Origin of the sequence: Stygiolobus caldivivus (genome assembly GCF_019704315.1) — an archaeon.
Taxonomy (GTDB): domain Archaea; phylum Thermoproteota; class Thermoprotei_A; order Sulfolobales; family Sulfolobaceae; genus Stygiolobus; species Stygiolobus caldivivus.
Genome location: NZ_AP024597.1, coordinates 173,014 through 288,356, shown reverse-complemented (window position 1 = coordinate 288,356; position 115,343 = coordinate 173,014). Strand labels below are relative to the sequence as shown.

The following is a 115,343-nucleotide window of genomic DNA, read 5'->3' as shown; positions in this document are numbered from 1 at the left end:
TTTTCTGTTGAGCGATTATTATCCAGTCCCACGGGCCAGCCCCTACATTCCTCCTGAGTTGATCTACGTCACCTTGATGCCCGTGGAGGATATAATATTTTACTGAAGATACTTCCGCGATATACATCGTAGTCCCTATTATTTCCTCCCTATATCTGGGCTCCGCCATTATGCACTTGAGCGCATGGGGATCCATATCACCTTGTATATAGACAATTTGTGCCCAAGGTGCGATACTGCGTATAACGTACAAGACATCTATTACTCTCGGACATTCGTAGTCCCAGTAGCACTGTGTCGTATCACCGTCTAGGACTATGGTCTCTGGTTCCTCTTTTTTAATTATTGACGATAGTGTACTTTCCACATGAGGTTCAGGAAACCTTATGTTTCCCATGACTAAGATTTTCACAACTCTCCCGCTGTAATTATTATGTTTTTTAACTATTTTTTATTTTCTCAGAAAGAGTTAGCATTAGAATTTTATAACTCACAAACACTATTCTTTTTGAACCAAATTGGACACAAGGACTACAGTATTACTGTCAATATTACTCGTGATATTACCAGTTATACCAGCTTATGTGTTAAACTACCCCGCGTTTGTAGTGACGTCAGTTATCGGCTTAATAATAGTCTTATACATAATGTTCACAAATAGAACTTGGGAGACCCTTAAAGCAAAAGTAGTCGGGACGTATTTCTCTGGAGTGTTTGCTGTCGGAGTAACATTAGGGATATTCTTCGCTTTGTATTCAAAGCCCAGACTCTTCGCGGAGACCGGTTTGATATTCATATTACCGTTCATCGTCCAGTTCATATTACTCTTAAAAGACATATTACCGTCTTTAGTCACTAAAGAACTACTGTACTTTAGTAACGGGTACGTGCCGTTTTTACTGGTACTAATTATAGGTGCAATAATAGGTAGATTATTTAGTTCATTCTACACATTGCTCGTTTTATACTCAGGTACCTTGGTGGTAGCAGTTTTAGTATTTCTATACTTCAGGAGAAGTGGGTAAGATGGAAGTAGCCATAGTAGGGGCGGGTCCTGCGGGACTTTCATTAGCTTGGTTTTTAAAAGGGACTAAATACAATGCTACAGTATATGAGGCATTAGACGATGTAGGGAAGAAACCTTGCGCATGGGGGTTAATGAGCGGAGTAGAGTCTCTGTTACCTATATCAAAGGAAAGCATAATAAGTGAGATTAAGGGGTTCAAGATATACCTTAATGATAAATTAATCCATGACATAAGGGAGAGAAAGACTCTGGGTTATATAATTAATAAACCTCTATTCTTGCGAAATATAGCTGAAAAAGTTGATGTAAAGTTTAACAGTAAGGTAGTGAGGAAAAGAGAGAACGGAAGAGAAGAGTTCTATCTATCGTCAGGGGAGAAAGTTAACGCTGACAAAGTAGTTATCTCTAATGGTCATTACGAGCTCCCAAGAGAACACACAGTCCCAGCGATTCAATACTTAACCGATTATAAGATTGACCCTGAAGTAGTCGAGTTCTATTTTTACAGCGACTTGCTGGGTTACGCGTGGGTCTTCCCGGATGATAAAGGGGCTAAGATAGGGATAGGCGGGTATGCCGATGTTAATTTTCTGAAGGAGAAATTAGCTAAGATGGTTAAAGGAAAGGTGTTTATGTTCCACGGAGCGAGGGTATCAGATAACGGGGTAGAGGAACCTAGGTTATACGATAGGATGTATGTAGGAGAGGCATTAGGTACCGTATACCCCCTTACTGGGGAAGGTATAAGACCTTCGATCCTCAGCTCCAAGATCTACGCAGACTCATTGCTTGAAGGTAAGGACTTTGTAAAAGAGTTCAAGTCATCGAGGCTTTATTTCTCGATCCAGGCTCAAGCTAAAATTATTGATGGTGTAAAAAAGAACGTCATTAGTATAGGTCTACTCTCGAAACTCATAACTAAGAGCGACCCAGACCTAGTTTATAGGATAGCGATTGGTGATTTCACTATGACAGACCTAATTAAGCTCTTCGGGAGGTCACTTTTATGACTTATATATTGGACGATATAGACAAAAAGATAATAAAAATCTTGCAAGAAGATGCTAGGACTCCCTTTTCAAAAGTAGCTAAAATGCTTAACCTAAGTGAATCAACAATCCATATGAGGATAAAACGTCTAAAGGAAAACGGTGTAATAAAAGGGTTTTATGTTGATATTGACCCCGAGGCAATAGGCTATAATGTAGTGGCATTTGTGTTAATTAAAGCAGACCCAAAAAAATATGAGTCAGTGTTAAACAGAATAAGCCAATTTAACGAAGTACTAGAGATATACGATGTGACGGGTGAGTATTACGCTATGTTAAAGGTTAGGGTAAAAAGTAGAGAAGAACTAGCTAAAGTATTGGACCAAATAGGGAATATGGAAGGAGTGACCTCGACTTACACTATGTTTGTCTTGAGGACTATAAAAGAGTTGAGGAGTGTAGTGTTAGACTGATCAGTGCGAGAGCTCGTCTTCATCGTTCAGCCGGTTTTTTAGTCCTCATTTCTTAAGCTTTTGGATCAAGTGCTGAATAATATATTTTGCAGGGTTAATGTTTGTAGCTTGGTAGAAGCCTTTCCAAAGAGGTGCTGCATTTACTTCTAATACTTTATACCCACCGTCTAAGTCCTCAACTACATCAAGACCAGCGTAGTCGAGACCAAGCACTGACGTAGATTTAATAGCTATCTCTTCCAAGTACTTGTCTGGCAGTGTGACTTGTGTCAACGCCCCTTGTGCCACGTTAGTTTTCCATGAGGCTTTGTTAATCCTGTAAATACTCCCAATGACCTTATCCCCTACTACAAATACTCTAATATCCCTTTCAGGTTTCCTAACGTATTTTTGGATATACACTGGCTGGTTCACTGATAGGATAGACTTTGCGACCCTAAAAGCGATATCTGGGTCGGTTACTCTTACTGCTCCTAGCCCCAGACTCCCCATTAGTGGCTTTATTACGACTTCTTTCCACGTCTCTGCTAACCTCATTGCTTCAAATGGGCTCTCAACTACTGCCGTCTCTGGGACGGGTATACCGGAATTCTTAAGCCTAACTAGGCTACTAAACTTATCTCTAGCAACGAACATAGCATCTGGTCTATTAATCAGTGTTATCCCACTGTTCTCCATGGTTTTCAAAGTGTCAAACCTTTTAACCAGCTGTTCAGTGGACGAGATAAACCCCAAGTTCCTTATTACTCCTCCGTCTATAGTAAGTGTCTTTCCTCCGTAAGTAAATTCTATACCGTTTCTGGCGATAACTGGGTTTATTTGTGATATCCGTAAATATATAGCTGTATGACCGCTGCCTTTTATCTCCAGTAGAAGTTGCTTAGAAGCTTCAGTGACTTTCTGTGACTCATGGATTACGGCAATTTTAATAAATTATCACCAATCTTTCACTCAGTCCCCGTGTTTTTATAGTTTATTTATTCCCGCTTCATTGAGTAACCCCGCTGTTAAGAAATCGGGTATGGTAATTACAGCTTGTCTAAACTCATCTCTGATATCAATTTTTCTTAGCAATGATATGTAATTGGATATAGCATTCTCGTACTCGATCTTAATATATTCCTTATATTCTCCCCCTTTTAGGTCGTATAACTGTTTTGCACTCCCCACTAACTCTTTCAATTCACCTCTTTCATACTTGTAAACATCTATGTAATCATCTATTAATTGGTAAGCTATACCCAAGTCTTTCCCTATTTCCAACATTACGTCCACTATATCTTCTCTTTTAGCTGCAAATGCAGACAACATAGAAGAAAGTTTAAACAAACTTGCGGTCTTATATTCTATAGTTTTCATATAATCTAACGGGGTACCGAAAATATCCTTTAGAGCCCCTATAGCTGTATCCCTCCATAGATCTATGCTGAGTTTCAAAGCTTTTTCACCGTAGCTCGATATTATATTAAGTGCCGATGGGATAAGGAAGTTGGTTATGAATATTACTTTTCTGTTACTGTACACAGCCCATGCTGCCTTTACTCCTCTCCTAGTCAAATCGTAATCCACTATATCATCTAGGGCTAAGGAAGAAGAGTGAAGAATTTCAGATGCTAAAGCTGCCTTATATGAATTAGATTGTTCACCACCTAAAGCTTCGGTAAAAAACATTGTGAGTGTTGCCCTGAACCTTTTGCCGTCCTTAAGTATGTATTTACTCACTTCCAATAACTCCCAGTCCTTAATATCCGATAAGTAATCTTCAATTAGTTTATCAACTATTTCCTTAGTTTGTCGCCAATAAGTAAGAAAGTCCACTTCATAACACTCCCGCAGGTTGTTTAAATAAATATGTTAAAAGTGATAAATAAATTGGTGCGAGTAAAGGGTCAACATCAAACGTATATTCCTTCACGCTTTTCCCATTAGACCTAAGTTCGAATTCCATACGTCTGACCGTTAAGACATCACCACCGGTAGTTATAAATATATATGCACCTCCGGTACCTAGAAAATCTTCATGACCCTTCACTTCAGTATTAAGGTACTTCTCCATTAACCATCTGGCAGGTAAAAGGATAGGTGAGAGGACTATTATGCCGTCGAACGTCATTTCGCCCAATTTTTCCTTTAGCCACTCGGCTAGAGTATTGATAGAATTGAGTTCATTTAGTAGCTCTTCACTCCTTTTCCCTTTCGTAGTACCCGCTATACCTTTCACTATCGACAGTGAAGTTTCTATTTCACACAGTTCTCCGTTCCTCGTTATTAGCTCTACGTTTCCTTTCCCTTTTTTCAGGTCTACATTACACGTTATCAGGTATCCCCTACCACCTAAAGACCACATAGAGTCCAAGAACGGTATAACATCGTTCTTATCGTTAAGGAAGGCGATAATATTATCTGAGTCCGTATAAGGTCTCTCAGAGAATAAGAAATTATAAAGGTCTATTAGTCTCACTGTTTTTTCGCTCAATTGAGATAATGTCCTATAGAGCGTAAAAGCTTCTAGTTCGCTCCTCCTAGTATAGACTACTGTGTAACTCGAGTCTACCGAAGATAAGAAAGGTAAAGGGAATAAATTCAGACTAAAGCCGTTTTTAGGGAATGACAACAGCTACACTCTCCTTCGTTCGGTCTATCCGGTAACCTCTTGATTACCTCATACAGTAGTTTTCTAGCCTTTTCAGTGTTATCAGCCATTACTTTAGTTACTTCTTCTGCAGTTACCGGGATGTCGGCAAACACATCATAGTCGGTTACCATGGCGATCGTAGCATAACACATTTGTGCTTCACACGCTAGGTTTACTTCTGGGACTAAGGTCATCCCGATGACGTCAGCCTTGTAAACCTCCTTCCAGACTTTACTCTCTGCTCTAGTAGAAAACCTAGGCCCCTCTATGCAGATATATGTACCAGAGGGGTGAGTAGTTATCCCTAAGTCCTTAGCTGACTCTATTACCACTTTCCTTAAATGATTACAGAACGGGTCAGCCATAGATACATGTGCTACTACGGGCCCGTCGAAAAACGTATACTCCCTGCCCTTTGTCATATCAATAAATTGATCCGGGACTACGAAGTCGCCCGGCTTGTAGTCTAACCTCAGACTCCCTACTGCAGAGACTGATATTACCCATTTAACTCCCAGTTCCTTAAGGGCCCAAATATTTGCCCTATAGTTAATCTTATGGGGAGGGATTTTGTGCCCTCTCCCGTGTCTTGGTAAAAACGCTACTTTCTTACCTTCCAGCTCTCCGAGAAGGATATTATCACTTGGCTGTCCATAAGGGGTATAGACCTTAATTTCCTTTGTGTTAATGAGGATTTTAGGGTCGTATATACCTGAGCCCCCTATGATGCCCACTGATGCCTTTTCTTTTGTTTCAATCATCAAAGAGTTTTTTCCGCTCAGATATAAAAAGTATAAACCATAAACTTGATAAAGGTTTAGATATAGATGACATGGGAGTTTAAAGTTGCCAAAGATCCCCGTAAAGGTAGTAACGTGGGAGGAAGTAGTTGAATGGTCTACGAGGCTGGCTGAGATAATAAAAGAAGACAACTATCAGCCCGACGTTATTATAGCGATAGCTAGAGGCGGTCTGGTCCCGGCAAGGATAGTAGCTGATGTGCTAGGCGTAATGGACGTCATATCGATAAAGGTCGAACACTGGGTAGAAACGGCTTCCCACACTCCTCAAGCAAAAGTAAAGTACGTTTATAAGTTAGACCTAAGCGGGAAGAAGACGTTAATAATAGATGATATAACGGACACCGGGGACAGTGTAGAGTTGGCTAAAAAGTATGTCGTTGACTATTTCTCTCCTTCTGTTATAAAGACGGCAACGATGCAATACATAAAACCAGTGGCAAAAGTCAAGCCTGACTATGTAGCTTCTATAGTGGAGGACTGGACTTGGTTCATGTACCCATGGAACTACTGGGAGGACGAGATAAATTTAGTTAAAAAATTACTAAATGAAGGAATCAAAATAGACGAATTAGAGGGTAAATTTGAGGAGAGCTATGGGGTAAAGCCTCCAATTCCTCTTACTAAAATCGTGAGCGAAATGAAAAGGAGAGGGTTATTAGTCTAGTGAACTGTTACTATCCTTATATTAGTAAGAAGTGTAATGAGGAGGAGACAAGAGTTTAAAAATGGTTTATGTAATTACAAGCTAACTGTGGAAACGACTACTAATACACTTTATACCTTAGTTTCCCTATTGCTCCTCCGAAAGTCTTTTTAACCCATTCTCCGTCCGGTAGTTCGTCCCCTATAACATATACTTTTGCCCCGTAGTTTTCCGCTTCTTGAGCTAACTTTTCCAGTTCCGAGCCTGGCTCATCATACACTACTAGGGAGTCTACCGCACCCATCTGTAACGCCTTCCTGATATCTTGGATACCGTATATCACTAACCCGTCGTCTTTGGCTAAGTGATACTTTATCTCCTCTAATAAATTCTCTACCTGGACATATTTTTGGTTCTTTAAAAGGTCTTGGGCTTTCATTATTAGCTCTTTGAGGCCCGCGTCTCCTTGGTCTGGGACGTCGAAGAGGGGTTGGAGGACTAGTTTCTTCAGCCTATAATCCATGTAATCGCCATCATAAAAGTCTTTCTTAGCATACCCAGGCCCGCCTATTAGGATCCCTTTCATCTTCTTATTCTCCACGAAGGGTAGGAAGAAGGCATTTACTTTCTCACCTACTTCTTTCAAAAAGTTAGCATACATTTCCTCTATAATCCTGTCAATTCTTCGCTGGGACTGTCCCCCCATCATATGTTTACCGGGTACGAAGCCTTCAAACTCCTCTAGGACTTGGACTCTAGCCCCCTTTAGGATGCCTATTGTCGCATAATCCCTTTCTACTATAACCAGTCCGTATACGTCTGACTCCTCTATCATGTCTTCCAAGAACTCTGTATGAAATGACTTGTCCGTCCTATAGAAGAATATTGGCACTTTTTCTGGCGGAGAGAACATGAAACATTTAAACTCATTAGTATCAAAGTTTTCCCCGCAAAATAGTACCAAGCCATTATCAGGTATTTTATTAACTTGTGTTAGCCTATCAATAGCCGCTTGTATAGCTGAAGTCACGGCGTCCCTCGTCCTCTTTAGTTTAATGTTTTGTGCTATTGACCCCTCTTGTCTTAACAAGTTTAAGACATCGGGGACAGGCCTACCCGGAGGTATATATAACGATAAGAGTACGGTCGCGGGTGCGCTCCATTTTTTAAGTTCTCTAACTAAGACCTTTAACTCCTGCCTGTTGATGAGGTACTTGTCAAAGACTCATCCCTGATCATGATATAACTGAGTGATGACCCTTATAAAATTAAAGGGCTGAAACTAGTATGGTGGGTTCTCTACTGAATAGTGTGTTAGTCGATAAAGGGATTACTACCCTCAGACAAGGGGCCATCTAATATTTCCGACAATAAATATTTATAATAAGAAATATTACTAATAATCATGAATTATTCTAGGAAGTTATTTCTGAAGTGGTATTCAGTGGGGACGGGTATATTCATGACGTATTCAGGGCTAGTAGCGCTGTATCACGTCTTAGCCGGCCACGAGCCTAAAGCGGTATTCGACGTATTCGGGATTGACACACAGTTCAAATACGCTATACCCCCGATGTTAATAATCATAGGGTTATTCCTAGCGATCTTTCCGTTATCAGACAAAGTTCAAACTCTGTGGGAAAAGAAATTCATGATACCAGTAAGAGTTATACTAGCTTTATACGGACTAAACTTTATGATATTCGGGATTGAAGGAGACCTCGCTCACCATATCACTGATATATTTGTAGGAGCTAATATAGTAGGTTTACCTTTCGCGGGAGGACTAGCCCTCCATATAATTTTCCAGCACATAATAGGTGGAGGTATACTAACTCCCATATTCAACATAAGGCCCACCATACTAGCTAAAGTAAAGAAAGGTAAAACGAAGACGGCGGGTTAAGCTCACAACTTTTTTATCGGTCATAGTCCTATTTTACTGGTAAGTTTCAGGTATTGTTTCTCTTATCCTTTACAAAATCAAGCTCCGTTAAATGTAATATGTAGTCTTCATTAAATAATAACGAATATTACCACTAATGTACTAGCGTTAAGAAGAATTCTCCTAATATTATAGAGAAAACACCTGATAAAAATATACCGTCAAAAGTGCCCATTCCTCCAATACTCACTATTTGCGGGCTTGCGTCTATTATTTTCTTCATGTTTAATAGGTCTGCCCCTATTAGTGTCCCTAATACGCTACTGATGTAAGCTGAGATAGGTATAAATATAGCTAGATGTGAAAACAACAGCAAGCTAATCAGGGACGATGTAACCGGGGCTATAAGCGGGTTCATTACTACTCCTACACCGGGTAGTACTCTCGAAAAACGGTTAGACACTAGGGTTACTAACGCTGTATTTACTAACACGAGGATCGGTATAAGTGGCGAAAGTTTTACGGTAAAGAACAAAAGGATAGAGGAAATCGCCACCGGGATTATCGCACCTCCTATATTTATTGCGACTAACGTCTTCCTTGCCTGATAAGACAGTCTAGGGACATAGACCGGAATACCGAATACGTATATGACGTCTACCTCAGGTAGTAGTGCTTCCCTATTTATTTCTTTAAGGACTAAGTTCACCGGGCTAAAAACAAAACTCAGGAACGAAAAGCTGAAGGCTAAGGCAAGGCTGTATACGTCATTTATCCCTATACTCTTGAATAGAAAGGCAAAGTACCCTAAAGTTATTATTAGCATTAAGAAAGCAAAAAACGTATAGACTAAAGCCATGACGCCTCTGACGGGGTACAAGACGAGTACCCTAGGGGGCTTATCATCGCTCATTAGAAATTATACTCCCTCAACGCATAAATACTTCACTATAACGTAATCCTGATACGTATTTATGTTAAATATCTTAGACCCCGAATATTCTATGTCCTGAAAGTTACTAGTATTATACCCCCTCCATAAGCTTATACCGACGTAATCACCGAAATTAACCAGTGAGCAGATATCCGCCTTACATTCCTTTAACAACAGTTCTACTGATTCTAGCGGGATTATAGGGGTATCTGAAGGGAAGACCAAGACCGGTATACCCACTTTTTTTACTGCCTCGTAGATGTCGTTCTCATACCCTTTCCCGGACGTTATGACTTTTGGAAAATCGGAATAAATTAACGGTGAAAAAACTGTAACAGCCAAGTAGATATCTTCAGCGAAGTTTTTAGCAGTCCTCATTACGTGGTAGTAAGAAGGATAACCGCATACTTCTACCAAGGGCTTTAGGGGTGTGAACCTAGTTCCCTTACCCCCTGCCATAATGACCGCTTTCAACCCTCACCAACTCTTCCTCAAAATCCTCAGTATATACCTTATCTTTGATTACTAATTTAGGTCCCTCGCCCTTTAACTTACCTATTACTTTTCCACCTAAACTCTTAAGCTTCTCTATGTTCTCTTCTCCTCTGGCTACGGCTATAAATGACCCGGAAGAAATAAGCTGGTATGGGTTAACTCCCATTGCTCTACTTATCTCTAACGTCTCTTCAGCTACGGGTATTTCGTAATCGACCTTTAATGTTAGACCTGAAGCTTTAGCCACCTCTAAGAGAGCCTGGTATATCCCCCCTTCAGTGGCGTCGTGCATCGCTATTACGTAGTCCTTTACCTTTATTGCCTTTTCTTGTACCGGGATCAGGTATTTAAACCCTTTAGCACTGTTAATGGTCTTTCGGCTAACACCCCTCCTTAGTAGTTCTCCCTCGAATTCGTTAGCCAAGATCCAACTGCCCTCTATCCCCGCAGTACCGAATACTAAGACGTAATCACCGCTCTGTGAATCAGAGACCTTCAGTACCCGGTCTGAAAATGAAAACGCTGTGGTAACCACGATATCCCTATTTAAGCCTTGCGTTACTTCTGTATGCCCTCCTATGACGTCGCACTTAAGTAGTCTACAAGCTTCAGATATACCGTTTAAAACGGGTCTTAACGAGTCCTCGCTCTTCAGCAATAATACGGTAGTGACCCATTTACACGGTATCCCTTTCATATTTACGTCGTTACACGCAACGGTAACCGAGAGGAACCCAGCGTCCTGCCCTGCTTCGGTAATTGGGTCGGAGTGGATAACTAAGTATTTCCCTTGGCTCTCTATATACGCATCGTCTTCCCCTACCCCGGGACAAACGACACAACTTTCGTGGGGTATCTCGTTTAAAAATGTCTCAATTGAAATTTTTCCGAAACGCATAATAATAAACATGCGTTGAAGATATTTATGGACATTATAGTCATAGAGGACTTATGGAAGGTGTATAAAAACGGAGTTGAAGCATTACGTGGTATATCACTTACAGTAAAGGAAGGGGAAGTGTTCTCATTTTTAGGGCCTAACGGTGCTGGAAAAACTACGACAATAAAGATCTTATCGTGTATACTTAAGCCCACTAGAGGTAAAGTAACAGTTGCTGGGTATAACGTACCGACCGACTGTAAGAAAATCAGGGAGATAGTCAGTGTAGTACCGCAGGAGTTTCAGGGGTTTTCGGACTTAACTGTAAAAGAAAACATAGGGTATTTCGCTAAACTCTACGGTGTTAAAGACGTAGAAGACGTAATAGAGGGCCTTGAGTTAAAGGAACACCTCGATAAGAAATTCAGGGAACTGTCCGGTGGGCTTAAAAGGAGGGTAGCAATAGCTTGTGGGATTATAGGTAACCCAAAGGTAGTCTATTTAGATGAACCAACTGTAGGGCTTGACCCTAAATCCAGAAGGAATATATGGGAGATAGTGAGGTCCCTAAGAGGTAAAGGGATTACAGTATTTTTAGCTACTCATTACTTAGATGAGGCGGAAAAACTTTCAGATCGTGTAGCCGTAATATACAGAGGGAAAATAGTTAAACTCGCTACGCCGTCTGAGATAGTCAGTGAGTTTAGGAAAGAGACATTGGAAGAAGCATATTTAGAACTAATGAGACAACTAGAGGGTGAGGGAGAATGAGGAACGTAATACCGACCGCTGTAGCCATAATTAAAGACAACTTGAGGAGCAGGGTTACCTTGGGTTTCGTTATCGTCTTCCCCCTTATCCTTGCCTTTATATTCTCGTTGCTAGGGCAAGCTTTCCAACCGCATGTATCTGTCTACGTGGCTGGGGAAGGTAGCGAAGGACTAGCGAGTTACCTGAACCAGAGTAGGCTTTTCACAGCATATGTAGGCGGTAACGTCAATTACGTAAAGCTTAACGACGTGATATTCGTCAATACCACTTCTAAAGTCATTTATTACAACCAGCTAATGGCGAATTATGTGCCGGTGCTAAAGACATACATATCTTCATATTACTTACATGAGCAAGTTCCCTTTACGGCACAGCAGACTATAACTAAGTCAACACCAGTGGCTTATGAGATATCAGGTGTAGTAGGGGTAATAGCTTTGTCTAACGGCATGTTCGGCGTAACTGGAGTCGGGAGCGGTTACTACAGGGACAAGCTAGTGGAAAGATTAGCCTCTTCCCCGATAAGGGACTACGAGTGGGTGTTAGCTTTAATGATATATGAAGTAGTAATTACAATAATTTCAACTCTAGCTATTCTGATAGTAGGGGCCTTAATGGGGTTCTTACCTGATTTTGGCCTCACCTTCTTAGCTGGCTTAATATTAGGCACCTTAATGTTTTCAGGGCTAGGTGCGGTAATACTAGGGCTTACACCGAAAGAAAAAATAGTCTTAGCAAACATAGTTGCAAACTTTCTAGTCTTACCCCTAATGTTTATTAGCAACGCTTTCTTTTCGCCCAGCATTTTCCCGTCTTTCCTCAGGTTGGTCGCCGAGTACCAGCCAGTGTCTATCCTTAACGATATCGTGAGGGACACGTTAGTCCTAGGGGAAATCCCCAACCCCGTTTATGTAGGGACCATATTCGTTTTGACTTTAGTGTTCTTAGGTGTGGGCTCTAGGCTACTAAGGCTCAGAGAGGTCTAACCAGTAAAACATAGAAAATAAGCTCTATTAACTTATAGAAAAGTCCACATTTCACGTAACCCATGGTGCCTTAGTCTTAGTCAAGAATGCCAATATACCGTTAGTGGCATCCCTAGTCAGTACTTGCTCTGAAAGGGTTTTGAAAGCGTGTTCTAGTTCTTCCTCATATTTCCAGAATATTATTTTTCTCATGTTCATTACAGATGACGGTGCCATCATTTTAATCTTACTGATAACTTTTTCTGCCTCGGTTTCTAAATTTTCAGTCACGTAGTGCACTAACCCAATTTGCTTAGCTTCTTCCGCGCTCAGTTCCTCTCCTAAGAGGGCCATCCTTATCACGTTATTTAGTCCTATTACTTCCTTACCTACTGTAACGAGTACTGGAGGGAAAACCCCTAATTTAGCCCCGGGGGCTGCGAACCTGGCGTAGGGTGACGCTATGACCACGTCTGTCACCAATAGGATTTCAAGAGAGGCCCCGTAAGCTACTCCTTCAACTAACGAAATTACTGGTTTGGTGAGATGTAAAAACGTCCTATACATCTCGAACATAGTAGAAAAGAAGCTGCTCGCATATTCCCGGTTCTCATTGGCTGCCTTCAGCTCCTTAATATCTGCCCCTGCACCGAAGTTCTTGTTTGCCCCTGTTAAGATTATAAACCTAGTGTTCTTATCTGAGTCTATTTTCCTCAATGTATCTATCATTTCGTACATAAATTCTTTATTTATAACGTTATATTTTCCACCTGTGTTGAAAGTTATTTTGGCATAATCTTTTAATTTCTCGACTAGTAGAGTATTCATCCTAGATATTACAGTTAATGAGGAAAATAAATACTTCACTGATCTATTTTGTGTAAAAAATTACTTTATTTAATTGTTTATTTTTCACCATATTTAAGTATTAATTCAAAAAGATTTGAAATGTGTATATATGTTTTATAAAACTACGTTTAAATGAGATTAAGTAAAAAATGTGAGGTAGGTTAAAATGAGTGCAGGAGATTTCTTAAGGGGACTTATTAGGGGTATCGTAGTAGGTGGATATCTAGGATTTAACTTCGTTATGGGTAAAATATCCGATCTAGTAAAGGCAATATTCCAGTTAGATAAAGACTGGGTTACAAGGATCACCATGGGGATGATTGTGCTGAGCATAATATGGGGTATTTTAGGAATAATAGACGCTTTTATGGTGAGAGTTCAGGAATTCGCGTGGGGTGTAGCACAGTTCTTACCCCTCACACCGCAAGAGTGGTACGCCTCAGTCACCCTTCACGGTATAAGAGACTTATTCGGGTTTGCTCAACAACTAATCCTGGCAGTATTCATATACTTTACCTTCAGGATGCTCTCCGTACAGCCAAGGGCTAAGTGGGTGTTTAACCTCGGCTTCGTGCTGTTTAACATATCCTTTATGTTCTTCGAAGGCCCTATAATAATAACACACCAACAAGGTTTCGACAACTACTTTAGTGCAACCGGTTGGTATTACTTAGCACCTATAGGGATCCCCGGGTATTCCCTTTATGTAGTATCGCCTTTCTGGTACATAGCGTGGTTACTACTTGACGCTGGGGTGTACTTAATGACGGGCTGGTACGTATACCACTTCTACCTCGCTTCGAAGAACAGGAATGAAAAATTGCCTATATTCCTCGTATTCGGCTTAGTAGTTGCGATCTTAATCTTAGAGAGCTATTCAGGCGAAGTAGTGACATCATTATGGGACTTTCTCGCTTTCTATAAACTTGTAGGGTATAATGTGATAGCAGACCAGATATCCTTCGTTACATTATGGCACGGAATAGTGTATGTAGCCTGGTTCCCGGCTGTAGCTTCCTTATATCTGTTAATACCTACCTTAGCTGGTAGGCCATTGTACAGTGACAAGATGGCTAGGATATCGGCAATTCTCTACTTAATATTCTCTACAGGTCCTCTGGGTATTCATCACTTGTACATGGTCAATTTACCTCCAGAAGTGAAAATATTAGTAGAAGTATTAACAGAAGGGATAGTTATACCGTCAATGATGACATTCTTTAACTTATTTGCTACGGTAAAAGGTGCGAACATAAAGTGGAATTTACTGGCTGCGTGGACTGTGCTGTCTTTCGCCGGGTCAATATACGGTGGAGTAATGGGTATATCCAACTCTATAATTGCATTTGACTCACTTGCACATGAAGGCTATTATATAGTAGCTCACTTCCATGCTATGATACTGTTCTCTATAGTCCCGGCTGGTTTTGCAGCACTATATTTAATGCTCCCAATGATGACTCAGAAAGCTTGGTACTCTGCGAAAATGGCATGGGTGCACTTCTGGGGTTACCTAGTAGGTACTATAATGGTAATTTTAGGGTTCTCAGAGTTAGGTGTTACAGGCCTAATAAGAAAGGAAGAGGTCTACCCACTGTCGCCGGCGTTCATTGACGGACAAGTCCTAGCTACGATAGGTGCAGCAGTCGCTGATATAGCTACTATAGTATGGTTAGTAAATGTAGTATTAACACTTGTTAAAGGTAGGGTAAGTTATAGTGAAGACGTGAGTTTAGGTGAGGTCACAACTTCCATAGCTATGGCTTTTAGCGGTGACTATGACGTAGTGTCTAACGGGATGATAAAGAGTGTACAGTTAGTTAAGAACGAGCTAGAAAAGGTATTACCCACGCACAGAATAACCACGCAAAAATCTTGAATTAGGAAGGTATGATTTGAAGCTTTTTTTCTCCAAAAAACCATATTTACTTTTCTTTTTGCCTAGTCCTTAACTAGTAACCACTTTTCCTATCTCCTTTAGTATTTCTTCATTCTGTGGGAACCTTTTTTCTTTATATCTAGAAAATATCAAGTTATTATTAATATATACGTCGAAGATACCGTTTTTTCCTTGCTCTAATTCGACTGAAACGTTTTCAAAGTAGCTCAATATATCTTTAGTTAAGTCCAGTGCCCTATCTAAATACCCACAAGGTCTACAATATACTATTTTAACTAGTACTTTCCCTTCCATGAAAAGGGTTTTCATTTTAACTTAAAATAGTTTGATAACGAATAATCAAGGTCTTTATTTAATTACGAATTTATTAGCCCCACCAAAGGATAGTATGTGAAATGAAAATAGCTGTAACCTATGATAAAGATTATAATTTAAAACCACTGGACGAGGCAGAAATAATAGGTATTATAGACGAGGAGAAAAAAGAAGTAGAACAGTACGAAAACCCCGGAGTGGGTAGCAAAGAGATGACAATGGATGCGATATTGAGCTTGGAACCAGACGCAATAGTTGTAGGTAAACAGTTCTTATGTCCGGGCTCATATATGATGTCGTACGGCAGGATAAAATACATCCCTACAGAATATAAGACGCTGAACGACGTACTAGACCATTTGGAGGAATTAAAGAAGAACATAAAAGAGGAACTGGAAGAAGAAATGTATGCTGAACCTTTCCACCACCATCACCACGGCCATTTCTAAGAGGGTGAAATAATACAAGAGATCCTAAATTTTTTTAAAAATAGGTTAAAAAAGAAAGATTTAGAAAGGGTAGAAAAGTGCATAGTAAGGAAGAATTTTACGCCTGAGTCCTATGAGGTCGAATTTAAGAAGCACGTTATTAATGGCCAACTTGATAATTCTGAGTGTAAAACGGTTAAACGCGAGAACGACTATACGATACTATTTTGTAATAACTCGTATGTAATAGATTACGGAAAAATTAAGTTGAAAGTAGAGCTACTAGATAATTCCCAATTAGACATAATAGAGTACAACTTAGACGTCTTGGAATACATCACCTTAGTCCAAGTCCTATCCTTATCTAACGACGGTGCAGTTCAGCTGAGGGACTTTTACATTTACGTAGAAGACCCACCTTTTCGATGATATGTTTAATCCCTTATGTGCTTTTTCACACACGTCTGTGTGGTCTCTATTAGTATTTATTGAAAAACCGCGACGGCTGGGAATTACCCTGAACGTTCACCTTGCACTCCTTCTATTTCATGCTAGATTAAGAACCCTAAACCTCAAATCAGAAAGCATGTGATTTACCAACCTAATTGGTAAAAACGAGTCGACGTAAGGGTTTTACGTAAAATATCAAGTTTTCACCATGTTGATATTAACGCGATTATTAAATTAGGGAGACCCAAAAAGTATAAATATAGGGTTACCCTAAAACTTACCCGCAATGAGCCAACAAGAAGTCCCTCGTCTGAAAAAAGGACAAGTAGATACACTAGGTGCTCTAGTTGAAGAAATAGCTGCTATGGCTCCGGCTTGCGACGTGGTAGCCTTCATAACGTCGGCCATAGCATATGCCTTCGCCCTAACACCGCTAGCGTTCTTACTAGCTACTTTAGCAATGTACCTCGAGGTCAATACACTATACCACCTAGCTAAAAAACATTCCAGTGCTGGAGGGTATTACGGGTACGTGGCAAACGCCTTCGGTCCGATCCCTGCCACAGTAGTCGGGTTACTTTACGTCCTATATCAGGTCACGAGTACGGCAGCAATCCCTACTTATATAGGTGGTGCCGTAATACCAGCGTTCCTAGATTATTACTACCACATAGTGTTGCCCGCTTGGATATGGGTGCCGTTAATATTAGTCTTTGTAATAGTCCCTATCGTCTTGGCCATCTTGGGTATCAGGCCCCAAATAAGTGTGCTAAAATTCGCCTCACTATTTGAAGTGGCGTTTTTAGCGGTAATCGGCGCTATAGTGATAGCTAAAGCTCCAGACAATACATTGGCGGTGTTCAACCCGCTTGCATGGCCACAATACGCAAGTGAATATGCTCCCTTAGGAGGCCCTGGTGGAGCCCTAGGACTTGCCATGGTATTCTCTATAACAAGCTTTATAGGCTATGGAGGTTCGGCACCGTTAGGTGAGGAAGTCAAACACCCAAGACAAATACTGAGGGCTTTGAGTTTAGGCGTGTTCATTGTAGGTGCAGTACTCACAGAGATGGCCTATGCTATTGTAGTAGGGTGGGGCGTAAATAACTTAGGTGCTTTGGCAAATAACCCTAACCCAGACGTGCAGACAATACCTGGTATAATCGTAATGGGCTTATACCTAGGGATAATAGGCTCTATGGGACTTTTCCTAGTAGCGATGAATTCTGCCTTTTCAGACGCTGTATCAATGCAGAGTAACGCAGGTAGAGTTTACTTTTCAATGGCCAGGGATAATGTGATCCCTAAATGGTTCGCCAAAATACACCCTAAGTACCACACTCCATATAGGGCACTGACATTTATAGGTGTCGCTTCCTCAATAGCCGCTATTGCTACTGCTTTTACCATGTTTGCTGTTAACGGGCTTAACCCTATCCAAGCCTTAACTACGACCACTGCTAATTCGAACGTATTACAGGCCCTCGCTGATACATTTGAATTCCTTACAACGATGGCCCTGTTCGGGATGGTACTAACACACTTCCTCTTAAATACGTCGCTCATAACACTATTCTATAGGCTAAAGGAGAGGCATAAAGATGAGCTACACGCTATATTACACATAGCTCAGCACTATGCAGCACCAATAGTGGCTACAGGGATACTCGGTTACGCACTATACGCATCAATATGGCCACCGGTATTCCCTGAGACGCCAGCTGCTATAGTATCTATAGCGTACTTGGCGTTCGCAATAGGTTACGGGCTGTACCTTAAGTTCTATAAGCCACATGTCCTGACACAAGCCGGAAAGAAAGTGAATTTATGGGTAGAGGAAGGAGAGACCAGCGCTAGGGAACAAAGGTAAAAATTTTAAATTCTGTGGCTACATTCTCCTTTTTTATATTCCTCTTCTCTCCCCTTTTCTTAAACAAATTTTAGCCCGCTTTTACTATCGCTCTTGATCACCCTGTCGATTGTAAAGAAACTGATGACCATAACAGGTAGGGCTGCGATTAATGCAGATGAGGCTAAAGCTGCCCAATTTATTGTTTCATCACCTATAGCCTGTAATGCGAAGATGGTTATTGTCTCCGCACCTTTGGGCGGGAACCCCATGTTATACGGTGTGTCGCTCAGTAACAGCGGATAGAACAGCAGGTGCCAATTAAATATGAAAGAGAGTAAGAAGGCAGAGAGTGTCGTAGTTTTGGAGAGCGGTGCAATTACTCTGGTAATTTTCCTCTTAATTCCGAATACTTCAGCAGCTTCGTCATATGCTCTGGGAAAAGAGGTAAAGAAATTAAACATTATCCACACTGCAAACGTTGCCGTGAAAACCGGTGTAGATAGTATAAGTGCCCACCATGTGTTTAACAGACCTATTTTAGAAAAGAACAAGTAGAGAGGTATTATATAAGACGTTGAAGGTAAAGAATATAGAAAAATTGAGACTAAAAGGAGCCATAATACACCCTTTCTCTCAATCTCATAGGAGGACGGTAAGGCTAAGACTATCGTTATGAGAGACGCGAGTAAGGCTACTACAACACTACTTGTTAAATATGGTACAGCTGAAGAGAAACACGTAGAAATGTATTTCAGGTCTATTGAGGTGGGTAAAAGTACCGGCGGGGACTTAAAATCATATACATTAGGCCTTAATGCTACAAGGAACATCCAATAGACCGGAAAATCTAGGAGGAATATTATAAAAGCAGAGGCGACATATAGGACGGCCTTAAAGATACTGTTAGGTATCCTAAAATTCGGTGAGGGGAATGGTGTCCTCCTGCTCTTTATAAGCATCAGAATAAGCACTGCGGGTATCACAGAGATCCCGCTTAAAATTGCGGCTACCATTTCGCCCCCTGAGAAATTGACAAACAGGAAGATCTCGTCATATACTAAAAGGGGTAAAGTCGTCGAGGCGAAACCGGGACCTCCTTGGGTGAGAACATAAGGAGTATCAAAATTACCTAGTGCTATAATAAACTGTAGTAGGAAGGACAGCAGGAAGGCTTTACTAGTCATAGGTAAAGCTATTCTAGAGTAAAACTGTGATAGGGTTAATCCGTCTACTTCCGACGCCTCTCTTACTTCTTGGGGTATGGATTTCAGTGCTGAAAGCATGATAAGAAAAGACATGGGGGTCATAGACCATATGTTCACTCCAGTTACCGCCCATATGGCGGTAGATGATAAGTAAAGCGGGTCAAACGGGACGTGAAATAGGTAAGAAAACCACCCGTAGTTACCGTATAAGCTTATGCTCCATATAAGAGCTGAAGAGGTAAAGGGAATAGTATAGGGTAGCATTATAAGGATAGAAGCTAGTCTCTTTCCTCTTTTCATAGTATCTACAAATATAGCGAGTATTGTACCTACTAACGTAGTTACTACTGCGGATACCAGAGAAAATACCAGAGTGTTGTAAATTATAGTACTTACCGGGACTAGCTTAAATACGGCTTCAGCTTCTTTTAGGTTTATTCCCACCAACGCAAATGTTACTGCAAAGGGTATAATACCGAAAGCTGTAATGTATATCAAATAAGGGAAATAATATCTCATAAAAACCTCTTATAACGTCTCAATTTAATCTTTACCTCTGAACCTACTTTGGGTCTATAACTAACAAAGACTGGGATCACATCGCCGTTTAAGTTTACATATGCCAAATATCTGTCTCCCCAGAATTCCACGTCAGTGACTTTCCCTACTAACTCCCCGTCCCCTATCTCTATGTCCTCTGCCCTTATACCTATCTTTCCCTCTAACCCTAAAACTCTGCCTGATATAATCTTCATAGGTGGGTTTCCGAAAAACGTTGCTACAAACTCATCTACCGGGTCATTATACACTTCTTCTGGGGTACCAACTTGAATTATTCTCCCATTATTCATTATTGCGACCCTATCGGCAATAGCCATAGCTTCTACATGGTCATGTGTTACGTAAATAGTAGTTATCCCGTTTTCTCGCTGAATATCCTTTATGAGTTTTCTCGCTGATACCCTTAAAGGAGCGTCTAAGTTGGAAAGCGGCTCGTCCATAAGGAACACTTTAGGTCTCTTTAAGATAGCTCTAGCCAGAGCTACCCTCTGCTGTTGCCCTCCAGAAAGTTCTGAAGGATACTTACCTAAGTATTCGTATATCCCGAGTTTTTTACTGATCTCCTCAGCCTCACTTATTGCATCCTTCTTACCTAAGGAACCTTCTAGAGGCATTATTAAGTTCTCTAAAACTGTCTTATGCGGATACAGAGCATAGTTCTGAAAGACCATACCTATATTCCTCTTTGAAGGCGGGAGTTCACTTACCTCTTCCCCGTCAATTTTTATTTTACCCCCATTTGGTCTTTCTAGACCGGAAATTAACCTCAATAAAGTAGTTTTACCTGAGCCTGAAGGTCCTAAAATTACAAAAAATTCTCCCTTTTCTACCTTTAGGGTTATACCGTCCACTGCGGGTGTCTTACTCCCCCTATATATTTTCTTTACGTCCTGTAGTTCTACGGACACTACCTAACCACCGTAGTAAGACTCCACAGCACTTACCCATTCGCTTGCAGCTGCCTGAAGCACTGAACTCGGGTTATTAGCTTGTCCGATCAAATATGAATATACTTCATTATTAAAATCAGGGATTAGTGAAGAGTAAGTCGGAGGGATATTTGGCGGGTTAGCCCATGCCTCTAGGGCAGCGTTATATGTAGCGTTTAACCACTCCCTTTGGAATGATGGTATAGAACTATTAGAAATTAGTTGTGTAAATGCCTCTTTAGACACGGGGAACTTGTCGAATTTAAGGAATGCAAGTTCCTGTACCTTGGGTGATAACAAGAACTGTAGGAACTCTAACGCAAGTTGTTTATGAAGAGAATACTTACTTATCCCCAAGAAGTCTGTCCCCGTCTCTGCATATCCTCCCGGTAAAGGTGCTAGTAAGGTCTGGTTTACTTGTGATGAGGGTAATTCAGATATCTGAGTGGTAAATAAAAACGCACCCGAGGCGTTCGAGTAGAGTTCACCTATGTTTCCGTAACAGACTTGTAGTGATGAGGGGTTGGGTTCATAGCTAACCAGTGCTTTATACGTTTCTAGGGCTTCAACTCCAGCCGTTGAATTAAAGGAAGGTAAAGGATAGGAAAGTCCAGAAGGAATGTAATTTTCAAACATTATGTTGAAGCCCGGTATCCCGTATCCGCCTTGTGATAGTGAAGAGTCTCTAATGTAGTACCATCCGAAGACTGCTGGGTATGCGTCGATTATCCCGTGAGATACGTGGTCATCTATCAGGAAACCGTACTCGGTTATGTGGTGTGAAGTCAGGAATTGATCCACGTCTATCACGTCTGTCCAATTATCCCACATAGCTGGGTTAAAGGGAACATGATATTGTTGGTAAAACTCGTTAGCTAAAGTCTGGTTATCAAATATATTGCTTTTATATGCCAATAAGTATACTGCAGTTTCGTAAGCTACTCCGATCATTTCGTTCTGGTGTGATGTTACGTTATATATTATTCCTCCGAAATCCTCTTGTGGCATTATTATATCGCTCATATTAAAGTCGGATTGGTTAAGGGTAATTAAGTAGGGAGCTACTTTTTGTGCAGACGTTGAAGTATAACCTATAATATCATATTGTGAAGAACCAGCTTCAAGGACAGTTAGTTCCTTAGTGATGTACTCACTGAAAGGGTAGGCATAGACTTTTACTGTGACTCCGGGGTGTTCTTGTGAGAAGAGCTCTCCTGCATATTGTATGAAATTAGCTGATTGACCTCTAAAAGTAACTACCGTTAAAGTAACATTAGATGTAGATGTAGGGGAAGGTGTTGTAGGTGCTGTTGAGGGATGGCTAGTCGATAAATAAACTCCTAATACTACTATTATTATTAGTACGACCACAACTACTCCTATTACTTTTCCGCTTAGACCTTTCATACGTTCTAATACAAGCCCGTTATAATAAATTTTACCTATATATGATATAAATTATGAATACTGTAAGGAGATTAAGAAAATAATTCAATTGAAAGTAATACACCGTAGCAACAATAATATAAAAAGTAATAGGGCTAATAATACTCCTTCTCCAGTGCTGGAATCTATTCATCACCCTTCGTTGCCTTTCTCTTTTCGAGCCTATTCCCACTCTTGTCACAAAGATTATATACCTTGGCTAGTTAATTCATAGAGTGAGATTCATGAGAACTCGGTATGCGGTCATACTGGGTATATTAAGCGGGTTAGTTAGTTTCTTCCTGTTTACGTTCTTAGACTTCTACGCGTTTATGAGCGGTCCTTCGTGGTGGTTCAATCCAGTGGACGAGTACATATTACCAATAATTGTAGGACTAGTGATTGCAAACTTGGTATCTAACAAGTTTAATATGATGTTGAGAATATACCTTAATTTAATATCCGGTGTGGTGTCTTATGTAGGTTCTTACGCTATAGTATCTATATTAATATTTATACATCAACTTTTAATTTAGATTTTTAGAAAATAACGGTGCTGATTTGTGAAGATCGGTGTAGGGCCTGAAAAGTGATGATAATAAACAGTTACATATAAAATAAATGATAAATATAAGGCTTCATTAGATCGCCTTAATGATGACTTTGCCGAGTTCGGAATCTGTGAAGAGTATAAAGTTTACTGAATACATTTGCGAGTGAGATGATAGTGTCGTAATTAGGCTATTTATATTTGTATAAAGAGTACTGGTTATGGGTAGGAACGGTAATAAGGCAAGATTTAACATGTCCCTCTTATGGTAGTCATCAGGCTGTCAAGTGTGGTTAGGTAGGCAGAAGTTTTATGTAGGGGTTATTGTAGTAAGTACCCTGCAAACGCAATCTATCACCGCTCCAAGAAGGCTCTACACGCTTCGCCTCTAACAGACCTGGGTTTGCAACCGTGGGAGTTGAGGGAGGAGGCTTTAAGAATTCACGCTATTCGTATGATTGTAATTCTGGAGTGCTTAACGTGCCTTCGGGTACTATTTTAATTCGGGTAAAGCGTTATGGTGGGCAGGAGTAGGAGGAGGCCGTGGACTTGTGGGAAAAAGGCTCGGTCAATGGTAAAAGTCGTTACTGTTGGTGAGGTGCGGAAGTGCTTGTACAGAAATGCTAGGGCTTTCCTACAAGTGGGTCTTCACTTGTCACGTGTGAACGAGCCTCGGGTTTTACCTAATTTACTCTGTGGGTGGTAGGGATGAGAATACTTTTCGTGAGGTTCACTCGCCAGACGACGGTAGGTTAGTGATGATTGCAACGTTTACCTCCGGTTAAAAAACCACACGAGTCTTACCGGTTAACCCCCAACGGGTCACTTAGGGATAGGCTAGTAAAGAGGGGGATGAAGGCTGTTAACAGGAGTTTAAATATGGTGGAGTATTCCATAGTGCTGGTCTTGTGGGAGAGAAGGCTAGTCCCAGAATTTTTAGCTTAATGACGACACTATCACTATACTCACTTTTTCATAGTTTAACGGAATTCCCTCTAAAAAATTTAAGTATCTAAACGTTTGGCATTATTCCCTTAAAACTACCTTAAAAATAATAATTTCTATTATATTATACAAATTTTATTCATTCTATAAAAACATATATTCAATCTCTTTAATATCTCTCTTCCTAGTAAATTCATTTCTATATAAGGAGATGACTCGATAAATGCATTTATATTTAAACTATTGATGATGATGTTTGCCTTGGCAATATAGACCTCAATGTTACCCATGATACTCCTATATTTTCTAGTAACAGGAAGTTCTAAGGAGTTAAGCTTACTGTATGTTTCGTAGTTTAATAGTAACCAACCCGAAAACCCAGTATCAGCTAACACGTCTACTTCAGCAGAGTTTTCGTTTTTTGCGTCAGTTAATTTTACGTGAAGTATTGGTTTTTCATTTATATCAAAACACTCCAGTGAGTTCACCCTCTCCAGTTAGCCACTTTTTACTTAATGCATAACACTTCTTATATTTCCTAGCCTCTTTAATCATTTCTTCTTCACTCTCAAAACCGCCTATGAAATCACCGTCACAAAATAAAGCGTACTTTCCATCATTTACCGCGTCCCAAAACTGCTTACTCTTTATTACCATGAGCCTATCCACATCTTTATTAACTAGCCAGAGTTTTATTGCCTCATTTATTGCCTCACTTACTGAAATACCCTCAATTGACGCCTTAGCCTTTAACATTCTGTAAAGCCTTTCATCAACGTCTTTTATAAGTACTTTCATCAGGTTAAACTAGTTAAACCAGTTAAAATACTTAATTAGCACTGGGATCTTCACAAGGTGACATCTTAGCAAAACAGACGTTAGTTAAAATAGATAGTAAGGTTTAAGACTAAATAAGGTACGATTAACCTTACTAAGTTATGTAGATATAGACCTAATAAAAAAGGAGGATATGTTCTTTATTATGGTCATGTTTATTATATAGTATCACTTAAGAATGGCTTATTGAAGGACTCCCTACTGATGATGGGCTCTGCTTACGAGGTTTGGGAGTGATAAATACGGGTGGGAGGTCGTGGTGTTCCCCTCGACTAGCCCCCAATGAGCTAAGGGTGACAGTGTATGATCCCTTAGGAAGTGTGCCGTAGCGGAATTAAAAGTAATCAAAAATAAGTATAAGTTACGTCACGGGTAAACACTAACTATATATGAAACTTAATTCTGAAATATCCTGACAGTTACAAACTATCTTTTGCAAATTACAGTACCGTCTACACTGGTTATTTCATTACACTCAATCCTAGTAACTCCTAAGATCTTCTCTAATTCTTTCCTCAGATTTTGTTCTATGTAAAGCACTCTAAATGCAGTAACAAAAGACCATAATTCTCTAGCCTCGGTAATGACTAAATTAGGCCTCAGTTTTAAAGCTTCATTTAACTTGTCCTCGAAGTCCTTCTTTGACGCTATGACCCTATACTCTTTGTAGACAACATCTCCGCTGATCCCACAAATATCTATACCGTCTACGTACACAGTTAAAAACCCGTTAGATGAGAGTATGAACGAAGTGTCATCCCTCTCTAGGTGCAGGGGGTATTTTATGAGGTAGTGGTTCCACCTTTCGCGCTTTCTCCCTCTAGTCTTCATTGAAATAATAGATGAGATACTGAATGACGAGAGGACGTCCTGCGACTGTATTGTAATAAAGTCGGGGTCCCTGAATATCATAGAGCCTTTACACTCAGTAGTCACTATTTCTCCATTACATATGTAAGAGTACTCAGGGAGCGGGGGGACTATAATTTCCTCTACTCTTTTTGTTTTTAACTTCACATTAATATATAATAAATTACCTAATTAAAGTAGTTTACTATTTTTACTATTATATTATTGATAGGATAGAAAAACTTTTACTTTAATCATATAAACCTTTTAAACAAGTCCCGAGACTTTATACTGAATAAATATGGTCACAAATAACAAAATGTTTTATATAATTGCCCTAATCGTTCTCTTGATAGATATAATAATATACTCCATATACCCGGTGTTTAACAGTGCAGCACAGACAGTAGGCGGTCTAACTATATTCTACTTTTACCAAATAGTGTTGCTTGTGGTATCATCAGTCATGTTTGTAGCTGTAAGCCTAGCATTTAAGAAGAGGTGAGGACAATGGCACAAGGCCTAAATATAGATTATGTTACATTAGCTACGTTCCTAGCCTTATTTGCAGTCTTTGCCTTCTTAGGATTTTACGGCGCGAAATGGAGGAAGGGAGACTTATCGAAGCTCGACGAATGGGGCCTAGGCGGGAGGAGATTGGGGTGGCTGGTAGTATGGTTTTTGTTAGGCGCTGACTTGTTTACAGCTTATACTTTTATAGCAGTCCCTTCAGCCTTCTTAGCTAAGGGAGCGATATACTGGTTCGCAGTCCCCTACGTAGCCTGGGGCTTCGGCGTAGCCCTCCTAACTATGCCGAGGCTTTGGACTGTAGCTAAGAATAAGGGTTACGTGACAGCTTCAGACTTTGTAAAAGGGAGGTTTAATAACAGAGCGTTGGCTATTGCCGTAGCACTAACCGGGGTAGTAGCTGAGCTGCCTTATATAGCGTTACAAATAGTGGGTATGGAGGCTGTCCTTGCTGTATTACTGATAGGACTGGGGGTGTCACCGCATGCTACTGTAATGGGCCTATCCGTTACCGACATATCCTTAATTTTGGCGTTTATTGTCCTCGCTGCATTTACTATAACCAGCGGGTTAAGGGGGGCCGCATTATCAGGGATTTTTAAGGACGTATTGGTGTGGATTACGGTAATCGCTGTAGCTCTATATATTCCTTTAATTCACGGTGGTTACGGTGCAGCTTTAAGTGCTGCCCAGACTTACTTTTCACATCCTCCGGCTGATTTCAACAAAGTCGTGGCTCTGAAGTCACCCCTAGGGTATACTGTATTGCCATCTCAGTTATATGCTGCATACTTCTCTCTCGCCTTGGGTAGTGCTTTCGCCCTTTACCTTTACCCGCACGCAATTAACGGTTCCCTCTCTTCCGAAGATAAAGAGAAACTAAAGCTGAGTACGTCCCTGATGCCCATTTACGGGATAGGCCTAGCACTTATTACTTTATTCGGTATCCTAGTTTATTTAGTCCCGGCAGCATTAAACCTGGTGATAACGACAAGGAACGGGTCCCTTGTAGTCCCGGCTTTAGTTGCTGCTTCCATGCCTGACTGGTTTGTAGGCCTTGCATTCTTAGCGATATTCATAGGCGGTCTGGTACCCGCAGCTATTATGGCTATAGGTGTTGCAAACCTATTGACTAGGAACGTAATCGGTGAGTTTACTAAACTGTCACCAACTAGTGAAGCTAAACTCGCTAAGATCCTCTCCACTGTATTTAAGTTCGTGGCCCTAGCGTTTGTATTTGTGGTACCTCCTACTTACGCAATCCAGTTACAGTTATTAGGTGGGATATTAATTTCGCAGACCCTCCCTGCTGTATTCATTGGGCTATTTACGGACAAGCTTGAGGGCAATTCCACTTTAGCAGGTTGGGCTGTAGGGATGGGAAGCGGGATATACCTTACTCTATTGGCTAACCACTTCAGTGCACTAACAACATCATTTTTCTCGACACCATTAGGTCTAATATATATAGCCCTTATAGCCTTAGGGTTGAACTTAGCGGTGACTGTAGTAGGTACCCTCATAGCAAGGGCATTAGGCTGGAGACCCACTTCAGCTATAACAGCTCAGGACTTAGAGGTAGAGGCCCCTAGCCCTGCTACTAAACAAAAATAATAGAAGAAATAGGAATTTTTTATTTTTTCTCCTTTTTAGAAGTTTTTTCTAAAGTAAACGAGTTAAGAGACAAGGAAGCTCCTTAGTGGGGATTTAGGTCTAAACGCGTGGACCGTTCTCAAATATCTATCAAATTTAAAAAAACGAAGCAAAAATTATTTTTCTCACTAACTCACTAAAAGACTTACAAATATAAAAGGCAGAGGCGATCCAGATCTCTTTTGCAATTTCTGTTTGTCTTTTTATAGTTAGATAATAACTATAAACCTCACTTAATGATGTTGATACATAGTGCGTGTAAAAGTGTAAGACAAAGAATTAATAACTTAGTTTACCCAGAATGATTTCATGTATACTGTATTATTTGTCCATGAATTATACTAGATAGAGAAAACTACGATTCGCAACGGAGACGTCAAAGAGCCCCTTTCTTCGTAAAGGTAAAATTAGCAAAAGTTAATAAATAATCTAAACTAATTGTTGGTAGTTCCCTTGATACACTACGGCTAGAAATGGCCTATTGCTGTAAAAAAACTTATAAATCGTTTTCACACTATACTAATAATGTCAGAGGCATAAGAAGACCCGCCGTAGCTCAGCCCGGTTCTAGAGCGCCCGGCTGTAGGTGAGGGACTAGCTGATACCGGGTGGTCCGGGGTTCAAGTCCCCGCGGCGGGACTAAATTTTAGATCAAAATGTTATTCCCATTTTCACCGTGGGAAACATAAATCATTCTAGGCTTCATCTCCTTTATCCTTTGAATACTCTTGAGTAAAAGTTCTATGTCTTCATATATTATCGGGACTTTTAATCCCTCTTTAGTACCTTGTAAAATATCGCCCACAATTACCGAATTATTTTGGGGTATATGGATTGAAATCGAATCTGAAGTATGTCCGGGTGTATATAATATCTCCAGATCCTCAAAATCTCCTTCAGATAGAGTACATTCAGTGTTTATTCCTCTAAAACTTTTATTAGTAATGGAGGCAAAAGGCTCTACTACCGCTTTATACAAGAGGGAGTGGACTACTGGTTTCCTAATTTCCTCCCCCCTTAAGTACTTTACTCCCTCTTTATGTATGCAGAATTCAGCGTTGGGGAGAGCGTTTTTTAGTTCATAAGCGCTCCCTATATGGTCTATGTGAGAATGAGTGAAAATAACATATTTTACTTTATTTTTATCAACTTTTGATAAGATCTTTTGTGAAGAGTTAGGTAGACCACTATCTATTATTATCTGGTCTCCATTATCTAGTGTTATGACGAAAGATTTAACAAACCTCAGTTTGATTTCTTTAATATCCATCACAATGTATTACATTAAGAATTATTTAAACTTAATAATAATAGAATTATAAAAATTTTCAATAAGAGTAATTAAGAAGGAATTTTGGTTCAATACCTTGTACAGAATATATTTGCGATTTTGTTTAGACTTATCTACACTCCAAAAGCACCATATAATTTGCCCCTAACAAGCTTGCATTTGTAACCGCGGGAGGGAACAATACCCCTGGAAACGCCTTAAGGCTCTTTGATATCGAGAAGGCTTTCTTTAAAACCCCTTAAACCATAAACGTGAACACGTGCTCACCACATAGCTCAGGCCTAAAAACTTAGGAGCCGTTCCGTGTAGTCTTAGACCGTGATAAGTAAAGTTAAGTACGCGATTTTATGAGCTCAGTGGATATATAAGTGTACTAACCCGTATATTTAACTCATAACTATTCCCTTCAATTTTTACAGCCTAAACTTAAATACAATATATTTGGCCTTTGTTATCATCCATTTAGTTGTATTGTTAACGTTTAAAAAGTAGTTTGCATAAAATAATTACACCTTGAACTACGATGATCTCAGGCTGATAAAACCAGTTCTAGATTATGATGTGAGTAAAGACAACGATTTAATTGCCCTAATAATTAGGGATACTAAACCAGAAGTTTACCTATACTCTGAAGGAAAAATAGATACTCCAGGGTTCCCGGAAGAGGTAGTGTGGGCTGATGATAATAGGCTCTTAATAACTGTAGACGTGGATGGCAGTGAGAAAAGGAGCATACTTGAGTGGGAAGAAGGATTAAATAAACTGAGACCGCTTTTAAGCGATAAGTATGATAACTTCTCTCCTACAGAAACAAAAAACGGGTTACTATTTATCTCAAATAGGGACGGGAAGACACTCCACCTCTACCTTTATGACGGGAAGAAGGTATCTAATATCAGCAAGGGTAATAACCCAATCAGCGGTTATTGTACTAACGGTGACCTAATCGTATATTCTCAAGGGATTTATGACGATAACGTCTACGTCACTGATTTTTCAGGACAGACTATAAAGGAAATATCCTTTCAAGAGAGCGAGCAGATCATCCCTTCAGACCAGTGCTTCCTTGATAAGGACAAGTTTATCTTCCTCTCAAACCATCAGAACACTCTGGGGATTTACTCATATGATATTAAAAGCGGAGAGATGTCCTCAATAGTCTCCATACTAGACTATGACATACAAGAAGCTGTAGCTTACAATAATAACGTCTTATATACCCTAATAAGGGATGGGAAGAGCGAATTATTGCAAGTCCCTAATGCCAGGCTTTTAAAAGGAGGCTATATCCACGATATCAAGGTAGTAGGGAATTCGATCTATTTCCTTATGTCCAAGTACTCTAGGGCGACGGACTTGTACGTTATGGAGAACAAGCTGATCCAGAGGATAACAGATTCTATGAACGGTATAAAAGACGACTTCGTTAACCCAGTCTCACTTACCTATGACTCTGAGGGTATTAAGATCCACGCCCTTCTATACAGTAAGGGCAGTGAAGATAAAGGGGTAATTTACGTACACGGTGGACCGGATTTCCAATGCGTGGACTATTTTAACCCGACAGTTCAATTCTTGGTAAAAAACGGGTTTAAAGTGATATGCCCCGACTATAGGGGGAGTACAGGCTACGGGAGGAAGTTCAACCACCTGAACGATAGGGACTTAGGGGGTGGTGACCTTAGGGACGTGGTCAACGCTGTAAAAGTGCTTAATGTAAAAAAAGTAGCTATAACCGGAGGGAGTTATGGCGGGTACCTTACCATGATGGCGGTAACTACTTATCCCGATAAGTGGTGTTCCGCTGTAGCAGTAGTGCCCTTTGTGAACTGGTTCACAGAGAAACAGTTCGAGAGGGAAGTGCTCAGACAGTACGACGAAATAAAGATAGGTGATGATGAAAAGCTGTTAAAGGAGAGGTCACCGATATTTTACGTGGATCGGATAAAAGCCCCCTTGTTAGTTTTAGCGGGTCAAAATGATCCTAGGTGTCCTGCAGAAGAGACATTGCAGGTTGTCGAAGAATTAAAAAAGCTAAAGAAAGAAGTCTCATACAGAATATATGAAGGTGAGGGACACGGGTTCTTAAAAGTGGAAAATTACATCGACTCTATAAAACAAACAGTGGAATTTATAGTAAACCATTGTAAATAAAGAAAGTACGGTCGTTTGGCAAGGTACCAAAGATAAGGGATACTCAGTGAGGCAATGAGTTTCTGTCTTCATCACTAGGTGAGAAAATGTTTTCGTTTATTCCTACGCTTTTATTTTAACTATTTCATACATGGTGGAGCGGGGGCTTACCCTAGACCACCCAGCTTTAGGTGGGTCATGGGGCTCCTTCGAACCAAACGGCACGTAGCTCATGCCTCCTCAATTGGGCATAGCTCACATCGGCATGAGGGGTCATTTTCATCAATAAATGCAAAATAAACGAATAAAAAAGATTTCTATGAAATATTAAAAAGGATTAAGTCAATACGAACAGTACTGTTGACCTCGTTAACTGAGCTAGTACAGTCATCTAGTCTTAGTTTTTTCCAATTGTAAACCAATTTTTACATTTAAATTTTATATTAATTAGGAAAATTAAAGCAATTATTTAAAAATGTGATAAGTTTATATAAATTACTAGTCAAAACTATAATGACAAAAATATGATAGGCAAGAAACTGTTCTCTATTTTCCTGGTTTTAAGTCTAATATTAGGATTCGGCTTAGTGATCTCCATACTCAGCGGTCAACTACAGTTTTCTATGTCATCTCCGGTAGCAATAACTAGGGAATACATCAGCTATAATGGGACGTATTTCCCTTACACGCTAAAAGTAGTCTATTACCCCGGTAACTCCACAGACGCGAATATGGGGTTTCCCTCTACATGGGGTGTTACAAACTCCCAACAAGACCACAATGCCGTAGTACCTACCACATGCACAGCACTGGTCACGGGAGTATCGTGGGAACTACCCGCTGCACAGATAGCCGGAGGTGTTTCAATACCTCTATCAACTCCGCCTTCGCAATTACCTGCGGCTAACGTAATGGGTGAAAGAACTGCCTTAGTCATGCTTACGCAGATGGTCGGACAGCCCTTAGGAGTGTCCTTAGCAGATAATGAACTCTTCGTAGAGATGGACAGCGTTCCGGGTAGCATATTTGCAGTAAACCCAGTTACGGGTAACATTATATGGTATGCTACTGGCTTAGCGAGCTACGCTATGAATAACCCAATAGTGTGGAACGGAATCGTATATGTAACTGTAGGTGATGTGGGGTTCAACTTCGCTAATTTCGTCCACTACGAAAGGGGGCAATATGACCTGATACACAGAGGTATGGGATACGGGGCGATCTACGCCTTTAACGCGTCAAACGGTGTGTTATTATGGATGAGGTTTACCATGGGTGAGGCAATGCCGGCACCCGCTGTGTATAACGGTATTTTAGCCTACACGACAGGTGGAGGATGTTTCGTCGGGGTTAACGCTACTACCGGACAAGTGTTATGGATGGACGACTTTAAGGGGCTGTTTGCGAGTATGAGTAGTGTAAACTACTACGTAATGCCTAACGGGACTCCTATGTTCGTAGGGGGATTTACGTCTTTAGGTGCTCCTTACGGGCTTATAATAGCGGTGAACGGGATTAATGGTGCCGAATTATGGAACGCTACGCTACCTGCCCCTAACAAGCCTTTTAACACCGGTATGGGAGACGTACCGGTTGCAGTGTCTCAGACTTACGGGATAGTAGTGCAGAGCACTGTGGCTAATGCAGAGCCCAACGGTACGGTTGACACTATGTTATTAGCTATAAACGCTACTAACGGGAAAGTCATTTGGGCTACTAACTTGGGTAGGGGGTATACTCCCCCAGCATTTAAGGGCGGAATCCCATTAATTATCAATAACACAGTCTATGTAGGGATACCGTCTCTGGGTAGTGAAGCTGCGGTTAACTTATTTACGGGGCAAATAGAGTGGGAGACCAGATTACCTGATTTAGGGATACCTCCTAAGTACCCAGGCGGACCTAGAGGGAGTCCAACTTATTATCGCGGGCTGTTATGGGTAGCGGCGGGAGGAGATATCTACGTGTTGAACCCGCATAACGGTCGCATATTAGCGGCTTATAATGTAGGAGGGAGGTTTGGTATAGTAAACCCCGTTATAGCTGGGAACACGATGTTCCTCGCAAACAGTTACGGTTGGGTCATAGCACTGCCTTTAAGTGAAGTATTTGCGTCATATCAAAGCTATTAATTTTTTTTTAAAAAAAGAGAAAGGAAAATAATTCCTTATTTCTTTTTTCTCTACACTCTTCCCTCTTCCTATACTGCTATGGAGTTGACGCCATCAAAAACGCGGGTTATGTTTAAATTAGATAAAACGAAAGCTTTTTTATGAAACTTAGATACAGAATAGTGCTAATCGTTATACTTCTCGCTTTGTCGTATTTGTTTTACTTGTTAGCATACCATTATGTCAGGGTAGGCGGAGTGTTGTCAGCTGTGTCCTTCTGGACAGCTGTAGGGCTAATGATCCCAAAGAGGTTCTACAATATGGTTTGGAAAGAAGTCAAAAAGGGTAAGGCCTATTGGGTATCTGCTGCCCTCTATATGACCTTTCACGTTTTACTTTACGGTGCGTTTTACGAGATAATATTCGGGGGAGTCGAATATTTGCCCTACGTTGCAGTTGACTTTGGAGCCGCGGTACCTCCACCGTGGCCCTATTTTATCCAGTATGAGACTGAGGCTATAGGGTTCACTTTTTACCTTTATGGTTTCGTTTCAGACGCCATCCCTTACACTATATTTCTCGGGTTTATACTGTCCCTTTTACTAGGCGCCAATGTCCAGAGGGTAATAGAACTGTGGAAAACTGTAAAATCGATGAAGAAGAGCACTACGTTAGTGGTCCTACCTACTATCGGCATCGTCTCTGGTACTTCGTGTTGTCTCTCTCTGCCTACACTGATCATTGTTACTGTAGCGGCTGGGGTAGGTGCAGTGTTTTCTGTCTTACCTATTTTAGCTTCATCGGAATACTATATCCTAGTATATTACGTCCTCCCTTTGGGGTCGGTGGCCTTATTAACTGCAAACCTTAGGGACCTGAACAGGGTCTTGAGGTGTAAGGTGACAAAATGAAAATTCAGATATAACTCCTTAGGGGCTAATCGAATCAAAAATTTATTTACCATGATGCGTTGTTATTGATGTGCGGGGGTGCCCGAGCAAGGTCAAAGGGGTCGGGCTCAGGACCCCATTAGTGAGATCCCCGATGGCGTAGGCCTGCGTGGGTTCAAGTCCCACCCCCCGCATCTTAAATTGCTTAAAAAGCGGTGAATTTTATAAAATCTGTTTAATTATATAATAATTCGGGCATATACATACGACGTTATATTTATAGTATTTATAGATAGTGACGTTTTACTCATATTTCGGTTCTTTCGTGAGTCCTTTGCGAATTGAAATTATCTCTGTTAAGTTAGTGTAATTCAAATACAAACAGACAGTATTATCATTAAGCTATTTATATTTCTAAAAATTTTAGTACGTAGTAATACGTTAATTTAATATTTATACTGCTTTAAACAAAGGTCATCTGATAAATTATATACAGATGACAGCACTATCACCGCACTTAGAAGCCTATTCTATTCTTCTTTATTACTTATTTATTACTTAGTAATAGTTCAATTTTATACAAAAAACAATTTAAATCTACATACTATATAGGTGCATGTTTTATCATACCTTCTCTTAAACACTTGTATGAAACTCTCAGTAGACCTAGGAAAATACGATAAAAATCTCCATTAATTAGTAAAAAGTAAAAATAGTATTATGATAAATAAGGTTATACTTTTACACACTAAAATTCAGTTTTGTAGAGGTTTATCTCTTTTGGCCCGTGGTCACTCTAACGGCTCCACCGTTAACGGATATAGTAGCCTTAATATTTCTTTCTTTAGGAATGTTCTTGCACCCCTTAATTACCCCTCCGTTAACGTCCGTGCAAAAGATTATCCCGACCTCACGAGGCATATCTATATGTATCTTCCCAGCTCCCCCGTCTACCCCCACATAAAGGGTTCCTTCCTTAACGTACTCTAGTTTAGACTGTACCGCCCCTCCGTCCACCTCGATCCTCGAGTTGACTACGTTATTAACCTCGGCGTGTATAGCCCCTCCATCAACAGTGAGTGATAAGTCAGACACAGAGTTGTTTATTATGATTGCCCCACCGTCCACTCTGCCCTTAAAGGAACTTAAAGGAGGGTAAGATATTATTGCACTGCACCCGTCAAGGTCTATCTTCAACTCATTATTTATAGTCTGTATTTTAAACCCATTTTCATCTATACATCTAATCTCGGCGTGAGGGTCGCCCTGATCGATTTCGACCTTCCCTCCATCTACAGAGACCTCCAAGTTAGGTAAGAACGACAAAGGGCCATCATATACTTTCTTGAGGTTTACTCCTGAGACATTTATGGAAAAGTTCATGGGCAAATCAGTAATAATATCGATGTCTTTAAGCCAGTCAAATAACTTGGAAAAGAAAGGCAGAGATGCCTTTTTAGTCTCGTTATCGTTACTCCCTTGTGTACGGGGAGGTAAGCTGTCCCTAACCTCTTCGCTGTGGATCTGTTGGATCACGTTGTATGCTTTCATCCCTAACTGTGTCAGCTTATAGTATCCCTGCTCGTCCTTCATGATAAGCCCGTTTAGCTTCTTAATGTGGAAAGCCAATGCAGCACTTTCGAGTTCCAATTCCCTTTGCAGTTCCGAAAAAGTCCTAGGCCTTTCAGCCACCAGCTGGATTATTCTTCTCCTGATTTCATGGGATATTGCATCGAATATGTCTCCGTTTTGCGACTCCATAATAATTATTGTGTCAGATGATTTATAAGTCCATTAGTAAATTTCAATTTATTTTATTAGTAAATAAAATTTTACTCCCTTATTGGGCGACGGGGAAATGTACCCCGCGTAATATTTACTCTACAGCCTTTTTCATAAAAGATACAGATAGGTTGAAGGGATAACCTAAATTTATTCGTGCTCTAAATGAGTAGGTTATGCCATACAGTTACACACGGCTTATGTGAAAATTGAACCGCCCTGACGCTTACTGTGAAAATGAAGCGAGACTACAGTAATATACCCCTTGAAGCTTTAAAGGGCAATATAAATCCTCCGTTATACTAACTCGCCTAAGGGACTATATTGCCCTTTAGACTGTTCTCGATAACACTATGAAGCACGTATTCCCACTCAGGGTTCACGTACCGGTAATAGGTCGTGTCCCAACTGTAATTGTTCTAAACAAAACTTTTTAATTCCGAAAAGACTCGATAAAGCATGGTTGAGAGATCTTTTTTATTCCTCCTTGCTTCTAGAGTGGCGAGAAGTATAGCATTGGTATATGTAAGCCTTTCGATCCCCCTTTACCTCTCATTACTCGGGCTCTCAGCGGTGAACGTGGGGCTGGTAGTCTTCGGTGTAGTGTCCTTCTACTCCCTATTGTCACTAGGGCTGGGGCTTTTGGGAGACAGATACGGTTATAAAAAGTCCCTTATCATAGGCGATTTTTTGCCCCTTGTAGGTATAACAGCTCTCTCTATTACCTCAAACATACAGTACGTCATCCCCCTACTCATAATCACCGGTATAGGCGGTGGTGCAGCAGGCGGGCTCAGGGGTATGTGGTCACCTGGTATCTCAGCCCTAGTTGCCTCTAACTGGAAGCAGGAGAAGGAAAGGGTGAAAAAGCTCGGTTACCTGAGTTCAGGTGCAAGTAGTGCGAGCATAATAGGTAGTCTACTGCTTTCAATTCAACCCCTCTTACACCAACAGCCAGTAGACGAGTATAGGGCCCTGTTCAGGGTCGCGGCTGTGTTAATGGCGATATCAGTCATAAGCATATTTTTTGTAGAAGAGGCGAAAAGGCCCAAGAAGACCACCAAAGTAATGGGCAAGAAGAGCTTTACCTATCTCATAAGGGTAATTGCCTCTAATACTATTACCGGGGCTGGGATCGGACTGGCAGTACCCCTATTACCTCTCTGGTTTAAATTAGCTTACCACGCTACCGAGTCGGAAATAGGGATAGTATTTACTCTTTCCTACCTGCTCACGTCGGTCGGTTCATTCTTGGCATCGAGGATCAGGGGTAATACCTTATTTATAGCTTCATTGACGAGGTTACTAAACGGAGTCTTCTTAATAGCCATGGCACTATCACCTTTCTTTGTCCTCTCAGCAGCTTTTTATGCAATCAGAGGGTTTAATGCGGGTATAGGTGCACCTAATAGGACTGCGATAAACGTAAGGGGGATATCTGCTGAAGACTACGGTGCAGCAACCAGCATACAAGGTGTGTCTACCAGGTTAGCCCAACTCAGTAGTGGGGCCAGCGGGTACTTAATGGAGTTGTGGTTGCCGATGCCCGAGATCTTAGGTGGAGTACTGCAAATTGCAGGTGGATATATTTACTACGCCTTGTTAAGCAAGGTCAAAAGCGAGTAATGAGGACACAAGTGTGGCGGATAACTCTTTAGACCTCCACAACCCGCAACGTGAAAGTGAGGCCTAGGTAGCAGCTCACGTAAAACCTTTTCATCAACATGTTTTTACTAAATAATGCGTGTGAGATATATTACCAAATTATAATTAAATGCTTACTTGTAGAATATTCGGCATAAAACCACGTGTAAGCATTCACATAAGTGTTTAGGGTAATATTCATTACACGTCTTTTCAATTTTCTAAGTAATTATTGTTTGGTAAACGTAAAAATTACAAGCTTAACTCAGCAGTATCTTCTTAGATTCTTCTAATACCTCTATCTTTCAACGTATGAAGTAGTGTCGTTAACTGTGGGTTTCTTCATGAAACCCCCAGAAGCGAAGGACATAACCACTATTACAACCGTCGATCACTCGTTTTCCCGGCATAATTGTAAAGGTGTTAGAGGCTTTAACTAGAAGATAAGTGTACTGCCTACCACCTTTCGTCCTATAACTCCTTTACTAATCTACGGCGTTGCTCGAACAGACAGTAGGATAACCTGATTTGAAACAGTTAAGCGGGGGGGGGGGGGCAAAGAATTAGTGTTAAGCTATACTTTTTAGAGTTCATGACATCCGACAACGCTTATACTCTGATGATTATTTGTAAATAGTACGAAAAGGGATCAGCCACTAAACCTGAATACGAATTTAACCAGTCGTTTCAAAGAGTAAAAAGATACTCTTAAATTGTTCGAAGTCAAACAATTTGTTATGAAATCTAATGAATTAAGGGCTTTGGCTATAACCTCCTTAGCCCACTTTATGAATGACGGTACTTTCCTGGTCTTCCCCCTCTTAATCGTCTATTACTCTACACAAGCCCACGTAAGTATAGTGTTCTTAGGTACACTGTCAATAATATACACCCTTTTATCGGGGTTATTGTCGCCAGTAATCGGGGACTTTGCAGACAGACACAATTTAGATACGCCGTTATTAAGCTTGGGGATACTACTTGAAGGGATAGCCCTAATGTTATTCGCCTTGGGTTTTTCCTTCCCTTCCCTGATAGTTTTAGGCACAGTAATTTTAGGGATAGGACAGGCCTTCTATCACCCTATTGGTGGTGCTATCCTCTCGAGGATCTTCGGGAAGAGTAGCGGCAGGGCGCTGGGGTTGAACGGGGCTTTTGGGAGTGTCGGGAGGGCTGTAATGCCTACTATAGTCACTTTCATGATACTCGCCATAGGGGAGCTGTTAGGCTTAGTATCACTTTCCCTGGTCTTTGTGGTCGCTACGTTTATCATATTTGTAGGACTTAGCTTCTATAAGAAAGGCGGTTCTGGAGATATAAGGAAGAGTAAGGAAAAATTGGACAGAATATTTTACAAGTTTCTGTTTATCTTAGGTGTAATCGTGTTCATAAGGAGTATGTTTATAACCGGAACTACTACTTTTACCGGCGAGTTCATTTACGATACATACCATTCTAAAGTATTAGCGGGGGTATTCCTGACTGTGGGGTTTATAGGTTCAGTGTTCGGACAGCCCTTATTCGGCTGGGTGACGGAGAAAAAGGGGGGAAGATTTGCCTTCCTAATTACGAGCATAATATCAGTTCTGGCTTTCCTCGGTTTCTTGTATTTTTCCGTTTATTTAGTAGCTGCGGCCGCTATGTATGTTATCTTCACGTTAGCCGCGTTCAGCGCTTTTCCAGTCCTCCTGGGTTATGTGTCCCAGACCTTTCCTAAGTCGTTCTACACTGTAGCTAATTCATACGTGTGGGGGATCGGGGTCACTGTAGGAGGTGCAGCAGGGAACGCCCTAATTACAGCACTCTTAGGGGACAAAGTCCCTTTGGTCACTACGTTCTATATAGCCCTAGTCCTAGCTGTAATATCTATTATATTGACCCCCTTAATACCTTCGAAAGTCAGGACTTAGTGTGACCCGGTCTTTTATAGCCTTAGGTATAGAAAAGTCCCCATAATAACGTCTACTTTAGGACGTATGTTTACGTATAGCCAAGTGCTAATGTTACATTAGTTACAGTACTGAGGCCTAAGCCTGAAACTTTGCATATAAAATATTGCTCGTGTTCACGTTAGAGTGAAGAAACTAAGTAACCTTACCCGTTTCTAAAGTGTGCCGACTTATTTTTAAACTCGAGAATAGGACTACAGATTCCCGCCCTTGCAGTGAATCTAAAAAGCAAGTAGCGACTTAGTGCCCCCTTATCCTCTCTCTCATGGCATCGAAACTAGAATATACTACCTCTTTCCAGTTAACACCCCAAAAGTTCTTAGTCTCTATTTGACTACCGTCTTCAGTAACCGACATCAATACTCCCGCTTTTTTAAGGATCCTATAGGAGGGAAAACACAAGGACCCGTGTGCGGCCAAAACTTTATCAGCTCCTAACCTAACGCATTCTTTGGCTACAGTTGGCCTCTTCATGGGAGAGTTTAAAGCCGGGTTTTTCTCCTTCATGACTACCTCGTTTTTCCCCTCGTCATATAGTACTAGCAGTTCTCCTCTTGAAAAAACTCTTACACGTAAATTCTCATCCGTAACCGTACATATCATAGGATATACAACCACCTCATAACTTTTAAGAGTATGTAAGTTTATACCTTAATAGTGCGTAACTCTAAGGTCTTTATACGGCTCTTATACTCCTTGTGGCTTTCAATAGCAACGTAATTTTCTCAATACACCGAGCGGCCTTAGAGACTTCATTACACTTTAAACTGTGACTGGGTTAGGTAGAGAATCCGTGTACCGCACTTTCCTAAAAAGACAAAGGCCTTATAAGCACAAACTGGTCGCGAGGCTTTTCCTCACTAACCCGGTAAGTGCTACTCATACACCTGCACCACTACAGCCCTATTTTGTGTCTTTGAGGGCTTTTTTAGACACGTCAGATATGTTAAAAACATTTTAATATATCCCATAAATTAATTAGATTATCATATATTCTCCTCGGAAAACATAAAATTTATGTTCACTTTTTAAAGTATATGTTTACCGAAAAAATGAACACTTTTCAGAAGAGTTGTATGTTCCTCATTAACTTGTATATGCTGTATATCAACACTATGTTCATAACTAGGAACATGGCTATCCCTACTGGAGGTAGTTCAGTATTGCTCCAACCTAAAAACGGGTAGTCAATATCCGAGTATTGAGGGTAGCCGAGTACAAAGAATATGCTAAGGATAGAATCTGCTAACATGTACACAGCTAGTCCCGCTAATTTTTGTGCAAGCGACATCTTGGGTATAAAAGACCCCGCTAGGATGCCCCCCACGAGGAGGGTGGCTTCGCATAGAAACCTGTACTGCCAGAAAGACGCCGCTAGCGCGAAGAACAGCGGTATATGCCAAAAACCTGCGGGTATAACACCTATCAGCAACGACCAAAAAGACCCCCTGAAGTACTTGTAACCTATGATCAGCCCTGCTGCGTAGAGCGCGTAATGGTCGAGCATATACGCTATCGGGTTCGTAAACTGGAGTATTTCTACGTAGGGGTTCACAAAAGCGAGGATAAATATTAAGGGTATAATAAGGGGTTTTTTAGAGACATTATGATTTAATTTAATCATAAAAAAAATTAAGAGATATACCTTAAAAAATTTACTTTAATTAAACTAAATTTTTATCATTACCCTTAAAACTATTTGGGTTGACGGTGTCTTTAGCGTGGTCTACCTTCGGAGTATCTGTAGGTGTATTATTCATTGTTATGTTAGTCCCTGCAGGCATAGATGGGGCCTCACTGCTTACCCAGAATATACTCGTACCTACCCTTAGTAAAGTAAATATTACCGGGATCGCATACATAGCAAAACTTATCCCCATTATCATTGCAAAGTAAGATATTGCGTCCATAAAGGACTGGAAGTAGGGCGGATATGATACCCACCTCCTTATCAGTCCTATGTAACCTGCATAGCTCATGGTATACCCAGCACCTAGTGCACCAACAGTCCATAATCCTAACCCACCGAACACCATCCCCTTGCTTATATTGGATAACTGCATTAACGTCCCCATTTTAGCTTGTAACATGTCGAGGAGTATAGCGACATACCCTACGACTATAATCGTCCATATCATCAAGTGGAAATGTCCTACTACATAGTACGTGTTATGGACTAGTACATTTAAGGTGTTTTCAGGTAATATTAGTGCTTGTAGCCCGGCCAGTATAAACCCTATAAAAGCTATTAATGACGCAAAACCTACAGGGTTCTTGTAGTCGTACTTTTTAGCTGTAGCAATTGTCAGTCCTAAGTTTAACACTGTCAGCCCCGACCCTGCAGCCAGTATTAAGGTGGTAGGGGTAATGAACGCCCTTATGTATACCGGTAGGGGCCATGTCTGCAGGTGGTGCACCCATGCTGTCATACCGAAAGTGAAGAGTAATAGTATGTTCCACCTAGCCCATTTCTCACTATAAAGTGGCCTTCCGGCAAACTGTGGTATTAGGGCGTACAGTCCGCCAAACACTGTGAACGGTACATAGTATACTACTGGGTGTCCCCAGAACCAGAACAGTACCACCCATGTTAACGGGTTAACTGGGACGTTTGCCCAGAAGTATAAGACGTACCACAGTTCCGCAGCAGCTAAGGCAGGTTCTGTAAGGAATATGAACGCACCTGCGAACATCATCGCATAGGCAGCGAATATAGGTATCTTCCCTTCTTTGGGCTTCGTCTTAAGGGCGTCTATAAACATCACGAGTGCGGTTAACGTGACAGCTACGGCTTGTACGAACATCATGAAATACGCTAGTCCAATTAGGGTGTTGGAATGGAACTCCAGCCAGCACCCGCTCTGTAACGCTAGAGGTGGGTACATGTACCAGCCAGTCTTGGGCCCTCCTGCAAAAGTTATTATCATAGGTACGTTGACCAACCAGAACAATGCATACAATAACTTATTGTGGATAGTGGACATGTTGCTCTTGTACAGCGCATAGGCAAACAGTGAAAAGGACAAGTCCTCGACTATTATCATCATAGCTGCTTGTCCGTGAAAAGTAACGAGGAAATAGTATAGGGGTGCAACAGCTTCTTCTGTTTTTGGCGGTAGGTTAGGGTTCAGTAGTATAGTCCTAAACCATAGTGCTGCTATCCCCATAGCTATTAACCAAGATATTCCTCCTGCTGCATAAACTAGGGCTAGACCTAAACTAGTTTTTGGAGCGAGTTTGACCATCTCACATCACCCATATATAACCATACATTAAGGGATGACCTACTCCACAATATTCGGAACAATGGAACGTATAGTTTCCGGGTACGGTAGGTGCATAGAAAAAGGCGTAACTGTTTACACCCGGTACTATGTTCCAGTTTTGTGTACCGTGAGGTAACCTTATGTAAAAGCCGTGGACTACGTTATTACTGTATAGTACTATTACTATTGGCTGACCGGGGTTGACTTTGATATACGGTACCGAAAGACCTGGGTTGTATCCTTGAGTATAGCCTATTACTTGGGGCATGCTTATATTCATTTCATGTCCGTTGACATAGATTATCTCTGTGGCATTTTGCGGTATGAAAGCCCACTGCACAGCGAGCATATACACTACTAGGGTCCCGTTTGGTAAGGGTTTAGGCAACCCGCTTCCCAGCGGTAAACCGTATCGGTAAGTCGCTGAAGTCCCGTTAGCTATAGTCGCATAAGTATAGCCTGTAAAAGCGATTACAAGGGCTAACATGATGAAAAACCATATCTTTTCCCAATCCCTATGCTCACTGGACAATTTAGATCAAAAGTTTTAATCCAAATAATAGTTTAAAAGCTTTTCTTAGTATTTATTTTTAATTGTCATTAATTATTAAAGCATAAATAGTTTTTAAATCCTGATTGAACTAAAAGCAAATATTTTAATTACTAAATTTTAGGTATTAGGAGAAGAACTAAACCAATAATCATTATATCGGGTTATTTGGTGAGAGAGAACCATTGTAGAATTATACTAATTCCACAAGGGGATATTTTAATTCGTGATAGAGACATGAACGACCCATAACCCAATATATCAAGTATTCTGTTTGATTAAAGTTATGACCTCCTTATCGCCCATCTTACTCACTGTTCCCTTTAATATTACTTAGCGTACAAATATCCGATAAAACACTATTTTGCTGAGATGAATAGAGATTTTGAAGAGTACCCAATGGTCTACAAATTGATTTTGTATGAGTGGTAGAAATATAGTTAATTTTTTAAAAACTAAAATTACAAAAATTATAAAGAAAAAGATATTTGCTTTTATTCAACTTTTAGCTTGTCATTATTATGTATGGTGTTGTTACTGATGTTGATGCTATTATTGTCCCCCACATCCCTGCTGCTGCGTGTCCCGGTACTCCGCAGGCGAACCAATATATCCCAGCGGGTAGTGTTACGGACGTTGATGCTGTGGAACCGGTCGATATCCCTGTTTCATAGTTTGTAGGTGTACCCCCTGCTACAGCTAGGATCTTACCGTCATTACCTATATTGTCAGTAGGTGTGGCAGTAGTGTTCTGCAATATCACTACGTCGTGGTTTAGCGGGGCATAATTAGTATAGATCACGATTAGGGTCCAGCCAGCAGGGATATAAACGTGTATAGTGTCATAATCAGTACCGTTATAATTTATCGGGTCACCGGAGCTCGAGGAGTCCAAGTAGAGGAAGACAGTCTTATTAGACGGGTTATAAGGCATCTTTATAGCACCGGGCGGAAGAGTAGAAGTTGTAGTAGAAGTCGTCGTGGTAGTAGTAGTTGTAGTAGAAGTCGTGGTAGTAGTAGAAGTTGTCGTCACAGTATAGCTCGTAGTTTCTGTAATTACAGTTGAAGTTGGCGGAAGTGTCGTAGTGGATGTTATACTTGGCCTAGTAGCTACATAGTATACTGCCACTCCTACTAGTATTATTGCTATCACTATAGCCACAACAATGGGAGTGCTTGAAGCCATGATGTTTCAAAATTTACTGTTCACTCTGGCTAATTAAATTTTTTCCTAAAAAATCGATTCAAGAAGGAACATTTTAAAAAAGTTAAGATAGATATAAAACCTTATTTTTGTATAAAACTATTTAATATTTGTTCTATTATAATTTTTTAATGAACTAATAGGGGGTTTTCACGGTTCCTTTATGAATTGCAATATTCTTTACGAAATTAGTGTAATTTAGCATATGAATAATCATAATTATTCTGTATAAACTAAATTATAAACCCGTCGCTTTACGCCTTTATGTGGTATCGTGCATTAATTATCGTGATTTAACATTGGTTTTAATATTTTTAACAGTTATATAGTATATCTATACTTAGACAAATGAAAATCACAAAATAAACATGAATTGCCAACAATAAGGGCTTAAATGAGTCGTTTATAAATTATAATACCCTCTACTGAATTAACATAATTCAGTGTATGAATAAATGATTCATGTGAGACTATTCTTAATTTTCTAAATCATAGCGTCCTTATCGGGGGTGTTCTCAAACAGCCATGAAATTCGAGAAGTGTTTGTAATATTATATCAGTTTATTTCTAATATAGTGTATCCCCTTCAAGTAAGCCTCGTTCAACGGAGTCTTCTCCCTCGAGTAAACTACCGGGTACATGACATTCAACAAGGCTAGACTATACTCAACTATCCCCACGTCCCTGTTAACAGCCCTCGTGTCCCTTGCCAACCTAGCCAAGTGGGCCCTACAGTAAGTAATGATAACTCTCCACAGTGTAAGTATACTCCTTACCCACAACGTGGTTGTCGAGTACTTGGTAAACCGAGTAACCATCAGTGTAGTACACCCTACTCTCGGGTAGGGAGTTCTGGAGGGAGCTAAAAGTCCTATAACCCCTATCACCCGTGATAAAGAAGGGCACACCATCTGCTAACGCGTTCCATATCCACAAGTCCACCCCCTTTCGCCCATGTCTGACCCACACGTAAGTCCAACTCTCGTCGAGCACTGTAGCTTTTGCCGTGAAACCCTCTAATCGTTCTTGCAAGAGTAGTAGGTAAGCATACGCTTCTACCCCTTTCCTCCTTATAAAGCTGTATATTGTCGTTAACGGTTTCCCTTCGACTCTCGCTATCCCCCTCATGCTCATCCTATTCGTGTACTCTTTCAATACCCTCTCCTTTTGTTCCTTGCTCATCTTGTGGTTGGTCGCTTGGTAGGACGTCTTCCCGCAAGTTTTGCACTTGTATTTTGTTTTTCCTCTAGATGAGCCGTTCTTTACTACTCTGTTTGACTTGCACGAGGGGCACGGTGGTCTTTCTTCTCTCCTCCTCTTTACCCCGAGTTTTTTAGTGTAGTAGTATAGTGTTGATGGTGGTGTCCCTAACTTGGTGACTTGTACTCCTAGTAAGTATGCTGCTATTGCGTATGCAAGGTCTTCCGGCTCGTGTTTTCTCGGCTTAAAATTTAAATCCCTTAGGGTTAAAAGTATTAGTTGTGCAAGGGTTACGAGGTCCATCTAGTGACCCCACATAAACCTCGTGACCCTTGCACATGAGTTTTTCTCTGAAGTAATGTTTTCCTTTACACTTCTAGCTCTTTTCAGTTAATCGCACTATAAAAAAGATTTTTTATAAATACTCTAATATTTTTACAAATACTTTTCGAATTTGGTGACTGTTTGAGAACACTCTCAACACTCCCTCCTTATCACGCACTTTTATGTACTCTCCTTTTGATATCACGCCATTTTATATTGCTTAACCTGCATTTATACTTAGTTATGTCTTCCTTCAAGGTAAGAGTCTATACTCTTATACGCTGAGGCTTTCATTATCGTAAAAGGGTTATATTCTATCCTTCTACACATTGACCGAAGAATAATAGTTAGGGGCTCACTTGATTAAGGCGAATAGAAACCACAAAAAAGAGCTGGTTGTTCATAGAAGCCAATTCGAGGTCTAAGTTCAACCGCCATAATTAATTACAAAATTTCTAATAAGTGAAGTGATTTCTTTGATAACGGTAACTACATATTCAAAAATTAATCTAATTGATTTATTCAATCTATTTTTATTTTATTTAATATAAATAAATAAGTATGATTTCTACTTCATCTGTTAGATTACATATATTCGTTCAATGTATTAACACCTTTTAATTTCAGAAAAAGTAGAAATTTAGTTATTCTAATGTAAGCCATTATTTTACTCAATATTTTACTTGTTAGGAAACTTAGCTCTAGGGTAACATGTTATTTATTTGACTCTAAATGGCGTCTAGGAATTAATTACAGCCTAACCACTTGTAGTATTATACTCAGTCTTTATAATATTAAAAAATTTAGAATATATTTACTATCTTCTTTTTGACTAACAGTAAAAATATTACACCGAAAGCGAATGCTAATGCTGCTAATCCAAAACCAAACACGTCCTCAAAACCTATGCTACTTGGTGGGGCATATGTCGCCACAGCAAATGGGAATAACATGGCCATCATAACTTTTTTAATAATATATAGTTTTAAAAGTTTTTGATTTAATTTTAGCTATATACTGTAGAGAAAGCTAAAAAAATAAACTTAGTTACATACTAATTTAATGGCAATTATTATCTAGCCCTTGTGCTACTAATAAGTAATAAATTATTTAGTAAAAGGAATCTCGCTACGGAGTGACGGTGTAGGTTAGAGAACATCATGTCTTAGCGGCAAAAAGCGACTCTATACTGCAGATGAGAGTGGAGATATTGTCGTCATTAAGCTACAAATTCTGGGATTAGCCTTCTCTCCCATGAGGCCAGCACTATGAAATACTCCACCATATTTATACTCCTGTTAACAGCCTTCTTCCCCCTCTTGACAAGCCTATCCCTCAGTGACCCGTTGGGGGTTAACCGGTAAGACTACCACCGTGTGGTTTTTTAACCGAAAGTAAACGCCATATCATCACTAACCTACCGTCGTCTGGCAAGTAGTCCTTGACCTCACGAAAGTATTCTCACCCCTATCACCCACAGAGTAAACTAGGTAAAAACCCGAGACTCGTGTACACGTGACAAGTGACTTGTAGGAAAGCCCCAGCGTTTCTGTACAAGTACGTCAACATCTCGTCAAAAGTAACGACTTTACCCTTGACTGAGCCTTATCCCACAAGTCCACGGCCTCCTCCTACTCCTGCACACCATAACGCTTTACCCGAGTGAGAACAGTACCCAAAGGAACGTTAAGCACCCTAGAAATAGCCCTCATGCCATTAGCATACGTCCTTAAAGTCTCCTCCCTCAAACTCCCACGGTTATAAACCCAAGTTTGTTAGAGGCGAAGCGTGTAGTGCCTCCTTGGAGTGGTGGTGATAAACTGCATTTGTAAGGAAGTACTTACCGCAATCCCTACACAAAAACCTCTGCCTACCCAGAGGCTTACCGCACTTAACGACGTGGTGACTACCACAAGAGGGACACGCTAAACCTTACCTAATTACCGTTCCTACCCATAAGTAATACTCGTTTTATACAAATATAAATAGCTTAATGACGACACTATCTCTATACTCGGGGTTAATACCTAAAGAAAAGAGATATAAAAAGAAATAATATAACATAGAAATAATATTGAAGAAATATCATACTAATAGTTAATTATTGCTTTATTTTATAAATTTTAAAAAAGAAATGATTCATTATTGTAGAGTTTAGTTAAAAATAAATACTCTTTTTTTAAAACTAAATTTTTGATGAAAAATGACAGCCATAGGAAAGGCTATTCTAGTGTTAATATTTGCGGGAACAATTTTTATGGCAGGATTCCTAATATATAATTATAGTATCACGTATTATCCGGTTCATGCTTATCACCCTCCACCCGTGAGTGTATCGACAACTTCTACTACTACCACGACTTCTACTACAACTACTACTACCACGACGACTTCTACTACAACTTCTACTCTTCCGCCCGGTGCTATAAAGATGCCTTATAACCCGTCTAATAAGACTGTCTTCCTCTACTTGGACTCCTCGAGCTCCGGTGACCCGATAAATTATAACGGTACTGATTATGACACTATACACGTTTATATCCCTGCTGGCTGGACCCTAATCGTGATCTATACTAATTATGCCCCGCTAAACCACGACGTAGTGATATTGCAGAACACTACTGCCACACCTACTGACAATATAGGTAATGACGGTAAGATCCTAGCTGTAGCAGGGGGTACACCTACAAACTATGAAACAGGGATATCGACCGGTTCCACAGCATCAACGTCCGTAACACTACCCGCTGGGATATATTGGTTCGCCTGCGGAGTACCGGGACACGCAGCAGCAGGGATGTGGGGGACAATAATAGCATCAACATCAGTAACAACACCATACATAATAATGACAAGCTAAAGACCTTTAATGGTCATTTATAAACTATAAAAATGTTATTTTGTTTTTTATAATAGATTTTTTAAAATCTTTTTTATCATTATTAAGCTTAATACAATATTTAGTAAATATGCATTATCTGATTTAAATAAATAAAATTTTTTAATAAATATGTATGTCTAAGCATATATATTATTTAGCTAATTAAGTTTTTTAATCATTTATATTTAACATTATAATAGCTTGGGTGAATATATAAATGAGCAAGGATAAGGGTGTAGACTCCAATAGGCGTGCAGTCATAATAGGTGGTGCGGCCGCTATAGCCGGAATAGCGGCTGGAATAGTGATAGGCGGAAACGCTTTCCCTAGGACTACAGTGGAAGAGAAACCGATTACTTCTTCGATTGTAAAAGAGGAGATAGGAACATCCACTACTACAGTCACTCAAACAGTAACTTCTACTACTTCTACTACAGCACCTCCTGTCTCAGTTCCAGTAGCATATGTAAGGCAAAAAGTAGCTAATTATAGTCAACTACAAGTTGGTACACCGATAACTACGAATTACATGGGATATACGGTATATATAGTCAGGACCGGGGTCCCATCAGTAGGGGGTGTAGGACCTAACGGAGATGTGGTAGGCTACAGCGCATATTGTGCACACATGGGTTATATTTTAGAATACGATCCTAATACAAGGTGTATGTTATGTCCACAGCACTTCTCACAGTACGACGCTACGGCGGGAGGTATGCAAGTAGTAGGTCACCCTAACCAGTTCTTACCTCAACTGATATTGGAATATGACGAGTCTACTGGGGACATTTATGCAGTAGGGTTTAACAGGCTAGTCTATGGTACATATAACACAGCTGCACAAGCATCATCTTCCCCTATGGGTGAGAGCTGATGTCCTCCACTTCTACTTCAACCAGTAGTGTGACCCCCGCAACAGGTCCCTCAGTTTACGGGGCACCCAACACTAAAGTGCCGCTACCCCCAGTGACCGCTCAGAGGTACCACTTGACATGTAGGTTCTGCAATGTAGGGTGTGGATATGACGTATTCGTATTCCCTGTTGGAGAAGAAGGAGGGCCTGCTGCAGGGCAAAACGCAATAGTGTATAACTACATTGATAAAGTATACGACTATAACTTACAAGGACATTATGCTGACTATACAAAGCCTTTATATCCGTTATCGGCAAATCCACCTACCGCTATCCCGTGGATAGGAGAAGGGATGGTAAGTAAGACAGTCACATATGACGAGACTACGGGTACATGGAAGCCTGTCTATATACTTGAGATACCTAGCTCTGAATGTCCTGTAAACCAAGGAAATTATTCTACCAGAGGAGGGAGGAACGCTAAGAGGATATGGAGCCCATTCCATGATAACGCAGCAGGGTTCAGGCAGTACCAGACCAGGATAAAAGAACCGTTAGTGAGGTGGAGCGGACAGCTACAGCCCGTAGGGTGGAGCTATATTATAGAGGTATTAGCTAAAGTCTTGAAGTACTACATGGACAACGAGACTTTCCCCTACCCCGACCCAGTGGGACCAGGGTCACTGCAAGTGATGGCGATAAGGGCTGACCACGGCGGCGGACAAGGAGGTGGAATAGTAAGTAACCTGATGCCCGGACTATTACTACACATGGGCGTTGCGACCCCGTTTGTGAGGTTCCACTACCAGGTAGCGTTCTCGTTGACAGAGGACGCATTATTGGAGTTGACAGGAGGTAATGGTACCGATACGGCTAGCATGTTAGATATAAGTATAACCGATGTAATGGTGATGTACGGGATTAATGAATACGTTACTTCCACAGTAAATCTAATTCAACACATCTTCGATAACTTAAGAGGCGTTACACAAAAGAGGAAGGCAACTTGGTTTGAGCCCGGTGAACCTACTCCGCCTGGGAAAGCGATTGTAGTTGAGGCTAGGCCATCAGAGACTGCACACGCTACAGCAGCAGCAGTAGGGTGTACTTTAGAGCAAGCTATGAGCGGTACTTGTAACGTCGACAGTAACGGAGAACCACAAGTCTTAGTGGTGCTGGTCAACCCCGGTACTGATACTCTGCTGATCAACGGTGTAGCGGCTTATATCTATCAGACATACCCGGACACTGTAAACTACTTCGTGCAACAGATATACCAAGGCTCTTCAGCTACGACGAACGGCTTTAACTTCGTAACAGACAACTATAACTTGTACACAGAGTATTTGCAGAACTTGATAAGTCAGGCTGGAGGCCTGAGTAACTTACTACAACAAGTCTCCTCAGAGACCGGGGTACCTGTTAACATTATCCAATTAATGGGCGATATGTTAGCCAAACCCAAGATGGGGAGTAACGGTACTGCTTACTATAAGAGAGTCCTGATCGAATTCGAGAAAGGGGTAATATGGTCAGGTAACTACACACCAATATATGCTTTAGGTGACCTAGCTGTAATAGTAGGTGCCACGTCAGGTAGACCCGGTACCGGTATATCAACAGGTTTCGGTCACCAGAGAGGAGGAGCATTCCCGTTACCTCCACCACCACCATGGTATCAGGACTTGAATTTGCCGTTAAACAAGGGCAGGATGTTATGGATACAAATGAGCAGTTATGTCCCCCAGCAACTGAAAGCTCAAGGGATGACCGTTAACGCCCAAAACGTAGCGAACTTCATAACCAACTTCTACAACCAGTATACCAAATCTCTAGTACCGCAGATATACCAGTATAACCCGGTAATAGACTACCTGATATACAGTGGTTACGGTAAGGTACTGTGGGTGTTCACGGCAGTCCCGTACAAGCTGACAATGGCAGGAGGGAAGTTGGCTTTAGCTATAAACCACAGGGCCCACTTGTTGCAAGAGTGTGTAGAGAACGTATTGTCCTTAGGAGTGCCTTCGCAAAGTGAGAGTTCGATTATTTCCAGTTCACCGTACTATAACACGAGTGCTGTAAGTGCTACAATACCCAACTTCCCGGACGCTGACACGTATGCAGAAGCAGTAATAGGGTGCCTGAGCGGTTCTAACGCTACTCCCGGTGCACTGTTCGTAGTAGGTAGTGATATAATACTAAACCAGAACCAGTTATTTGAGACGGCAGCTCACGTCTTGATACCACACGCGGCCAACCACGGAGAGACGTACGAACTGAGGTGGGACGGTCACGATAGGAGGTTGAGGCTAGTAGAGCCGTTTATGCCACCGCCCGGTATAGCGATGCCTGATGTGTGGGTATATGCGATGATCGCTTACAGGATATACCAGTTATACCAGAGTGAGGGTAAACAGAACTCACCTCAAGCACAGAGGCTGTATAACGCGTTCAACCCCATATGGACTTCCTTATCTAATAACATGAAGCAGAACTCCACGCCACTAACGCTGATACCCCAGTACTCGGAGAACTACTTCGACTATAACTGGTTCGGTATATACAGCGATATCTGGAGTAACTATGTAGCGAATGCCGGTAGCAAAATAGCATCGGTATGGCCATACGGGTTCTTCATACCTCACGCGCCTTTCGTGTTTACGCCATCCCAGACCCAGCTTTACTACCTATGGCTAGCAAGGACAATAGGAGTTCAGGTACCAATCTTAGGTGCCTCGTGTACCGGAGCCGTTTGTAGCCCCTCGTCCATGACCAGAGAAGCTGTCGCGCAAGCCTGTTCACAAGGAGGTACTATTACACTATACGGGTTAGTGAACTACTTCGAGCCTGTCCTACACAGTAAGTTCAGGGTAGAAGAGATCACAATTGACTGTAATAACGCGATAACCGTTGGTAATACGGTCTTACCGTTAATAACGAGGGATATAATATACGTCACTCCCGACCAAGTCCAGTCCATGTTCGGCTATTCATATGACACGCTAAAGGCAGCCGTAGTCAACACGTTGAACCCGTTCCCGATGCCGTATGTAGGGATATTCGGTTATGCAGTTCAGCAACAGAATAAGTACAAGTACTGGGTAAATAACGGCAGGTGGAACATAATCTTCCAGTCAGGGTGGACTGACTATCAAGTCCCGGAGATATACAGTAGGGTACCTTTCCCGATAATTGCCATGAACGCGCAGGACGCGTCAAATGAAGGTCTAGAAAACGGTGACATAATAATGCTGTATAATGACTGGGGTACGTTAACCGGTGTAGTGTGGATATCGAATACGGTAGCCCCCGGCTCGGTATTTGTGGCGATGGCATACCCGACATCGCCGGGCGCTAACCAGTTAACGACACCTACCGTAGACCCAGTGACTGATAACCAGATGGTCAAGTGGACGTGGGCTAATATAGTCAAAGTGGGGACGTTACCCGCAGAGGTTAAACAGCAGATAACATTTGCCCCAGTCCAGTTTAACATACCCAGTAGTTCGTGACAACCTTCTAAGTCAACTTTTTTCTCCTCTTTCCCTTAAATTTTATTTATATTGTTTTTATTATCATAAGTTTCTTTATTTTTATCCCAATAGCCTTTTATGCAAATCCTCTTTGCTTCATAAATTTTATCATAGAGATTGAAAAATAAAGGTAAGACGGTTATAGCTTTTTAGTATATAAACCAATTATTAATGATCTTTCAGCAAAATATATATGAATAGTTAGATATCAAACTAATTATCTAAAGTAAACTAAGCACAAGTACCCTATAATTCTAGGATAAGGGCTTATGGTATGAAGTGTCTTAGACCGCACGCTAACTTGATGGAATTGGCCATGCCTACAAGTTAGCCATTATTCATGTAAGGTTTTACGTGAAAGCCTTACGTCTGAGGCGTTTTCACCTGTTAGGCGACAGCTATCACATGCTTTTGCGTTAGAGCACTGGGTCCTCGACCGTTAAACGTAATAGGCTATGCAAATTAAGCTATTAGTAGAATAGAGTAGATAAGTTATTAAACTAAACTATTATTTATTATAATACGAGGTTTCCACGATTTTTTAATACATGTTATTCTCGACCCCATTAGTATCTGGTGTTCACCAAATATAAGCTACCGGTGTTGGGGTTCCATTTTTATCCCTACCCTTATAGCTATTCTTATACTGAATAAAATTAACTTTATTTATTTTTAAGACGATTTACACTTATGGGTAGTTCCGTCAAGCCCTTTTATTACGTCCCTTTTATGGTCATAGGTCTTATTTTGGTGTACCTCGCTCCGTTTTCCGACAGCTATTCTGTTTATGTAATTTTTGGTAACTTTTTGTTCTGGTCATCGCTACTGTCTTTACTTTTTAAAAGCGCGTTAAAGGGAGTTTTTAACTACCTGACAAGGAATATCACGGGTAAGGGTTACGTAATATATGGTATTTATCTGACATTTCATTACGTGGTATATAGCATAGCTTTGGAAAGGCTTTTAACTGCAATTTACGGCCAACTTTTCAGTATCAGTAGCTCCTTTGTCTCCTTTAACGTGTCACCCTATTACCCCGGTGGGCCTTACGCCACGCTAATTAACTTGCTCTTTAACCCTAGCCTGGCACTAGGGTTCCCCCCTAATTTCTTCTTAGAACTGACTTTCTACTCGATATCCATGGGGTTTTTAATAGGCGGGATAGTAACAGCTACTATCCTGAGGGTACTAGACATGTCAAAGTTCATAAAGGTTAGGGCTATCTTGGTCGCCCCTGTAATGGGTGTGATCGCAGGGGGGAGTTGTTGTGTTTCGATACCTTTAATACTAGCTACAGCTATCCCTGCAGCTAATGTCCTCCTTTTTGTACCCAGTGGAGAGACCGCTTTATTCTTGGCGTATATATTCTTACCCCCCGTTACGACGTTAGCCCTAGCCCTCCATTTCAGGACTTTATTCCCTAAACCGCCCAAGCAGATGAGGATGGTCGAGAGGAAAGAGGGGAAGTAAACAAGTGAGCTTGATATTTTGTGAAGTCTGGCAGGTCGTGTTTTTTTTTTTATTACGCGTTTTATATTCTTACGTTATTGCTCCTAGTTTTTCGATACTTTGCCCTATAATGGGGTGTAAGTTGTCGAAGTGGTGTTGGGGTTAGTCATTATGTCGTTATTAAGCTATAAACTGAGCACGAAAGTGAGCTCATTTAAGGCTAAGTGTGGGTAGGGTTTACTTGCCTCAAGCAGATAGAGGCTTCATAGTTTAGTGACGACATTGTGTTCAACTCCACTAACGTAAATTTGACTCAAGCTGATGTGTGGAGCAGTCATACTGCAGAATAAAGGTCAGTGTATTAAAGGTTGTCCTTTATACCTAGGAGATTAATAAGTGATAGTAGGGGGAAGACAATTGATATACATAGGTACTTCCGGGTGGCTCTATCCTTGGAACTCCGGGAAGTCATTGGATTGGTATATTAAAAATACGGGGTTTAACGCTGTTGAACTAAACGCGTCCTTTTACCGAGTCCCTTCACCCGAACAAGTAGAAAAGTGGAGAAATTACGAGGTCACTTGGGCTATAAAAGTTAACCGGAGGATCACCCACGTGAAGAGGCTAAAAGGAGTTAGAGGTGAGGTAGAAAAGTTTGTAGAGCTCTTCAAGCCTTTAAACCCCCGGTTTTACCTTTTTCAGTTACCTCCCAACTTCCACAAGACGAACGAAAACGTCCAAAGAGTTAATGAGGTCTGCGAGACTTTAGGGGATAGGGCTGCAGTGGAGTTTAGGAGTGTAGAGTGGTTTAAGGGTATACCGGACGTGAAGTGTGTCGTAGTCTCAATTGACTCCCCCATAGGTAATTACTACTTTAACTCTAATGGTATAATATACCTCAGGATGCACGGTAGGGATAACTGGTATTTTTATGAGTACTCGGCTAATGAGCTTAAAGAAGTAGCCGAAAAATTGGTAGCCCTAAACGCGAGGGATATCTTTGTGTTTTTTAACAACGACTTGTGGATGTTGGAAAACGGAAAGTTGATGAAGGAAATCCTCCTAAATAGCCAGAGCCCCTGAGGTCTACCTTCATTACGGTGTGAGCAAACGCAACGCTTGATGGCCATATGCCCAGCGTTTACGGGCTTGAATATCAATACTATACAAGTGAGGAGGGGGAAGAAAAACGGGGAAAAATGAGAAAAAACTAAATCTCGTAATAAAACAAAGCTAGGTCTTCACGCTATGTCTAAATTTACTCATAAGGTCTTCAATAGTTAGGTTATCATATTGACATGCTTCGACACAGTCACCACACCCCACGCAAGAAACCCTATTAGTATAACCTTTTTGTAGTATGTCTGTAGATATCGGTATTTTCACTGGGCAAGCGCTTTCACAGCTCTTAGCTTGGCAGGACCTGCAAGTGTTTACGTCTCTTGCCCTTACCTTGAACAGGACTTTGTTGAATACTCCCGCAAAAGTCCCGAAACCGCACCAACCCTGCCTTGCACAGCTGTAAGCCCCGAATACTGGTGTAAGGAAGTAAAAGAACCACCAGATATAGTTTAGCACAAACATACCGTAAAAGTTCAGCGGGTTAAGAGTAGTCATACCTATCCTAGGGGGCGACCACATATGGACTTCCATTGCGACGTATAGGGAGAAAGCCACGACCATAGGGACAAGGAAGAACCACCTCAAGTAATCCCAAACCTTGCTAGACTTTTTAGGCTTAAATTGGTCATAGAATACGTTAGTCCACATATGGGCTGACATACATACAGCGTTACAATAAGCCCTCCTACCGAACAAGGTAGACGCCAGTGCTACAGCGGCTAACGACAGGACGAATGGCAATAACGAGACTGGGAATATCATCCCGCTCATACCGAATACGTAAAAGTTTGTATAATAAGGTATAGCTATTACGAAGAGCGGGATCCCGACTAGGATCACTAACGCCCACTTTTTCACTTGTGAAGTCCTCGCTACCTTAAACCTCTCATAGACCAAGAAAGCCATCTCAGCCCCCATCATGATGACATAGAAGGGGCTCATAGTCGCAGACATCACTAGCATGAAAGAGGTCATAAATAAGTTAAAGAACGGGTCGGGAGTGGCGTGTAAAAACATGAGCCCCATAGCTAAGGGGTTAATGGGGAAGAGCCACCAGAAAGGGTTACTGAGCGGGCTCCTCATCATGTGCATCATTGGAGCTGAACTACCCATTCCTGACATTGAAGTTGGCATCATGGAGTGCATATGACTGGTCGTCATTGCGAACAACGAGTTGGTTATATTAAACCCCAGTACACTTTCTCCGAAACCCATAGTTAGCTCCGTCAGGTTTACCAGTATAAGGAATAAGAACGGGTACTTTAACGTGTAAGTTACCTTTTTAGCCGGGATATCCCTGATGACCAAGATAAAATACCAGACCATTGAAGTGAGTATTGAAAGTGAGGTTACCCACATGTCACTGAGTACCGCAAAAGTCGTCAACCCTAACATCATAAATAAGTCGAAAGCCGCCAGACTTAGGCTCACGAGTACTCCTTTAAAGCTAACTCTCCTAACGACTATCAGGTAGAGCGTAATGATATTAACGACCATTATTGCTGTAGACAATAGTGAGGCTATCAGCTCTATCTCTTTAGAGAACTGCACAAATATTGAGGGTAGGAAAGCCATAGAAATCGCAAAAGTAGCGAAAGAGACCTCAAATATGTCCTTCACCCTACTAATCAACAGGAAGAATATACCGTCAATCACCATCATTATCCCGAAGGCTATGTTACTCACGGCGTCAATTACTGGGTTGAACGCCCGCGGGCCGAAAGCTGAAGAGTAAAGGTACCCCATGCTGAACTCGTCAAACACGACTGAGAGGGATAAGAGTAGAGAAGTTACGTTATTTCCCCTAACCCTTATTACTTCGCTTTTGACCGATGCTGAGAGCAATAACGGGACTGAAGCTAAGAGGAGTAAGACAGGCTCTATTAAGAGCTTACCGTGGTAGAAGACTATATAGCCAAACGCTAGGCTCTCAACTCCCATGTAAAGTATTAGCGAGGAGAGGAAGAATACGGCCCTCTTATTAACGTATTCCTTCCTGAGGACAGTGTAAAGGATAAAGAAGTTTATCGCCATCATCCCGGTTATATATACTAGCGAAGCGAACTGTGGGACTGTAATTACAAATCCCCCTTGCATAATGAGTTTTTAGATTTTATGTATAAAAAGTCAATTTATAAAAATCATTATAAAATGTAAGATCTTTAGGATAAGTGAAATATAACTATTAAGTTAAATAAAATAATAACATTTAGTCACTTTCTTGATAAGGCAAAGGGACAAGATCATTTTGAGCCAGTCCATTTGGGGAGTAATAAAGTTAAGTAATTGTATTTCGTAAGGTAAAATAGTTAAAAACTCCAGTGATGTTTTACGTAAAATCTTTTTGTCGGCGTGTTTTTACTAATTAGACATGTGATATTATATACTTCACGACTAGAAAACAGGTGTTGTTAAACATATAACATAAAATTAAGTATAAATATTCACGTAAATGTTTAGTGCATATATAATGCCCGCTTTTAATAAATACTACTCCGGGTAGCTGACATAAAGGTCATGTAACAAGGTGTACTTGCACTAATTATGACTTAAAAAATAATATATCAGGATAATTTTACACAAAGTGTTGTACGTGAGTACCTTCTATCTATTTACTACCTAAGCCCGTTAATGCCACTATCAAACCGGTTCACCCGTTACAGGATCAAGGTCTTGTATGGTAAAATATATACTAATAAAAAGCATAAATATTTCTAAATGAAAACTAGTTCATTTCCATTACTCTTCTTCCTCAGGTACCACTTTCCGCTTCTCGGGCACCTTAGCTTCCTCAACTGCTTTTTTCATCTCCTCTACTTCTTTTTGCGGGAGGGGCTCTATCTCGGCCTTGAAGTTGGTTATTCTCAAGTACTTGTCCCACTGTATTACTATCCCCTCATCCGTTATGTCCATAGGGTGCCTGACCATAGAAATTCTCGTATCCCTCATTTTCCATACTATAACCGACCTATACATTTTCCCCTCGAATTCATCAAGGTCAAGCCTGATTATCCCGTCTACAGCGTGCTCCACACCGGGCCCTCCGAAACCCCTCTCACCCACCGACACTTGGCTTACGAAAAAGGCAGTGCACCCTAGACCCGATATTAACCTCTTTAACGTCATTACTATCCCCCTAGCTATTGCGGGCTTCGTCAGGTAAAGTGTACTAACAGAGTCTATTGCGACCCTACTAGCCCCAATTTCTTTAATCGCACTCCTGAGTACTTCTGAGAACTCCTTTACGTCGTCCACATTTTTCACCACGTACTTTTCCTTCTGAGCAGTAGAACCGTAGCCAGACGTAAATGCGTCAACTACGGCAAACTTACCTTCCCTCTCATACTTAGTTATGTCCCAACCGAAGTGGTGGAAGCTCCTTATTACCGATACCGGGTGCTCTTCTAACGTGACATAAACCCCGTTTTCCCCTTTTGTCAACCCGTTGTAGATAAACTGCTTAGCCATAATAGATTTCCCAGTACCGGGGCCTCCTGATAGGAGGACTATATTCCTTTCAGGTATCCCGCCGTAAAGTATCTCGTCCAGCCCGGGTATATATGTCCTGACTCTCCTTACTTCCATACCGCTTCTCTCTACTCGTATGAATTTATTATTAATTGTAACTTTTATAGAAATAAAAATAGAAATTGTGAAAATATCACCTAGAATGACATGGTGGTATTGGGTGTTAGACGTTTTCCGTGTATTTCGCCAAACAAAGCCTAAAACTTCAACAAGTGCTCGTGCTCAAAACCCTTCCATGCCGTACTTTTGTATGCCTCCCTTAAACAGTATGTGTTGTAGCTCTTGTAGCTTCATTTTTCTCTGTAACACCGCGTAATCTTCATAGAAAAAGTGTCCTCACTCGGGTTACTGGACGCAAGAACGATCTTGTCATAATGGACGTGGACTGTCACACGTCAGAAGGATTCCCGACATAAACATAATTAGGTTTTGACAATACAGTGATCAAGTATGGAGTTCACAGTCAAGTGCTCAAGATGCGGTAGAGAGAGGGAAAACATATACGAGATAACATGTCCGAGGTGTGGGGGACCTTTTAAGGTAGAAATAATGGGGGACTACACGCCGGAGGTGCGGGAAAACTTCCCTTACCTGAGGGAATGGGTCTCATTAGGAGAGGGGAATACTCCCCTTCTTAAGGTAGGGAAACTTCGCTTCAAACTCGATTTCCTGAACCCTACCGGTTCGTACAAGGATCGCGGGTCTGTGACCCTCATATCTTACTTAAAACAAGTAGGGATAAAAGACATATCGGAGGACTCTTCGGGCAATGCCGGTGCGTCAATTTCAGCCTACTCTGCAGCTGCAGGGATTAATGCTACTATTTTCGTACCAGAAAACGCCAAAGGCAGTAAACTCAGACAGATAGAGAGTTACGGAGCTAAGGTAGTTAAAGTGAAAGGTAGTAGGGACGACGTCATGAAGGCTGCTATGGGCTCGGGGAAGTATTACGCTTCCCACATACTTCAGCCTTTTTTCAGGGATGGGATAAGGACCCTAGCTTATGAGATCATCTCACAGTACAAGGACACGAGGGAGATAGTGATACCTGTGTCAGCAGGGACTTTACTTTTAGGGCTTTATGAGGGGTTAACCCACCTATTAAGGAGTGGGATTATAGAAGAAAAGCCTAAAATAATTGCGGTTCAGACAGAACAAGTTATGCCGTTATGCGCGAGTTTCCATAAAATACCTTATACTCCCCCCGAAAAGGTTGACAGTATAGCAGACGCGTTAGTGTCTACACAACCCGTATTACTACCCGAGATGATGAAAGCAATAGACGAATGTGTTGTGGTGAAGGAAGAGGAGATATTAAGGTCTTGGAAGGACCTCGCTAGGATGGGCCTCCTTGTTGAGTACAGTTCTGCCACAGTCTTAGCAGGGAGTGAAAAAGTAGACTTACAAGACCCCGTCCTAGTCCTTACCGGTAGTGGCCTCAAGACCTTCTGACTTGATTATCTCACACGACATTATGGACTTACCGTATTGTACAGCGTGGTTTATAGCCATCGTTATTATCCTTTTCACATCTTCGTCGGCTATGTAGTAATAAGAAAACTTCCCTTTCTTCTCCACCTTCACCACTCCGCAGTTCTTTAAGCAGGAGAGGTGGTGAGAGATCAAGGACTGGGATTTACCTAAGCCCTCGCTTAACTCTTGGACTGTTGCGCTGCCTTTTTCCATCAAATATAACACTATCGTCAGCCTTGTCCTATCAGAAAGGGCAGAAAAGAATGACGCCATAACGGTTACTAAATTTTCATTCACACATAGGATTAGAAAAGAGAGATAATTAAACTCTTTTTATATGTAGCCGAAATACCGGGAAGCATTTACTAAAAATCGCGGTAGTTGGTTATTTACCCTGAATACTTACCTTTACAAAACGAACGACAAGCATCATTGTTAGGGCCGGGTAAAGCCCTTTAACATTGGTAACGGTTTAAAGCACAGGCTATTTTGTGGGGAGAGTCCGTACAGTCCGGCAACTATAAACTTCCCACATGATTTCAGCACTCGTCTGCACTCCCTAGCGTCCCTAAGGAGCGGATGTGAAGGGGGGAACTCAGGCGTGGGTATGGCCTGGAGCCTCGTGGTCTACTGTTAGTGGGTGGAGCGTAGTGGTAGACCCTGCTAACTATGAATGATGAAGAAGTAAATCACGAATCTATAAACCATCCTAAGAGGACCTTTGTCGTGGGTCTACCGTCGGCGGGGTAGGAGGCTAGCTGAGAGGACTATCAATAGTGTATAATGCGGAGTACGATTAGGCTGTTATTTTTTCTTTTTAGGTTACCTAACAACACATGTAGATAGAGGTTTTGTTGGGTCAGTTGATACTCTCAACGTATTGGGCCGCTTTTCTCCAGTCCTTCTCGTACGCCTCAGATAGAGTTTTGAAATTAGGATCTTGCATTACTTCCTTTATCCCCTTTACGTTAATCTTATTTATGACACCCTTTTCTTTGAGCTCAAGGATTAGGTATACGACGTTGAGTTTGATGTGTATATTGAGGGGCTGGTCTAGTAGCTCGTTGAGGTAGTCATCAGAAGGTTTTTCAACTAACCCTATCTCCAAGAAATATGGGAGTAAGCTCCACGAACTTATCCTCGTGTACGGGTCTCCCCTTAGGGCTTTCTCAAAATACTGGATATTAGACTTAAGGAGGTCTATCGTGACCACTCCTTCTTTCCAAAGGTCGTAAGCTATCCACCATGCGTTTATGTCACCTTCCCTTAACGCTCTAGCCAGCTCCTTCTCGTCATAGTCCCCTTTGTCTATCACACCCAGTTTAATCAACTGGGGGAGCATTTGCCATGCGTGCAGCGCAACATCTATGTCTTCGTCTTTCAATAACTCGAGGAAGTAGCGCTTAAGAGACCTTAGGTCTATAGCGTTATATAGTATGTCAGCCTTTTTCCAGCCGTCAAGCCTATCGTATTTATTTTCTGCTTTCAGCAACCTCTCATAAAACTCCTTGTTCACGTATAAATATGTGTATCTATACACTAAAATATTTATCTATTAGATTTGAAATAAATTAAATATAAGGAAAAATATATTTATAAAAATTTGTGTATGAGAGAAATTCTTATTTTAACTAGACTAAATGATAAAGAATAACGTGATTATTAACTATTATTCAGATATATTAAATGATCAAAAATGGCTAAACCATATGTAGCTATAAACATGGCAGAAGTTAAGAATGATCCTAAGACACTAGAGCTTTTTGGCAAAGTAGGTCCGAAGGTCTGTATGGTAACAGCTAGACACCCCGGCTTTGTAGGTTTTCAGAACCATGTACAAATAGGAGCAGTGCCGCTAGGGACTAGGTGGGGAGGAGCAAAGATGGAGATGAGCCAAGAGATGCACAGCTTAACGTTAATGCAGTATACGTTTTGGAAGCATTGGAAAGACCACGAAGAGATGCACAGACAGAACTGGGCTAACTTATTCAGGTTATGTCTACAGTGCTCCGACCAGATGATCTGGGGGCCTTATGAACCCTTATACGAGATAGTGTATGCAAACATGCCGTTAAACACGGAGATGACAGACTTCACAGTAATGGTAGGTAAGAAGTTCGCTTCAGGCGAAGCTGTTTCGATCCCTCCGATCTCCCAGCCCTACGGCAAAAGAGTGGTAGCGTTTGGTGAACACGTAGTAAAAGAGGGGTTAGAAAGCCAATTTGAGGAAAATGCTATAAAGACTTTAGAGGCCTTCAGGTCTGCCCCAGGTTTTCTAGGAGGTATGATACTCAAAGAAATCGGGGTCTCACCTTTAGGGAGTCTACAGCTTAACGCTAAGGGCTTCCACCAGATATTAGAGACTGCAAACGGAATGGACGTACCAGAGCCAGTTACCATATACGAGGCCCCCGAGTTCAGGAATAGGCCCCAAAGGTATATAGTCCACACGGAATGGAGTGATACCAATGCTTTAATGTTTGGTCTTGGCAGAGTACTGATACATCCCGAGGTGAGGCAGATACACGATAAAGTATTAGATACGCTAGTTTTCGGCCCCTATATAAGAGTCCTAAACCCGATGATGGAAGGCACGTACTGGAGAGAATACTTAAACGAATATCACTTGTAACTTTTTTTAATATACTTTTTTAATGAAAAATTTTAAACTCTTTACTACCTGGTATGTCTTTCGCACATCTTTGTGAACTGTAATTATCTCTAGAACTAGTATTATAATTCAATGCACAAATAATACAGCATACGTAAAAATATTCCGTGTAGTCTAAATTATAACCTCTTATAATACGCTTTTTTATATGTGCTACCACATTAATATTATAGTATATATTTAAAAATTGTGTGATATAACTTTGCAAGGTAAATGGAATCCACAAAAGAGATCTGAAAGACTCTACACTCTTCGCTTGACTTGACATGAACAAAATCTCTTGTTTAAAGTCAAAACGAGTGAAGTAGAGGGGAAGACTTGTGCACTGATTAAGGTATACGCTTACTTATCTTCTTGGACTTTTCAAGCAGCAGAAGAATCTCGTTACTTCCACAAGTGTCACTTTCTATTACGAAGATTGGTATATCAGGCTTGACTTTATTTATAGAAGTGGTGATTGTTTCCCCGTCTAGTCCAGCCGGTATTAAGAGTATAATCTGTTCCACATCTTTCGGAATTATCAGCTTAAAGAATTTTTCAAAATTACTAACGAGACTTAAGGGTATTTTTATTTTCTGTACTACTTCTGAACGGAGCTGAAGCACGTGAAATATATTGTCTCCCGCTCCTAAATAGCTCTCCATAGCGAACCATAGTCAATGATTAATTTCATTTTTATAAATTTATGTTAAATAATGTTAACAGACTTGGTTTTTATATCCTGCTAAAAGTTTAAACAGGGGGGTGTGTTATGTCTGATTCATTTTCATAGATTCACTAAGGAGACTAATCTGTTTCTTGTAGCTTGAATGCGTTTGTGACCCCTGATAAGAAAAAATATTGAGTGCTTATCCTCGAGAAAATTGACAGAAATACAAACTAGATTAATGTTGATATTATATCAGTTTTCCGCACCTTGTACGATAAAACACTAAACTGTTTGTGACACAAGTCTACCCACCCTGTTCGCAACTACCCCGGCAAACGCACCAAAGGGCGTATTGCCAATAATATACGTGATCAAGTAATATACTACCGCTTGTGCGTTGAATATACGCCCGAAGACTATAGGGGCTATTGTACCCATAGTGAAGATTGGGTGGACAAAGGAAGAAACAAAGCCCAAGATCCCTCCTTCTACTATTGATACTAGTAAAACACCTTTACCGGTCGTCTCACTAACTCCAAATATGTTCCCTTTAGTAAAGTAAACCATTAAGTCGAGATATAACCCGTAAGTTAACATGTCCTCGATCAGCCACAAAGGCTCCCCTCGTACCCCGAAGTGTATTATATCCCCGACTAGGTCAAATACAGCTGCTGCAAATATCCCAGACCCTACTTTTCTCACCACTGCTACCGTTATGAACAATACTAAGAGCCTAAACCAGACAGGTGGGTTTACTATGGGGTAAATACCGTTAGGTAGAAAAATGAGGTCCCCTATAAAGTGGTCAGCTACCGCAGCAATTGCTCCCCCTATGCCCAAATACGTTAAGTCTAGAGTGGTGAACTTGGGCTTTACCCTCAAGAGCATGAATACAGCGGCTATCCCTGCCACCATGAAATAAGCTATTACAACAGGGATTGGAGTAAAAGTCTGCACGACTAGGGACGACATTTATTTCCTCCTCCTGAACGCAACAATACCCCCTACTACTAGCAGGATTATGATTACTACTACTACCATGTAAAGCAGTGTGAAGTTGGACGAGGTCGATACTGTGTGGGTAGTTATGTTGGGTGAAAGGAAGTAACTTATAGAATTAGAGCCGTAATTTAGTACATATACGTAATTGTTTTGAGGGTCAAATATGATTCCGTTAGGGGAATTGCCCACTGTGACCAAGTACTTTACTTCCCCGTTTGTACTTATTACCGCCACTAAATCGTTATGGTGGGCTATACTGAGTAAGACGTAGCCGTCAGCGGGGTCATAGGTTATTTGCGAATAACCGAATATCCCGGTATCTGGTGGGGAGAACGACGCGGTAGCTACTACCTTACCGCTAGTCACGTTTATGAACTCCACTTGTTGGTTATACGTCGCAACGGCAAGTAGGTCCGGGGGTACAAAGGTCATCGTGTCAACCACGGTAGCGTTGATCTTGATCTGCTGAGTGACTTTCATAGTAGATAGTGATATGCCGTCTATAACATTATACCCGTAAGCCCCTACATATATCGTGTTAGTGTAATTGTCATAAGCTAAAGCCTGAGGGTTGGGTTCCACTGACACAGAGCCTATTTCTCCAGAAGGTGTGAAGAAATAGACTTTATACCCATTAGAAGCCGTTACTGCGACGTACTTACCTGCGGTCAGTATATCGGGGTACTTACCTACGTGGGGTATGTTATATGTTGATATGACTTTCCCGTCCTTTAGGACTACTAAGGGGCCTTTTTGGTATATTACGAACAAGTAACCTTGGTCATAGGCCACCTTAAACGGGTCTGCTGGGTCATGTGGGAGTGGGATGGTATTAACTATTGTGTTGTTCTCTATGCATTGGAGCTCAAAAGCGCCTTGTGCGACTATTATTATCTTACCGTCAGCGTATACTCCGTAACTGGGCCCTGAAGCCGTAGAAATCGTATTTACGGTTATAGTTGAAGCTGAGACCAGGATCGAGGTAATTAATAATAAAATAGCCAAAAGGGTTATTCTGTTCATGTAGGAATATTACTGTATTTTAATATTTAAACTTAATCATATTTCTCTTTTTTAAATTTTATTTCGAGATAATATAACGAACGAGTTAAGCCCGACCTCTGTTTGTATCAGCAAGTGTAGTTGTCCTGATAAGTGAGGTCTATGCCGTCGTTTACGGTTATAGCGGTGTAGAATTTTACGTAAATGCCTCCTCCCCTTCCGAAATTTTTTATATTTGGTTCTAAATTAGGGGACTAAGCCCTTATTTACCATCTAACAAACTCTTCCGCCCTACACTAGCTAATCCTTACCCTTTATAAACTCCCTGAGTATATACCGTGTACGCAATACTTTTACGTTAAGTCTATGTGCCCACCCAACTATCGAATATAAAGTGTTACATAATTATTCTACGGTCAAAGTTTAAAGGACAAGATATCAAGACTATCGAGTGTATTAGTGAGAAAACCCTTACCCTTTAACACTTGACGAAGTATAAATGTGCGAGATAATATACTTCATTGCCATAATTTTTCAATAAATGGTAAGGTGTTAGGTAAACCTATCTTTAAATACTTCTATTCTAAAAAATCTTTTGGTGACGTAAACATATATGATCCTCAACAACTTTTTTGAGGACTTAACGGGAGTGGGAGAAGGGCGACTTTTATTATCACGTCTTATCCCCCGACAGAGTATTGGGGTAATATATGTCAGGCTGACCTCTGAGGGGCCCTCCTGCTCGCATCTCACTATGTGCAGGACTATACGGATGGCGAAAGTACAGATAATAAGAATAATGAGACACGCAGAAAGGGTAGTATGTGCGGGATAGGGCGGTATTTATGAACAGGAAAACGCTGGCCATTTTGTCCTTAGTCTTGGTCTTGCTGATCGCGACCGAGCTGTTTCTTGTACTATACTATCACTATAAGGTCCATGTGAACTATTCGATCTTTTCTCCCCCATCATCTACCAGACCGCAGTTTTTCTTCCCTAACACGTCATTAAAGGGCATTAACCTGACGTTACCGATATCCGTTAAGTCGTTGATAGAATACTATTATAATATTACATATAATTCCTCTCTGGAGCTCTTTTCAGAATGTCCTTATGTCAATAAGTATTATGTAGAAAGTGATAACTTGCTCGCGGTAATAGCTTTAAAATACCTTAATAACTCTCTATGGAAAACAGTCTGGCAGAATATTGAAAGTAATTTAACCCTGTCCCCTTATCTGGTCTTAGCGGGTATACATAACTTCTCGTGGGAGTTTAAGACACCCGTAAACGTAAAGGTCTGGGGACCCATTTATACGGTGAGCTTTAACAAGTCACCAGATTACCTCTCATGGTACGAATATGCAGACACGTCGTTACTTTTTGCGATATATGAAGCGGAGAACGGGAATATCACCCTTGCTGAAAAGGTATTTTCTATTGTAATTAACGACTTTTGGGACGGCTACGGTTTTGCTGACGAGAGCTTCTCCAACGGGTCTTATACGTCTTATAAGTTAGCCTTAGCAGTGATCGCGTGGAAATATATCGGCTCCTATAACCAGACCTTTGCTGAGAAGTATTTGCCCATTATAAAAAAGATATACCAGATCTCGTCCCACCTGCTGTCCCCTATTGGGGGTTTCTTCACAAACTATGAGGTGTTGAACGGCACTATTGTCCCCATTGGAAATGTAAATACAGAGACTACGTCTCTCTTCACAATAGCTCTGTTTATGCCTTGACGGTAACCCTTATGTGTAGGCGTAGAAGCATGTTTGGGTAGAGTTTGGCTACACCCAAAGGCGGAACCTCTGTTTCATGCAAGAGGTCTACTAATGGTATAGCAAACACCCAGTCTGTGGAAGTCGTTTCGATAACAGTTTGCCCGACTATTACGGGTTGCTGTCTTATTATGAATGGAGTATGATATACATTAATTACTTTTCCGCCGCTTGCATTTAGTACAACTATATTGGGACCGGTAGTAACAATAAGGAAATTTTTGTATAGTAGTGGAGCACTTTGAATCACCGTGTTAGATATTTGAGGAGACGACCATAAGAGTTTTCCTTGGAGATTGAAAGCCTCGACAGTCCCTGTAATCGTGGGCAAGTAAATTGTACTATTTATGACTAAAGGATTATAACCGTTATTTGTATCGCTTGGATGTACAGTCTTATTAGTAACATTTTCTAAAACAAGGATTTTACCAGTACTTGCATTAGCTATAAGCAGTACCTCCCTAGCTTTTATATCGGATAAATAAGGTCCATGACCGGATCCGTAACCTAAGAAACCGTCAACTAAATAACCGTTATACACGCCAGGGACGGCATCCCCGACACTGGACGTGACAGCGAAAGGTAATTTTATTATCCAAGCTAGACTCCCGTTCTTAATATACACACCTACGATTGCAGATGTATTTACTGGATAGGCTTCTGAAAATCCAGCTATTACTATACCGTTATAATAATCAAGAGACGCCATATTGCCACTTCCGTTATAAGAGAATTTCCATAATACCTTTCCGTTAAACGGATTTACACCGTAAATGTTTCCATCACCGTCATCGAACACCAGCTTGTTATTAACAATGATCCTTGTAGGCATTGCTTGAGATTTAGTTAAGATAAACCATAAAGGTTTCCCTGTAGTAGCGTTCAAAGCCAGTAGTCCACTTACGCCAGTATATTGTCCTCTATGTCCACCTCCGTAGGCGTTGAGTAGCCCTTGTTGGTAGTTAAACATAGCACCTCCTAACCCTAGATATAAAATTCCATGATAAACTAGTGGCATCCACATGGACAGTGTACTTGGTAAGGGAAGCTTAAAAATAATCTTTCCGGTATAGACGTTAATCGCGTATACTGGCCCTGAATTTGACGCGACAAATACTATCCCATTAGCCTCAGACGGGCCCACTGCACACCCCACGGTCTGTCTATAAGCTGCTGCCCATCCCTTTCCTAATGAGTTAACGTTATGTGTCCACAAAGTTAGGTTCATAGTTAAATGATAATGGTAAAAACCACGTGACGTTTAAATTTCCTTTTATTATAGGTTCACGATTAGAAGTATAACTAAACATTAAGAAACCATTGTTGAAAGTTGAAGAATTTAAATTATCCTCACTGGAAGGGTAATAACAATCCACAAAGTTAATTCCGTCTAGATATACACTATACTTAACTACTTTGATAGAAGGAGAGGAAGGAGGAGTTGCTAAATAGTTATTTCTAGAATTAGCAACATTATACCCTATCTCGAACTAGAACACAGAAAAAACAATTATAACTATAATAATTAAAATAATGTATCTATTATAATTAAATTTTTTCTTAGTTATATCTAAATAAATGTAATTTATGAGACATTTAAATATGTCGGATTTAAATACTCTCCAATAAAATTAATTGCAAAAATTCATTGTTTTTGAATTTAGTTAATAGTAATGTATTTTACTTTTATTTAGTTAAGATATTTCTTTACCAAGGATACGAAATCGTTGTCATTAGACAATTCCTCTACTTTAAATTCAGAGTTCTTCATCACATTTATCACAAACTCTTTACTAACCCTCCCTCCTAATGTTGAAACGACTTTGGACGCGAAGCCTTCAGGGTCTTCCTTAAACATGTCTATCCCTTCATTATATAAAGAGGTGAAACTGTCCCTAAACTCCTGCTTTACATTAGCACCGCAACTACCCGGAATCCCTAACAGTTCTTCAAATGTGACTCCTTTAGCAATCCCGGACGGTATTATCGCACTATCAATTTCTCCTTTCTTCAGTGCTTCTAATACCTTTTGCATATCGTCTATACCTACTATTTCAGCGTTTAACCCTTTAGTATCGATTAATGCCTTGGCTAACACATTAGCTGCGGTAAGCATTTTCGGTACTCCGATCTTCCTACCTACGGTGGGGTATACGGTCATTAAGCCCTTAACTGTAATATAATTTAATTTGAGCCCTCTCTTAGCTAAGGAAACAGTAGAATCTAGGACTACATCTGCGTTACCTTCTTTAGAGAAGGATAACTCTATTCCTTTATTATTTACTATAACGGGGTATGAAACCGGACCCGGTGCGGCTAACACTTTCATAATAGTTTGTTTGATACCAAACTATTTAAAATCATCCACTTCCTACCTTAAATTAAATAAACTACCTCAATATTTTTGCGAAAAATGGCTCACAAACACGACCAGTATAACGTAGTAATGGTAACAGAAATTTTCTAACGTATTAGCTCCTAATATTATGAACTAAGGCCAGTTCAAAGCTAAGTATACACCACTATCTCAAAATTACTGTTTAGCTAAACAATATCCAAACACGTAAATGAGAGTTGCGGAATCTCCTCACCTCTTTCGTGGCTTTTTCATAACGTTCCTCTTTCCGATATTGTAGATATTCTATCCAAAACATTAATCTAAAATCATACATTAAAATACTGACGGATTACGGCCAACTCGTCTTAATACCTTATCTAACAATAGTAAGACTTTTAATATCGGGTAATGAAAACGATTCTATGACGAAATATTGTCCTAAATGTGGTACACCAAACCCTGATGAGGCAGTCTTTTGCGGTAAGTGCGGGTTCAGGTTTCCTCCTATCCAACAACCCACCCCATTACCTCAACAACCACAGCCAGCTTATCCTACATACCCGCAGCAACCGGCCTACCCGCAGCAAACGTACCCGCAGTACTATCCACAGAGACAACACTGGACAGAGACAATAGGTGGTAAGCTTATCCTTGCCGGGGGCTTAATTTTAGGCTTAGCACTTATCGTATTAGGCGTAGCAGATATATTGTCTACAATTCACTCGTTTTCGCTCGGGGTAGACACGGCATCTGTATACGCCCTACTAGACATCTATTACGCAATGTATATAGTCGCAGGTATATTTGCAATAGCCGTTAGCGCGTCTAAGAAAGTACTCCCCTCTATCCCAATATTAGTTATCGTAGCCTTCATTGGTACCATTACATTGGGTTTGGCCCAAGTGTTAGCATCCTATTTAAGCATAAGCACGCCTTATTCACTGGTATCACCCCTCCTTAATTACGGCATACTCCTGACTGCGGGTTCGGTCTTATACCTAGTTGGTTTCTTCGTAGGGAGGAGCGGTAACCTTGCCCGAGTAATAACAGGTTTTGTGATAGGGTTTGTCGGAGCCATGATGGCGATTTCAGAATCAGTTAACTTTAATTTAGAGATATTTGATACGTACGGGCCTATAACGTGGGGTTCGATCATCATCTTAGCAGTAGCAGGTTTTCTAGCAGCATTTAACAAGCCTTGGTCAATGCCTATAGGTAAACTCGTAGGTGAAATAGGTGCTGTTATCGGTTTTCTCGGAGTACTTTATTTAGGAGGTCAGAACGTAGGCTATATTCCCGTGCTTGACCACCTACCCATACTGACCCAACTGTCACTTGTCCTATCGTATGTAGGTTATGTACTGGATATCCCATCGAGTATATTGTTAATTATAGGGAGCTTCTTCTACGGTGCTAAAGCCCTGAGGGAATTAAACCAAGCATTATTGTCCTAAGAGCTAGTGTGTTTTAAGCCTAAACTTTCTTTTGCACCGTAAGTTTAGTATTTTTAGTTTAGTATTTTTATTAGAAAACCGAGAGGGCATTAAGGAGCTCCATAATCCTTAATTAGGCGAGAGTAAGATAAAAGGAGTGTGATAATAGACCTATCCGTTAGGATAGAAAACGGGATGCCCTTTTACCCCGGCGACCCGGAGCCGAGTCTGGTGGAAATCAGGAAAGAAGACTATGTCATCCATAAGGTCACTATAGGTACACACACGGGTACGCATGTAGATGTCCCATACCATTTTATACCTGACGGTAAGAGGTTGGACCAGATACCGTTAGAGAAGTTTATGGGTAAGGCTTATGTAACCGATAATGTGGACAAGCTCACAGACGCCGACATACTCCTGATCTATACCGGTTCTAGCAAGTATTGGAAAAAAGGCTGGAGGATGGAAAACTTTGCAACAATAAACATTGAAGTAGCGCGGAAGATAATAGATAAGGGGTATAAGATGGTGGGGATAGACTCGCCTAGTATAGGGGATAACGAGGTCCATAGGCTACTCCTAAGTCATGAAGTCTTAATAGTCGAGAACCTTTCGGAGAACCTCAAGACCATAGTAGGCGAGTTAGTCAACTTTCAGGCACTACCGTTAAATATTGTAGGCGTAGACGGTTCACCTGTAAGGGCAATTGCTGTAAAGTGACAACCTTGTTTAGGTACCCACAGCTATCACGACGAAGTCCGTCGTCACCCCGTTTACCAAAGCGGTGACCCTGACCCTATACTGGGCGTTTGGGGTCACTTGGATAGGTGTGAACTTAGCCGTTACATTAGTTATTTGGTTCGGGGGGATGCTCTGGGGCCAGATAGTCGACGTGCTTATATTCACCCCTTCTATAAAAGCTAAGATGAGGGTAGCCGGTACAGTGGAGTATACTTGGAAGTTTAACACCCCTTGTGACGTAAGTATACCCTGACCACCCTCTTGGTATATTGCAGGTTGGACATAAGGTGGCTGTGGGTAGTACGTGCCCTGAGAGACAGGTTGTCCACCGCTACGTATTTTGTTTATTATTCCTCCTAACCCTATGTAAGCTAAGATGAACCCTACGATAGATAGTATAATGGTAGCTATGAGTATCCCGCCTATCCTTGTAGCATCGGAGCCGTATATATTACCTACCCTATAATACCCTATCCCTATTAGTATGTTACCTATAACCCCTAATATCAGGAGTATTATCTGTATCCCGTCGTAGAATAATGAAAAGTCAATAGGGTTAAAGGATGAGGGTGCTAGAAAGGCGAATAGCAGAATGACTATGGGTAGGATAAAGGAAAGTATTATATTAACTATTATCAGCGTAGTCCCGGTCTTCCCTATCTCCACGTCTCGTACTTTGTATGACAAGTTGCCGAACCCACTTCTTATACTGAAAATACCTACTAAGGACAGGATGAGGGAGATGAACGCTAGTATGGCACCTACCGTTAAACCTGCTAATAGCCCGCCTGCTTGGGAAGGGGTTATAACGGGGAGTCCAGAACTGGGGGAAGTAGGTAAGTTATTGTTTTGTGAGAAAAACGCCGAGACGAATCCCGTAACGACAATTAATATAACCGCTACTATCAGGAGAAAAGGAGCGATAAACATGTATAGTGCCCCGCTCTTAAGCTTGTTTAGGCCTAAAAGTTCTAAATCCCAACTCATAACAACTTCTCGTACCCATACGATATAAACCCTTTCATAATACCGGGCTTGGATATAATAATCATTATCTCTTTTATTATGGCTTTGTAACAGCGAATATCAAAACCTTATAAAGTCTTAATTTACATTAGAAATAAAGAATAGCTGAGCCGGTTTTTATATTCTTTGTCTATTCACGAGTACTGCACAGTTAATTAATATTACATAGAGTGTAGTCACAGTGTCATCATTATGGTATAAATTCTTACATTACTGGTATTACTCACGGGTAGAAAACCCGTATTTAGGTATGACTCGTCCTTTTTAGTGTAGGCACCAACTCGTTAAGTGTAGTAAGTCTTGGGGGTAGGTAGGAGTTTTTGTGTATTGTGGCAAGCTTTTTTGGGCGGTGCCCCTAGGACTAACATAAAGAAGTATTTAGGGAGTAATGAGAACGTATCAAGAGTGCTTGACATGTAACTTAGGTGATAAAATATAGGTCATGGCTCATCTTTAACACCGCTTTTCTTAACAAAAGTCCCTTTTCTTAGGTCGTCTAGTGCTTGGTATATCTGGTCTCTTGTATTCATTACTATTGGTCCGTACCACGCTATTGGTTCGTAAAGCGGTCTCCCCGCTAACACTATTACTCTCCCGTCACCACTTAGCTCTATCTCCTCCCCTTCTCTACTAAAGACTATAAGGTTCCCTGCAGGGATCCCGGGCAATGACCCACCGGGTTTAACCTTTCCCTCGACCACGTATACAAGGACCGTATAACCGTCTTTAAACGATGCTGTAAAGTCACCGTGGAGCTGAATGTCGTAATATGACGGGTCCACAGGGCTCTTAACTCTCACTGGTCCCTCTAACCCCTTATAGGCACCTGAAAGCACTTGGATTGTACCAAAGTCAAAGTCTTCCTTAGGTATTTCTTTAACGTCTCTGTAGACCGGGTCTGTCATCTTCATTTCTGCCGGTAAGTTCACCCAGAGCTGTAGTCCTGAGACCGTTTTAGGGTCCAACGGGTAGTCAAAGGTCTTGTCCATAGGCTTTGGCATCTCTTGGTGGAATATCCCGCTCCCTGCTGTCATCCACTGAGCTTGACCGGGATAAATCACTCCTTTATTACCTTCGCTGTCCTCATGTTCGACCCTGCCCTTATAAAGGAGCGTCACTGTCTCAATACCCCGGTGGGGGTGCCAAGGAAAGCCCATTAGGTACTCTTCCGGGTTACTCGAGCCGAAGAAGTCGAGGAGTAAGAAAGGGTCTGTAATATCCACCGTATCTGGACCGCCAAATACTCTGTATAGTCTAACCCCGGCTCCATCCCTCGTCTGTTTACCTTGTATTAGACTATCAACTCTCCTCTTCATGATAATTAGTTTGGTGTCTAATAATTTAAGTGTGATCCAACTTGGTCATGATTATATGAGGGACGATAGGTTTCCAAAAATAGTAATAGGCATTCAAAAAGTAAAGGTCGATAGGTCTACCTTGTCAAACACCCTATCTATTATCCCGTAGCTCGAACCAACTGCCACGAGGATCCCTTCTCTTTCCCGGTTGATTATCACGGTAAAATCTATACGAAGAGCGTCTCTGAGACTCGTCAATAACCGCGATACCGCCTTTACCTATGGTTTCTCTTCTCCTAATGCATAGCCTCATGAGGCTACTGGTAAATAAAAAAGGTTATTTTAATAGGAAAAGTAACAAAGTCCCACTAGATATTGCATTTTAACTGTTTATTTTTCTATGTAGAACATGCATTTAAATCTTATTCTTAGTGTTAATTTCTCTTGAATTTATTTATAGATTATATAACATTGTCCTATATACTTTCAGTAAATTGTCATGACCTGAGTAAAATAATGTGCTATATTTAGAGGGGTGATTCATATTTCTTTTTTTTGAATTCCATTTATCTCGTAAAGTTATATTACACATTATTAAATATGTATCAAGCAATGTTAGTGTAGTAGTGTATACAATAGTAGTGTATATAAAAAATAGCGTATTATAAGGGGTTATAATTTAGACTACACAGAATAATCCCACTTGAACTGTATTATTAGTCCATGAGTTATACTAATTCGAGTAAAAATTACAACTTGCAAAGGACGCATAAGAGACCTTTAAAGGGCCAAGCCTTTTTAGTACTTACCTAAGTAAAGAGGTCTTATCGTTTACAAAGTTATGATATTATAAAATTTAATTTCAAGTAATAGCCAACATTATAATATTTGTCTATTCTAGATAGAAAACACACGTATATAACTGGCGAACCTTATGCATTACCACCTTTATGTAATGGATGTAAGCGCCGTCAAGGAGATCAGTTCTGGTGCAATGTTTCCCATGGCCTTTTGTGCTTAGATTTTAGTGGTATTGAGCACTTCTCTTATGAAATCGATATACTGTTTTAATCACCTTAACCGTGTTAATTTCTTTAACCTTGGACTATTCATACTTGAGAATATTATGTGTGAATGAGAAATTCATAATATGAAACTTGAAATAATCCTCAGAGGAAGAGGGGGCATGGGAGTAGTGACTGCCGGAGAGATTTTGGTCAAGGCTGCGGTAATTCAAGGGAAATACGGCCAATCTATTCCCTCTTATGGGGGTGAAAGGAGAGGTGCTCCGGTAACATCATATGTCCGCCTTTCGGACGAACCCATTTATATCCACAGAGAAGTCTATGACGCTGACGTGGTCGGGGTCTTTGATCCCTCACTCTTTAAGGTCATGAACCCGTTAGAGAATTTAAGAGATGACGGAGTGTTGGTCTTAAATACAAAAACTCCCGTGAAGTTGTGGAAAAAGACATTTTACTTAGACGCAGTTGAGATAGCCGAAAAGTTGAACCTTATCATAGCCGGTTGGAGGCTTGTCAATATCCCTATGGTAGGGGCAATAGCTAGAATAACCGGGGTCTCACTTGACGCAATCCATGAAGCAGTTATAGAGACGTTTGGAGGTAAGTTAGGAGAAGCTAATGCTGAAGCGGCTAAACTAGGTTATGAGATGGTGAGGGAAATATGATAGACTACCCGGTCCCCATCGGGAGGCCAAAGGAAGGGTCTGCCGGGCTAACGGGCCATTGGAGAGTAATTAAGCCCGTAATCCACTACGATAAATGCACTAAGTGTAGGCTTTGCTATATTTACTGTCCCGAAAACACGATAGACTTGTTAGAGGGCTTTGATGTGAGGATCGACTACGATTATTGTAAGGGATGCGGGGTATGTGCACAAGTATGCCCCGCAAAGGCAATAGAAATGTTCCCGGAGGTGAAATGAAATGATGACAGTGCAGAATCATGTAACTGCAATGGTAGGTAACCACGCAGTAGCTTACGCGGTAAAGCAGGCTAAACCAAGTGTGTTGGCGGTATTCCCAATTACACCTCAGACTACGATGCTTGAAAAACTAGCTGAGTATATAGAGAAAGGAGAACTGAAGGCTGAGCTAATTAAAGTTGAGGGAGAGCATTCTGCAATGGCGGCAGTTTATGGTGCTGCGGTGGCGGGTGCCAGGGTGTTTACGGCAACATCATCTCAAGGCCTACTTTACATGACCGAGATGGTGTATTGGGTAGGCGGAGAGAGGGTACCAATAGTTAACGCAGTAGCTACTAGGGCTATTGCAGAACCTTGGAGTATATGGGACGACCACCAAGACTTCTTTAGCAAGAGAGACGCATCGTGGATAATGATGATGGCTGAGAACGTTCAAGATGCCTATGACATGACTCTTCAAGCTTTCAGGATAAGTGAAGATAAGAGAGTCTTACTTCCAGTGATGATGGGCTTTGACGGGTTTATCCTTACGCACACTATGGAGAGGTTAATGGTCTTAGACGATGAAATCGTGGACAAATTCCTACCCCCCAGGGAGTTCAGTTTAATAGATTTTAAAGACCCCGTGAACGTCGGTCCTATAGCCGCACCTGACGACTATATGAAGATAAAGTACGAGACGATGAAGGCAATTAATGGTAGTAAAGCCGTAATTGAGGAGATAAGTAAAGATTATGAGAAAATAACGGGTAGAAAACAGTATGGTCTCGTAGAATGTTACATGTGTGAAGACGCTGAGTATGTGTTTACAACTTCAGGAGCATGGACCGGTGACGCAAGGGAGGCTGTAAGGAGACTTAGGAACCAAGGAAAGAAGGTAGGACTGCTAAAGATAAGGGTTATCAGGCCTTTCCCTAAGGAGAGAATAAAGGAAGTCCTTAAAGGAGTCAGCGGTGTAGTGACCTTTGATAGGGAATACTCCTTTGGAAGCGGTGGGGTATTAGCTACTGAGGTCAAGGCATCACTCTACAACAGTGGTATTGAGGTAATGAGTGTGATAGCGGGTATAGGAGGGAAAGACGTGAGGCCATCTCACTTTCAGAGAGTAATGGAAGATGTACTTAACGGTCATAAGTTTGAAGAGAGGTGGTTAAATGAGTGAATTAGTCCCTGAATATATTAGAAGGAAGAAGGTAATAAGCCAGCAGCACTTCTTTAGGGGTAATGCAGCTTGTCCGGGGTGCCCTATACCAAAGGAGTTAGAGTTATTACTGGAGGTTATGGGTAAGAAGACCGTACTCGTAGTCCCTGCTTCATGTTCTACAGTAATAATGGGTGATATACACGGGTCTCCGTCACAAGTACCGGTAATTCATAGTGCCTTTGCTGCTTCAGCGGCTATCGCATCGGGGATATCGAGGCAGTTGAGAATGAGGGGAGATGACGCTAAAGTGGTGGTCTGGGCTGGAGATGGTGCTACCGGTGATATAGGGTTTGCTACTGTCAGTGGAGCTGCTGAGAGGAATGAAGACATAATTTACGTATGTTATGACAACGAGGCTTTCATGAACACCGGTATACAGAGGTCTTCACTGACACCTTTCGGTGCTTGGACTACTACCACACCTACCGGAAAACGCGAATTCAAGAAGCCCGTACCCTTCATAATGATAGAGCATAAGATACCCTATGTCGCTACGGCCTCGATCGCATACCCGTTTGATTACCAAGCTAAGCTAAGGAAAGCTAAAGATATTCAAGGGTTCAGGTACATACATTTGTTGTCACCTTGTCCACCCGGTTGGAGGTTTGACAGCAGTCTCACAATTGAGGTAGCTAAAGTCGCAGTAGAGACGGGTGTATGGCCACTGTTCGAAGTAGTAAATGGAGAGTTTAGCTTAACCGGCCTTAGTAAGACACTCCTAGATAAGTCAAAAAGGAAACCGGTAGAAGAGTACCTGAAGCTTCAAGGGAGGTTTGATAAGATGACTAAAGATGATGTGAGAGCATTTCAAGAGGCAGTAGATTCCATGTGGGAATACATAAAACAGTTAGTAAAGAAATAAAGAGGTATCTGAGGGGCTAACCGTTCACGAAGGCCCATTTGTTATAAATCTTTTCTATTTTTATTAGGTTATTCTCATTAAGCTTAGATTGTTATAAACGTGAAATAGAAGGGTTATATTTCTCTATTATTTATTTTATTCATATATATATAGGCTTAAAAATGAAGTCCGAGTAAATAATACTATGGAATATGACCCGTACGATATGGCATTTGTGGGTAAAGTGGTCAAGAAAGAAGGGGAAAACGCTTTGGTAAACTTCGGAGGCTTTAAGAGGCAGGTAAGCTTATCTTTAGTAGATGCTAAAGAAGGGGACTGGGTTTTAGTTCACGCCGGGTATGCTATTAAGGTCTTGAAAGAAGACGAGGTGGAGGAAGACTTAAAACAAAAAGTTAAGTCAATTACAAGCGACGGAGGTGGAGAGATTTGAGTTTTGCTATAACTTCGTATACAAACCTTTCTAACTCTTCCTTGCTTACCCCCCTTTCTTCACTGACTTTAAACACGACCTCCTCTACTTTTGCATAATTCTTATACTCCTCATTCAGCTTTTTCCAAGGTATCCCCTTTAACGCTTCAGCGTACGTCTGGTTGAAAGGTAAGACATTATTAAGCATAAGACATGATATGATCGGGTATCCCACATAACCCCTGAACTTAGTCCCGTTGTCATCACTGTAAACGAGTTGCTCTTTAATCCTGACCTCGTACTCCTTGTCCCTCTCCGACGAGATAACCTTACACCCTTCCTCAGTCTTCCTTACCCTACCGTCCGCTATAGCCCCAAGCGCTTCCAAGACTTTTATCCTCGGGGGAGTTTTGAGTTCCATATAAAGTATATCGGCGTAGAGGCTATTAAAGGGAGATCAGGTAGGGAGGAAGTAAGTTTATCATGTGACTACTAGTGACCCCTACAGCCTTTGCTCCCCGTATTTGGTCATAATATAGTTTACTCCTTCAACGACCACGACACCGGTGAGCACGGGGTGTAAAATATATAAAGGCCCTACCTTTTCTAATACTCCTAAAAATGTAGCAAGGATTGCGGGCGGGTGTTCTATGTCTATTATGACACAGATTGTAAATGATAAAAAAGCTGCCACCGAGGCAAATATTAGGCCGTACAAGTGGAAGACAGAAAAGGCTACTCCGATCAAACTACATATCACGTAAGACGTAATAATGGAAAAACTCCTGGGCCTCCTCCAGTCGGGGTCGGGGTATTTTGTAGCCGCTGTTGCGAGGAAAGGAGGCAGTATGAACTCAGTCCTAGTCAGTGAAGTTATTACCACGAGAATGCTTATTGATGTAATGAGGTTAATGATGGAAACAACTTTCTTTTTCTTAGAAGGGAATTTCATAGTACAAATATCCTTGTTGAACTCTAATAAAGTTAGTACGGTTAATGAAAACATGTCAAACTAAAGGGGCATATAGCAGTACTTGTAAGACATACTTGTCAAAGAAAGAGTTACAAGTACACATACATCAGGTACATGTACAAGGAGATCGTAAAACGAGGTATTTCTTTGGGAAACACTACAGGTCTCCGTGGGGTCTACTACGTATAGTCGCCAGAATTTTACTTTGATTCCGTTTTTAACCCTTAGGTGGGTTTAGTTAGCTACAGTGTTAGTAAAGGCTCTCGGTCTTATACACGTTAAACCTTTTTATACAAAAAAGTTTTTTATCTCAAGCCCTCACGTATCTTCATTGCATATACCTATCTATTATCTGAACCAGTTGATCCTGCGTGATTAGGCCCTTATAATACATGTCTATTGCTTCTCCTATTTCAGACGGTACATATTTCCTTGTTCTCCCCTCGTACTTACGTAGACTGGGAAGAAGAAACCCCAGCCTAAGATCAGTACTCCGCCTATAATGTAACCATAAAGCTTTGAGACATTAGTGACCCCACTGATTATGAGTTTGCCCTCCATTACCGAAACGATAAAGTCTAGTGTGAACATCACTATTAACACCCCCAGCAGCACAATAGTCAGTACGAGCATTGCTCTGATTAACGGGTCTCTGAGTATTTCTTCAGCCATAATTATTAATTCTCTACTGACTATATAACTTCCTATATAACTTCTACAACTAGTTTCAAATTTTGAACTGTGTGAAAACTAGTGCCAATATTGACTGTGAAAGAGAATGCAAAAATACAGTAAACATGAATAGGGGGGTCTTTCACGGCCTCTTTGCTAATTATAATCTTCTTGTAGAATTATAATAGTATAATGCTTAGATAACACACTAAAATATTAGTGCTGATTACGTCTACGTCACAAATTAGAATTTTCTTTTGCGAATTGATATAATTCTATAGTTAGTATAATTCTATGTATGGATCGCTAAAAATGTGTTAAACACTATATTTAAATTAAAGTAAGGGCTCATTTTTTATCCATCCTATCAGTTCTTTAGCATTAATTTTAATAAACGTACAATTAACAGTTAGAACTCCACTTTTTGGTAAGACGAATATAAATGGATCCGTGGGCTATACCGTCAATTAAACGATTTGTGTCCATTTTGTGGTTCTATTTTTCTAAGTACGGTCAGATAAAAACCTAAATGTGCATATAACAGCACTGATACGTGAGGCTTCATATAGGTGAACAAACCTAAGTTGGGTAGTGAGCTTTTTATTTTTAGGACTCAATATATAATTAGGTATGTCATTAGCTGACGAAATAAAGAAGGTATTAATTGAGAACCCGTCTATTTTAGCTGATGTACTTACTACCAGACCGGAGATAATTTACCAGGCCTTATCTAGGTTAATGCCATGGCAAAACTTGGCTACTAAGGACGACCTCAAGAACTTGGCTACTAAGGACGACCTCAAGAACTTGGCTACTAAGGACGACCTCAAGAACTTGGCTACTAAGGAGGAGTTGGAGGAGGTGAAGAGGGTCATGGCTACTAAGGACGATATTAAGGAGGTCAAGAATGACATTAAGAGGTTGGAGATAACTCTAAGTGCTTTAGGTGCCAGGTGGGGTATTACAGCTGAAAGCGTGTTCAGGCAAGGTATAATGGAGCTCTTAGCTGATGCAGGGTGGAAAGTTGACAGAGAGGTCATTTTTGACAAGGAGGGTATCGTTTACGGTTACCCTTCTGAAGTAGAGATCGATGTAGTCTTAACTGACGGTAAAGTCATTCTAGTCGAGTTAACTGCATCATTGAAGAGGAGTGACCTCCTACCCTTCAGCAGGAAAAAAGAACTGTACGAGAAGGTTAAGGGAAGGAAGGTGTCAGAGGTTGTTGTGGTCACTCCCTTCATAGACGATAAGAATGAGGAAAGAATTATCGCTATAGCAAACTCACTGGGGATAAGGATAATTAAACCTGGAGAAATCGAAAGTTCTTGACCGTGTATCGCTCTAATATCCTCAGTAACGTGCATTAGCTCCTTTTATTGGCGACGAGAGTAAAAGCGTACTAACCAGTTATTTCAAAAAACAATTTGGTATAAGCGGTTACGTTTTAGACTGCCTCACTGCACCTCTATTTACGGCTACTATTTTAGGTCACCGATACCGACCTAGTACGCATCTTAACCAACTCCCTCTTACCCACTACGTCTACGTCAAAGGTAAATAGCCCCAGAATACTTACCACCCACGTAGGGGCCATCTCCAATCGCACTTAATGTCTTTAACTAGTGTCTCAAGGAGAGCTCAACAGTCTCCATAACCATATTTACCTTCCGGTTCTATTACATTAGAGAGGTTTAGCTAATAGAGTGGTGGGGTCTTAACCTTTATTCTATTTCTGAATTTACTAAATTAAAATAGATTAAGCACTAGGATAGTATCATTGCAGTAACCGGTGTCCCTTTTCATAAACCTTCTTATCCCTCTAGTAATTTATGTTTTTGGACATCCACTTTTAAGATAGCTACAATACATCTGCAATGGGGAGAAGGGACAGCATAAGTTAGTCGTGACGAGTACGAGGACAAGATAAGCCATCGACTTCACCCCACTAAGGGCCAGAGCGGAGAAACTTTAACCAACCTTTAGATATTATTTGTCTTCAACTCTTATCAATATTATTTAGAGGGCAGATAAAATTTTCAGTATCCTTCTACGGCATGTGTGAATAAAGGTTAATTTCTTGTCGAATTTACTATAATAAGAAGACTATAAGACTGGTAGATAATGCTTCAAACCTACTGTAGGTTTCGTTCTAATTAAAATATGGCCAAGTTCATTTATTATCGTTTAAGAAAAGTCTAGTGTAATTTAAAAGTCCAGGGTATTACGCTTCATGAACTTCATCATGACAAAGCCCTCTTTCTAGGTTAAAAGTGTTACACCTTCCCGCATGCCTATCCTAAGTCCACTATAGATCTAATGCGAGAGTGAACATACTTCGTGTGTGATAAAGGACAGTAATGAGATATGAGAACAATTATTTTATTATAGTATTTAACGTAAATACTTATATCATAATTTATATATATGTTAAATCTTTTAAGGTATCCTATAAGAATATTTTAATCTAGGTAGGATAATTATTAAAAAGTATAAACTGCATAAGGCTAACGAGGATTCATCATGACGCTGAAGATGAAGCCTGCAATTGTAGGCCTCGGTCTACTTTGTAGACTGTGTGTAGATACTGAAAATATGCCCTGCATTTACGGGCTTGAATGTTAATAGGCAAGAGACTTGTCCTACTATCCTTACCTGACTTTATTGCCCTCTAAAAAGTTTCTATTTATCTCCCAGTAAAAACTCCGTACGTTTTTATCGTGATATAAACACATTTTAATGATAAAACGGTAATGACCAGTGTTGTAAGGGTACAGTGTCAGTACTCTCAAAGTCTTCAGAAACGATACTTCACACTCAATATATATTTTAGGCTGTACTCCAGCTTTTTGGTGCCGTGTCCACCAATCTGGTAGCGTATCAACGTTGCACGATCTAATACATATAGATACACCGTACTACATTGGCCAATCCTTAAGCTTGGACTATCTTCATTACGCTAACTTATCACGCAATATGTAGGTGCTTTAAAGCCCTCGTACTCTTAATGTAGGCTAGCGATACCTACGCTTGTCGGTATAGGCCCTGATTTGTACTCGGGTAATAATTCAAATAGAGTAGATCCCCTTTCATGACCCCTAAGCGACCACCCCCCAATCCGTTCTTTTGTGAAGCCCTTTCATTGCCACACCTATACACCCGCTGGAGTAAGGTATTGGGAATATCCCGCTGTGGCATGTCTTGTCCACCATATTAATTTTTTATGAATTCTACCATTTAAAAACTGTACAAAGTTTATAGTTTTAAACAATAAACGCACTAGGCTACTGTCTGGTGTATACGGCTTAGGAGGGCCTAAAAAGACGGTGTAAATTGCAGGCACATATAGGGTGAGGGTATCTGTCGTCCATATTAACCAATGCTATTATAGTGGACATACCAAGGAGACCAATAATTTCGTTCTCTCCTTCAAGGCATAACGACAATTTTTTGGTGGTAGCAACGCTTAGTTATACCCTAGCTTAAAGGGTAACGGGCTCTTTGAGCAACTTAGCTTATCGAGGTACGTTGCCCTACTAATCTCTTTCAACAGTTATCCTACTTTTCCTTGGTAATACCAAGCACTAGTAATACTGATAAGGTTTTTAGGCTTACGTCTAATTTCTTTGGAAAATGTGAAGGTCAAGAAATTGGTAACTATAACGAACTAAACACCGCAAAAAGCTAGCTCACCAAAGCATACAACTACTTAGCCGGAATACTCGTGATGGACGAGCTGAGCAGGAAGGTAGCATTAGCCCTAACACTCACACCCATAACAGAAGGAAAAGCATCTGGGACACCTAAACGAGTGAGGGCATTCAGTTCAACAATAAACCTAAAAATAAAGAAGTAAAGGATCTGTCAAAAATCGTCTACGAGGTGTGCTAATCCTGATGAAAACCTTTAAGTTAGGTTAAACGTAGAATAACTGCTGTAATTTAATAATATTGATACTGATAATGCATTATTCTGTACATGACCTAAAGTGATAGTGATGATTAAATTTGCGGGGAAGTTCTTATCGCAGTCCCTGCACAAATACTTCTGTCTATCCAGAGGCTTACCACTCTTAACAACGTGATGACTACTATAAGAGGGACAAGCTACGTCATATTTAATTACAGATCTCCTACCTGAAAGTACTCTCTAATATAAATTTTTAGTGTAATTTATGGCTTAATGGTGACACTATTATCACTCTCTAAAATACTACCACAAACCTTTTATAATGCTTTATTTTCTAAATCCCTATGGACAAGTTACTAGTGTCAATACTAATTATAGTAGTGGCGGGTTCAGTAGGCGTCTTAGTAGTGTCCGGGATACCGATAATAACAGATTACCTCTTTATGAAGACCGAGGTCGTAACGGTCCCCGTAACACTCCCCGTGCACGAACTGGTGATATGTAACGGCAACGGTATTGTGTCAGTAACGAAAAGCCAAGCCCCCAGTATCAGTATTAAGTTAGTTGCTAAAGGGTTTACGGCTTCGACTTCCGACTTTAACGTCTGTTACAAGGAGGTTAACGGGACCTTGTTCATATCGGTAACCCCTCCATCAGACACTAGTAACGTATACTGTGCTGATATTTACGTTAACCTACCCATCAGTATTTTCACGTCTGCTAATATATCTGTGGGTAACGGTGACGTAAAACTTACCGACGTTAATACGTCTTTACTCTACCTCACGGTAGGTAACGGAGACGTGTCGTTGTATAATGTGGGCTTTATTCAGGGGGAGGTGAATGTCGGTAACGGCGTGATCACAATGCATAACGCGGTCGGGAAATCCCTCTACGGGAGTGTCGGTAACGGTATGATCACAGTGACCGTAAGTAAATACTATAACCTGACCTACCACTTAGAAGTACAAAACGGGGTGATAAACGTGGACACAATACCCTCTATCCATGTGGTCACCGCTACCGGGGAGTCACAAGCCCCGCCGGTGATATATGCAGGAGTGTCTGACGGGGAGGTTAACGTAAACGGAGAGGAGGTATTAAGCTTAGCGTAATCCATATGACAAAAGAGGAAAAATCAAAGACAGGCACTTTCTTTTATTTTTCCCAGAATTTTATTAAAAATTTTAGTATACCTTAAGCTTAAATGTAATAATCGCGTGTTTAGGAAAACTGTTATATTCGTGACTCTCAACCTTGTGTTAACATCACTCTCTCCTCAATTGTTATGGCATAAGGTCCATACACTTGGCGCTATATGTAACAGTCTTAATTGCACAAGAGATACTTATTATTTTGAAGCATAATACTAGACTTTTTATTGAGCCATCTATACTCAGCTTTAATTACACTTGCAAGAGAGGCTTACAGGGTACAGACTTATAGGTGTTCTAGATTAGCCCGGTGAAATAATTTTGTCACAGGCAGAGCTTATGGTTTAGTTGATTTCTGTATCCCTTATTCGTTGTACCAATAATTGGAAAAATCGTGGTAGCTGTGTATTATCCTAAATATTTACGTAAATATTTATACTTTACTTAACGTTAAGTGCTTAAAAATCTAATCCATAATTGTAAGATATGTAATATTACATGTCTAATTAGTAAAAATATTATCAAACGTAAGGATTTTACGTAAAATGTTAACCATGGTAGCTGGGGGTGTTATGCTAAAAACACTATCCTTAAAACACTTATACCTGATCAGTATTTACACGCGATCTTAGTCTAAAGCCTTGAAATCCAATAAATCTATTTAGGAGTAGTTCACGGACCTATTGCAATTTTAGTTTATCTTATTGAAGAAGTGGTATTTTAACTGTTAATTACACACGAGTAAAATTAATACAAAAAACTAATAGGACGGAAAGAGAGGGGGTGTAACTTTAATTAGATAGAAAGTTTAATAGAAATTCGGATATTTGTACAAAGAATTATACTAATTCAATAGAGAGTATTTTAATTTACAATGGAGACGTGAGCACCCAAAAACCGAGAGCTAGGCTAATAATTAAGAATGAAACTTCTAAGGATATAAGGCTTGGTGCAATAATACCTAACAAGAGGGGGTAAAGAAGGAACGACATCAAGGGGCAATTGAAGAGTAGCTACTTTTGAGTGAATATAATATGAGGAAAAGTAGGAACATAGGGAGGGTATAAAAGGGATAAGTGAAACGGTAAAACTACTATAAAGGATAAATAAATTGCGACTAAGAAAAACAAGTCCGCTACATAATATAGACTTATTCATGCCAAATATATTAAGAGGATTTAAAATTAAATTTTTAGAATATATAGAACTGGTAATCCATGTGTCTTTTGATCATTCACGCCTTTTCTGTCATCCCTATTTATCTCAGTAAAGTTATATCACACGTTATACTTAGTTAGATGCTAGAGGGCAAGCCCTTGCTCTCCCGTGGCGTGTATATATCAGCCCTAGGCTGACGATAATGTCGCCCTTTATAAACTGACCGATTATAAGTATACACTAGACAAAACTGATGCAATAGCGTGTATAAATGCGATTATAAGGAGGTTATGACTCCGACTACCTAGAATGGTTACACATAATACTGTAATTATTCGCTCAAGAATTTATACTAGATCAAGGGAAAAAATAGTCCGCAAAAGGCGCGTAAAAGGGGCTAAAGCTTTAAAAGGGCAGAAGTTATCGTCATGAGTGAAAAAACATCAGCGAGAATAAAAGTCATGTCCCTATCGTTTCTTAAACCTCTTTAACAGTCTCAGCTCTAGAGAGAACAAGAGCGGTAACAGGAAATCCCCGTCTAGGAAGCCCAGCCCCCCGGCTATAATATGTGAACCGCCTATCACGAACGCTACCATATCGCCGTAAGCCCCGGCTATAAACATTTCTACATAAGCCAGCTTGCAAGGGTTCTTCTTTCTAAATAGGGAGTAGGAGAAGGCCATCACGAGAAAAATATCAGGGGAATAACCTACATAATTCCTGTACACGAGGAGCTCCGGTATATAAGGGATGAGCCCCAGTTTGTATAATGTTAACGCCGTTGAGCTTATCCCCAATAAGGTGATGAGTAGGACTATATCGACCTTGTCGACCTCAGCTTTAGTAGCTAGGTATAGCGAGACGGAGAGGGGGATAAGAAAACCTAACGCGTTCATACAGTTGTGCCCCACCATTATGTTGAAATAAGAAATGAAGTGCAAGTAAGGCCTGAACAGAGGTGATAGTTCCAGTAGGAACTGGAGGGAGAACGAGATAGAGGCCGAAGAGGCCAAGGTCACCGCGATATACACTAACTTATTAGAGTAGTAATAGGGCACTGCCATGATTATTAGCCCTGATGCCAAGAGCGATATCGGGAATATAAGTAGTTGCATTTTCTATCTAAATACTATGCAGATATACCTAATCAAATTGACTGTACAATCCGATGAGGACCTCGCGTGTCCTCATTAGATTAACCCAGTGTGGTGCTTGCGGTAAAAGCCGAGGCAGTTAAGTATTACCTTGAACACTTAGCCCTTAACTTATACACTTTCACCTCTGTTAAATACTTGAGGGCACAGAGCACCGCTCAGAAAATGTTAGCATCATGTGCCTGATCAGAAATACGTAGGGGCATAAGTAGATAGGACACCGCACGTTGTGACCCTAACTTAGGCCAGCATGAGTAATAATACGTGGAATAAAAACTCGTTATAAACACAAAAGGGTAGGTTTAAACTCTGCCTACACTCTGAAGTGTAGTTCACCTCTAAACCTATCGTGTAGTGAGGTTTACCCTCCGTACCAGAAGCGCATTGTTTAACGTTTATTGTTTTCACTCGGTATTAAGTTTAAAGCATAAGGAGAGCCTTTTGGTCTACATAGTCTGAACCGAGAGTGTCATGCGTTCCCCGTTAGGGACTCGAGGGCCAAATTAAATTAAAACTTTATAAAAATATTGGATAACTTTAAAGGATCTGTTTGATAATATGCCCTATTGTACACTCCTCTTTTTATTTAACCCGATAATTTTAAGCTGTGTACCTGAAAAGTATTCAGCGCAGTTATAGTCACGGGATCTGTTCGGTGATAAACTTTTTACCTCTGAATAAGTATTCTCCTTTATGGCTTGGTTCAACAAAGACGAGTTAAAAAAGTTCATAACAAAAAAGAACTCAGTCCTCGTGGTATGGGACGTACAAGAGGCTCTGGTAAACTCGATCTTTAATAAAGACACCTTCTTGGCTAAACTCAAAGAGTTAATAAGCTCAGCGAGGCAGAACGACGTGCCGATAGTCTATACAAAGATAACCCCTTTGCCGGAGAGATTCCAACCAGCATATATGAGGAGGAACTTTAACCCCGGCGACATAGTCAAGGACGTTTACCCGCAGGGAGGTGACGTGGTACTGAACAAGAACACGGCGTCAATTTTTGTAGGCACAAACTTCGAGCTAATGCTAAGGAATGCGGGGATCCAAACAATAGTGTTTACCGGTATCGCGACAGATATAGGGGTCGAGACTTCTGCAAGGCATGCCCAAACACTCGGCTTCCTACCTGTAATAGCAAAGGAGGCAGTGTCGTCAGCAGATAAGGAAGCACACGAGAGGTCCTTAGCCAATATGAGCAGGCTAATGCTAGTCCTTGATAACAAAGAGATTATTGAGCGGTGGAGTTCAAGCCCGCAGTAAGTGAGGGCAGTTGTTACGGGTAGCACGGGCCTTTTTATACGTTTTTGCCTAAGTATAACTTATGCTTATTTTTTTACGCTTGATCAGACTATGGGGGCATCATTAGCTTTAACTTAAAGTATACCCCGTATATATGGCGATAGGCCTACGTAGCTTGACTGAGTATAATTAATCCCCTCCCCACGCCAGCCTACTCACATTACGGTATTTGGAAAGACGTCGTGAAAAAGTAATGTAAAAACACTGTAGCCTTTACACCGTGGTGGTATTTTCCCGTATCACCCCCGGGTCTTTAGGACTAAATCGTTTAGGCTTTCCATGAATCTGATGTACTTTAAGGCCTTAATTGTAATGACGTAGAGGTGAAAAACAAGTGAAACAAATAGAGAACCATAACAGATAACAGAAGAAATATAGCGAAAAATTAAGGGAAAAAATTCACTTCTTCCTTTTTAAGGCTAAGACTGCTGCCACAGCTACTACGGCGATGACGACTACCGCTATCAATAGTGTGGTATTTACACTTGTGGGGGTGGATGGGGGTGTTGAGTTAGAGGGTGTTGAGTTAGGAACTGTATTACTATTTTTATTACTAGTAATAGTATTAGTAACCTGGACTGAGTGCTGTGGGAATTCCACTTCATAGACGTTGATCTGCGTTTCGCCCTTGAAAGACGGCATCTCAGTATTCGTAGTGTTAGCTGAAGTCAGGTTATAATACACCTTGAGCACGTAGTACGTATAGGGGTTTACCATGCTCACATACACGTAAGGCCTCGGTAAGAGAGAGGACGCTAAAGCCGACCCTAGACCCCCGATGTCCATAGTCCCCATAACAGTCCCGTTACTGTTGAGAAACACTAAAGTGAAATTGTTGCTGTTGTTCATTAATAACACATAGTTCCTCTGTGTTAGTTGGAACTGGGTCACGTTTTCGCCCAAAGTATAATAGGTGATCCCTCTAGAGTATATGTCCGTAACATTAGTACCTTTGGTTGAGGGGCTCGCTATCAATAAGTACCTGCCATAGCTATAGAACGCGCTGGTCAAGATATTTGTCACGTTTATGGTAACATTGACCACACGCCTTATAGTAGTCCCGTTAGGGTATGTGATTACTTGGTGATCCTGTTTAACTACTTGTTTTGTCTGTATGACAAGCGGGATTTCGCTTACCTCGGTGAGGCGCCCGTCACTGTACTTCTCGACGTTAATTCCGGAACTATTTATTGCCAACACGTAAAGCTTCCCTCCTATGTTCAGTAACCCTATGTTAGGTGTCACGTTTGTTAGGTCTACCCTTGTGGTGACCAGCCCGTCACTCAGGTTCACCCCCAGTATTGTCGCGTTGATGAACCTTAACTCGCCGAAAAACGGGCCCTGTTGGGTCACGTTAATCAGGAAGAGTTGATCGCCTACTACGGCTACCTTCCCTCTGGTAAGTAGGCCGAAAAGGTCAGAGTTCACTTCTTGGCTAGAACTAAACAGGTTGAAGAGGTCCTCCTGTGGTTCACGTATCGAGTAGTTTTCAGTCCATATTACCTTACCGTTATTACTGAACAAGGTGAAGTTTAACAACGGGGGCCTGGCTTCTCCCAATATCGGCTGGATATATTTAGCTATAACGAGTACACCCTCAGATAATTGTAGTTCGACCATAGGCCTCAGCCCTACCAGTGTAATATTCACCCCGTTTAACTCTATAGTAACGTTCTCTGTACACACCTCTGCGGTCGCTGTGTAATTGTTTATGTGTACCGTGACCTTGGAAAGCCAAAACTTTTCAATCTGGATTGCGGAGAGGTTCGACGGTGGGGGTACCTCGTTGGGGCTCAGTAGTGTGCCTGCAATAGTATAAGTGCTAACCAACTTTAGGCCGCTGAACACGTAAACGACAGATCGTGAGTGTGTTTGGGAAATATAGGGCGAATTCGCAAACGTGCGGACCACTATGTATAGATCTCCGTCCCTGATGAAAGGTATGACCTTGGCAATCCCGTTTAGGGCTGACTCGTATAGTAGTACGCTGGTAGTGGCGTTGAAGAAGTATATGTATAAGGTCGAATAGTACCTCAATTGTCCTGAACTAAAGGAAAAGTTAACGTATTCTAATGGTACTATTATACCGTGGTCATACCCCGTTACACTGCAAACTAACACGTACGGTGAGTCAATAGTCTTAGTGGCCATTAGCTTTACCTGAGGCGATACCTGAGCCAGTGTAATAGGTGTACATAAAAAAATTAGGGAGAGCATTAATATAGACACTAACTTTTTATTATCTTTCATTGGTAAACCTCTAAATACCCAGTTTATAAATTTTGTCATAATAGTTCGACAAAAACAAGAAGTCCCCGCATTATGTAAGGCCTTTTTAGTATAAAATTTACTGAAAAACTACGCTCTGGACATTACCCTAGTATTTATGCCAATACTTAGCTTTATGTTAAATACTCGAGAGTCCCCACTCCTAACCGTGGATTGTGTAATACCACAAGTCAGATTAATAAAAAATACCGACACCGGATCTCACGTAAGGCGCTGTCCGTATGGTTGCCAAGGTTAAAGGGACAGACCTCGGGTTTGTCGGTGTTAGAGGTGGGTAAGTTAAGCTACCTGAACGCAAGACCCGCTCGGACCGGTTTCGTACTTTGTAAAGTATTAAAGGGCAAAGACTTTCTCGTTGATGTTATGGTCGGTTTTAGAGCTATCCCTTTAGCCGGTGGCCTGGTATACCTGAGGACGGTAGCCCGTCGCTAGAGCACAAATTGTGTATAAAAGGGGCCCCTGCCCCCGTAGCGGCCGCATAGGAAAAGGGCTTACCACGCCTTGAGCACCGTAAAGAAATACTCGGTCGGTTTGTAAAGGGTGATGGGGCTTTAGCCTATATAGTACACATTCTCTATGAATATGATGGAGGGCTTGCTCCTTAGTACTTGACTGAGTATAATAGCTCAGCGACTGCGCTACCGCCTTTCTCATAACCCTCTAGGGTCCATTGTCAACATGTGCTCAGGAAAGGGCCGAGCGGCTAAGCCCAAGTCTCTAGACCATCCTCCTGTATAAGAAGTATAAGACGCCTATTATGATGAGGAACAGTATTATTACATTTCTCCAATAATCGATGGTAGCTAAAGGGTACTCGCCCCAATCTTGGTCGAATCTGATCCTGTTGTGAGAGTTCGGCAACAGGACTGAAATGCTCATGGTAGCCAAGTACTTTCCGTTTTCTGCGTAGTTAGACGTCACGTTGTGTATCAGGTATTGGAACAGGCTACACTCGACCATCCACCCTGTCATGTTAATGGGGATCAGGGGGTTGGCAAACCGGTCAGAGGCGGAGGCATTATAAGTCGGGGGCTGGTAGTAGAAGTTGATCGTACCCCCGTCTACGATCATGCTGTCTCCCGGGACCGGGAAGTAAACTAACGACAAGTCCGGGCTCCTACTTACATTATCGACATATATATAGGGCATTAACCCGAAAGGAGGTTCTATATCGAAAAGGGTAATACTTGTCTTGACCAAAACTTCTTTTACGCTGCACCCCGGGTAAGGAGTATAATTAAAGACGGCTGTAGGCTGGTACCCCTTTATGATCAGGGTCCTCATTAGCGGAGAGGAATACCCCAAGACCGTTGTGACGTTTGGGATCTTACCGGCCTTGACTACTGTAGAGGTGGGTTTACTGGCCTTGAAATTAAAGCAAGTCAGGTTGAGGTACCCTCCGTAAAACGTGAGTTCGAATTGTGACCCTCCCAGAGACTTCACCGTCAGGTAACCGTTTTCTTCTAGACTGTAAATCTTACCTTTAAATGTCTTATAGGTGTAGGAAAGGAAAATTTCATAATTTATAGTAGCTCCCTTCTGAAACGGCGTTGAGTAGGGAATGGAGTAGTAGTATAATAAAAAGGAGATAGGTGTAGATAAGACTATGATAGCAAGGACTACTACTAAAAAAATCATAGTTAGCTTGATGACCGACTTCCTCTTCATGCCTAATCACTTTCTACTACCTAGCCATGTCACCCGTCAACATCACCCTCTATTATTATCGGAGGTATAGGTGATGAGGATGATTGACAAGTCTTGACGTAATTGTAGGATCCACTTGCTAGCCCTTTAACGTAGAGTAAATATCCTCCATTATAGCAAGGTATTAACTTTATAATGATCTGAAAAGTCTCAGTCCCTGCTGGGGCGTTACGAGCACAAGGACCCTCTGGGCCGAAACTGAACGTAGCAGTACTCTGGAAACATGGGGGAGAGGATTGAAAATTATTCATACTTCCAGTTTCTTGAACATTATAGCAATTGTTGTAAGAACGATCGAATGTAGAGGTTGAAGCAGTTACCGAGTTTCCATTATTGTATGTTAAATAGGTTCCATTTTCAGAGACAATGCCAACAGTCACACAGCCAGTCTTCCAGAATAGAAAATAAGTAGGACATTTCAAATCTACTGTATCGATAACACAGCCGCTGACGTTTCCTATCGATGCACTGACTATTGAGCTCGAAGCGACTAGAAGGAAAATCGGTAATAAAAACAAGAGAGAGACATAATATAGTTTTTTTCTTGTCTTTTCTAACATATTTTCACTCTATTAATACACTACTTGTTAAACTTTAAAAAGATAATCTTTATATTCTATATATCATCATATAATCTATTATAAGGATAAATAATCTGTATATTTCCTCATCTTGAAAATCCCATATAGAAATCAAAACTCCAGCTAAACAGTTACGTGGTCTTTAAAAACTTCTAACTAACTTTTTGAGAGTGGTGATACCCTTGTCATTAAGCTACAAATTCTGGGATTTAACCTTTTTTCCCATAAGACCAACGCTATGGAATTACTTCACAATATTTACACTCTTATTTACTGCCTTTATCGCCTCTTGATAAGCCTATCCCTCAGTGCTGTGAATCGTTGGGTTAACCGGTGAGATAACCGTGTAGTCCTTTAACCAAAAGTATAAGTCATAATAGTCACTTACCTCCTTCCGGCAAGGAGTGCTTGACCTCACGGAAAGCCTTCTCGTCCCTATCACCAACAGAGTAATCTGGATAAAACCCTAGCCTAGTGTAAACGTGACAAGTGAAGACCCCCTCGTAAAAAGCCCTAGTATTTCTGTAAAAGTTCAACCGTACCTTATCAATAGTAATGACTTTACCACTGACCAACTCCTTCGCTTTCTCCCACAAGCCCGCGAGTCCTCTTACCCCCGCCTACCTTAACGCCTTACCCAAGTAAACACCGTGTCCGGAAGTACATTAAGTACCTTAGAAACCGCCCTCATAACGTTGGCATAAATCCTTGAAGCCTTCTCTCTCACCTCCTCAGAGTAGTGGTGATAGGTTACATCACTGAGGAAATACTTACCGCAGTACCTATACAAATACCTCTGCCTACCCAGAGGCTTACCTCACTTAGCTACGTGGTGGCTACCACAAGAGGGACAAGGTATATCATGTCTGATTACAGGCTTCCTACCCATAAGTAATACTCGTTATACAAATATGAATAGCTTAATAACGACACTATCTTTACTCCGACTTTTTATAGAAAGGTTTAAAACTATATTTGCTTATTTTTCTCTCGATATGAGAGTAATTGCAGAAGATGTTTATAAGAGTTTCGGGAGGAAGACCGCCTTGAAGGGGGTCAGGTTCGACTTCGAGGGGAAGAACCTCTGTCTTCTAGGCCATAATGGTAGCGGCAAAACTACGTTCCTGTCGATTATGACGTCGCTTATCTCCCCGACTAGGGGGAAAGTAATCGTGAACGGCGTAATCCCATATAAGGACAGGGACAAAGCGGTCTCCATGATGGCCTTCCAGTTCGAGAAGCCCAAGTTCAACCTCAAGGTTAAGGTAAAGGACTACATGAGATACTTGGACGAGTGCGATGACATGGGCCTCCTTGACGACGTAAAGAACGAGTATATCTCCTCCCTGTCCAGTGGTCAGACCCAGATGGTTCAGCTCCTCTCTGTCCTGTGTGTAAAGTCCGAGATAAAGGTCCTGGACGAACCGCTCTCGCATGTCGACTTAGCTAACGCCACGAAGCTAGGCAAGGTCATCATGAAGGATAAAGCAGACAAGGTAATAACTACCCACATACCTGAGGAGGCTGAGTGGTTTGGTGACTACATAGTAGTCCTGAAGGAAGGTGAGGTGAGGTGGAAGGGGACGATCGACGACCTTTACAGGGAACCGATCTACGAGGTTTTCGTGAGGTTTAACACCACACCGCCTTCGGGTACGATAGCGGACTTTGGTAATATCCTCCTTGTGAGGGGGGAGGAAGAGGAAATGGAAAGTATGGTAAAAAAGGGGATAGCAATTGGTTTCAAAAAGGCAGGGGTCAGAAAGATATACATGGAGAGCGATTAAGTGGTACCTCCACGGTGAATTTTCCCCCGGTGTGCTGATACTGGTTTACTTTGTATCGGCACTGATTACGTTGAGCTACTACACGCCGTCCGTCAAACATTTCCAGATAGTGCTGGACTACATAACGTTCTCTTCGCTCTACACAATACCCATGGTCACTGCGTTGGGTACTTCCCACGTGGCTAGGAATGACGACGTTACGGTATTCGAGGTCTCCCTGTTCAGGGGATGGAGGAGAGTAGCCTTTGCTAGGCTCATGTCCTTGGCGCTCTGGGACGCGGTCTTCCTGGTCTATCTAGCGGTGCTGGACATAACGTTATTACATGATGATATCTTGGTCTTGCTCTCTTTCATTACTGTCCTCTTCTACGAGTCTCTGATAATGTTGGTGTCCATCATTGGGACTGAAGGGGTCTCATATATAATCACGTTTCTGATAGCCTTCGTCTTGCCCGTATTGGTGACCTTTATAGTCTCTGGCTATGTTGTGTCGCACCACGTGTCAATAAGCGGGTATACCGCTTACGTAGTTTTCTTGATTTCCCCGCTTTTGGGTTACGGTGACATAAAGAGCAAGTATATCATGCTGAACTTCAATGTCGGGGTCTACATTGAAGTCGTGTTGAGTGTATTCACGCTTGTATTATTCCTCTACATATTCGAGAAGTACTATCACATAAAACCGTGAAATGGGCTTGACATGAGGGGGCGGGGAACATAATATTCGGATATATCGTATTTTAGTAACTACATCCTTATCGATGTCGTCCACATTCTTTTGTAAATTTACTTTTTTTACTAGTTGGCCTTTCACGCGTCCTTTATGTATTATAATTTTCTCTCGAACTTGTATAATTCATGGACGAATAATACAGTACGTATAGGTCCACTCTTGGTCTAAATCATGGCCCTTTATAGTACGCTTTTTTGTACACTACCACGTTAACGCTGCTTAGTGTGTATATTTAATGACGACCAACTACACTGAAATAAATAGAAGTCTCAAAAAGACCTGTAAAAGGCCTTAGTCTGAAACCAAACACTTGGTTATACACAGACAGCCGTTAGGGACGGGCAGGAGATCATACCGTGGGACTTAAAACCGTGAAGGACGGTGAGATACCGTAATTCCTTCTAGCCCTTCAAATACTTTCGCAAGACCGTACCACCATAATATCTTGTATTTCTTCTCACAGTGCAGATGTCTTATACTCGCTCAGTTAATAAAGGACAACATTATTGTTAGTTAAGGGCTAGTACCTATAAGGATAGGAAAATAAGGATAGTATTTATAGGAAAACCGTGGCGGTAAACATTACCCTAACACTTTTCTTGGTACTTACACCCTATCTTAAAGCCCCAAAACTGTGGTTTAATTCAGAAAATATATAGTGCTTCCGTCTATTTAATAAAAAATGTCAGTGCTAGGGTTTTACATAAAATGCTAGGAGGACTTGCCCTTTATTACTTAACCGAGTATAACAGACGTAACACAAAAGAGTTTATAACCTTCATCACAAATGGTGTATAGTAGACTATAGGGACTGGTTAGATCAAGCTAATGAGGACTTGGACACTGCGAGAGTACCCCTGTCGAGCGTTAAATATTACGCTTCAGCGTTCCACTCCCAGCAAGCTGCAGAAGAAGCACTAAAGGCACTGAGTATTTTCTTAGGTAAAGACCCCGGAAAGACACACTCTCTTACTGGGCTCGCTGAGGTCATAGAAGGGGAAGGGCTAGCGATACCCCCTAAGGTCAAAGAAGACTTAATGGTGTTGTCCTCACACTTCGTAATTTCCCGTTATCCGGACGCTGCTAACGGCGTCCCGTTTAAACAATATAGCAGGGCGATCTCGGAAGACTTGTTAAACAGGGCTAAAGAGGTGGTGGAATGGGTAAGGGGAAGTCTGCAATAGAGAGCCAAATGAGGATGGTATACCTAGCTAAGGAAATTGTAGAAGAGGTATCAAGGGACTTCTCAACGTTAATCGAGGTTTACGTCTTCGGGTCTAGGGCCCGGGGGGATTACGTGGACACAAGCGATATTGACCTTATCTTTGTGTTCACCGGGATAAAGGACATGCCCGTCTTTGACAGGATGTACATGGTAAGCAAGTACATTAGAGGTAATGTGGACTACATAGTCTTGGACGAAGGAGAGAAGGACAGAGTAAAGGAGAAAAAGCTGTTATGGAAGAGGGGGTCGGGTTTTATAGGCTTAGAGTCGTTAACGTAAACCCGCGATGACAGTGACGGTCTTCCGTAACCAACTGGATTTAGGACGTGCATGTAAGATATGTCCTCTCGGTAGATAAGTCGCGTAAAAGGTTTTTTATACTAAGTCAGGCGTTAAAGTACGAGTCTTTACCCCCCTCGTCCGGGAATATTTCCGCTGTTAACGGTGCTGATGTCTTTGTAAACTGACCATATATTAGCTCCTACTGAACTCAACGGTATGAGTAGCTACGACTAGTATTTATATTTAAATAGTATTTATTGGAAAAAATCGTTCTGTTGAGTATTAACCCTGACCATTACGTCGACACTTATACTTCATTTTATGTTAAATTCTTGGAGACTAAAGGTTTGAGTCGTAAATTCTAGCACCACTTACCTAAATTACTAAAAATATATTAAACGTAACGGTTTTACGTAAACTGCTAAGACCCGATCTCTCTATCGAAAAACCGTAATACCACACATCATATTAAGTATAATATATTGGCATAAGGTTTTTGGGTAGAACGATACGGTGGGCTAATGAAATCCCTATTCGAAATAAGTCCAAGATTAAAGTCTACTGCAAAACTATAGGCTAGGCATAGGAATTTGATTTTTTACGTATTTACTTTTGGCTTCTCTTGGTAGATTACTACAAAATAGTCAAGTTGTGAATTCTGGACTATGGCATATACTGGTACAGTAGGTTTTAAGCTGTTTATCTTCTTTATCACTTCCTCTACTTTTATATTACGCGGTAAAACCAGTACTATCTGTGCTATGTCTAACGTGGAAATTTCTCTCTGTAAAAGTTCTATCCCATTTTCTAGTGGTAAGGTAATTTCTGTATAAGAAGTATTAAATATTCCCGTTAATTTGGTTATGCTTAATAACTGTAAAAAGGTCTCATAGTCCACATACATAACGTCATCAGGATACACAATTTCAGAATTCATGACCATAATATATTTTGCGTATCTAAGTATATATTTTTTATTTACTTTATAGTGCTAAACAAAATGTATAAATATATTTAATACGAGGAATTGTCTATAGATATATTCTATTTAAATTTTATCTTAGACAAACCGTGGATAAATACGTGACAGAGACGACTATAAATAAGTCAAATTAAATACCGTGGTGGCCTCTGCTATAATAACTTCTAACTATTAACTATAGTAGCAGTTTCGGGAATTTCTATTGCTTAAATATTTTCATTTTATAATGTGATAAAATAAATCATGTCCATGAAGAACCTTAGGCTTTACAGCAAGTTGTTTGATTTCCTCTTGTGTTGCTATTAAATTATTTTTAAGGTAACATAACTTTGCAGGAATTTTCCGATAAATGCTACTATAGTATTAAGTAGCCCCAGCTATCCTGAGGTATAATACGATAAATATCATAGGTAGGTTATTAGATAAGTTTATTCGATATACTATCAAGGAGCCTAAAACATAGGACGAGTTGAAAAATTTTTGTCTTGTTTAAAAAAAGGGTATTACCTTAACTAGGTTTAGCTTGATGAAGAACCGGATACCGGATAGGTTATCAGGTTATACGGTGTGACTATTATTTGAGTAGTGGCTTCATATCCATTCGGTGTTACTAGACCCAAATTGACCTCTACATACTCTACTTTACCGTTGTTTAAAGCCTGAGGGTTATGTATATCTTGTATGTTAGGGACATTGAAGAAAGACCCGGTCACCGGTATATCTACCGTGTAAGTATATGTAGCGTTATGGAATGGCGGGATTACTATTTCAGGGTTTAGGACTACGTCAGCTGTGCCTATATATTCAGCATAACCCGTAATCGGCTGCTGGTTTTGTTGGTTCTGTCCCAGGAAAGTAAAGTAGTATAATTCTTTTACCGCAATTGGCATCATAGTAAACTCATCAGTCATATTGGAAGGATTATCGAGTTCGAAAGATACCCTAATAACCAATGGTGTCACTATATAGAACCCATTATTAAATCCAGTCCCCGTTACAAGCCCATTATTACTATCGGGGTTATATGCATTTTGAGGTATTGAAATTATGACGTTGGAGAATAAGCTACCTAGTTGCATATATTCTCCATTATCCAAGTTCATTGTCCCGTCTATAACACCGTCAAACTCATCAATTGAATCACACGTTGATGGATATTGTCCTAAGAAGTTGGGCTGAACTGGGAATGTTACTGTTATTGGGCTCTGCTCTCCAATATTTCCGTCGGCCCCACTCAGTATTACTTCACCGGAAAGGCTGTTAAAACTAACGTTATAAGTGTCTTCATTCACACCGAAGTCGGTAAATAAGCCTGGTGTAGGTACTGTGGGGCTGGCGTTAATATATTTTACACTGGCACTTCCTATAGTAGTCCCGTTAAAGTTAGTTACCACTGTCTCTAATTCAGCTTGGGATATGGTACCTGCTATACCACCCGGCGAGTAACATATAGCTTGTGTAAACCCAAAACTATTTGTTACCGTAACAATGCGTTGTGTGAAAGTCATTTCAGTTATGGAACCTGTTAGAGTCCCTTCCTCAACTGTCCCGTCTATCTGTTTATTACTACCTGATATAGTGACCTTCTTTCCGTTTAATATACCGCTGAAAGTACCGCTGAATGTACCGTCCACGCTCACGTTAACTAAGTTTAATGACACAGCTTGTGCATTTTTAATTATTATTTCACCTGGTAGTACAGGCTGATTGCTCAATGCAAAACTTATCGACTGTGGGATAAAGTTAAGGTTTCCAGATAAGCCGGTCACCTTCATAGAGGTGTTGATAAACCCACCGTTTAATGTTATACCGTTAACTGACGCACCTTCTACGGAGATAAAGCCGGGAGACGTAAAGTAGCCTTGAATAGTCCCTTTTATCATCATGTTTGCACAGTCGAAGGTCCCATTCATTATGCCTTTAAATGTTGCAGCGGGGTTGTTGAGAGGCGTACTAAAACTGTCGGTAGTAAAGCATATAGGGCCTATATATGCCATGTCCATTTTTAATGCTGTCCCTGTCGAAGCGTTCAACAATGCGTTGGCAAAAGACCCCGAGAACGTCACTGTTCCTCCATATTCTTTTACCAGTTGAGTAAGAGCAATAGACCCAGATGAAGGACAAAGGGCCTGAAATTGCGGGTTCGCTACTACGGTCAGGGATTTAGGCTGTAGGTTTATAAATACAGCAAGGGAGGGTATTTTGGGTAACGGTATTGCAGTGGGGGGATATGCATAGATTATATTTCCTAATTGCGTCACTATTGCTACCCTCTCGATATTGTTCGGGTTTAGGTTGTATATTGACGAGAGAGGGATTTCTATCGCCTTATACCCGTTATAGAATGTCGAGTTAGACTTACTGACGAGTACGGGGAGATTTGTATTTAACGTTAACCACTCTGAGCCACTCCCTGTTGAATACTCCACTAAGTAGGCTTTTACTGTAACCGGTACCTCCGGGTTCTGACCTCCGGGGAATACTAGGTATAAGTTACCGTTAGTATATACTGGTAATACAGCAGGTAGCTGGGGTGTCGCATCACCTTGGGCATATGCTATAGCAAATTCGCTTAGCTGTTGTTCGGCAGTTAGCTTATAACCGTTAGCTGACTGTTTAGCTTGTTCTTGCTGTGCTGGGGAAGACAAGAGGTAAAGCCCTAACGGGACAAGTACTGCTATCAGGATTAGGAGTAGTACAAAAAATCCAATAATTTCCGATAGACCTCTATTTCTTATCAATCTTCTAGCCATACGTAACCCACCTCCACCAAACCCTTAGGGGTCTGGATAAATATGAAAACTACTGCGTCTGACTTAACTGGAATAGTGATTGTCTGAGGTGCACCAACGGTACTTTTCCATAAGGGTATTGAACCTTGGTATAGTTCGTGGAGCGACGTGGAATATAATATAACGTTATTCGTGAAAGCGGGGATAGTACCGTTAATTTTCACGTCAAAATCGCCTAAATTAGGGGCGACCACGTCACTCCCGTACAACACTGGCGTAGTGTTTACAGCAGTCAGGTAAATTGTCCCGTTATAGTTAAAGTCCTCGGGGACTATAACAACACTATAAGTTGGACCGCTACTGGCCACGGTGGACTTAGTAATGTATAAACCCTCTGATACGCTTTCTGCAAAATTGGATATATATGCATTGTTGGCTACATAACTGGAATAGACTGAACTAAATGCAAAAGCCACTAATGCAACTAAAATTGTACCAATTAATAATATCATTACAGCCAATGGACTTTCCATACTTTAAGCCCTATATACTATATTTATGAGGTCTATATATATTTTACTTACAAAAATTTTTCCTTGAATATAACGATAGTTTAATATAAAAAGAATAAAAGCTTAGAACGTATTTTTAGACAATAATTGACATTATGTTTAGGCGGTTTGTATTAGTAAAATTTAAATAGATAGTTAATAGTAGAAAGATATAAGTTCTTTTCTGGCATGGTTAAATATTTAGGACTAAATATTGAGGTAAGGTTAAACGATTACTCCTGACTTAGCCTCTTAATTTGAAAATTTATCTATAACGGTACTACATACATTATCACTCTAATACCAAAAAATTGGTATTGATAATTTATCATTATTGGGGAAAGAAAGTGGTAGCTTTCGGGCCCTCATGAGTTTTTCTCAATCCTTTCGACCATCCCGTCCCTTATGTACACTATCCTGTCACAGTTCTTTAACATCTCTAGGTCATGGGTGGCCATGACTATAGTTATCCCCAGTTCGTCCTTTATCTTCTTAAATAAGTCCACCACAGCCTTCCCCGTGTTTATGTCCAGATTTGCCGTAGGCTCATCGGCTAAGATCACCTTAGGTCTGTTTACTAGGGCCCGCGCTATTGCTACCCTCTGTTGCTGTCCCCCTGAGAGCTGTGTAGGCCTCTTATTCCTAAGCTCATAGATCCCTGGTATAGTCTGGAGGACCTCTTCTACCATCTTCTGCCTCTCCTTTTCAGGTACACCAGCGATCACTAGGGGTAACTCTACATTTTGGTATACCGTCAGAAAAGAGATAAGGTTATAGGACTGGAATACGTACCCTATGTACTTATTCCTCAGTTCGGACTTCTCCTTCTCTCCTAGGTAAGTCACGTCTTTGTCCTCCAGTACCACGTGTCCCCTAGTCGGGGAGTCCATTAGGCCTATGATGTTTAATAGCGTAGTCTTCCCGGACCCTGAAGGCCCTACTAGGGCTATGAACTCCCCATCTTCGACATTTAGGTTGACGTCCCTTAAGGCTACCCACTCGTTATTACCGGTCTTGTATACCTTGTTTACGTCTAAGAGTTGGATAACGTTTTTCATCTCATCACCTCCGAAGGGGTTAACTTAAATATCCTGATCACGGGGTATATACTACCTATATTTGAAGCTATGAGACTTAAAATGACTAACTCGACGAGTTGGACGGGGTAGATGATAGGCGTGTAAGTAACAGCCTTGGTAAGCACTATGTTCTCGGTGGCATAAAACCCGGCTACCAGACCTGCGACCCCACCTATAACGCCCAACATGGAACTTTCCAGCAAGTACAGTAGGGATATCTGGCCCCTTTTCATCCCTAATGCCATCATGACACCTATCTCCCTCAGCCTCCTGTTAAAACTTATGGCAGTTATACTGCCGTTAGTTATTATGGAAGTGAGGATAGCGATCACGCTAAGGGAAATTAGGTACGCTGTAAACGAAGTGTACTGCCTTGCTACTACAGCCGAAGAGACCCCTAACGATTCTACCGTCGCGTTGGGGAACACCGAGGTTATCTCTTGGGTAACGTTAGGGTTGTACAAAGGCGACTGGGTGAGTACTATTAGGAAAGTGTAGTTTTTGTCCCCGGTAATTTCCTCAGCGTACTGTAGTGAAGTAAATAGGCAATTATATGAAGGGAAGAGAGTAGATGACACTACACCAATCCTCTGAAAAATTGTGTGGGAATAGGATATGACCCCTGTTACATACGTGTACTTGGCGTCTTTGTCCACATACACTTTGACCAGTACACCGGGAGACAAGTGGACAGCCGAAGAAGAAGGTATTATTAACCCTGAGTAATCGAACGAGGTCCCTGAAGTGATGGTGTAAGACGTAATTACACTCAGGTTATCTACACCGAGCAGGTAAAAAGTGTAGTTCTTAGCGTTAACTTCAACCTCTATTGTCTGGTTTATTACAGGGTATACTTCGCTAACGTATTTCATAGACTTCACTATACTCACTTGCGACTGGGTCACCGGTGAAGTGGGGTAGACTATGAGTAAGTTAGGGCGGAGGAACTCAAACAGTTGCTCTTCTTTACTCACCACGCCTTGGGACTGTGATATTGCAATGAAAGTACTGCTTACTCCTATCAGTAGCATGAGTATGATCAGCAACGAGTATATCCCCCTCGTCGATATGTCTGACACTGCAAGGCTTATGATGTCCTTAAACCTCATAGTTCACCCCTCCTTATAGTCTCTACCGGGGTCAGCCTCGTGACCCAGACGATTGGGTAAACACTGCCTAAGAGGGCAGTAAGTACACCCAGGATGAAGAACTCCACCAGAGTGCTCGTTGAATATATAGGGGTGTAGGTGAACGCAGAGGAAAACACGTGGAAATACCCACCGAGTAATACGCTAAGCCCTATCCCTACAGCAGACCCTATCAGCCCGCCGTAAAGGGCTTCCACGAACTTCTCCAGTGCTACGTCTCTCCTTTTCATCCCTAGAGTCCTAAATATACCGATGTCTTTAACTTGGCTAAAAGTGGATAAGGTCAGGACAAGGGTTATTGACGCTATTGATATTACGTCAGCGATTAGGCTGATAAACTGGGAGAGTCCTTGGTTTATATTCGTACTCTTAAGGTAGGCTTGGGCCAGTTGCTGTGCAGAGACCACAAATAGGTTGCTGTAGTAGATCGCGTAAGATATACCTTGTAGTCCTCCCCCCTGCACTATTACCGTCGGGCCTAAGAACGTCTTTATATACGACGCGACGTAGTTATCGTAACTGGGGTCGTCTACTTTGATGACTACTAAATTATACTGGTTTAAGCCTAAAGAGTCCTGTAGGATCGAAAGCGGGACTATAACGTCCTTGGACGAAATAGAGAACTTCAACAACTGTACAGTGGAGTAGTTTATTATCCCAGTGACTTTTAGCCTGACGATCCTACCCGAGATGTTTATCTCAGCTTCCTTGCCTACCAAGCTCGGAGACTTAAAGACGCTGTAAGGCAGCATTACCCCAGCATTTGCAGGCGTGGCCAGTTTCCCGTACACTACCTTATAACCCCCCAGTATATCGTAGTTTGAAATCCCCACTATATTTACGCTCTTGTTATAACCCGATATATCGATCTTACCAGAGACCGATATTACGGGGTAGACTTCCTTTACGTGGGGTATCTTACTTATATCCCCTACAAGCGTTGAGTTTAGCTGTATTTCTTTTCCGTTAGGTATGTTCACGTTTCCTGCGTTCTCGACAAGTACGGTATTGGGGCCTAGGTACAAAACGTCTTGTTCTACGGCGTTTACTAGACCCGTAGTCTGTGAGACTAAGGTTACCGATACTCCGGTAGCTATTGCAACTACGACTATGATAAGCAGTGACGCTACTCTGTTGCTGAAAAAGCTCCGGAAAGCTAATAACAATAAGTCTCTGACTTTCACTTCTTCTCTACCCTTCTCGCTAAAATGACTATAATGATGATCAGGACTATTACTATGGGTAATAGCGGGTTCTGGACTATAGCAAGTATTGGAGAAGTGGTCGAAGTAGCGGTAGCTGAAGAGGGAGGGGCTAGGTCTACGTGGACGTCATATGTCTCAGTCTCTTGTTGGCCCAGTGGAGTGGTGTATATGATGTGGAGGGGGATGGTGTAGTTACCGGGCTTCCCTACTACTGTCAGGGACACCGCTTGGCTTTCGGAAGGTTCGAGGTCTGATATGCCTAAGACGGAAGGTTCGACAAGGGATATACCCGCTGGAGGTAACGGGACTATTGTCACAGAGGAGACTGTAGCCGACCCGCTGTTACCTACCTCAAAGCTGACACTGCTTGTGACCTCGCTGGTGTTCCCCTGGACTACGGCATATGAGACTCCGGATATGAGTAGTACGGGTTTACCTATTGCGAGTATTTTCAAGTCTTGAGTGAAGTTTAGGAAAGCCCCGTCGTAATAGAACCTGAAAGTGACCTTAATAGGCTCGAGGAGTGAACTACCGTTTGAAGGCGGTGTGAATTCTACACTTACGTCTTTTGTTACGGTACCAAATGGAGTTATACTAAGAATAGGTATTATAGATGGTGATATGTACCCGTTAGGGGATGAGACTTCCAGTTCAGCGTCAACTATAGGGGAATTAAAGAAACTGGATATGGTTATCTGTACTGAAGACAAGTTACCGTATTCAATGAATGAGGGAGAGATACCTATCTGGAAGTCTTGGGATATGTCGCTCAATGATTCTACCTTGTAATTTAACGTCGTACTATAACTCCCCTTCTCGCCTGAAGGTGTTAAGTAGGACATGCTCAGCGTAACACTTAGGGTGTTAGACGCACTTGAAGGTACACTTATCACTACCGGGACGCTTAAACTCTTACCGGGCGGTAGTGAATTAACATAGATCTGGGAGCTACCTAATACACTCCCTTGGGACGGGGTCACATTAATTATGAGGTCGTATATTGTCACTCCTACGTTGTTAGTAAACGTTAAATTGATAGTATTATCTATACCCGCTACCAAGTCTAACCCTGGGTCCGATACTACGATAGGTACGGTAGGTTGGTATACCGTAAATGTCTCGGGTACTGACGTTACGTTTACACTGCCTTGTAAAGTTACGTAGGATATTGAGATGTTAGTAGTAACGGTTTTACCGGCTTCCGAGAAAGGTGCATACGTAAGGATAGTTATATTTCCTTCCTGGCCCGGTGCTAAATAGGGTAATGATGAAGAAGAGACTATAGGCAACTCATTCTCGCTAGCACTTAAGTTATAAGCCGGTGCACTCCCCACGTTCTTGACGGTTATCGTTATGTTGTCTTCTGACCCTGCATACAGTATACCTTGTACTGAGACCACTTCGACGTCAGGCTGGTTATAGATGTAAAGGCTTAACTGACCTTTCTGTACTACTACCCCTTTACTTGTAAACCACTCGAGCTTTACCGGTATTAGGTAGGGAGAACTGTTGGAGTCTAGATACACATTGAACTTAACTACTCCCGTCATTGAGGAGAGCGGTACTGTTACATAGATCTCCGACCCTCCGGTGAAGTTAGTTATCCCCAAGGGTAAATGCCCTATTATTCTCACAGCACTTACATTATAAGGAGAGGAGTAGATGAGGGTCATCGAAGCATACTTCCCGGCCCAGCTACCGGTGAGTGAGAACACAATAGAGTTATTTGAGGGTATAACTACTGGGACGTTGACCTGGTATACTCCCCTCATGTACTCTAATTTCATCGGAATAGTGTATATACCGGGTTGAGGGGGCGCGTCAAACTCTATAGGTATGCTTACTTGGGTAGATTGCCCCGACCCAATAGACGGTAAAATGTCGTCGCTCTCTATAAACTTCACTAAGGACGTGTTATAAAAGTAGAGGTAGACTGGCCCGCTCTCCACATTACCGGTATTAATAAGGGTAATACTAAGGTGGTTGTCAGTTATTACGGCTGACTGGACTGAGATGTTCACGTAACCGTTAATGTCGACTTCAGCCGTGGTCTCATAACCCTCGTAGGGTGCATAACCCGGTGGAGAGACATACACTTGGATACCGTAGTCCCCTATGTGTGCTGAAGGGCTTATGTTAAGGTAACCTGTCAGGGTAATAGATTGTCCGGGTTGCCATGAGGGTACGAATACCGGGTTTATATAACCGCAGAACGGGTACGAAGGCTCTGCATAGACAGTTACGTTCCCTATAACCTCTGGTCCTTCATTAGTCACCGTAATCTGTATGGGTTGTTCAGTCATCCCTGGGGCTACTATACTGTTTTGCCACTGCGCGGTTGCACTAAAACCCTGAGGGGGTTTAAGGCCTGATGCGATAAAAATTGAAGATGTTAGAAGTGTCCCTACTACTAAAAAAGAGAAGAGGAATAAACTGAGGCTTTTTCTGTGTTCAGTTGTCATAGGTTTTTTATTTCTTTAGACTGTTATAAGTCTAATCGTAAGTACAATGGGTGCTTTACCAATAATTTTTGAATAAAAATGATAGGGAATATTTTTGTCTTTGTTTAATTTATTATTAAGGAAAAATGTTAGGATTAATTTTAGGATTTACTTTCTTCTAGAACTACTAGTATGTCAAAACCTAGAAATGACGCCTTAGAAACATTAGGTTTAGTTAGTGTGATCTTTTCTCCTTCATCTGTTTCTATCGTAATCTTCGAAATTCCAGATATATTTTCTGCGTTTATTCCCTTAAGTCCCAATATTTTTGAAATATCGATACCATTTGCCATAGATCTATCACTTAATATTAAGTGGGGACAGCGTTAATAAAATTTAAATGTGAACCCCATTCGTGTTTAAATATCATTTAATTGTCTTTTCTTATATATTATTATACTCACTACAACTCCGAATATTAGATATCCTATAAATACTTCAATACTTTCGTTTAGTGGTGGTGCAGAGATCGGTGAAGTTATACCGTCTATGTTGGGTATTTTAGGTTGGGCTAGGACAAGTATAATCTGTAAAGCATAAGTTATAATAAAGAACGGACTCTTCTTTAGGTCCTGCATTATTTGCTGTATAAGGGGGAAGATTATTAATAGAAAGAAGATAGAAATTGTTATTGATATAGTGGGACTTTTTATGACAGCACTGAATAGCGTTACAAAGGCTAACAAGGACAGTATAGCGAGAAAGGAGACAAAAATTATTTCGTACCATTCAGGGATTAAATAGTTGTAGAGGGCTATTGAAGTCCCGAATACACCTAACATATATACTGAGACTATTATAAGTGCTGCAGTGATTGCAGATAGATACTTTGCAAAGAATATCTTTTCCCTACTAATGGGCTGTGTCAACATATACAGCCCTTCCCTAGAGAAGTCTCTTGAAATAAGGTCACCCGCAAACATTGAGCTCAGGATTATGAAGAGTATTTCAGAGTAGGCTAAGTTGGCTTCAGTGAATAAGTATACGGAACTGGGCTTTTGTACTATTCCAATTTCTATAAGTATAGTATTGATAAGTGATATTATCAATGCTAAGGGTAGCATAATTGAAAATCTTTTAGTCCTTATGAAGAAAAGTAAATTATATCTGTATATGTTGCTAAATGCCCCCATCTCCGAACACTCTCAAAATTTTTACAAATGCCTCTTCCAAGTTGGTTTCAGTATCATAAAAGTTTCTTACCTCATAATTGTTTACTAACCTCCTAAGAATCTCTCTCCTGGTCATAGGCGTACCGTCAAACCCCAATTCAAAAGTCATGCTCCCTTCTTGTTTTATTTCAGTCACCAAAGTCCCCAATGTGGCTTTAATATCCTCTACCGGAACTTCATAATTAAACTCTACTTTAATACTCTTAGGCTTAAACATCCTCTTTATATTATATACGGAACCATTGTAAATTATTTTACCCTTATTCATAATGTAGATATAATCACACATATCTGACACCTCTGAAAGTATGTGTGAGGAGTAAAGGATTATTTTACTCTTTTTTATCTCTTTTATTACATCTTTTATTTTTATAATTTCTATAGGATCTAACCCGTCTGTAGGCTCATCAAGAACCAAGACTTTAGGGTCTTGTGCCAACAGCGCAGCTAGGTAAGTCCTTCTCTTTTGACCCTTTGACAATTTACCGCACCTCTGGTTTATAGGTGGAAGGTCTAGCATTTCATTTAACTTTTTTATATCGGCCGTTCTACCCCTAAGACGTGCCGAGAAACTTATGAACTCCTTGACTGTGAGGAAATCGGGAGGTTCCGGTACACTGACCAGAAAGCCTACGTCCCTCAGTGCCACCTCACGTTGCTTAAACACGTCGTAATCGTTAACCTTTACGGTACCGCTATCTGGGGTTATTAATGTAGAAATTATCCTAAATAGTGTAGTTTTTCCTGCTCCGTTTGGCCCCAGTATAGCATAACAGCCGGGCTTTGTTATCGTGATGTTGATGTCTCTTAGTACCTCGATTTTACCGTAAGATTTGTTCACGTGATCTATGACTACACTCATCTTATTTTCCTATTGTGATTTAATTTATAAAAATTATCTCAATTTTTGGGGTTTTAGGTCTTCATTTAATCCCTACGGGTTTTACACTCACCCCAAAGCCCTTGGGGAACCAAGTTAAGTGTCAACTCGTAATCCCCCTCCCCGTTAGCGGGGCTATATAACGCCCGGTAAACCTCAGTTATATCATAGTTGAAATCAGACGAAAAGTAATCCCAAAGTCCCATATCGCCTATGAGATATTACTGGGTTTTTCCCTGCTTTGAAACGCTATTATGCACCTTGCGACACTTAGTGAAAGGCCAAATTAGTATATATTATTCTTAGACTTTTATACTCCTTTACCTTTCACAGTTGCGGACCTTTGAATTTTAGGGGTAGAATAAGGTATCCTTAAAAACCTTATAAGTATCGCCCTGACGTATAAAATAGGCCGGGTCTCATACCTTTTAAAATAGTCCTTTCTTTCGTATTACGATAAACAGTATTACTATAACGACTACGGCTAAGATAATGATTAGTAAAGCTGGCGTATCGGAAGGTGAGTTATTAGTCGTTAAATTTTGGTGAGTCACAGGTTGTGACACATTAGGTGTAGAAGTCACTGTGGTGCTTTGAATAGACGTGGTCTCTGTGGTTGCAGTCGAGGCCGTGTTTATTTGACCGTTATTTTCGGCTTGTAATAGGTATTTTGGTAATGAAGCGCTTGTCAGTGTTACTGTTATAGTTATCGCGCCTAAGACACTACTGGCCTTCTCAATAATCTTTACTATTATTCCGTTAGATTGATTCACCCATATGGACACAGACCCGGACTCTCCCACTTCGGTCTTACTCCCGTATAACTTATATGTTTGATATTTTACACCTCCTATTACTATTGTCTCTTTACTTACATTATACGTAGTCCCGTTATTATTACCGGAAAACTTCCCAGAACTTAGCGACTTTAATTCAGTCCCGTTAAGCATGGGAAAACCGTCACCCAAGCCAACAGGTTTCGTGTAAGTACCGTTATAGGCCTCCATTAGGATAACTTTTGTTATGTTGAAATTAGTCTGCTGTGCGAACGAGTATAAATTTCCGGTTCCTATGACGTCGAAAACTACATTATTATAACTATAATTTTGTAGATATAAAGTAACGGTGCCGTTATAACTCTCTGTTACAAAGGAGTTTATTGATAGGTTTACTTGGTAAGTCAAATAATAGGATGAAGAGGAAATAGCCAATGAAGAGAATATAAATAAGCTTATTAAAAATAAGAAAAGGAAGGATAACAATACTTCCCTTATTTTACAATAAAAGAGATATTTTTCTATTTTGATAAGGTGTCTTTTTAGTTCATCATCGAATATTTTGAAGTAATTGATTTTCCTTTTTATTCTCATTTATTTCACCTTCAATTTCCTTCCTTAACCACTTATATATAGTTGTTGCGGGCACACTGAACTCTTTGGACACTTCCTTAACCGGTTTCCCCTCTAATACCGTCCTTACTACTACTTTCCTTATCTCTTTAGGATATCTGTGGAAAACACCATCTTTAACCCAGTACCTGTTGCATGATTTGCAGAAATATATTTGTTTCCCAGCTTTAGTCTTACCGTACTTTATAACATGTGATGAGCCACAATATCTACATTTAGTTGCCATATCATGTATAATAATCGCAATATAATATATAAATATTTCTGTGATAATAAGTAAAAAAGAGGAATTAATAGTATATATCGACGTTATTTAGCTATATAAAGATGTGTTAAAAGTTTTTAAATAAAAAAAGGGCTTTACCTTTTATCTTTACGCTTATACTGCCTTTCATATAGCTCCTAATAAAGCACCTATTAGAGCGTTTATTATCTCCATTAAGAGCTCTAATAGGGCATCTAAGAGTTGCTCTAATAGTTGTAGTATATTGCCTAGACCTACTGCACCTGCCATTTTAGGTCTACTTTCTCTACCTCAGTCAAACTATATAAGTGTAACTCTATAAAAAAATAGAATTATATTGTTATAATTATTTTGTTACACACTGTAAAATTACACAGTAAATGCTTATATAGATGATTATAATTATACTATCATTAATGCTTCTATGATCAAAACTTATATAGATAATTAATACCTCTTTTTAAGCCTACTATCTAGTAATAAGATACATCTAATTATTAAGGAGAAATAGGGATAATAGTACTCTTCATTTCTATTTATATTCTATCCAAATAATGGTAATGAAGCTATGTCTATATTAATCTTTCTCCTATACAAATTTATGATCATAAAACTTTAAATAATTCTCTACCTTACTAATTTACAAATGTCTAGGATCTATTTAATGAGTGCGATAATAATAATAAACCTGCTGATATTGTTACCTATAGTCTCCACTGCATCTGTTATTTCAAGTCCCAGCATAAATTACACATTACAGCAAAGAATACATATAATAGGAAAATTTTTACTAACGCCTTTACTCGGAAACGAGGTCCTCTCAGCTAAAGTAAGCGGGAACTCAACAAGCTACGATTGGGCAGTAGGCGGATATTCAACACAGACGGGGCATAACTCTTATACAGCAGTTTGGCATTCAGGCTTTTCTAGTATAAACGCTTCCGACTGTGCTGTATCGTACATGTTGAACGTGCCAGTAAGCATATCAGGGTATCTGAACGCTAGCTTATATTTTCCGGGCTTTAACTTTATACCTCCTCCTATACAGCTGCAGTTTAACTGGATGTGGATACAAGACGCTGTCGAGATGTTACCGAACGGAAGCATAGTGCCCGTGCTCAACATATGGTTTATACTCAACTATCCACCTTGCTATGCCGTAATATATATTATATATGGTGGTATGAGCATGAGCCCTAATGGTCCTTACAACGAAACAGTGTACTATCAGAATAATGGTTGGGTTATAGCAATTAACGGAGTTAAGGTAGCCAAGGTTACTGATGGTGGAGTTACCGATTACCTTTCTTCCTCTCAGGAAATAATAGCAACCGACTTCTTGGGCCTTATTTGGCCTTGGACATATGTTAGCGGTGCTGATCTAAGTATAAATTCGGTCTCTACAAAAGTCTATACTGTCTTACCTTCTGCCGGGATTGAAGTCCACACAGGATCACAGAACCAGTTTACATTAAATAACCCCTACTTTGCTGTACCGTTTAACTTCTACGTTAACGGGAAGAACAGTGGTCTATATTATGCAAAGTCTGTAAATGTAGCTGAGGACTACGGGTATATGGCTGGTCTATATCCTCCGCCTAACGACATGTATGGTGGATCATTGGGATCAAAATACCTTGTGATAGGCACGAACCAAGGGATTTCCTTAACTGCAGCAAGGTTAGGGCTGAGCTATCACCTAACTGATGTTACAAACACTTCGTTCTATTAGGGATAAAAAATGAAGGTTTACGAGGGAGGTGTAAAATATAAGAGGGTTTTTTTAATCTTAGCTTTAAATGTTGTAATATTCGTCTCAATTCCTACATTATTATCTATGTATAAAAATATTCCCGGTCTATTATTCACGTTGTTAGAATATATATTTGATATTTCGTTCTTTTGTCTAATATTCTTCGGGATCCTGACAGTAATTGCAATTAATAAAGGGAAAATAAAAATTTATGATAGCGGGATCGAGATAAGAAAGTTCAGGCGTACTTTTCTATCTTGGAATGAGATAAAAGGTGTAGATAGTAGGTATAAGAGCCTTACGGTGTCTCTTCTTACCAGAAAACTAGTTTCGAGGCGGGTACTGGAGATATATACAGTTGAAGGAAAGACTCTTACAGTCGAAGTATCAGATCCCGAGAAAATAATAAATATAATTAAAGGCATTAAAGATAGAGAGAAGGAGGAAAGGATATAAGATGATAAGATTAGGCGATAAGTTGAAGGAAAGGGGCTATGATGCAGCAGATATAGAGGCAAAGAAGATATACATAGAGTTTGAAAGTGGTGAAGTAGTAACAGCAAAACCCTTAGCGACTGTTAGAATTAACGTGAATGACAAAAAGAAGATATACTTGATAATGGGGAATTTTGACATGTAGGCGTTTCCGTCATGTCTTTCTAAGATATCCCCCCCACTCTTTGTCCGTACACGTTTTACAAAATCCTGTTTTTTAATCTGGGAGCATAGTTGGTTTAACTCACGTATATTTTTCCGATCAAGGAATTTAACAGTCGTGTAAATCTTCTACATAGTTTCACAAGACCGGTTTGGCACCTTATAGTTAGTTAGGTGCTAAAGGGCAAGTCCCTGCTCTCCCGTGGCGTGTGTATGTGTCAGCCTTAAGCTAACGATAATGTTGCCCTTCATCACTGAGGAGTATATAACCGGAAAATTGAAACAGTCTACAAAGTGGGCTAACGGATACGCTAAAAGTGGGAGTGTTCTCAAACAGTCACCAAATTCGATAAGTGTTTGTAATATTATATCAGTTTATTTCTAATATACTGTACACCCTCCAAGTAAGCCTCGTTCAACGGAGTCTTCTCCCTCGAGTAAACTACCGGGTACATGACATTCAACAAGGCAAGGCTATACTCGACTATCTACACACCCTTGTTAACAGCCCTCGTGTCCCTTGCCAACCTAGCCAGGTGGGCCCTACAGTAAGGATAACCCTCCACAGTGTACCTCTTACCCATTACGTGGTCGTACTTGGTAAACCGAGTGACCATCAGTGTAGTACACCCTACTCTCGGGTAGGGGGTCCCATAGGTAGCTGAAAGCCCTATAACCCCTATTACCCGTGATAGAGGAGGGCACACCACCTGCTAACGCGTTCCATATCCGTAAGTCCTCCTCTTTCGCCCACGCTTGGCCCCCACGTAAGTCCA

The 115,343-nt window shown here is 40.9% G+C and carries 102 protein-coding genes, 2 tRNA genes and 6 pseudogenes (2 of these 110 only partly in view); 49 read left to right on the top strand and 61 right to left on the bottom strand.

Translation table 11 applies throughout. From position 1 onward, the window contains the following. Positions 1–412, bottom strand: partial view of a phosphoesterase gene (locus KN1_RS01380; protein ID WP_221289002.1) — the 5' portion only. It extends 128 nt beyond the left edge of the window; the window shows 412 of its 540 coding nt (coding positions 1–412); the start codon lies at positions 410–412; the stop codon falls past the left edge of the window. Positions 413–518: 106 nt separating this feature from the next. Here KN1_RS01380 and KN1_RS01375 point away from each other — a divergent pair, with 106 nt between their 5' ends. Genes KN1_RS01375 through KN1_RS01365 form a run of 3 tightly spaced genes read left to right on the top strand, consistent with a single transcriptional unit; the run spans position 519 to position 2,489 of the window. After that, a complete protein-coding gene (locus KN1_RS01375; protein ID WP_221288999.1) occupies positions 519–1,025 on the top strand; it encodes a hypothetical protein in 507 nt (168 codons plus the stop codon). A 1-nt stretch (position 1,026) separates the two neighbouring features. After that, the gene (locus KN1_RS01370; protein WP_221288998.1) at positions 1,027–2,037 is read left to right on the top strand and encodes an NAD(P)/FAD-dependent oxidoreductase; all 1,011 of its coding nucleotides are present in this window, start codon (positions 1,027–1,029) and stop codon (positions 2,035–2,037) included. After that, complete coding sequence (locus KN1_RS01365; protein WP_221288996.1) at positions 2,034–2,489, top strand: Lrp/AsnC family transcriptional regulator; 456 nt, start codon at positions 2,034–2,036, stop codon at positions 2,487–2,489. The genes KN1_RS01370 and KN1_RS01365 overlap by 4 nt, the downstream gene beginning before the upstream one ends. Positions 2,490–2,534: 45 nt before the next feature. Here KN1_RS01365 and KN1_RS01360 read toward each other — a convergent pair whose 3' ends face one another. The 4 genes from KN1_RS01360 to KN1_RS01345 form a co-directional block, all read right to left on the bottom strand. Beyond that, a complete protein-coding gene (locus KN1_RS01360; RefSeq protein WP_338057055.1) occupies positions 2,535–3,224 on the bottom strand; it encodes a RimK family alpha-L-glutamate ligase in 690 nt (229 codons plus the stop codon). Between the two features lie 231 nt (positions 3,225–3,455). Next, the gene (gene gdS-2, locus KN1_RS01355; protein WP_221288994.1) at positions 3,456–4,307 is read right to left on the bottom strand and encodes a hexaprenyl pyrophosphate synthase; all 852 of its coding nucleotides are present in this window, start codon (positions 4,305–4,307) and stop codon (positions 3,456–3,458) included. 1 nt (position 4,308) lies between these two features. Beyond that, positions 4,309–5,103, bottom strand: a complete 795-nt coding sequence (locus KN1_RS01350) for a hypothetical protein (protein WP_221288992.1) — start codon at positions 5,101–5,103, stop codon at positions 4,309–4,311. Continuing rightward, positions 5,073–5,885 (bottom strand): S-methyl-5'-thioadenosine phosphorylase, encoded by an 813-nt coding sequence (locus KN1_RS01345; protein WP_221288991.1) that lies wholly within the window; start codon positions 5,883–5,885, stop codon positions 5,073–5,075. The genes KN1_RS01350 and KN1_RS01345 overlap by 31 nt, the downstream gene beginning before the upstream one ends. A gap of 85 nt (positions 5,886–5,970) precedes the next feature. On the opposite strand from KN1_RS01345, the gene KN1_RS01340 reads away from it, so the two are divergent. Then, complete coding sequence (locus tag KN1_RS01340) at positions 5,971–6,591, top strand: phosphoribosyltransferase (RefSeq protein WP_221288989.1); 621 nt, start codon at positions 5,971–5,973, stop codon at positions 6,589–6,591. A gap of 100 nt (positions 6,592–6,691) precedes the next feature. On the opposite strand, the gene prf1 is transcribed toward KN1_RS01340, so the two are convergent. Then, positions 6,692–7,777: a peptide chain release factor aRF-1 gene (prf1, locus tag KN1_RS01335; protein WP_221290423.1), complete on the bottom strand. Its 1,086-nt coding sequence runs from the start codon at positions 7,775–7,777 to the stop codon at positions 6,692–6,694. A 198-nt stretch (positions 7,778–7,975) separates the two neighbouring features. Between prf1 and KN1_RS01330 the strand changes: the two genes are divergently transcribed. Next, positions 7,976–8,476 (top strand): hypothetical protein, encoded by a 501-nt coding sequence (locus tag KN1_RS01330; RefSeq protein ID WP_221288988.1) that lies wholly within the window; start codon positions 7,976–7,978, stop codon positions 8,474–8,476. 133 nt (positions 8,477–8,609) lie between these two features. Here the strand turns inward: KN1_RS01330 and KN1_RS01325 are convergent, their stop codons facing one another. Genes KN1_RS01325 through KN1_RS01315 form a run of 3 tightly spaced genes read right to left on the bottom strand, consistent with a single transcriptional unit; the run spans position 8,610 to position 10,782 of the window. Continuing rightward, a complete protein-coding gene (locus KN1_RS01325) occupies positions 8,610–9,368 on the bottom strand; it encodes a DUF1614 domain-containing protein (RefSeq protein ID WP_221288985.1) in 759 nt (252 codons plus the stop codon). A 6-nt stretch (positions 9,369–9,374) separates the two neighbouring features. After that, positions 9,375–9,863: an NTP transferase domain-containing protein gene (locus KN1_RS01320; protein WP_221288983.1), complete on the bottom strand. Its 489-nt coding sequence runs from the start codon at positions 9,861–9,863 to the stop codon at positions 9,375–9,377. Next, complete coding sequence (locus KN1_RS01315) at positions 9,835–10,782, bottom strand: AIR synthase family protein (RefSeq protein ID WP_221288980.1); 948 nt, start codon at positions 10,780–10,782, stop codon at positions 9,835–9,837. Before KN1_RS01315 ends, KN1_RS01320 begins: the two co-directional genes overlap by 29 nt. A gap of 27 nt (positions 10,783–10,809) precedes the next feature. On the opposite strand from KN1_RS01315, the gene KN1_RS01310 reads away from it, so the two are divergent. Together KN1_RS01310 and KN1_RS01305 are read left to right on the top strand one after the other, a co-directional pair. Further along, positions 10,810–11,535, top strand: coding sequence for an ABC transporter ATP-binding protein (locus tag KN1_RS01310; protein ID WP_221288977.1), 726 nt, complete (start codon positions 10,810–10,812; stop codon positions 11,533–11,535). After that, entirely contained in the window at positions 11,532–12,521 is a 990-nt protein-coding gene (locus tag KN1_RS01305) for an ABC transporter permease (protein WP_221288974.1), read from the top strand. Before KN1_RS01310 ends, KN1_RS01305 begins: the two co-directional genes overlap by 4 nt. A 51-nt stretch (positions 12,522–12,572) precedes the next feature. Here the strand turns inward: KN1_RS01305 and KN1_RS01300 are convergent, their stop codons facing one another. Continuing rightward, positions 12,573–13,328, bottom strand: coding sequence for an enoyl-CoA hydratase/isomerase family protein (locus KN1_RS01300; protein ID WP_221288972.1), 756 nt, complete (start codon positions 13,326–13,328; stop codon positions 12,573–12,575). 187 nt (positions 13,329–13,515) lie between these two features. Between KN1_RS01300 and KN1_RS01295 the strand changes: the two genes are divergently transcribed. Beyond that, positions 13,516–15,228, top strand: a complete 1,713-nt coding sequence (locus KN1_RS01295; RefSeq protein WP_225905751.1) for a cbb3-type cytochrome c oxidase subunit I — start codon at positions 13,516–13,518, stop codon at positions 15,226–15,228. 69 nt (positions 15,229–15,297) lie between these two features. On the opposite strand, the gene KN1_RS01290 is transcribed toward KN1_RS01295, so the two are convergent. Then, positions 15,298–15,543: an Rdx family protein gene (locus tag KN1_RS01290; protein WP_221288971.1), complete on the bottom strand. Its 246-nt coding sequence runs from the start codon at positions 15,541–15,543 to the stop codon at positions 15,298–15,300. A 101-nt stretch (positions 15,544–15,644) separates the two neighbouring features. Between KN1_RS01290 and KN1_RS01285 the strand changes: the two genes are divergently transcribed. The 3 genes from KN1_RS01285 to KN1_RS01275 all read left to right on the top strand — a co-directional run bounded on the left by KN1_RS01285 (position 15,645) and on the right by KN1_RS01275 (position 18,312). Continuing rightward, the gene (locus KN1_RS01285) at positions 15,645–16,013 is read left to right on the top strand and encodes a hypothetical protein (protein WP_221288969.1); all 369 of its coding nucleotides are present in this window, start codon (positions 15,645–15,647) and stop codon (positions 16,011–16,013) included. Between the two features lie 246 nt (positions 16,014–16,259). Continuing rightward, complete coding sequence (locus KN1_RS01280) at positions 16,260–16,421, top strand: hypothetical protein (RefSeq protein WP_221288968.1); 162 nt, start codon at positions 16,260–16,262, stop codon at positions 16,419–16,421. Between the two features lie 307 nt (positions 16,422–16,728). Continuing rightward, positions 16,729–18,312 (top strand): APC family permease, encoded by a 1,584-nt coding sequence (locus tag KN1_RS01275; RefSeq protein ID WP_221288967.1) that lies wholly within the window; start codon positions 16,729–16,731, stop codon positions 18,310–18,312. Between the two features lie 59 nt (positions 18,313–18,371). Here the strand turns inward: KN1_RS01275 and KN1_RS01270 are convergent, their stop codons facing one another. Genes KN1_RS01270 through KN1_RS01260 form a run of 3 tightly spaced genes read right to left on the bottom strand, consistent with a single transcriptional unit; the run spans position 18,372 to position 22,396 of the window. Continuing rightward, complete coding sequence (locus KN1_RS01270; RefSeq protein WP_221288964.1) at positions 18,372–20,018, bottom strand: ABC transporter permease; 1,647 nt, start codon at positions 20,016–20,018, stop codon at positions 18,372–18,374. Beyond that, entirely contained in the window at positions 20,015–20,968 is a 954-nt protein-coding gene (locus KN1_RS01265; RefSeq protein ID WP_221288962.1) for an ABC transporter ATP-binding protein, read from the bottom strand. The genes KN1_RS01270 and KN1_RS01265 overlap by 4 nt, the downstream gene beginning before the upstream one ends. Positions 20,969–20,971: 3 nt before the next feature. Continuing rightward, positions 20,972–22,396, bottom strand: a complete 1,425-nt coding sequence (locus tag KN1_RS01260) for an ABC transporter substrate-binding protein (protein ID WP_221288960.1) — start codon at positions 22,394–22,396, stop codon at positions 20,972–20,974. Between the two features lie 263 nt (positions 22,397–22,659). Between KN1_RS01260 and KN1_RS01255 the strand changes: the two genes are divergently transcribed. Next, entirely contained in the window at positions 22,660–22,950 is a 291-nt protein-coding gene (locus KN1_RS01255; RefSeq protein WP_221288956.1) for a hypothetical protein, read from the top strand. A 215-nt stretch (positions 22,951–23,165) separates the two neighbouring features. Then, positions 23,166–23,909: pseudogene (locus KN1_RS01250) on the top strand (IS1 family transposase). A gap of 119 nt (positions 23,910–24,028) precedes the next feature. On the opposite strand, the gene KN1_RS01245 reads toward KN1_RS01250, so the two are convergent. Together KN1_RS01245 and KN1_RS01240 are read right to left on the bottom strand one after the other, a co-directional pair. Then, on the bottom strand, positions 24,029–24,397 hold the full coding sequence (locus KN1_RS01245; protein ID WP_221288953.1) for a clan AA aspartic protease: 369 nt from the start codon (positions 24,395–24,397) through the stop codon (positions 24,029–24,031). Next, the gene (locus tag KN1_RS01240) at positions 24,375–24,707 is read right to left on the bottom strand and encodes a hypothetical protein (RefSeq protein ID WP_221288950.1); all 333 of its coding nucleotides are present in this window, start codon (positions 24,705–24,707) and stop codon (positions 24,375–24,377) included. The genes KN1_RS01245 and KN1_RS01240 overlap by 23 nt, the downstream gene beginning before the upstream one ends. 224 nt (positions 24,708–24,931) lie before the next feature. On the opposite strand from KN1_RS01240, the pseudogene KN1_RS14645 reads away from it, so the two are divergent. Continuing rightward, positions 24,932–25,122, top strand: a pseudogene (locus KN1_RS14645) (hypothetical protein). Between the two features lie 50 nt (positions 25,123–25,172). Here the strand turns inward: KN1_RS14645 and KN1_RS01235 are convergent. Further along, on the bottom strand, positions 25,173–25,763 hold the full coding sequence (locus KN1_RS01235) for a hypothetical protein (RefSeq protein WP_221288948.1): 591 nt from the start codon (positions 25,761–25,763) through the stop codon (positions 25,173–25,175). A 133-nt stretch (positions 25,764–25,896) separates the two neighbouring features. Here KN1_RS01235 and KN1_RS01230 point away from each other — a divergent pair, with 133 nt between their 5' ends. The 3 genes from KN1_RS01230 to KN1_RS01220 all read left to right on the top strand — a co-directional run bounded on the left by KN1_RS01230 (position 25,897) and on the right by KN1_RS01220 (position 28,415). Further along, on the top strand, positions 25,897–26,100 hold the full coding sequence (locus tag KN1_RS01230) for a hypothetical protein (RefSeq protein WP_225905750.1): 204 nt from the start codon (positions 25,897–25,899) through the stop codon (positions 26,098–26,100). 5 nt (positions 26,101–26,105) lie between these two features. Then, positions 26,106–27,737 (top strand): sodium:solute symporter family protein, encoded by a 1,632-nt coding sequence (locus KN1_RS01225; protein ID WP_221288945.1) that lies wholly within the window; start codon positions 26,106–26,108, stop codon positions 27,735–27,737. 584 nt (positions 27,738–28,321) lie between these two features. Continuing rightward, positions 28,322–28,415: transfer RNA gene (locus tag KN1_RS01220), tRNA-Tyr, on the top strand. Positions 28,416–28,422: 7 nt separating this feature from the next. On the opposite strand, the gene KN1_RS01215 is transcribed toward KN1_RS01220, so the two are convergent. Continuing rightward, positions 28,423–29,046: an MBL fold metallo-hydrolase gene (locus KN1_RS01215; RefSeq protein ID WP_221288942.1), complete on the bottom strand. Its 624-nt coding sequence runs from the start codon at positions 29,044–29,046 to the stop codon at positions 28,423–28,425. 534 nt (positions 29,047–29,580) lie between these two features. Between KN1_RS01215 and KN1_RS01210 the strand changes: the two genes are divergently transcribed. From KN1_RS01210 to KN1_RS01195, 4 genes are all read left to right on the top strand, one after another. Further along, positions 29,581–31,221 (top strand): alpha/beta hydrolase family protein, encoded by a 1,641-nt coding sequence (locus KN1_RS01210; protein WP_221288940.1) that lies wholly within the window; start codon positions 29,581–29,583, stop codon positions 31,219–31,221. 503 nt (positions 31,222–31,724) lie between these two features. Next, the gene (locus tag KN1_RS01205) at positions 31,725–33,332 is read left to right on the top strand and encodes an outer membrane protein assembly factor BamB family protein (protein ID WP_221288937.1); all 1,608 of its coding nucleotides are present in this window, start codon (positions 31,725–31,727) and stop codon (positions 33,330–33,332) included. 140 nt (positions 33,333–33,472) lie between these two features. Continuing rightward, positions 33,473–34,222, top strand: a complete 750-nt coding sequence (locus tag KN1_RS01200; RefSeq protein WP_221288936.1) for a hypothetical protein — start codon at positions 33,473–33,475, stop codon at positions 34,220–34,222. A gap of 72 nt (positions 34,223–34,294) precedes the next feature. Next, positions 34,295–34,395, top strand: a tRNA-Leu gene (locus KN1_RS01195). A 577-nt stretch (positions 34,396–34,972) separates the two neighbouring features. Here KN1_RS01195 and KN1_RS01190 read toward each other — a convergent pair. Then, positions 34,973–35,962: an ArsR/SmtB family transcription factor gene (locus tag KN1_RS01190; protein ID WP_221288934.1), complete on the bottom strand. Its 990-nt coding sequence runs from the start codon at positions 35,960–35,962 to the stop codon at positions 34,973–34,975. A 480-nt stretch (positions 35,963–36,442) separates the two neighbouring features. Between KN1_RS01190 and KN1_RS01185 the strand changes: the two genes are divergently transcribed. Beyond that, on the top strand, positions 36,443–37,609 hold the full coding sequence (locus KN1_RS01185; protein WP_221288932.1) for an MFS transporter: 1,167 nt from the start codon (positions 36,443–36,445) through the stop codon (positions 37,607–37,609). A 755-nt stretch (positions 37,610–38,364) separates the two neighbouring features. Further along, positions 38,365–39,537 (top strand): MFS transporter, encoded by a 1,173-nt coding sequence (locus tag KN1_RS01180; protein ID WP_221288930.1) that lies wholly within the window; start codon positions 38,365–38,367, stop codon positions 39,535–39,537. Between the two features lie 279 nt (positions 39,538–39,816). Here the strand turns inward: KN1_RS01180 and KN1_RS01175 are convergent, their stop codons facing one another. The 8 genes and pseudogenes from KN1_RS01175 to KN1_RS01140 all read right to left on the bottom strand — a co-directional run. After that, a complete protein-coding gene (locus tag KN1_RS01175) occupies positions 39,817–40,179 on the bottom strand; it encodes a hypothetical protein (RefSeq protein WP_221288929.1) in 363 nt (120 codons plus the stop codon). Between the two features lie 460 nt (positions 40,180–40,639). Continuing rightward, positions 40,640–41,200: a DUF1404 domain-containing protein gene (locus KN1_RS01170; protein WP_221288928.1), complete on the bottom strand. Its 561-nt coding sequence runs from the start codon at positions 41,198–41,200 to the stop codon at positions 40,640–40,642. Between the two features lie 40 nt (positions 41,201–41,240). Beyond that, positions 41,241–42,821 carry a proton pump complex quinol oxidase subunit SoxB gene (gene soxB / locus KN1_RS01165; protein ID WP_221288927.1) on the bottom strand — a complete coding sequence of 527 codons (1,581 nt, stop codon included), beginning with the start codon at positions 42,819–42,821 and terminating at the stop codon, positions 41,241–41,243. A gap of 1 nt (position 42,822) precedes the next feature. Then, a complete protein-coding gene (soxA, locus tag KN1_RS01160) occupies positions 42,823–43,374 on the bottom strand; it encodes a proton pump complex quinol oxidase subunit SoxA (RefSeq protein WP_221288926.1) in 552 nt (183 codons plus the stop codon). A 523-nt stretch (positions 43,375–43,897) separates the two neighbouring features. Then, positions 43,898–44,578 (bottom strand): sulfocyanin-like copper-binding protein, encoded by a 681-nt coding sequence (locus tag KN1_RS01155; RefSeq protein WP_221288925.1) that lies wholly within the window; start codon positions 44,576–44,578, stop codon positions 43,898–43,900. Positions 44,579–45,147: 569 nt separating this feature from the next. Next, a pseudogene (locus KN1_RS01150) lies at positions 45,148–46,134 on the bottom strand (IS1 family transposase). Between the two features lie 789 nt (positions 46,135–46,923). After that, entirely contained in the window at positions 46,924–47,082 is a 159-nt protein-coding gene (locus KN1_RS01145; RefSeq protein ID WP_221288922.1) for a hypothetical protein, read from the bottom strand. 257 nt (positions 47,083–47,339) lie between these two features. Then, positions 47,340–48,049, bottom strand: a pseudogene (locus KN1_RS01140) (IS1/IS1595 family N-terminal zinc-binding domain-containing protein); the annotation flags it as partial. A gap of 274 nt (positions 48,050–48,323) precedes the next feature. On the opposite strand from KN1_RS01140, the gene KN1_RS01135 reads away from it, so the two are divergent. The 5 genes from KN1_RS01135 to KN1_RS01115 all read left to right on the top strand — a co-directional run bounded on the left by KN1_RS01135 (position 48,324) and on the right by KN1_RS01115 (position 55,922). Further along, positions 48,324–48,980 carry a sulfocyanin-like copper-binding protein gene (locus tag KN1_RS01135; protein WP_221288920.1) on the top strand — a complete coding sequence of 219 codons (657 nt, stop codon included), beginning with the start codon at positions 48,324–48,326 and terminating at the stop codon, positions 48,978–48,980. 238 nt (positions 48,981–49,218) lie between these two features. Further along, positions 49,219–49,875, top strand: a complete 657-nt coding sequence (locus tag KN1_RS01130; RefSeq protein ID WP_221288918.1) for an arsenate reductase (azurin) small subunit — start codon at positions 49,219–49,221, stop codon at positions 49,873–49,875. After that, positions 49,875–53,369 carry a molybdopterin dinucleotide binding domain-containing protein gene (locus KN1_RS01125; RefSeq protein ID WP_221288916.1) on the top strand — a complete coding sequence of 1,165 codons (3,495 nt, stop codon included), beginning with the start codon at positions 49,875–49,877 and terminating at the stop codon, positions 53,367–53,369. Before KN1_RS01130 ends, KN1_RS01125 begins: the two co-directional genes overlap by 1 nt. 711 nt (positions 53,370–54,080) lie before the next feature. After that, a complete protein-coding gene (locus tag KN1_RS01120) occupies positions 54,081–54,860 on the top strand; it encodes a hypothetical protein (RefSeq protein ID WP_221288914.1) in 780 nt (259 codons plus the stop codon). 375 nt (positions 54,861–55,235) lie between these two features. After that, the gene (locus tag KN1_RS01115; protein ID WP_225905749.1) at positions 55,236–55,922 is read left to right on the top strand and encodes a DUF72 domain-containing protein; all 687 of its coding nucleotides are present in this window, start codon (positions 55,236–55,238) and stop codon (positions 55,920–55,922) included. A gap of 150 nt (positions 55,923–56,072) precedes the next feature. Here the strand turns inward: KN1_RS01115 and KN1_RS01110 are convergent, their stop codons facing one another. Then, complete coding sequence (locus KN1_RS01110; protein ID WP_221288912.1) at positions 56,073–58,058, bottom strand: 4Fe-4S binding protein; 1,986 nt, start codon at positions 58,056–58,058, stop codon at positions 56,073–56,075. A 642-nt stretch (positions 58,059–58,700) separates the two neighbouring features. Then, positions 58,701–59,546 carry a KaiC domain-containing protein gene (locus tag KN1_RS01105; protein ID WP_221288910.1) on the bottom strand — a complete coding sequence of 282 codons (846 nt, stop codon included), beginning with the start codon at positions 59,544–59,546 and terminating at the stop codon, positions 58,701–58,703. A gap of 393 nt (positions 59,547–59,939) precedes the next feature. On the opposite strand from KN1_RS01105, the gene KN1_RS01100 reads away from it, so the two are divergent. After that, entirely contained in the window at positions 59,940–60,941 is a 1,002-nt protein-coding gene (locus KN1_RS01100) for a pyridoxal-phosphate dependent enzyme (protein WP_221288908.1), read from the top strand. On the opposite strand, the gene KN1_RS01095 is transcribed toward KN1_RS01100, so the two are convergent. Both KN1_RS01095 and KN1_RS01090 read right to left on the bottom strand, forming a co-directional pair. Next, positions 60,906–61,235, bottom strand: a complete 330-nt coding sequence (locus KN1_RS01095; RefSeq protein ID WP_221290419.1) for an ArsR/SmtB family transcription factor — start codon at positions 61,233–61,235, stop codon at positions 60,906–60,908. The genes KN1_RS01100 and KN1_RS01095 overlap by 36 nt on opposite strands. Before the next feature lie 586 nt (positions 61,236–61,821). Next, on the bottom strand, positions 61,822–62,478 hold the full coding sequence (locus KN1_RS01090) for a hypothetical protein (RefSeq protein WP_221288907.1): 657 nt from the start codon (positions 62,476–62,478) through the stop codon (positions 61,822–61,824). Between the two features lie 180 nt (positions 62,479–62,658). Here KN1_RS01090 and sor point away from each other — a divergent pair, with 180 nt between their 5' ends. Next, the gene (sor, locus tag KN1_RS01085) at positions 62,659–63,594 is read left to right on the top strand and encodes a sulfur oxygenase/reductase (RefSeq protein WP_221288897.1); all 936 of its coding nucleotides are present in this window, start codon (positions 62,659–62,661) and stop codon (positions 63,592–63,594) included. A 368-nt stretch (positions 63,595–63,962) separates the two neighbouring features. On the opposite strand, the gene KN1_RS01080 is transcribed toward sor, so the two are convergent. The 3 genes from KN1_RS01080 to KN1_RS01070 form a co-directional block, all read right to left on the bottom strand. Then, positions 63,963–64,238 (bottom strand): DUF4898 domain-containing protein, encoded by a 276-nt coding sequence (locus KN1_RS01080; RefSeq protein WP_221288895.1) that lies wholly within the window; start codon positions 64,236–64,238, stop codon positions 63,963–63,965. A gap of 326 nt (positions 64,239–64,564) precedes the next feature. Further along, positions 64,565–65,254 (bottom strand): hypothetical protein, encoded by a 690-nt coding sequence (locus KN1_RS01075; RefSeq protein ID WP_221288893.1) that lies wholly within the window; start codon positions 65,252–65,254, stop codon positions 64,565–64,567. Next, the gene (locus tag KN1_RS01070) at positions 65,255–66,307 is read right to left on the bottom strand and encodes a YncE family protein (protein WP_221288892.1); all 1,053 of its coding nucleotides are present in this window, start codon (positions 66,305–66,307) and stop codon (positions 65,255–65,257) included. An 824-nt stretch (positions 66,308–67,131) separates the two neighbouring features. Between KN1_RS01070 and KN1_RS01065 the strand changes: the two genes are divergently transcribed. Next, the gene (locus KN1_RS01065; protein WP_221288891.1) at positions 67,132–68,031 is read left to right on the top strand and encodes a hypothetical protein; all 900 of its coding nucleotides are present in this window, start codon (positions 67,132–67,134) and stop codon (positions 68,029–68,031) included. Here the strand turns inward: KN1_RS01065 and KN1_RS01060 are convergent. Together KN1_RS01060 and KN1_RS01055 are read right to left on the bottom strand one after the other, a co-directional pair. Then, positions 68,021–69,298 (bottom strand): outer membrane protein assembly factor BamB family protein, encoded by a 1,278-nt coding sequence (locus KN1_RS01060; RefSeq protein WP_221288890.1) that lies wholly within the window; start codon positions 69,296–69,298, stop codon positions 68,021–68,023. The two genes, KN1_RS01065 and KN1_RS01060, sit on opposite strands and share 11 nt — an antisense overlap. A 462-nt stretch (positions 69,299–69,760) precedes the next feature. Next, a complete protein-coding gene (locus KN1_RS01055) occupies positions 69,761–70,399 on the bottom strand; it encodes a DUF3834 domain-containing protein (RefSeq protein WP_221288889.1) in 639 nt (212 codons plus the stop codon). A gap of 431 nt (positions 70,400–70,830) precedes the next feature. Here KN1_RS01055 and KN1_RS01050 point away from each other — a divergent pair, with 431 nt between their 5' ends. Both KN1_RS01050 and KN1_RS01045 read left to right on the top strand, forming a co-directional pair. Beyond that, positions 70,831–71,862 carry a zinc ribbon domain-containing protein gene (locus KN1_RS01050; RefSeq protein WP_221288888.1) on the top strand — a complete coding sequence of 344 codons (1,032 nt, stop codon included), beginning with the start codon at positions 70,831–70,833 and terminating at the stop codon, positions 71,860–71,862. A gap of 138 nt (positions 71,863–72,000) precedes the next feature. Further along, a complete protein-coding gene (locus KN1_RS01045; RefSeq protein ID WP_221288887.1) occupies positions 72,001–72,564 on the top strand; it encodes a cyclase family protein in 564 nt (187 codons plus the stop codon). Between the two features lie 9 nt (positions 72,565–72,573). Here the strand turns inward: KN1_RS01045 and KN1_RS01040 are convergent, their stop codons facing one another. Further along, on the bottom strand, positions 72,574–73,572 hold the full coding sequence (locus KN1_RS01040) for a DUF973 family protein (RefSeq protein ID WP_221288886.1): 999 nt from the start codon (positions 73,570–73,572) through the stop codon (positions 72,574–72,576). A 479-nt stretch (positions 73,573–74,051) separates the two neighbouring features. Beyond that, positions 74,052–74,927 carry a pirin family protein gene (locus tag KN1_RS01035; protein WP_221288885.1) on the bottom strand — a complete coding sequence of 292 codons (876 nt, stop codon included), beginning with the start codon at positions 74,925–74,927 and terminating at the stop codon, positions 74,052–74,054. A gap of 1,132 nt (positions 74,928–76,059) precedes the next feature. Here KN1_RS01035 and KN1_RS01030 point away from each other — a divergent pair. The 5 genes from KN1_RS01030 (at position 76,060) to KN1_RS01010 (ending at position 79,352) form a co-directional block, all read left to right on the top strand. Further along, positions 76,060–76,599 carry a 2-oxoacid:acceptor oxidoreductase family protein gene (locus KN1_RS01030; RefSeq protein ID WP_221288884.1) on the top strand — a complete coding sequence of 180 codons (540 nt, stop codon included), beginning with the start codon at positions 76,060–76,062 and terminating at the stop codon, positions 76,597–76,599. Then, positions 76,596–76,856, top strand: coding sequence for a 4Fe-4S binding protein (locus tag KN1_RS01025; RefSeq protein WP_221288883.1), 261 nt, complete (start codon positions 76,596–76,598; stop codon positions 76,854–76,856). Before KN1_RS01030 ends, KN1_RS01025 begins: the two co-directional genes overlap by 4 nt. A 1-nt stretch (position 76,857) precedes the next feature. Next, complete coding sequence (locus KN1_RS01020) at positions 76,858–78,018, top strand: pyruvate ferredoxin oxidoreductase (protein ID WP_221288882.1); 1,161 nt, start codon at positions 76,858–76,860, stop codon at positions 78,016–78,018. Continuing rightward, positions 78,011–78,922 (top strand): 3-methyl-2-oxobutanoate dehydrogenase subunit beta, encoded by a 912-nt coding sequence (locus KN1_RS01015; protein ID WP_221288881.1) that lies wholly within the window; start codon positions 78,011–78,013, stop codon positions 78,920–78,922. The genes KN1_RS01020 and KN1_RS01015 overlap by 8 nt, the downstream gene beginning before the upstream one ends. Before the next feature lie 184 nt (positions 78,923–79,106). Next, a complete protein-coding gene (locus tag KN1_RS01010; protein ID WP_221288880.1) occupies positions 79,107–79,352 on the top strand; it encodes a HypC/HybG/HupF family hydrogenase formation chaperone in 246 nt (81 codons plus the stop codon). Here the strand turns inward: KN1_RS01010 and KN1_RS01005 are convergent. The 3 genes from KN1_RS01005 to KN1_RS00995 form a co-directional block, all read right to left on the bottom strand. After that, on the bottom strand, positions 79,324–79,752 hold the full coding sequence (locus tag KN1_RS01005) for a hypothetical protein (RefSeq protein WP_221288879.1): 429 nt from the start codon (positions 79,750–79,752) through the stop codon (positions 79,324–79,326). The two genes, KN1_RS01010 and KN1_RS01005, sit on opposite strands and share 29 nt — an antisense overlap. A gap of 81 nt (positions 79,753–79,833) precedes the next feature. Further along, positions 79,834–80,283 (bottom strand): HPP family protein, encoded by a 450-nt coding sequence (locus KN1_RS01000; RefSeq protein ID WP_221288877.1) that lies wholly within the window; start codon positions 80,281–80,283, stop codon positions 79,834–79,836. Between the two features lie 429 nt (positions 80,284–80,712). Then, positions 80,713–80,976: a hypothetical protein gene (locus KN1_RS00995; RefSeq protein ID WP_221290836.1), complete on the bottom strand. Its 264-nt coding sequence runs from the start codon at positions 80,974–80,976 to the stop codon at positions 80,713–80,715. Positions 80,977–81,606: 630 nt separating this feature from the next. On the opposite strand from KN1_RS00995, the gene KN1_RS00990 reads away from it, so the two are divergent. Further along, the gene (locus KN1_RS00990) at positions 81,607–82,305 is read left to right on the top strand and encodes a PD-(D/E)XK nuclease family protein (protein ID WP_221288876.1); all 699 of its coding nucleotides are present in this window, start codon (positions 81,607–81,609) and stop codon (positions 82,303–82,305) included. 2,395 nt (positions 82,306–84,700) lie between these two features. Beyond that, complete coding sequence (locus KN1_RS14905; RefSeq protein WP_258712541.1) at positions 84,701–84,829, top strand: hypothetical protein; 129 nt, start codon at positions 84,701–84,703, stop codon at positions 84,827–84,829. A 50-nt stretch (positions 84,830–84,879) separates the two neighbouring features. Here the strand turns inward: KN1_RS14905 and KN1_RS15075 are convergent, their stop codons facing one another. Beyond that, on the bottom strand, positions 84,880–85,095 hold the full coding sequence (locus tag KN1_RS15075) for an IS1/IS1595 family N-terminal zinc-binding domain-containing protein (protein WP_420857170.1): 216 nt from the start codon (positions 85,093–85,095) through the stop codon (positions 84,880–84,882). A 131-nt stretch (positions 85,096–85,226) separates the two neighbouring features. Between KN1_RS15075 and KN1_RS00985 the strand changes: the two genes are divergently transcribed. Then, on the top strand, positions 85,227–85,997 hold the full coding sequence (locus KN1_RS00985; protein ID WP_221288875.1) for a DUF4097 family beta strand repeat-containing protein: 771 nt from the start codon (positions 85,227–85,229) through the stop codon (positions 85,995–85,997). A 1,664-nt stretch (positions 85,998–87,661) separates the two neighbouring features. Here KN1_RS00985 and KN1_RS00980 read toward each other — a convergent pair. After that, positions 87,662–88,309 carry a hypothetical protein gene (locus KN1_RS00980; protein ID WP_221288873.1) on the bottom strand — a complete coding sequence of 216 codons (648 nt, stop codon included), beginning with the start codon at positions 88,307–88,309 and terminating at the stop codon, positions 87,662–87,664. A gap of 732 nt (positions 88,310–89,041) precedes the next feature. Between KN1_RS00980 and KN1_RS00975 the strand changes: the two genes are divergently transcribed. After that, positions 89,042–89,611 (top strand): cysteine hydrolase family protein, encoded by a 570-nt coding sequence (locus KN1_RS00975; protein WP_221288872.1) that lies wholly within the window; start codon positions 89,042–89,044, stop codon positions 89,609–89,611. Between the two features lie 438 nt (positions 89,612–90,049). On the opposite strand, the gene KN1_RS00970 is transcribed toward KN1_RS00975, so the two are convergent. The 4 genes and pseudogenes from KN1_RS00970 to KN1_RS00955 all read right to left on the bottom strand — a co-directional run bounded on the left by KN1_RS00970 (position 90,050) and on the right by KN1_RS00955 (position 95,116). After that, complete coding sequence (locus KN1_RS00970; RefSeq protein ID WP_221288871.1) at positions 90,050–91,900, bottom strand: hypothetical protein; 1,851 nt, start codon at positions 91,898–91,900, stop codon at positions 90,050–90,052. Between the two features lie 756 nt (positions 91,901–92,656). Beyond that, the gene (locus KN1_RS00965) at positions 92,657–93,607 is read right to left on the bottom strand and encodes a hypothetical protein (RefSeq protein ID WP_221288869.1); all 951 of its coding nucleotides are present in this window, start codon (positions 93,605–93,607) and stop codon (positions 92,657–92,659) included. 29 nt (positions 93,608–93,636) lie between these two features. Continuing rightward, positions 93,637–94,206: a hypothetical protein gene (locus KN1_RS00960; RefSeq protein WP_221288866.1), complete on the bottom strand. Its 570-nt coding sequence runs from the start codon at positions 94,204–94,206 to the stop codon at positions 93,637–93,639. 209 nt (positions 94,207–94,415) lie between these two features. Beyond that, positions 94,416–95,116 (bottom strand): annotated as a pseudogene (locus tag KN1_RS00955) (IS1/IS1595 family N-terminal zinc-binding domain-containing protein). A gap of 22 nt (positions 95,117–95,138) precedes the next feature. On the opposite strand from KN1_RS00955, the gene KN1_RS00950 reads away from it, so the two are divergent. From KN1_RS00950 to KN1_RS00935, 4 genes are all read left to right on the top strand, one after another. Then, positions 95,139–96,014 carry an ATP-binding cassette domain-containing protein gene (locus tag KN1_RS00950; protein ID WP_221288864.1) on the top strand — a complete coding sequence of 292 codons (876 nt, stop codon included), beginning with the start codon at positions 95,139–95,141 and terminating at the stop codon, positions 96,012–96,014. Then, positions 95,965–96,702 carry a hypothetical protein gene (locus tag KN1_RS00945; protein ID WP_221288862.1) on the top strand — a complete coding sequence of 246 codons (738 nt, stop codon included), beginning with the start codon at positions 95,965–95,967 and terminating at the stop codon, positions 96,700–96,702. Before KN1_RS00950 ends, KN1_RS00945 begins: the two co-directional genes overlap by 50 nt. Positions 96,703–97,583: 881 nt before the next feature. After that, positions 97,584–97,931, top strand: a complete 348-nt coding sequence (locus tag KN1_RS00940) for a HEPN domain-containing protein (protein ID WP_258712540.1) — start codon at positions 97,584–97,586, stop codon at positions 97,929–97,931. Further along, complete coding sequence (locus KN1_RS00935; RefSeq protein ID WP_221288860.1) at positions 97,907–98,251, top strand: nucleotidyltransferase domain-containing protein; 345 nt, start codon at positions 97,907–97,909, stop codon at positions 98,249–98,251. The genes KN1_RS00940 and KN1_RS00935 overlap by 25 nt, the downstream gene beginning before the upstream one ends. Before the next feature lie 601 nt (positions 98,252–98,852). Here the strand turns inward: KN1_RS00935 and KN1_RS00930 are convergent. The 13 genes from KN1_RS00930 to KN1_RS14900 form a co-directional block, all read right to left on the bottom strand. Further along, positions 98,853–99,191: a hypothetical protein gene (locus KN1_RS00930; protein WP_221288858.1), complete on the bottom strand. Its 339-nt coding sequence runs from the start codon at positions 99,189–99,191 to the stop codon at positions 98,853–98,855. Positions 99,192–99,754: 563 nt separating this feature from the next. Further along, entirely contained in the window at positions 99,755–101,989 is a 2,235-nt protein-coding gene (locus tag KN1_RS00925) for a hypothetical protein (protein ID WP_221288857.1), read from the bottom strand. Further along, complete coding sequence (locus tag KN1_RS00920; RefSeq protein ID WP_221288855.1) at positions 101,974–102,501, bottom strand: hypothetical protein; 528 nt, start codon at positions 102,499–102,501, stop codon at positions 101,974–101,976. Before KN1_RS00920 ends, KN1_RS00925 begins: the two co-directional genes overlap by 16 nt. Positions 102,502–102,884: 383 nt before the next feature. Then, complete coding sequence (locus KN1_RS00915) at positions 102,885–103,577, bottom strand: ABC transporter ATP-binding protein (RefSeq protein WP_221288854.1); 693 nt, start codon at positions 103,575–103,577, stop codon at positions 102,885–102,887. Beyond that, positions 103,574–104,707 carry an ABC transporter permease gene (locus tag KN1_RS00910; protein ID WP_221288852.1) on the bottom strand — a complete coding sequence of 378 codons (1,134 nt, stop codon included), beginning with the start codon at positions 104,705–104,707 and terminating at the stop codon, positions 103,574–103,576. The genes KN1_RS00915 and KN1_RS00910 overlap by 4 nt, the downstream gene beginning before the upstream one ends. Further along, positions 104,704–105,930 (bottom strand): ABC transporter permease, encoded by a 1,227-nt coding sequence (locus KN1_RS00905; RefSeq protein WP_221288850.1) that lies wholly within the window; start codon positions 105,928–105,930, stop codon positions 104,704–104,706. The genes KN1_RS00910 and KN1_RS00905 overlap by 4 nt, the downstream gene beginning before the upstream one ends. Further along, positions 105,927–108,413: a COG1361 S-layer family protein gene (locus KN1_RS00900; RefSeq protein WP_221288848.1), complete on the bottom strand. Its 2,487-nt coding sequence runs from the start codon at positions 108,411–108,413 to the stop codon at positions 105,927–105,929. Before KN1_RS00900 ends, KN1_RS00905 begins: the two co-directional genes overlap by 4 nt. A 140-nt stretch (positions 108,414–108,553) precedes the next feature. Beyond that, positions 108,554–108,745, bottom strand: coding sequence for an NAC domain-containing protein (locus tag KN1_RS00895; RefSeq protein WP_221288846.1), 192 nt, complete (start codon positions 108,743–108,745; stop codon positions 108,554–108,556). A 66-nt stretch (positions 108,746–108,811) separates the two neighbouring features. Then, positions 108,812–109,585, bottom strand: a complete 774-nt coding sequence (locus tag KN1_RS00890; RefSeq protein ID WP_221288844.1) for an ABC transporter permease — start codon at positions 109,583–109,585, stop codon at positions 108,812–108,814. Then, a complete protein-coding gene (locus KN1_RS00885; RefSeq protein WP_221288842.1) occupies positions 109,572–110,486 on the bottom strand; it encodes an ABC transporter ATP-binding protein in 915 nt (304 codons plus the stop codon). The genes KN1_RS00890 and KN1_RS00885 overlap by 14 nt, the downstream gene beginning before the upstream one ends. A gap of 446 nt (positions 110,487–110,932) precedes the next feature. Then, entirely contained in the window at positions 110,933–111,874 is a 942-nt protein-coding gene (locus KN1_RS00880) for a hypothetical protein (protein ID WP_221288840.1), read from the bottom strand. Beyond that, positions 111,831–112,139: an IS1/IS1595 family N-terminal zinc-binding domain-containing protein gene (locus KN1_RS00875; protein ID WP_221288838.1), complete on the bottom strand. Its 309-nt coding sequence runs from the start codon at positions 112,137–112,139 to the stop codon at positions 111,831–111,833. The genes KN1_RS00880 and KN1_RS00875 overlap by 44 nt, the downstream gene beginning before the upstream one ends. Positions 112,140–112,304: 165 nt before the next feature. Next, complete coding sequence (locus KN1_RS14900; protein ID WP_258712536.1) at positions 112,305–112,427, bottom strand: hypothetical protein; 123 nt, start codon at positions 112,425–112,427, stop codon at positions 112,305–112,307. Positions 112,428–112,803: 376 nt separating this feature from the next. Here KN1_RS14900 and KN1_RS00870 point away from each other — a divergent pair, with 376 nt between their 5' ends. The 3 genes from KN1_RS00870 to KN1_RS00860 are packed head-to-tail and all read left to right on the top strand — an operon-like array spanning position 112,804 to position 114,550. Continuing rightward, positions 112,804–113,889: a hypothetical protein gene (locus tag KN1_RS00870; RefSeq protein WP_221288837.1), complete on the top strand. Its 1,086-nt coding sequence runs from the start codon at positions 112,804–112,806 to the stop codon at positions 113,887–113,889. Positions 113,890–113,898: 9 nt separating this feature from the next. Then, complete coding sequence (locus KN1_RS00865; RefSeq protein ID WP_221288835.1) at positions 113,899–114,366, top strand: hypothetical protein; 468 nt, start codon at positions 113,899–113,901, stop codon at positions 114,364–114,366. Between the two features lies 1 nt (position 114,367). Continuing rightward, positions 114,368–114,550 (top strand): hypothetical protein, encoded by a 183-nt coding sequence (locus tag KN1_RS00860; protein WP_221288833.1) that lies wholly within the window; start codon positions 114,368–114,370, stop codon positions 114,548–114,550. Between the two features lie 382 nt (positions 114,551–114,932). Here the strand turns inward: KN1_RS00860 and KN1_RS00855 are convergent. Continuing rightward, positions 114,933–115,343 (bottom strand): annotated as a pseudogene (locus KN1_RS00855) (IS1 family transposase) (it continues 476 nt past the right edge of the window).

What these genes read in the sequence shown, in the direction of transcription:
- KN1_RS00895 (WP_221288846.1), bottom strand. Translation starts at nt 108,745, where the DNA reads ATGGCAAATGGTATCGATATTTCAAAAATATTGGGACTTAAGGGAATA.
- KN1_RS01300 (WP_221288972.1), bottom strand. Translation starts at nt 13,328, where the DNA reads ATGAATACTCTACTAGTCGAGAAATTAAAAGATTATGCCAAAATAACT.
- KN1_RS01055 (WP_221288889.1), bottom strand. Translation starts at nt 70,399, where the DNA reads ATGAAAGTGTTAGCCGCACCGGGTCCGGTTTCATACCCCGTTATAGTA.
- KN1_RS01070 (WP_221288892.1), bottom strand. Translation starts at nt 66,307, where the DNA reads ATGAACAGAATAACCCTTTTGGCTATTTTATTATTAATTACCTCGATC.
- KN1_RS00900 (WP_221288848.1), bottom strand. Translation starts at nt 108,413, where the DNA reads ATGACAACTGAACACAGAAAAAGCCTCAGTTTATTCCTCTTCTCTTTT.
- KN1_RS01295 (WP_225905751.1), top strand. Translation starts at nt 13,516, where the DNA reads ATGAGTGCAGGAGATTTCTTAAGGGGACTTATTAGGGGTATCGTAGTA.
- KN1_RS01255 (WP_221288956.1), top strand. Translation starts at nt 22,660, where the DNA reads ATGAGAACTCGGTATGCGGTCATACTGGGTATATTAAGCGGGTTAGTT.
- KN1_RS01105 (WP_221288910.1), bottom strand. Translation starts at nt 59,546, where the DNA reads ATGGAAGTAAGGAGAGTCAGGACATATATACCCGGGCTGGACGAGATA.
- KN1_RS01135 (WP_221288920.1), top strand. Translation starts at nt 48,324, where the DNA reads ATGACAGCCATAGGAAAGGCTATTCTAGTGTTAATATTTGCGGGAACA.
- KN1_RS01315 (WP_221288980.1), bottom strand. Translation starts at nt 10,782, where the DNA reads ATGCGTTTCGGAAAAATTTCAATTGAGACATTTTTAAACGAGATACCC.
- soxB (WP_221288927.1), bottom strand. Translation starts at nt 42,821, where the DNA reads ATGGTCAAACTCGCTCCAAAAACTAGTTTAGGTCTAGCCCTAGTTTAT.
- KN1_RS00910 (WP_221288852.1), bottom strand. Translation starts at nt 104,707, where the DNA reads ATGAGGTTTAAGGACATCATAAGCCTTGCAGTGTCAGACATATCGACG.
- KN1_RS01175 (WP_221288929.1), bottom strand. Translation starts at nt 40,179, where the DNA reads ATGATATGTACGGTTACGGATGAGAATTTACGTGTAAGAGTTTTTTCA.
- KN1_RS01130 (WP_221288918.1), top strand. Translation starts at nt 49,219, where the DNA reads ATGAGCAAGGATAAGGGTGTAGACTCCAATAGGCGTGCAGTCATAATA.
- KN1_RS14900 (WP_258712536.1), bottom strand. Translation starts at nt 112,427, where the DNA reads ATGGCAGGTGCAGTAGGTCTAGGCAATATACTACAACTATTAGAGCAA.
- KN1_RS01075 (WP_221288893.1), bottom strand. Translation starts at nt 65,254, where the DNA reads ATGTCGTCCCTAGTCGTGCAGACTTTTACTCCAATCCCTGTTGTAATA.
- KN1_RS01200 (WP_221288936.1), top strand. Translation starts at nt 33,473, where the DNA reads ATGAAACTTAGATACAGAATAGTGCTAATCGTTATACTTCTCGCTTTG.
- KN1_RS01240 (WP_221288950.1), bottom strand. Translation starts at nt 24,707, where the DNA reads ATGAAAGTACTTATAAAAGACGTTGATGAAAGGCTTTACAGAATGTTA.
- KN1_RS01205 (WP_221288937.1), top strand. Translation starts at nt 31,725, where the DNA reads ATGATAGGCAAGAAACTGTTCTCTATTTTCCTGGTTTTAAGTCTAATA.
- KN1_RS01060 (WP_221288890.1), bottom strand. Translation starts at nt 69,298, where the DNA reads ATGAACCTAACTTTGTGGACACATAACGTTAACTCATTAGGAAAGGGA.
- KN1_RS01170 (WP_221288928.1), bottom strand. Translation starts at nt 41,200, where the DNA reads ATGATTAAATTAAATCATAATGTCTCTAAAAAACCCCTTATTATACCC.
- KN1_RS00980 (WP_221288873.1), bottom strand. Translation starts at nt 88,309, where the DNA reads ATGCAACTACTTATATTCCCGATATCGCTCTTGGCATCAGGGCTAATA.
- KN1_RS01290 (WP_221288971.1), bottom strand. Translation starts at nt 15,543, where the DNA reads ATGGAAGGGAAAGTACTAGTTAAAATAGTATATTGTAGACCTTGTGGG.
- KN1_RS01345 (WP_221288991.1), bottom strand. Translation starts at nt 5,885, where the DNA reads ATGATTGAAACAAAAGAAAAGGCATCAGTGGGCATCATAGGGGGCTCA.
- KN1_RS01030 (WP_221288884.1), top strand. Translation starts at nt 76,060, where the DNA reads ATGAAACTTGAAATAATCCTCAGAGGAAGAGGGGGCATGGGAGTAGTG.
- KN1_RS01370 (WP_221288998.1), top strand. Translation starts at nt 1,027, where the DNA reads ATGGAAGTAGCCATAGTAGGGGCGGGTCCTGCGGGACTTTCATTAGCT.
- KN1_RS00880 (WP_221288840.1), bottom strand. Translation starts at nt 111,874, where the DNA reads ATGAGAATAAAAAGGAAAATCAATTACTTCAAAATATTCGATGATGAA.
- KN1_RS01225 (WP_221288945.1), top strand. Translation starts at nt 26,106, where the DNA reads ATGGCACAAGGCCTAAATATAGATTATGTTACATTAGCTACGTTCCTA.
- KN1_RS01050 (WP_221288888.1), top strand. Translation starts at nt 70,831, where the DNA reads ATGACGAAATATTGTCCTAAATGTGGTACACCAAACCCTGATGAGGCA.
- KN1_RS01305 (WP_221288974.1), top strand. Translation starts at nt 11,532, where the DNA reads ATGAGGAACGTAATACCGACCGCTGTAGCCATAATTAAAGACAACTTG.
- KN1_RS00950 (WP_221288864.1), top strand. Translation starts at nt 95,139, where the DNA reads ATGAATAGCTTAATAACGACACTATCTTTACTCCGACTTTTTATAGAA.
- KN1_RS01185 (WP_221288932.1), top strand. Translation starts at nt 36,443, where the DNA reads ATGGTTGAGAGATCTTTTTTATTCCTCCTTGCTTCTAGAGTGGCGAGA.
- KN1_RS01180 (WP_221288930.1), top strand. Translation starts at nt 38,365, where the DNA reads ATGAAATCTAATGAATTAAGGGCTTTGGCTATAACCTCCTTAGCCCAC.
- KN1_RS01145 (WP_221288922.1), bottom strand. Translation starts at nt 47,082, where the DNA reads ATGATGGCCATGTTATTCCCATTTGCTGTGGCGACATATGCCCCACCA.
- KN1_RS01275 (WP_221288967.1), top strand. Translation starts at nt 16,729, where the DNA reads ATGAGCCAACAAGAAGTCCCTCGTCTGAAAAAAGGACAAGTAGATACA.
- KN1_RS01270 (WP_221288964.1), bottom strand. Translation starts at nt 20,018, where the DNA reads ATGAGATATTATTTCCCTTATTTGATATACATTACAGCTTTCGGTATT.
- KN1_RS00925 (WP_221288857.1), bottom strand. Translation starts at nt 101,989, where the DNA reads ATGGCTAGAAGATTGATAAGAAATAGAGGTCTATCGGAAATTATTGGA.
- KN1_RS00995 (WP_221290836.1), bottom strand. Translation starts at nt 80,976, where the DNA reads ATGGCTGAAGAAATACTCAGAGACCCGTTAATCAGAGCAATGCTCGTA.
- KN1_RS00875 (WP_221288838.1), bottom strand. Translation starts at nt 112,139, where the DNA reads ATGGCAACTAAATGTAGATATTGTGGCTCATCACATGTTATAAAGTAC.
- KN1_RS01155 (WP_221288925.1), bottom strand. Translation starts at nt 44,578, where the DNA reads ATGGCTTCAAGCACTCCCATTGTTGTGGCTATAGTGATAGCAATAATA.
- KN1_RS14905 (WP_258712541.1), top strand. Translation starts at nt 84,701, where the DNA reads ATGGACGAGCTGAGCAGGAAGGTAGCATTAGCCCTAACACTCACACCC.
- KN1_RS01285 (WP_221288969.1), top strand. Translation starts at nt 15,645, where the DNA reads ATGAAAATAGCTGTAACCTATGATAAAGATTATAATTTAAAACCACTG.
- KN1_RS01020 (WP_221288882.1), top strand. Translation starts at nt 76,858, where the DNA reads ATGATGACAGTGCAGAATCATGTAACTGCAATGGTAGGTAACCACGCA.
- KN1_RS01100 (WP_221288908.1), top strand. Translation starts at nt 59,940, where the DNA reads ATGGAGTTCACAGTCAAGTGCTCAAGATGCGGTAGAGAGAGGGAAAAC.
- KN1_RS01110 (WP_221288912.1), bottom strand. Translation starts at nt 58,058, where the DNA reads ATGCAAGGGGGATTTGTAATTACAGTCCCACAGTTCGCTTCGCTAGTA.
- KN1_RS01260 (WP_221288960.1), bottom strand. Translation starts at nt 22,396, where the DNA reads ATGAAAGGTCTAAGCGGAAAAGTAATAGGAGTAGTTGTGGTCGTACTA.
- KN1_RS00935 (WP_221288860.1), top strand. Translation starts at nt 97,907, where the DNA reads ATGGGTAAGGGGAAGTCTGCAATAGAGAGCCAAATGAGGATGGTATAC.
- KN1_RS00870 (WP_221288837.1), top strand. Translation starts at nt 112,804, where the DNA reads ATGTCTAGGATCTATTTAATGAGTGCGATAATAATAATAAACCTGCTG.
- sor (WP_221288897.1), top strand. Translation starts at nt 62,659, where the DNA reads ATGGCTAAACCATATGTAGCTATAAACATGGCAGAAGTTAAGAATGAT.
- KN1_RS01230 (WP_225905750.1), top strand. Translation starts at nt 25,897, where the DNA reads ATGGTCACAAATAACAAAATGTTTTATATAATTGCCCTAATCGTTCTC.
- KN1_RS00990 (WP_221288876.1), top strand. Translation starts at nt 81,607, where the DNA reads ATGTCATTAGCTGACGAAATAAAGAAGGTATTAATTGAGAACCCGTCT.
- KN1_RS01120 (WP_221288914.1), top strand. Translation starts at nt 54,081, where the DNA reads ATGGGTAGTTCCGTCAAGCCCTTTTATTACGTCCCTTTTATGGTCATA.
- KN1_RS00975 (WP_221288872.1), top strand. Translation starts at nt 89,042, where the DNA reads ATGGCTTGGTTCAACAAAGACGAGTTAAAAAAGTTCATAACAAAAAAG.
- KN1_RS01330 (WP_221288988.1), top strand. Translation starts at nt 7,976, where the DNA reads ATGAATTATTCTAGGAAGTTATTTCTGAAGTGGTATTCAGTGGGGACG.
- KN1_RS01040 (WP_221288886.1), bottom strand. Translation starts at nt 73,572, where the DNA reads ATGAGTTGGGATTTAGAACTTTTAGGCCTAAACAAGCTTAAGAGCGGG.
- KN1_RS01065 (WP_221288891.1), top strand. Translation starts at nt 67,132, where the DNA reads ATGAACAGGAAAACGCTGGCCATTTTGTCCTTAGTCTTGGTCTTGCTG.
- KN1_RS00960 (WP_221288866.1), bottom strand. Translation starts at nt 94,206, where the DNA reads ATGTTAGAAAAGACAAGAAAAAAACTATATTATGTCTCTCTCTTGTTT.
- KN1_RS00860 (WP_221288833.1), top strand. Translation starts at nt 114,368, where the DNA reads ATGATAAGATTAGGCGATAAGTTGAAGGAAAGGGGCTATGATGCAGCA.
- KN1_RS01310 (WP_221288977.1), top strand. Translation starts at nt 10,810, where the DNA reads ATGGACATTATAGTCATAGAGGACTTATGGAAGGTGTATAAAAACGGA.
- KN1_RS01215 (WP_221288942.1), bottom strand. Translation starts at nt 29,046, where the DNA reads ATGGATATTAAAGAAATCAAACTGAGGTTTGTTAAATCTTTCGTCATA.
- KN1_RS00885 (WP_221288842.1), bottom strand. Translation starts at nt 110,486, where the DNA reads ATGAGTGTAGTCATAGATCACGTGAACAAATCTTACGGTAAAATCGAG.
- KN1_RS00965 (WP_221288869.1), bottom strand. Translation starts at nt 93,607, where the DNA reads ATGAAGAGGAAGTCGGTCATCAAGCTAACTATGATTTTTTTAGTAGTA.
- KN1_RS01015 (WP_221288881.1), top strand. Translation starts at nt 78,011, where the DNA reads ATGAGTGAATTAGTCCCTGAATATATTAGAAGGAAGAAGGTAATAAGC.
- KN1_RS01365 (WP_221288996.1), top strand. Translation starts at nt 2,034, where the DNA reads ATGACTTATATATTGGACGATATAGACAAAAAGATAATAAAAATCTTG.
- KN1_RS00930 (WP_221288858.1), bottom strand. Translation starts at nt 99,191, where the DNA reads ATGAATTCTGAAATTGTGTATCCTGATGACGTTATGTATGTGGACTAT.
- KN1_RS00865 (WP_221288835.1), top strand. Translation starts at nt 113,899, where the DNA reads ATGAAGGTTTACGAGGGAGGTGTAAAATATAAGAGGGTTTTTTTAATC.
- KN1_RS00915 (WP_221288854.1), bottom strand. Translation starts at nt 103,577, where the DNA reads ATGAAAAACGTTATCCAACTCTTAGACGTAAACAAGGTATACAAGACC.
- KN1_RS01035 (WP_221288885.1), bottom strand. Translation starts at nt 74,927, where the DNA reads ATGAAGAGGAGAGTTGATAGTCTAATACAAGGTAAACAGACGAGGGAT.
- KN1_RS01325 (WP_221288985.1), bottom strand. Translation starts at nt 9,368, where the DNA reads ATGAGCGATGATAAGCCCCCTAGGGTACTCGTCTTGTACCCCGTCAGA.
- KN1_RS01190 (WP_221288934.1), bottom strand. Translation starts at nt 35,962, where the DNA reads ATGGAGTCGCAAAACGGAGACATATTCGATGCAATATCCCATGAAATC.
- KN1_RS01010 (WP_221288880.1), top strand. Translation starts at nt 79,107, where the DNA reads ATGGAATATGACCCGTACGATATGGCATTTGTGGGTAAAGTGGTCAAG.
- KN1_RS00920 (WP_221288855.1), bottom strand. Translation starts at nt 102,501, where the DNA reads ATGGAAAGTCCATTGGCTGTAATGATATTATTAATTGGTACAATTTTA.
- KN1_RS01095 (WP_221290419.1), bottom strand. Translation starts at nt 61,235, where the DNA reads ATGGCGTCATTCTTTTCTGCCCTTTCTGATAGGACAAGGCTGACGATA.
- KN1_RS00985 (WP_221288875.1), top strand. Translation starts at nt 85,227, where the DNA reads ATGGACAAGTTACTAGTGTCAATACTAATTATAGTAGTGGCGGGTTCA.
- KN1_RS00970 (WP_221288871.1), bottom strand. Translation starts at nt 91,900, where the DNA reads ATGAAAGATAATAAAAAGTTAGTGTCTATATTAATGCTCTCCCTAATT.
- KN1_RS01005 (WP_221288879.1), bottom strand. Translation starts at nt 79,752, where the DNA reads ATGGAACTCAAAACTCCCCCGAGGATAAAAGTCTTGGAAGCGCTTGGG.
- KN1_RS01125 (WP_221288916.1), top strand. Translation starts at nt 49,875, where the DNA reads ATGTCCTCCACTTCTACTTCAACCAGTAGTGTGACCCCCGCAACAGGT.
- KN1_RS01025 (WP_221288883.1), top strand. Translation starts at nt 76,596, where the DNA reads ATGATAGACTACCCGGTCCCCATCGGGAGGCCAAAGGAAGGGTCTGCC.
- KN1_RS01000 (WP_221288877.1), bottom strand. Translation starts at nt 80,283, where the DNA reads ATGAAATTCCCTTCTAAGAAAAAGAAAGTTGTTTCCATCATTAACCTC.
- KN1_RS00890 (WP_221288844.1), bottom strand. Translation starts at nt 109,585, where the DNA reads ATGGGGGCATTTAGCAACATATACAGATATAATTTACTTTTCTTCATA.